Genomic DNA, 115,343 nt, shown 5'->3' on the forward strand with positions numbered 1-115,343 from the left:
GCATAGAACTCCGGCGTATCCCGGCCCGACAGCGGGCGGAAATAGAGCGTGGCATGGTGGTGGCCGCCGTCGTCGCCGGCGCCTTCTGCCGTCGGTTCCAGAACCAGGACGGCTTCTGGCTCATGGTCCAGTCCGAGACCGGTCAGATGGGCGAAGCCGGAATGCGGGCGGAACCGGTAGTCCGTGTCATTGGAGCGGACCTTGAGCGGACCGGCGGGGACGACCAGCCGCTCGCCTCGGAACTTCTCCGAAATGGCACGACGGCGGCGCGCGGCATGCGCTGCCACCTCGGCTTTGGCCGGGGCCTGGGCGGTACTTGGGGCCCACTTGCTGCCCATGAAGTCCTTGAAAGCATCGGATTCCGGGCGCTGCGATCGGTTGTTTCCGCGCTCTTCGAGCGGCTGCCCTTCGGAAGCCTGCAGCGGGGCGCTGTTATTGACGTCTGTACTCACCGAACCATCGTCTCACCGGCGCCAAGACCTGCCAAACGTTCCAGCACAGCATTCCGGTGCCGGTGCGCGGTAGATTGGTGGCGTGAGAATCGATCTGCACGCACACTCCACAGTCTCGGACGGCACGCAACCGCCCGCCGACGTCGTACGTTCGGCTGCCGCCGCAGGCCTGGACGTAGTCGCGCTGACCGACCACGACTCGACGTCGGGCTGGGAGCCCGCTTTCGCGGCTGCGCGTGAGTGCGGCATCGGGCTGGTACCCGGCATGGAAGTGACCTGCCACTCTGTGCAAGGGATCAGCGTCCACGTCCTGGCCTACCTGCACGACCCGGCCCACCCCGGTCTGCTGGCAGAAATCGGTAAAGCCCGCGACGCACGGCTGACCAGGGCCGAACGGATGGTCGAACTGCTGGCGGAGGACTATCCGATCACGTGGGCGGACGTTAATGCCCATACCGCTCACGGCGCGACGGTGGGGCGCCCGCATATCGCGGATGCCCTGGTGGCGGCGGGCATCGTTTCCGACCGCAGCGAGGCGTTCTCCCATATTCTGACGTCCCGGTCGCGGTATTACATCACGCACTATGCGCCGGAACCCGCGCGCGCCGTCGAACTGATTAAGCAGGCGGGCGGCGTGGCCGTCTTCGCCCATCCCGTGGCCTCCAGCCGCGGCAGGGTTGTCGGTGAGGAGGTCTTCCGGGAAATGATCGACGCAGGGCTCGACGGCGTGGAGGTTGACCACCGGGATAATCCGGAAGAAGGCAAGGCCTGGCTCCGGCGGCTGGCCGCCGAAAACGGGCTGCTGGTTACCGGATCAAGCGACTACCACGGGGCGGGAAAACCCAACCGGCTGGGGGAGAATACGACCTCCGTCCAGGTGCTCGAAAGGGTCCTCGAACTGGGCACGGGAAGTACTGCATACCTCCCGCGGCGGGACACAAAAGACGGCTATCAGGCGCAATGATGCTAAAGTATTGAAAGCACGATGCTTGCTTGTAGCAATCTTCCGATGTCTTTGAGCCGGAAAACGCACAGGTAGGAAGCATTATTAATCCCGTAGTCGGCTGAAGAACAGCCACTGCCTTTGCGGCGCGGAGGGATTCCGGCCGCATTTTTGTTTGCTGCAGCGAGTGCAGCTTGTTTGTTGGGTCCGGCGTCGCGCTGGACGGGAGTGCGCGCCTCGAATCCTTCACCGGATTCAGATGTCCGCGGCCTTTTTGACGAGGAACCGCCGGACGAAACGTGGAAATAGAGCCTTGACGGCCGGCGCGCGTTGAATCTGGCAGGTGCCCGGTGAGCCTGTCATGAGGAGAGGAAGCGAATGACGCCTGAGGCGGAGTTCTATCAACTGAGCGGCTGGACCGTAATCCTGCTGTTGGTGCTGTTTTACGGCGGCACACTCCTGATGTCCACACTCATCGGGAAAAGGAAGGAAAACGCAGACGGTTACATGACCGCAGGCAACAAAGTCGGCTTCGGAATTTCCGCGGCCAGCATGACGGCGACCTGGATCTGGGCGTCCTCCATGTACGCCTCGGCAACGTCGGGCTACACCTACGGCATTTCGGGACCGATCCACTACGGTCTTTGGGGCGCACTGATGATCCTGTTCATCTACCCCTTTGGCAAGCGCATCCGCAAAGTCGCGCCAAAAGCCCATACGCTCGCTGAGGTTATGCATGCCCGACACGGTCGTTCCAGCCAGCTCATGCTGGCCGGTTCGAACGTCGTCGGGAGCCTCATCAGCCTCACCTCGAACTTCATCGCCGGCGGTGCGCTGATTGCGCTGCTGTCACCGTTCAGCTTCTCGCAGGGCATCATCGTGATCGCCGCAGGCGTGCTGCTCTACACGCTGTGGTCCGGCTTCCGGGCTTCCGTGATGACGGACTTTGCCCAGGTCGTCGCTATGCTCGGCGCCGTCGTCGTTATTATCCCGGTGGTCTTCTTCTCCGCCGGCGGCCCCGACATGTTTACCCAGGGCGCGGCGAATCTGACGCCGCAGCAATCCAACTTCTTCTCTTCTGATGCGTTCCTGAACCAGGGTGCGCCGTACATCGCTGCTGTGCTGGCCTACGCCATTGGCAACCAGACCATTGCCCAGCGGCTCTTCGCCGTGCGTGAGGATCTGATCAAGAAGACCTTCGTCACCGCTACGATCGGCTATGGTGCCACCATCATCGGTGTCGGCATGCTCGGCGTCATGGCGCTGTACCTGGGTATTTCACCGTCCGGCGGAGACACCAACAACCTGATTCCGCAGATGGCCTCCACCTACCTGGGGCCGATCCTGCTGGGTGTCTTCCTGATTATGATCATCGGCGCGCTGTCTTCGACTGCGGATTCGGATCTGGCCGCGCTGTCCTCGATCATGATGGCGGACGTCTACGGACAGAACATCGCCAAGGGCAAAGCCAACCCGAAGACCATGCTGATGGTCGGCCGCATCTCGATGATCGTTGCCACCGCCGCTGCACTGTATTTCGCCAGCGGGCAGATGAACATCCTGGACCTGCTGGTCTTCGTCGGTGCACTCTGGGGCGCACTGGTCTTCCCTGTGATCGCCAGCTTCTACTGGAACAAGGTCACCAACAAGGCGTTCACCGTTTCGGTGCTGGCGGCACTCGCCGTCTTCATCCCGGTCCGCTTCGAGTGGTTCCCGATGGACGGCGCCACCGGCATCGTCTTCGACGTGGTCTCCGTGGTGGGTATCGGCGTTGTGCTGGGCCTGATGTCCTTTGGGTTCTTCGGACTCAAGGCGGCCAGGATCATTGGCGCCCTTGGCGCGCTGATTGCGGCGCCGTTCGCCATCGGCTTCCTGCATGATTACACGGTCCTGACCGGTTCGCTGGTGGCCTACGCCATCAGTACCGTGATCTGCTACGCCATGTCGGTGCGCAGCAAGCAGGGCTTCGATTTCGCCCTGATCAAGCAGCGGATCGGCGATTACGACACGGATTCCGAGACCGAGCCGCAGCTCGGCGCTACTGCTGCCGGCACCGCTGCGACCGGCGCAGGAAAGTAAAGGAGACACCAATGGATAGCACCATCCTTTTGACCATTTACGTACTGATGTGGCCGGTGATCGTCGGCGGAACCCTGTTTATGATCTGCAAGGGCTTCTTCCGGGACTGGGTCGAGGCCCGTAGAGAGGGCCGCACCATAATCTAAGCGACCTGCCTGTCAACAAAGGCGGCCGGACAGTTTCGAAACTGTCCGGCCGCCTTTGTTATGCCTCCAGCAGGGGGCTTAGCGGATGTTCAGGCACTACGGTGCAGGTGCAGGCGCAGGTCCGAAGCGAACCACAGAGGCCTGGGGTGAGAGGCGCTTGTCCATGATCTCGATTGCCTGCGGGTTCTGGTCCACACAGACAAAGCGCCGTCCCAGCTGTCCCGCCACGGCGCCGAGGGTGCCCGAACCGGCAAAGAAGTCCAGCACCCAGTCGTCCTTGCGGCTGCTGGCTGCCACAACGCGCCGGAGCAGGCCCTCGGGCTTCTGCGTGGGGTAGCCGGTCTTTTCCTTGCCGGTCGGGGAGACGATGGTATGCCACCAGACGTCCGTGGGAAGTTTGCCCCGGGCAGCCTTCTCCGCAGTGACCAGGCCCGGAGCCATATAAGGCTCGCGGTCCACCTCGGCATTGTCGAAGTGGTAGGTGCGGGGGTTCTTCACGTAGACCAGGATGTTGTCGTGCTTGGCCGGCCAGCGGTTCTTCGCGCGGCCGCCGTAATCGTAGGCCCAGATGATTTCGTTCAGGAAGGACTCTCGCCCGAACAGGGCATCCAGCAACACCTTGGCGTAGTGCACCTCGCGGTAGTCCAGGTGCAGATACAGCGTGCCGTCGTCGGCGAGCAGCCGCCAAGCCTCGGCCAGCCTGGGCTCGAGGAAGGACCAATAGTCGTCGAAGGCATCGTCGTAGCTGGAGAGCATGCCCTTGATGGTCTGGTAGGAGCGGCCCTGGAAGCCCACCCGATCGCCCTCGCCGTCGGCGCTGCGGACCATGGACAGCTGCTGGCGCCGCTGTGACCGGCCGGTGTTAAACGGCGGGTCGACGTAGATGAGCGTGAAGGCGCCGTCCGGCAGCGTCGGCAGGAACTCCGCGTTATCCGCGTGCACCACCAGATTGCTGCCGTCCGGCGACCACAAAGAACTGGGCCCGGGCCCGGGCCCGCAGACAGTCTCCGTCATAACTGAAGAGGTAGCCTTTTCTCGTCCGGTGCTGCCGGTTATTCCGCGTTACCGGCGCCGGAGGTATCCGGCGCGCTAACCACTTCGCCGTTGCGCCGCCGGGTACGGCTGCGGCTGCGGCGCGGACGAACGCTCTCACCCTCGGTCTTGGTGGTGTTCTCGGCCTGGGCCGGACGGTCGGTTGCCGTGCGGCCGGCAGCTTCTTCAGTTCCGGAAGAACGACGACGGCGCCGGCGGCTTCCGTCGGAAGGCTCGGTCGCGCGGGATCCGGCTTCGGAACGGCCTTCGCCGCGGCCGCGGCTAGGGCCGCCACCGCGTTCGGAGCCACGTCCGCCCTGGCGGCCGGAATCACGACCGCCGTGCTTCTTGCCGGTTTCGCCCAGGTCTTCAAGCTCCTCGGCGTCGATGCCGGCGAGCTTGCGCTGGTCGCGGGGCAGACGACCCTTGGTACCCTCGGGAATATCCAGATCCGTGTACAGATGCGGCGATGAGGAGTAGGTTTCCACCGGCTCCGGCTGGTCCAGGCCCAGGGCCTTGTTGATCAGGCCCCAGCGGGGAACATCGTCCCAGTCCACGAACGTGACCGCGGTGCCCTTGTTGCCGGCACGGCCGGTGCGGCCCACACGGTGCAGATAGGTCTTCTCGTCTTCGGGGCACTGGTAGTTGATTACGTGGGTGACGTCGTCGACGTCGATACCGCGGGCAGCGACGTCGGTGGCGACGAGCACATCTACCTTGTCGCTGCGGAAGGCACGCAGCGCCTGTTCACGGGCGCCCTGGCCTAGGTCGCCGTGGATGGCGCCGGCGGCGAAACCGCGGTCAATCAGCTCTTCGGAGACCTTGGCGGCGGTGCGCTTGGTCTTCGTGAAAATGATGGTCCGGCCGCGGCCGCGGGACTGCAGGATCCGCGAGACAACCTCGGTCTTGTCCAGGTTGTGCGCACGGTAGATGACCTGGCGGATGTCTTTCTTGGTGATGCCCTCATCGTCCGGGTCAGCGGCACGGATGTGCGTCGGCTGCGTCATGTAGCGCCGCGCCATGGCGACAACGGGGCCGGGCATGGTGGCAGAGAAGAGCATGGTCTGCCGGATGGCAGGGGTCGCGGCGATCAGCGTTTCCACATCGGGCAGGAAGCCCAGATCCAGCATTTCATCCGCCTCGTCGAGGACCACGATGCGCACGTTCTTCAGGTTCAGGTGGCGCTGCCGGTGCAGGTCGATCAGGCGCCCCGGAGTTCCCACAACCACTTCGACGCCCTTGGCGAGCATCTCGGTCTGCGGCTCATAGGCGCGGCCACCATAGATAGTGGCGATGCGCGCATTGCGGTGGCGCGAAGCGGTGGTGAGGTCCTTGGCCACCTGCACGGCAAGCTCACGGGTCGGAACGATGACGAGGGCCTGCGGGGCACCCGGGACGGGTAGTTTGTCATAACCGTCGTCTTCAGGGCCGACAACGCGTTGCAGCGCGGGAATGCCGAAGCCCAGGGTCTTGCCGGTACCGGTCTTGGCCTGCCCGATGATGTCATGGCCGTCGAGCGCCACGGGCAGCGTCATGGACTGGATCGGGAAAGGGTGCGTGATGCCGGCGTCGAAGAGCGAGCGCACAATGTCGGCGCGGACGTTGAAGTCGGCGAAGGTCTGCTGCGGAATCTCGTGCGGACGTTCATCGGAAGCGAGGCTTGCCTCGACTTTGATTTCCTCAAGGCTGTTTTCCGCATGGAGCAGGTTGTTCTGGTCCACGAGGGAATTCTCAGTGTTCAATTAAATACCATTCAAATAAGGCGCCTGGGCCCCGGTGCTCAACGACACGGCCATCTTGCGGCCGTGCGGAACTGTCCGGTTGCGTGACGCAGCCAGTGGAAGCCGATCGCGGGCTAACAACTGCGTGCCGGTGCAAGCCATCATGGCCATGCCGGCGGGTTAAAGATCGCGTAGGTGCGGATCTGTTGATGAAATTTACTAACAATCAACGACCGGGCATCCAGTTCTACAATGACCAGTCTACCGGCTGGCACCAAATCGTCTCCCGGCCGGCGCCATGGCGCGGATGGACGGACCGCTCAGGCCGGGCTGATCAGCTCGAACCGGACCGTGCGCTTCTCGATATCGGCCTCGACCAGACGGGCCCTGATAGCAGTGCCGGCCTGTAGTTCGCCGTCGCAACGCGCACTGACCGCGGGATCACTGATCTGGATAGTACCGTGCGGGACGGCTTCCTGACGGCCGTTGCCATTGGAATTATGGTTCGAGTGGTTGTTGGAATTACGGGCCGAGATCACCACGGCATCGAATTCCTCGCCCACCCGATGGCTGAGCAGGGCCGCTTCCACCGCGTCCAGCGCCGCACGGTCCAGCCGTCCGGACAGCTGGTCCGAGGCAGCCATCAGCTGGGGGAGTTCCGGCAAGGCCTGCCGGGCCCAGCCGGGCACCTCGGTCTTGGCGCACAACGCCTCGCAGATGACCAGGACAAAGCGGTCCACCAGGCGGCGCAGCGGTGCGGTGGTGTGGGCGTAGGGCGCAGCAATCGCGGCCTGGGTCTGCTCCTGCGGCACGTCGCCGTCGAACGGTGTGTAGCCGGCACCGCGGAACAGTGACCCGGCCGCGTCCATGAGTGCCAGTTGTTTCGGATCCGCGGTGTCGAGCCCGCGCAGATATTCGCCATAGGCAATACCCTCCGGCCAGGGGTGGCCCAGAGCCTTGGTCTGGCGTCGGAACCGGGCCTCCGACTCCTCGTCCGGAGCGGGCATGGTGCGCAGGATTCCTACCTTGCCCTTGAGCATGATTTCCGCTGCTGCCATACCGGTCATCAGCGAAATCTGGGCGTTCCAGTCCTCGACCGGCCGTGCAGGGCGCGCGACGATGAAGTAATGGCGGCCGTCATGGGCTATTTCCTCATCAGGAAGGTTCAGACTCGCGCCGCCGCGCTGCCGCTCCAGCTCGATGCGCTTGAGCCCTACTTCCTTGAGCAGCTGCAGATAGACCGGCGCTTCGCCGGAATCAATGTCCTGCTGGACCTGTTCGTAGTTCAGCTTGGCGCGGCTGCGCATTCTGGCCCGGCGCATCGACACGGTACTGACGACTGCGGCGGCGTCGAGCTCGAATTCCCACACGAATGCGCTGCGGTCCTGGTCCGGGAGGAGGCTGCCGGCGTCTTCGCTGATCAACAGCGGGTGCAACGGAATGCGTCCATCGGGAGCGTAGATGGTCTGGCCGCGCCGTCGCGTCTCAGCGTCAAGTTCACCGCCGGGAGCAACAAAAGCGGGAACATCCGCGATGGCATACCAGAGCCGGTAGCCCTCGCCGTCGCGCTCGATGTACATCGCCTGGTCCAGGTCGGTGGAGCTTGGTGGATCGATGGTGACAAAGTCCAGCCCGGTTAGATCCGCGGCTGGCATGGAGTGTTCCGCCACGGCCTTCTCGGCTTCCGCAAGGACCGAAGGGCTGAACGCCGCGGGAAGTTCCAGCTCGGTGCGCAGTTCCTTCAGCACACGGGCGAGCAGATGCTGCGATTCATTAACTCTGGCGTCGACGTGTGAATACGGCACAGGCCCAGCCTATCGCCACAGCGCCGCAGGTGGGGCGTTAGGGTAGTGCTCATGAGCTCCGAAGGATCCTTCCCCACTGATCGTCCGGCCACCAGCAACGGGACAGGAGCGGAACATCTGCAGCATGTCGTTGATCTGTACGGCGTCATGGCCTACGGCGAGCTGTCCGCCTTCGAGCGGTTCTCCTCGGACGCCCGGTTCTCGCCAACGTTGAAAGACCGCGCGGATCTCGGGCGCCTCGCCGTCGTCGAATTCGGGCACTTTGAACTTGTCAGCGCCGAGCTGGCGCGCCTTGATGTCGACGTGCAGGTTGCCATGGCGCCTTTCCAGGCTTCGATCGACGCGTTCCACGAGCGGACGCGGCCCGGAGACTGGTACGAATCGTTGATGAAGGCCTACGTCACGGATGCTGTTTCGGGGGATTTCTACCGTGCGATCGCCGACCGGCTGGATCCCGAGACGCGCGCGCTGGTGTCCAGGATCAAGGAAAACGGGGACCAGCTGACCTTGCTCACTAGTCGGCTGCGCAGGGCGCTGGAACATGACGAGCGGCTGGCCTCGAGGCTGGCCTTGTGGGGCCGGCGGCTGGTCGGCGAGGCGTTGACGCAGGCGCAGCGCATCGGGATCGAGCGGGCTTTCCTGGGCGCCCTGCTGGGACTGGACGAACCGGCCTCCCAGCAGGCGGTCACCGCGGAACTCTTCGCAGAACTGACCCGGAACCATTCCCGCCGGATGAACGCCCTGGGCCTTACCGCCTGAACGTTCACGCCACCAGCCGGCCGAACGGCGGGTTACAGGGGCGGCAGCGCGGACTTCAGCGCCCTGGCGGCCCCGGCCGGATCATCGGCATCGGTGACGGCGCGAACGACGACGACGCGTTTAGCCCCGGCCTCCGTTACCTGGCCGATGTTCTCCAGATCGATACCGCCAATGGCGAACCACGGCTTGCCGGAACCCGTCTGCGCCTGCTGGGCGGCAGTAAACTCCACCAGCTCAAGACCGACGGCGGCCCTGCCCGGCTTGGTAGGGGTGGCCCAGAGTGGCCCGGTGCAGAAATAGTCCAGGGCGTCATCGGCCAAGGCAGCTGATGCCTGTTCCGGAGTGTGGGTGGAGCGGCCGATAGCGGCAGCGGGCCCGAGCACGGACCGGGCCGCGGCCGGCGGAAGGTCCTGCTGTCCGACGTGGAAGACTGGTGCCCCGGCCACTGCAGCCAGATCCGCCCTGTCGTTGACGGACCACGGCTTTGAGTGCCGGACGGCAACGTCGGCGAGCACGCCGAGCAGCTCCAGCTCTTCGGCGGCATCGAGGGACTTGTCCCGCAACTGGATGATGTCCACACCGCCGGAGTAGGCAGCATCGAGGAACTGCTCGAAGTCCCCACGGTCGCGGCGCGCGTCGGTGCAAAGGTAAAGCTGGGCAGAGGAAAAATCCATACCTGCAACCATAATGGCAAACCGCGCAAGGAACTCCGCGGTGGCGGGACGCGGGCTTCGGCAGCAGAATGTGACGCCGGCGAAGCCGCGACTATGGCTACACTGGAGAAAACACTGCGGGAGCCTGATAGGGCGGCACGTTCGGCAATTGCCGGCGGCCGACAGGCTGAGAGGGTGCCTGGCACCGACCGTCGAACCTGATCCGGGTCATGCCGGCGTAGGGAAGGAAGCTCAAAGTTGTCCAAACATGTTGCCGTCATCGGCGCGGGCATAGTGGGACTGGGTATCGCCGCAGAAGCCACCCGCCGCGGCCACCGTGTCACCGTCATCGATCCCGCTCCCGCCACGGGCGCCACGTACGCCGCCGCGGGCATGCTCGCCCCGGTCAGCGAACTGCACTACCAGGAAGAGCGGCTGCTGGCCCTGACCCGCGAGTCCGCCCGGCTTTACCCTGGGTTCGTTGCGGGGCTGCGGGAGACCGGCTACCAGGAAACCGGGACCTTGGTTGCCGCTTTCGACGCCGCGGACCGCACCGCGCTCGCGGACCTGAAACAGGCGCAGCTGGCCGAAGGACTCGAGGTCCACGAAATCACTAGCCGCGAGGCCCGGCGGCTCGAACCCAGCCTGGGCCCGGCCCTGACCGGTGCCTTCTACGCGCCGGGCGACCACCAAGTGGATCCACGGGCCCTTTCCGCAGCGTTAGTGAAGATGCTGCGGAACTCAGGCGCCGCCGTCGTAAGTCAAAAGGCAGCCGGACTCATCACCGATGCTCGGGGCACGGTTGTTGGCGTGCAGTTAGCAGGCGGCGAGGTCCTTGCGGCCGATGAAACGGTGGTCGCGAACGGGCTTGCGGCCGCCAACCTCTCCGGCCTGCCCGCGGGGCTTCGGCTGCCGCTGCGTCCGGTGTACGGGGACATTCTGCGGCTGCGCGTACCGACAGGCCTGCAACCGTTTCTCACCTCGACAATTCGTGGCATCGTTCGCGGGCACCCGGTTTATCTTGTTCCGCGCGGGGACGGCACGGTGGTGATCGGAGCCACGCAGCGTGAGGACGGATCGGCGGATGTGTCGGCCGGCGGGGTGTACCAGTTGCTCCGCGACGCCCAGACGCTGGTGCCGGCCGTCGCGGAACTCGCGCTCGAAGAGATGACCTGCCGTGCTCGGCCGGGAACACCGGATAATGCGCCGTTGCTGGGACGGGTGGCGTCAGGGTCGGAGGACCTTCCGGGCTTGGTAGTTGCCACCGGATTCTTCCGCCACGGAGTGCTCCTGACGCCGGTCGCGGCCAGGATCTGCGCCGACCTCATCGACGGTGTGCAAATCTCCGCCGAGCTACTGCAATTCAATCCCGACAGGTTCAGCACTATGACCAAGGAGAGTCACGCATGAAGATCACCGTCAACGGCAGTCCGCACACCTTGCCGACCGCGCCAACACTGCTCGAGCTGGTGGCCAGGACCACCGGCCGTGAATTGGCGGAGGACGGGCGGCCGGCCGACGGCGGACGGCTCGGTGTGGCTGTCGCGCTGAACGCGGAGGTAGCGCCGCGCGGCAGCTGGGCCCGGACCGTGCTCGCCGACGGCGACGGCATAGAACTCGTGACCGCAGTACAGGGAGGCTGAATAATGGATGAACTGATGATCGACGGGGTAAGGCTCGGATCGCGCCTGATCATGGGCACGGGCGGCGCGCCGAGCCTGGATGGTTTGGGCGAGGCACTGCTGGCTTCCGGAACAGAACTCACCACGGTAGCGATGCGCCGCTACGCGGCCGGTACCGGTACTTCGGTCTTCGACCTGCTGGACCGCCATGGCATCCGCGTGCTGCCGAACACGGCGGGCTGCTACACGGCGCGGGAGGCGGTGATGACCGCCGAACTCGGGCGCGAAGCCCTGGAGACGAACTGGGTGAAACTCGAAGTCATCGCGGACGAAGAGACACTGCTGCCCGACGCGGTGGAACTTGTCGAGGCAACCGAGGCATTGGTCAACCGCGGGTTCAAGGTCTTCGCCTACACCAATGACGACCCGGTGCTGGCCCGCCGGCTCGAGCTGCTGGGTGCTGCCGCCGTGATGCCGCTGGGTGCTCCGATCGGTACCGGGCTGGGAATCCTCAATCCGCACAACATCGAATTGATTGTCTCGCGCGCCGGGATTCCGGTGGTGCTGGACGCCGGTATCGGCACGGCGTCGGACGCTGCGCTGGCCATGGAGCTTGGCTGCGACGCCGTCCTGCTCGCCACGGCCGTGACCAGGGCCCAGCATCCGGTCCGCATGGCCGAAGCCTTCAAACATGCGGTCATCGCCGGTAGGCTGGCGGCAACAGGCGGCCGGATTCCCAAACGGGAGCACGCATTGGCTTCATCATCGTTTGCAGGCCGCCCGGATCTCTAGCCACAGGAGGAGCAATGGCCGCCGAGGACAAGCTGGACAGCAAGCAGATCGATGAACAGCTCAGGACGCTGCCGGATTGGCGCCACAGCGAGGGCGCGCTTGTTACCGTCTTCAAGCTCGAGAACGGGCGCGCTGCGCTGGATTTCATCGCCGGAGCGGGAGAGTTGGCCGAGGAGGCCAACCACCATCCGGACCTGGACTGGCGCTACAACAAGGTCTTCATCCGGTTGACGTCACATGATGCGGGGTCCGCGGTAACAACCCGCGACGTCGCTGCAGCCACTTCCTTGAGTGAGCTTGCCATCCGGCTGGGAGCCACGGCCCAACCGGACAAGTACCCGGCCTGACGGCCAGGTACCCTCCGGCGGGTCAGCGCAGCGCTTCGGTCAGGCGCTCCACGTCCGCGGCGACGCGACGCCGGCCGACCAGGAGCACCGTGAGCCAAGCCACGGGAACGGTCACCACCATGGGCAGCAGCCACCCCAGATACTCCACGCCGGGCTGAGAGCCAAGGCCTGCGAACATCAGGATGAGCCACAAGATGGTGGCGGCCAGGATGGCCGATGCCGGCAGCAGCAGGACGCCGTAGGCGTGGCGCTTGTTGTCAATGCCCCACGCGGTCATGCCCACGGCGGCTGCCGCCAGAATGATCAGAACGAACTGGACCACGGTGCTGACTGGGGCTAAAGGGCCCCGAAGCCGACCTTACGCGGCTCCTCGGCGCCGATCTCAACATAGCCGAGGACATTGGTCGGGACGATGACCAGATTGCCCTTGCTGTCCTTCAGGCGCAGCTCGGCGCCGCCGTTCATGGCACGGGAAACCATTTCGGCAACTTCATCCGCGGACTCGTCGGACTCGACGACGATCTCGCGGCCGACGTTCTGAATACCAATCTTGATTTCCACTACTGATGCCTCCTGGTGTGCGAACGATGTCTGGTTCGAAATCTATCTTAGGATTCCTTAGGGAACCGTGAAATTCCGCGCCAAGCTAAACGGTAGATCAAATCGACGGCGGTATCACGCTCAAGCTCGTTGTCGGCCTGGAGCCAGTAACGGGCGCTGATCTGGGCCATGCCGGCCAGCGCCCGCCCCAGCAGCGTCGCCTCCACCTCCGACAGCTTTGTGTCATCGGCGATGACGGCGGCAATGGCACTGGCCAGTTGGGCGTTGAAGTCCTCCAGACGTTTGCTGACGTCCGGATCATTGTTCAGGTCCGATTCGAACACCAGCCGGTGTGCCTGGCTCTCCTGGGAAATGAAGCGGTAGTAAGCATCCATGGTGGCATGGACGCGCAGTTTGTTGTCGTTGGTGGAGTTCAGGGCTGCCATCAACATGGCCGTGAGCGATTCCAGATGGTGGTCCAGCAATGCCAGGTAGAGTTCCCGCTTGCCCGGGAAATGCTGGTACAATACGGGTTTGCTGACCCGGGCCGTCTCCGCGATCTCGTCCATGGCGGCGCCGTGGTATCCGTTGGCGACAAAAACTTCGTGCGCTGCCTGGAGCAGCTGGCGCCGGCGCTCCTCGCGGGGCAGGCGGGCAGGCTTGGCCGCCGGCCGGGAATCAGTACTCACTGTCTTCGGACCTCATCTGGCACCCGATTGTGGCCGCGCGCCGGTATAGCAGGAAATCTTGACTATCGTTCTCCAGCCAGTTTACGCGTCGGTAATACAGATCAATTCATCTATTCTGCCAACCCGCGGGCGTCGGCGTAGATTGGCTCTATGAATACGCAGGAATCACTGTTGTTGCCGCCATTGGTGGAACCCGCGGCCGAGCTCACGCAGGCCGAGATGGAGCGGTACTCGCGGCACCTGATCATTCCCGAAGTCGGCATGGCCGGACAGCTCCGGCTGAAGAACGCCAAGGTCCTTGTCATTGGCGCCGGCGGGCTGGGTTCTCCGGCCATGCTGTACCTGGCGGCGGCCGGCGTGGGCCGGATCGGCATTATTGACGATGACGTGGTCGAGACCAGCAACCTGCAGCGGCAGGTCATCCATACCGTCGCCGATCTGGGCCGCAGCAAGGCGCAGTCGGCGCGGGAAAGCATCCTCAACCTCAACCCCGGGGTGGACGTGGTGCTCCATGAAGTGCGGTTGGACAGGTCCAACGCGCTGGAGATCTTTGCCGGCTATGACGTGATTTTGGATGGCACGGATAACTTCGCCACCCGCTATCTCGTCAATGACGCCGCCGCGATCCTGGGCAAGCCCTATGTCTGGGGTTCGATCCTGCGGTTCGACGGGCAGGTCAGCGTTTTCTGGGACAAGTACGGGCCGAATTACCGCGACCTCTACCCGGAAGCTCCGCCGGCGGGTTCCGTGCCGTCCTGCGCCGAAGGCGGCGTGCTGGGCGTGCTCTGTGCACAGATCGGGTCCGTCATGGTCAACGAGGCCATCAAACTAATCACCGGAATTGGCCAGACGCTGTTGGGCCGGGTCCTGATCTTCAACTCGCTCCAGATGAGCTGGCGCGAACTGCGCGTGCGTAAGGACCCGGACGGCGAACCGATCACGGAGCTGATGGACTACGAAGCGTTCTGCGGCGTGGCACCTGGAGCCACGGTGGATGCCGACCATATGGTCTCGGCGCCCGAACTGGCGGCCATGCTCCAGTCCCGCGGACAAGGACCGGGAGACTTTGAGCTGATCGACGTCCGCGAGCCGGGCGAATTCGAGATCGTCAGCATTCCCGGTGCCACGCTGATTCCGAAGGGAAGGATCCTGTCCGGCGAGGCCTTGGGCGAGCTGCCCAGAGACCGGGACCTGGTCTTCCATTGCAAGGCGGGGACGCGTTCGGCCGAAGTGCTGCAGAATCTGCTGGACCACGGCTATACCCGCGTGCGGCATCTCGACGGCGGCATCCTCAGCTGGGTGCGTGAAGTGGAGCCGGACAAGCCGGTGTACTGAGCCGAAGGCACTGCCCGCAGGGTATTGAGCCGCAAGGCTCAGGCGGTGGCGGCCTGTTCCCGGCTGCCGCCCGAATGGTCTACGGGGCAGCTGTCCTCGCTGGCGGAGCTGGCCGGTGCTGCGGCGGGTTCTGCAACGCTGATGCCATAAAGTGCGTCAAGGGCCGCGATGTACTGGTCCTGCTGGCCGTTGGCGGCGAGCTCGCGGGCACGCACGGTCGGCAGATGAAGCAACTGCTTGACCATCCGCCGCATGGCGAATTCCACTTCCTGCGCAGGGCCGGTGCAGCCGTGCTGGTTACGGACCTTCTCCAGCTCCGTTTCCAATACCGCCATGGTGTGCCGGCGCAGTGCAACAATGGCGGCATCCACGGAGCGTGCCTGCTGGCTTTCCTCGAAGGTTCGTGCGGCGTGATCCACAATCTTTGCTGCCTGGTTGACCGACTCTGCCTGCTCTTCCGGAGCGGCCAGCCGCACGGATTCCAGCGTGATGAGCTCGACGCCGTCCAGTTCGCCAACAGCGGGGTCGAAATCGTGGGTCAGGGCCAAGTCAATGATGGTCAGCGGCTTGGCGTCGGCTTCACGGCCGGCGGCAACCTCGGCGGCGCTGATCTGGCGGTCGCTGCCGCTGCAACCGATGACAACATCCGCAGCGGCGACGGCAGCGCCCAGGGTCTCTTCCGTCAAAGGGAATCCGCCGCGGGTCTCGGTGAACGTCCGTGCACGGCCGGAGGATGAGTAGACGGAAATACTGGTGCAGCCGCGTTCGCGCAGCAGCGCCATGGTGGCACCGGCGTACGCCCCGGTGCCGAAAACAACGACGTTCTTGGACGCCCAGTCGCGCTCTTCGGCCAGATCGGTGGCCAGGTCCAGGGCAACGGAAACGATGGAAAGCCCGCGGCCGCCCAAAGCGGTCTGGGCGCCAACGTCCTTGGCGGTGCGCGAAGCGGTCTGGAACAGCCGTACGAGTGCCCCGCTGGCGGTGCCCTCCTGCTGCGCCTCGTTCAGGGCGCGGCGTACCTGGCCGGCGATTTCACGCTCGCCCACAACGGCTGAATCGAGGCCGGCGCCGACGGCAAAGAGGTGGCGGGAGACCTCGGGGCCGGTATTGGTGGTGAAGGAGCGGGCAACTAGGTTTTCGTCCAGCCCGGAACGGTCGCTGATCTCGGAGATCACGGCCGTGCGTGCGGCATCGACGTCGCCTTCGGAGCCGGTTTCGCAGTAGATCTCGACGCGGTTGCAGGTGGCAAGGACCACGGCGCCGGAGATGGGGCTTCCGTCCTTGAGCACGCTGGAAGCGACCTGGGAGGAGCCGGCACTCAGGCGGGCTACCGTTTCCAGATCAAGATCGGAATGGGTCGCAACCAAGGATAGTAAAACCACAACGCCTCATATCTTAGCCCGTAGGGACTTCAGGTTCTTCTTAGGATTGCCTGTTTACCTTGGGTTTACCCAATTTAGCCCGGTGACTTTTGCCACCATCCCTGTCCTGAGACGGCCGCGTTGGCCTTGAGCGCGCGGGTGGAGCAGAATCTATAAGCATGACGTTGAATGCTTCCCACCCCTTGATGGATGGCCGGACCTCGGATTCTGCCCTGATTACCGCTTACCGCGGCGGGAAGCCCGACCGGCGGCCGGTGTGGTTCATGCGGCAGGCCGGCCGCTCGCTGCCGGAGTACCGCGAGCTGAGGCAGGGGATTGCGATGCTTGATTCCTGCCTGAACCCGGAGCTGGCCGCCGAAATTACGCTGCAGCCCGTTCGGCGGCACGACGTGGACGCCGGAATTTTTTTCTCCGACATCGTTATTCCGCTGAAGCTGGCGGGGGTGGACGTTGACATCGTTCCCGGTGTTGGCCCGGTGCTGGGCAGTCCGGTGCGGACCGCCGCGGACGTCGCGAACCTGCCTACGCTGACCGATGAAGCGCTGGAGCCCATCCGTGAAGCCGTGCGGCTCACGGTCAATGAACTGGGTAAGAAGCCGTTGATCGGCTTCGCCGGTGCGCCCTTCACCCTCGCGGCCTACATGGTGGAGGGCAAGCCGTCGCGTGACCATCTGGGCCCGCGGACCATGATGCACGCGGAACCGGAAACGTGGCGGGCCCTCACCGACTGGGCGGCGGACGCCTCCGGAAAGTTCCTGCGCGCCCAGCTCGACGCCGGGGCCAGCGCCGGCCAGCTCTTTGACTCCTGGGCCGGCTCGCTAGGCCTGGAGGACTACCGCCGCCACGTGGCGCCGGCTTCCTCCCGCGCCCTGGACCACGTCCGGGACCTTGGCGTTCCGCTGGTCCACTTCGGCACCGGGACTTCCGAACTGCTGGTCGCCATGCGCGATGTCGGCGTCGACGTGATCGGCGTGGACTACCGTCTGCCGCTGGATGAGGCCAACCGCAGGCTGGGCGGCAAGACCCCGCTGCAGGGCAACATCGATCCGGCGTTGCTCTCTGCCCCGTGGGAAGTATTGGAACAGCACGTCCGCGAAGTACTCGCCGCTGGGGCGTCGGCTCCGGGCCACGTGGTCAATCTGGGGCATGGGGTCCCGCCGGAGACGGATCCGGAAGTGCTGACCCGCGTGGTCAAGCTGATCCATTCGGTGGACCTGTAGCCATGCCGCACCAGCGTCCCGACGCCGGGCACCCGGACCGCGCCGCCTCCCGCGGCAACCCCTGGACGGGCCGCCTTCCGGCACTCAAGGCTCCCACCGCCGTCGTTGTTGGCGGCGGGATTGCCGGGCTGGTCGCCGCGCGCGAACTTGCCATGCAGGGCGTGCAGGTCACCGTGCTGGAAGCGTCCGCGGACTTCGGCGGCTGTGTGGCGCGCCACGAGGTAGCGGGATTTACGCTCGACGCCGGCGCTGAATCCTTTGCAACACGGTCGCAGGCCGTCTCGGGGCTGGCCGGGGAGCTCGGGCTGGGGGAGAGCATCGTGGCTCCTGACCCGGCCGGTGCCTGGGTGCAGCTGCCCGGCTCGGCCCAGCGGCTGCCCAAAACCGGGCTGCTCGGCATTCCGGCGGACCCCGCCGATCCGCAGATCGTGGCGGCCATTGGACGCAAGGCTTCCCTGCGCGCGGCGGCGGACCGCGTGCTGCCGCTGGGGAACCTGCTGGGCAAAGACCAGCTGAGCCTGGGCGAGCTGGTCCGCACCCGGATGGGCAGCACCGTGCTCGAGCGGCTGGTGACCCCGGTGGTGGCCGGCGTCTATTCGGCCGATCCCGATGTGCTGGATGTGGACTCGGTGGCTCCGGGCCTGCGTGCTTCCGTGGCAACCCACGGTTCGCTACAGGCCGCGGTGGGCGCCATGCGCAAAGCGGCCCCGGCGGGTTCCGCGGTGGCCGGAATAGCGGGCGGTATGGGCCGGCTGACCGAGGCCTTGCTGGCGGATCTGAAGCGGCGCAAAGTCCAGCTGCACGCCTCCTCGCCGGTGAAAACAATTGCAAAGCACGACGGCGGCTGGCGGGTCGCTACCGCGGACGGCACCTATGACGCGGCCGGACTGGTGATGGCGGCGGACGGTGTTTCCGCCGTGACGCTGCTGCAGGAGAGCATCCCCGGAATCGCCGACGTGAAGCCGGCAGCCGGGCCGTCGGTGGCATTGGTGACGCTGGTGGTGGACCAGCCGGAGCTGGATGCCAAGCCGCGCGGCACCGGACTGCTGGTAGCGCCGGGGGTCGAAGGTATTGCGGCGAAGGCGCTCACGCACGCCACGGCCAAGTGGCAATGGCTGGCGGACGAAACCGGCCCGGGCAGCCACGTGCTGCGCCTGTCCTATGGCAGGGCGGTAGGACAGACGGGTACCGCAAAGCCGGAGGACTTCACCGGCTGGCCCGACGAGAAGCTGTACCGCCAGGCACTCAGCGACGCCTCGGCGCTGATGGGCACCTCGATCACTGAACCGGACGTGCTGGGCTGGAAGGTGGTCCGATGGGTGGGCGCACTGCCGTCGGCCACCGTGGGACATCGGGACAGGGTGGCCCGCGTGCGCGAGCTCGCGGCCGACGGGAACTACCTGCAGCTGACCGGTGCCTGGCTGGCGGGAACAGGACTGGTGGCCGTGGTCGCCGACAGCCGGACCCGCGCACGCCAGCTTGCAGCTGAACTGAAGGCCGCGGCGCCGTCGTCGTCCTGAATTTCTTCTACAATGGGTAGAAGATCCGTTTTCGACTAATAACTACTGAAGAAGGCAGACTGTAAGCATGAGTGAAACGTCCACGTCCGGATCCGCCAACGCCGTCGAAACCGCGGGCGAAGAAGAGCTGTTCTACACCCTTTGGACCGTGTTCAAGCGGTCCGGTGCCGACATTGCGGACTCCGCCGTTGCCGACTTCGAGTCTGCCGTCGCCCGCCTCGGCGATGCCGGCGTGACCCTGCGCGGCGCCTACGACGTCTCGGCCATGCGCGAAGACGCCGATGTCATGATCTGGCTCCACGGCCCCAAGCCGGATGAGCTGCAGGCCGCCGTGCGCACCATCCGCCGCACTGCCCTGTTCGAAGAGACGGACATTGTCTGGTCCGCCATGGGTGTCCACCGCGACGCCGAATTCACCAAGAGCCACTCGCCGTCCTTCGCGCTGGGCAAGGAGCCGGAAGCCTGGCTCTGCGTCTACCCGTTTGTGCGCTCCTACGAGTGGTACCTGCTCCCGGCCGAGGAGCGCGGCAAGATGCTGCGCGACCACGGCATGCTCGGCCGCGATTTCCCGCAGGTGCTCGCCAACACCGTGGCGTCCTTCGCACTGGGCGACTGGGAATGGATCCTGGGCCTGGAAGCGCCGGAACTGATCGACCTGGTCGACCTGATGCGCCACCTGCGCTACACCGATGCCCGCAACCACGTCCGCGAGGAAATCCCGTTCTACACCGGCCGCCGCATCAGCCCCGCCGAGATTGCCGAGGTACTGCGGTGACCACCGCTGAAACAAACTTCGATCCGCGCGCGGGCGTGGACGAAAACGGCAGGATGGCGCCGAAGGACTACGATGCCATCATCCTGGCGTCCTTCGGCGGACCCGAGGGCCAGGAAGACGTCATCCCGTTCCTGCGCAATGTCACGCGCGGGCGCGGCATCCCCGATGAGCGGCTCGAAGAGGTGTCCCACCACTACCGCGCCAACGGCGGCATCAGCCCGATCAACGCGCAGAACCGGGCCCTCAAGGCGGCGATGGAGGCCGAACTGGCCAGCCGCGGGATCGACCTGCCGGTGCTCTGGGGCAACCGCAACTGGGCGCCCTTTATCGCGGACACCTTCCGCGAAGCGTACGACGCCGGCCACCGCCGCGTGCTGGCCGTCACCACCAGTGCCTACTCCTGCTATTCCAGCTGTCGTCAGTACCGCGAGGACTTCGGCGTGGCGCTGGTGGAGACCGGGCTGGAAGGCAAGCTGGAAGTGGATAAGGTCCGCCAGTACTTCGACCACCCGGGCTTCGTAGAGCCGTTCGTGGAGGGCGTGCGCGAAGGTCTGGCCAGCGTCCGGGCGGACCTTGCCGCAAAGGGCGAGGCCGATGCACCCGTGCACATCATGTTCGCCACCCACTCCATTCCCATGGGAGACGCCGAGGCCGCCGGGCCGCGCCTGGCAGACGGCGCCGAGTACGACGGCGGCAGCGCCTACGTGGCGCAGCACCTGGCTACCGGGCAGGCCGTGCTGGACCGGATTCCGGAGGCTGCCGGCGTCGCGCATTCGCTGGTTTACCAGTCCCGCTCCGGGGCGCCGCATGTGCCGTGGCTGGAACCGGACATCAACGACGCCCTCGAAGAGCTGGCCACGCGGGGCGTCAAAGGTGTTGTCATCGTCCCGCTGGGCTTTGTCAGCGACCACATGGAAGTGATCTGGGACCTGGACACCGAGGCACTGGAGACCTGCGGCAAGCTCGGCCTCGCCGCCGCCCGGGTACCGACGCCGGGCGTGCACCAGAAGTTCGTCGCAGGCCTGGTCGACCTGATCTGCGAACGGACCGCCGAGCACAACATTGCCGAACGCGCCGCCACCACCCAGCTGGGGCCGTGGATGGACGTATGTTTCCCCAACTGCTGTGCCAACCGCCGCGGCGAAAAACCCACGGTTGCCGGCATGGATTCCACCGTAGGAGTACCCGCACCGTGACAAGCACCGTCCGCATCGGAACCCGGGGCAGCGCCCTGGCCGTCACCCAGACCACCACCGTGGCCGAAGCCCTCGCCGCCGCCGGCGGGGTGGACTACGAGCTGGTCCGGATCAAGACCGAGGGCGACATCCTGAAGGGATCGCTGGCCCAGATCGGCGGCACCGGCGTGTTCGTTGCGGCCCTGCGCGAGGCCCTGCTCGATGACCGCTGCGATGTGGCAGTGCATTCACTTAAGGATCTGCCCACCGGGGTGGCTGAGGGGCTCCGGATCGCGGCGTATCCGGCACGCGTCGATGTCCGGGACGCACTGTGTGCCCGGGACGGACTCACGCTGTCCGAGCTGCCCGCCGGTGCGAAGGTCGGCACCGGTTCCCCGCGCCGCGCGGCCCAGCTCCGCGCCGCCCGGCCGGACCTGGAGGTCATCGACATCCGCGGCAACGTGGAGACCCGGCTCGGCCGTGTCCGGGGGATGCACGGCCCGGAGGTCGTCGAGGGTAAGCAGGGCGACCTTGACGGCGTGGTCCTGGCGGCCGCCGGCCTCAGCCGGCTGGGCCGGACCGAGACCATCACCGAGCTGCTGGACCCGGCCGTCATGCTGCCGGCCCCGGGGCAGGGCTCGCTGGCCGTGGAGTGCCGTACGGCCGACGCCGCGGACGGGAGTGCGCTGGCCAAGGCCATGCAGGATTACGACGACGAGGCCACCCGCCTCTCGGTGACCGCCGAACGTGCGCTGCTGGCCCGGCTCGAGGCCGGCTGCAGTGCACCCATCGGTGCGCTGGCAACGCTGGCCGGGGATGTGCTCCGGCTCGAAGCGGTAGTGTGCCGGCCCGACGGAACCCGTCTGCTGCGCAGCAGCCTGGAGACCAACAGCCCGGACATGGAGGGCGCGGCGGGCTTGGGATCCCGGCTGGCCGAAGACCTGCTGGCCCAGGGAGCCGGAGAACTGACCCCCTTGGCAGGCAGCTGAGCATGCCCCTGCTGCGGCCGCGAGGCAACCCCGGGAGTCCGCTCGCCGGGCTGGTAGTCGTGCTGCCGCGCAGTGCTGACCGGGCAGGTGCCATGGTGGCCGAGCTGGCCGGCAGGGGCGCCGAACCGAAGCTTATGCCGCTGATCGACTTCGAGGAACCAGAGTCCAGCCATGAGCTAGACGAAGCGCTGCGCATGCTTGGCCAGGGCCGCTTCGAGTGGATGGTCATCACCAGCATCACCACCGTGCGGGCGCTGAAGCATCGCGCTGCCGCACTCGGCACTACGCTGAAGGCACTGTCCGGCGACACCAAGATCGCCGCCGTCGGGTCGGGTACGGCCACGGTCCTGGAGGCCGAGGGCCTGCACGTTGACCTTGTTCCCGAGGGCACCATGGACGCCGTCGGACTGGTGGCGGACTGGCCGCCGCCGGGCGAGCCCCGCCCGGAAACGGCCCTGCGCACCAACGTTTTCCTGCCGCAGGCGGACATCGCGGCTGACACCATTTTCGAGGGCCTGATGGACAAGGGCTGGCAGGTGCTGCCTGTGGTCGCCTACCACACGGTGGACCATCCGGCCCGGGCGGAGCGGCGCCTGAGCGCTGTGCTGGAGTCCGCCTCTCCGGGGTCGACCGGAGCCGAACTGGAACCGATTACGGTGGAAGAATTCAACCGCGGCGTCGCCGAAAAGGCGATTGACGCCGTCGTTCTTACGTCTCCGAGCGTGGCCCGCCGGCTGCATCAACTCTCGCCCGACCTGCCGCCGCACGTACTGCTGGTGGCGATCGGCAACAGCACCGCGAGGGAAGCCGGAACGCTTGGCCTGGATATCGCCGCGACCGCCACCGCGCCGACGCCGGCCGGGATTGCGGACGCGCTGACCGAGGCCCTCAAGACCCGCACCGCACCAAAGCCGAAGGATGATGATGAGCTTTCCTAGCCACCGACCGCGCCGACTCCGCGCCACCGCAGCCCTGCGCAAACTCACCGCTGAAGTGCGGATCGAGAACTCGCAGCTGATTCTGCCGGCGTTTATCCGCGAGGGCATCTCCGAGCCGGCGCCGCTGCAGTCCATGCCCGGCGTCGTCCAGCACACGACCGATTCCCTCAAACGGGCGGCGTTCGAAGCGGTGGAACTTGGCCTCGGCGGCATCATGCTCTTCGGCGTGCCGGCCAACCGCGACGCCACCGGCAGCGCGGGCGTGGACCCGGACGGTGTCCTGAACAAGGCCATCACGGATGTGAAGGCCGAAGTAGGCAACGACCTGGTGGTCATGAGCGATGTTTGCCTCGACGAGTTCACGGACCACGGCCACTGCGGTGTCCTCACCCCGGATGGGGCGGTGGATAATGACGCCACGCTGGAGATCTACGCGCGGATGGCCGTGATCCAGGCACAGTCCGGCGCGGACGTCCTGGGCCCGTCCGGCATGATGGACGGCCAGGTTGCCGTGATCCGCCAGGCGCTCGACGAGGCAGGCCTAAAGGACACCGCGGTGCTGGCCTACGCGGCCAAGTACACGTCCGCCTTCTATGGTCCGTTCCGCGAGGCAGTGGATTCGCAGCTGAGCGGTGACCGGAAGACGTACCAGATGGATCCGGCCAACCGCCGCGAGGCCATGCTGGAGGTAGAGCTGGATCTCGAAGAGGGGGCGGACATGGTGATGGTCAAGCCCGCCATGAGTTACCTGGACATCGTGGCCGATGTGGCGGCCATGTCTCCGGTACCGGTGGCCGCCTACCAGATTTCCGGCGAATACGCGATGATCGAGGCGGCGGCGGCCAACGGCTGGATCGACCGCAAGCCTGCCATCCTCGAGTCCGTGCTGGGCATCCGGCGGGCCGGGGCAGATATGGTGTTGACATACTGGGCTGCCGAGATTGCCCGCTGGCTGAAGGAAAGCAACTAAGTAATGACTAGCTCTGAAGAACTGTTCGAACGCGCGCGCCATCTGATGCCCGGGGGAGTGAACTCGCCCGTGCGGGCCTTCGGGTCGGTCGGCGGGACACCGCGCTTCATGGTCTCCGCCAAGGGGCCCTACCTCACCGACGCCGATGGCCGCGAGTACGTTGACCTGGTCTGCTCCTGGGGCCCGGCACTGGTGGGCCATGCCCATCCCGAGGTGCTGGCAGCCGTCCACGCTGCCGTGGACCGCGGCTTGTCCTTCGGCGCGTCCACGCCCGCCGAAGCCGAACTGGCGGCCATCGTGATGGAGCGGGTTTCCGCCGTCGAGCGGCTGCGTATGGTATCCACGGGAACCGAGGCCACCATGACGGCCGTGCGGCTGGCCCGCGGCTTTACCGGCCGCAACCTGATCATCAAGTTCGCCGGCTGCTATCACGGTCATTTGGACGGGCTGCTGGCGGCCGCCGGATCGGGTCTTGCCACGCTGGCGCTGCCCGGCTCTGCCGGTGTCACCGAGGCAACGGCGGCTGAGACTCTGGTCCTGCCTTACAACGATCTGGCAGCGGTTGAAGCAGCGTTCGAAACCCACGGCCCCAACATCGCCGCGGTGATCACCGAAGCTGCACCGGCCAATATGGGTGTAGTGGAACCGGGCGCAGGCTTCAACGCAGCGCTTTCCCGGATCACCACACAGCACGGCGCCCTGCTCATTCTGGACGAGGTCCTGACCGGCTTCCGGACCGGTTATGCCGGCTACTGGGGCCTGACCGGAGGAGCCGAGGGAACGGACGCTCCGTTCACGCCGGACCTGCTGACCTTCGGCAAGGTCATCGGCGGCGGCATGCCGGTGGCAGCACTGGGCGGCCGGGCCGAGGTAATGGATTACCTTGCTCCGGTGGGTCCGGTCTACCAGGCCGGCACACTGTCGGGAAATCCGATCGCGATGGCGGCCGGTGTGGCCACGCTGACCGCGGCCACACCCGAGGTCTACGCCGGGATCGACAAGCGGTCCCTGGAGTTGTCCGGTGCCGTCTCCGCCGCGCTGGGCGAGGCAGGTGTGGACCACAGCATCCAGCGTGCCGGGAATCTCTTCAGCGTGGCCTTCGGAACCTCGGCCAACGGAGTCCACAACTACGAGGACGCCCAGGGACAGGAAGCCTTCCGGTACGCTCCGTTCTTCCATTCCATGCTGGATTCCGGCGTCTACCTGCCGCCGTCGGTCTTCGAAGCGTGGTTCCTCTCCGCGGCGCATGACGACAAGGCCATGGACCGGATTTACGCTGCCCTTCCGGCCGCAGCCAAGGCGGCGGCCGCTGCCTTATCTGGAGCCTGATTTCCAACCACTTCAAGGAGCATGTTGATGGCGTTGTTTGCCCGGCGGGACCAAGTTCAGGAACAAAATCTGTGGACCGATGGTATCGGCCGGGTGGGCACGCGCTCCGCACAGCTGCTGCTGATCCTGACGCTGCTCTCGGTCAGCGTATACGTGATGCTGCAACTGCAGTTGCTGGTCATCCCGGTGCTGATTGCCCTCATCCTGGCAGCCGCGGTCTATCCGGTGGTCAACGTCCTGAGGCGCTGGGGCTGGTCCAGTGCCCTGGCCACCGCGACGGCGTTCCTGGGCATCCTTGTGGTGCTCGGCGGAGTCATTACCGGCATCGTCGTCGCCGTCCGGAACGAGCTGGATGAACTCATCAGTTCGGCTACCGAAGGCTGGGCGCAGCTACAGGGCTTCCTGGCCGATTTCCCGCTCCCGGTCGACCAGGCGCAGATTGACGAGGCGCTGGCCGGGATTCTGGACTTCCTGACCAGTGCCGCCGTCGGCCGCAGCGCGTTGAGCGGACTGTCCACGGCCACGCAGTTCATCACCGGCGCGGTCCTGATGGCCGTGGTGCTGTTTTACTTCCTCAAGGACGGCGAGCGGATCTGGACGTTCCTGCTGCGCTGGTTCCCCTACCGACGTCGAGCGAAGATGGCGCTGGCCGGTTCGCGCGCCGTCGACGTCCTGGGCAATTACGTTCGGGGCACCGCCATCGTGGCGGCGGTCGACGCAATCTTTATCGGTCTTGCCTTGTTTATCCTGCAGGTGCCGCTGGCGCTGCCGCTGGCCGTGCTCATCTTCATCGGCGGTTTCGTGCCGATCGTGGGCGCCACGGTCGCCGGCGTGCTGGCCGCCCTCGTGGCCCTGGTGGCCAACGGCCCTGTGGCCGCGCTGGTGGTGATCGGTGTTGTGGTCCTGGTGAACCAGCTGGAAGGGAACTTCCTGCAACCGGTCGTGATGGGCCGTTCCGTCAGCCTCCATTCCCTAGTCATTCTCCTCGCCTTGACGGCAGGCACCATCCTTGGCGGTATTGTCGGCGCCATTCTTGCTGTGCCGGTGGCGGCGGTGGCCTGGGCCGTCATCCAGGTCTGGACGGGCGATACCAAGCCGGAAGCGTCAGGCCGGCGGGTGCGGCTCGAGGAAAAGGCCGTGGCGACGGTGTCCTGACCCGGCACGACAAACAAGCCTTGAGGCGGAACTGACAAGGGAGCCGGCAGCGTGTGCTGCCGGCTCCCTTGTGGTTAAGCGTGGCTGGTTCGGCCTTGCTGGCCGGGAAGGTTAGAACGCCGGGGTGACGTCACCGTTCGGCCAGGTCTCCACGATGTAGTCCTTGACCTCGGGGGAATGCAGGAGCTCTTCGAGCTTGGCGATGGCAGGATTGTCGTCGCCGGCCTGCCAGGCCAAGAAGTTGGCATAAGGATTGTTCTCTACGGATTCGACGGCGAGGGCGTCGTCGGCGCTCAATCCAGCTTGAAGGATGAAGTTGCCGTTAATGAGCGCAAGGTCGATCTTCGGGTCTTCAACCAGCGGAAGGATAATTTCCGGCTGGTTCTCCTCGAACGTCAGACCCTTCGGGTTCTGCTCTTCCGTTAGGGTGAGGGCAGCGGAGTCTTCCTCAATGCCATTGAGCAGGCCGGCTTCTTCGAGCATCTTCAGACCGCGGACCTGGTTGGCGGGGTCATTCGTGATGGCGATAGTGCCACCGTCGGGTACATCTTCAATGCTCTCGTGCTTCGAGGAGAACGCGGCGTACGGCTCGATGTGGACGCCTTCACCATGCTCGAACTCGTAGCCCTTGGTAGCGACCTGGTCTTCGAACCAAGGCAGGTGCTGGTAGTAGTTGGCGTCGAGCGATCCATCGCTGAGCGCGATATTAGGAGTCTGGTAGTCATCGAACTCCTGGATCTCCAGGTCGATGCCGGCTTCCTGGGCCAGATTCTGGTCAACGAACTCGAGGATCCGTGCATGCGGCACAGGGCTGGCCCCAACAGTAACTGTCACGGGATTGGCCGGATCGAGAGTAGCGCTGGGGGTAGATTCGGATCCACCGCAAGCCGTCAGCGCCAGCGTAGTGGCCAAGCCTGCGCCGATCAGAGATAGTGTTTTACGCATCCGAGTGCGTTCCTTTCAAATAACGCAGAGCCCGGACGAATATGATGTCGCCGGGATCCGGGTGTGGTGCAGCTAGCGGCTACTCGCTGCATTCTTCCGCTCGGCTGTCGACGATGCGGGAAGCATTGTGGAGGATCAGACCCCAATCGTTGTGGCCGGCTCATGCCGGCGCGCCTTCTTCGATCCGGCTGTCGCTGCGCTCCGGTGGTCGACCCGGCGGGCAACCGCGTCGCCGACCCATTGGATTGCCTGGACCAGGATGACCATGATTACGATGGTAACGATCATGACAGTGGTATCGAAGCGCTGGAAGCCGTAGTTGTAAGCGAGCCTTCCCAAACCGCCGCCGCCGGTGATGCCGGCCATTGCGGAGTATCCGACCAGGGTGACCATCGTCGTGGTCAACGCCGCCACCAGCCCAGGAAGGGCCTCAGGGACGAGCACTTTGCGAACGATCTGCATCCGCGTCGACCCCATGACCATAGCGGCGTCGATCTTGCCGGAACTTACATCCCGAAGCGCAGTCTCGACCAAGCGGGCGAAGAAGGGAACGGTGCCGATTGTCAGCGCAACGCAAGCGGCGATTGGGCCGATGCTGCTGCCGGTAATAACCCGTGCCAGCGGAATGAGGGCCACCATGAGGATGGCGAATGGAATGGATCGTGTGATGTTGACGACGACGTCGGAGACGATCCTGTTCGTCACAGGCATCGGTCGTAACCCGCCCGAGGCGCTGGTGTAGAGGAAGATTCCTAGCGGCAGTCCGATCGCCAAAGTGAAGATCCCGGAGATCGATACCATCTGCAGGGTCTCAACGACGGCTGTCGGGAGCGCCTTCGTGATACCGGGGTTGGTGCTCAGTTCTTCGAGGAAATTCATGCGGCATCCTTTCCTGTGGCACGCACGGAAACGCCCTGGCTGTGCAGATATTCGACTACCGGACCGGAATCCACGCCGGCGGGCAGCTGAATTCGGAGGTGGCCGAATTGTGTCCCGGCCAGGGTCTCGACACTGCCAGCAAGTACATTCAGGTCCATATTGAAGCGCCGTGCGGCGGAAGTCAGGACCGGTTCCGAGGCCGTGTCCCCCGAGAAAAGAATCTCCAGCACGGCTCCGGTGCCAAGCGGTTCCGCCGAAGGCAGCGGCAACAGGGTGCGGGACAGTTCGCTGCCCAGCCTGGCTGCGACATCTCGCAGCGGGCCGTGTTCAACGATGCGCCCGGCCGCCAGCAAGGACACCGAGTCGCAGACCCGCTTGACCACGTGCATTTCGTGCGTGATGATCAGCACCGTCAGCTGCAGGCGCTCGGTGAGGTCCTTGATCAGGACAAGGATCTCTTCGGTGGTTTTCGGGTCCAAAGCAGACGTGGGCTCGTCACAGAGAAGGACATCCGGATCGGAAGCGAGGGCGCGCGCAATGCCTACGCGCTGGCGCTGGCCGCCGGAGAGCTGGGAAGAATAAGCGTTTTCGAAGCCCTCCAGTCCAACCAGCCTCAATAGTTCAGTGACCTTGGTGCTGATGGCGTCCTTGGACGTGTTGACGATTTCCAGCGGATGTGCGACGTTCTGCGCGGTGGTCCGCGAATCCATCAGGTTGGCATGCTGGAAGATCATGCCGATGCGCCGGCGTGCGCTGCGCAAGTCTGCATCCCTGGCCGAGCTCAGTTCGGCCCCATTGATGCTCACTGACCCTGAGGTGGGGGAATCCAACAGGGTCAGGCAGCGGACCAAAGTCGACTTGCCCGCCCCTGAATGTCCCACGATGCCGTGAATTGATCCCCTCGGAACCTCAAGGCTGACTCCGTCAAGGGCAACAACTTCACGGTTGCCTTGGCGATAGACCTTGCGCAGGTCAGAAACAGTGATCACATGAATCCTCGGCTGATTGGGGACGGGTCCTGGTCTGCGGCGGCCAGCACGGGCAGCGAACAGCTTAAATTATGACAGGACTGGCCGCGCTCCCGAACACGGGCAAAGATTCGTAATATTCACACCCTAAATTGACTGCCTGCCGTCGCTGTGGGCCGCGCATGCACAACGCCTTCCCGCAACGGCCATACGCCATCGACCACCGCGTCCGGTTTGGTCCGGCGTAACCACTCCTGGAAATTCGTCGCCTGTTTGGCGCACCACTCCACTTGCGATGCGTGGAGCTCAGAAGGGTCGACCTGCAGTTCTGGGTATTTTCTTGCCAGCGCATCGGCAACGCCGATGGTGGCCAGCGCGTCTGCGGCGGAAGTGTGCGCGTTCTCCAGCGGCACTTGGTAAAACTCACTCAGGGCGACCAAAGTCCGCTTGCCGCGCCGGTACCGGTCCATCTGCTTGTCCAGCACAAAGGGATCGATGACGGGTGTGGGCTCTGGCATTTCCATGCCGTGGCGTCCGCATTCCTCGGCCAGGACCGTGAAATCGTAGGGAGCATTGAACGCCATAACCGGGATACCGGCGTCGAAATAGCTGCCGAGGGTCTGGGCGATTTCGGCAGCAGCCTGGGCGGCGTCCATTCCCTCGCTGAGGGCTTTGTCGTTGGTGATGCCGTGAATGGCAGAGGCTTCGGCCGGGATGGAGACACCGGGGTTGACCAGCCATTCCAGCTGTTGCAGTGGTTGCCCCAGCCCAGTGACAAGGACAATGGATGCGGTGACGATCCGTGCTTCGTGGGGATCCCGTCCGGTCGTTTCGACATCGAATGCTGCCCGGGGAAGTTCATGCCAGCTGCTCATGCCGGCAACGCTACCTGCCGGCAACGACATTTCCGCGGCGGGCCCCGCCGCCTGTGGATAAAAACACGTCGGCTGCCATTTAGAGTAGATCGCATGCGCCGGGAGTTTGTTGATGCCGTTCTGGAAGTGGCGGCACTCATACCGGCCGGTCGAGTCCTCTCTTATGGGGACATAGCGGAGCTGCTTGGCTCCGGTGGTGCCCGCCAGGTTGGCCGCGTGATGTCGCTCCATGGCGGGGCGGTGGCATGGTGGCGGGTCATCCGAGCGGACGGGACGCTGCCCAATGAGCTGATGGGCCGGGCGGTGCGGCGCTATCAACGTGAGCTCACACCGCTCATGATTCGGGAGGCCGGAAGCGAGCCGAAGGTCCAGATGCAGTTGGCCCGCTGGTTTCCGGATGACGATGACTTTGATCGCATTGAAGATATCCGCCAAAAAATGTCACTGCCGGCTGGTGGAATGGAACCGTGATCAAACCAATACAGCATGCACCGGAACTCAAACTGGTGCGGCCGAGCCGGTCCCGGGCGGAGCAGCCGGCCGAACGCCCGGACCAGAATGCCGTAATCTCGCTGCCCGAAGGCTGTGGGCCGGTGCTCGTTTACGGTGCTCCGGGGACCGGCAAGTCCACGGTGCTGGTCGAACACGCCGTCCACCGGGTCGAACAAACCGGACTGGATCCCGCGCGGATACTGATGCTGGCTCCGTCGCGTCTGGCCGCTGCGCGCCTGCGGGATAAGCTCACGGCGCGGCTGAACCGAAGCCTCAGTACAACGCCGGCGCGGACCTGGGCTGCCTACGCCTTCGACTTGATCCGGCGTGCCCGGGCCGAGGGTCGGCTGCCGCTGCTGGAACGGGCGCCGCGTCTGATGTCCGGCCCGGAGCAGGATCAGATCATTGCCGAACTGCTGCATGGACACCGTACCGGGCATAGCGGTGCCGTCAGGTGGCCCAGCGATCTTGACGAAGCGCTCGGAACCCGAGGATTCCGGCACGAGATCCGGCAGCTATTCGACCGCGTTATTGAATACGGCAGCACCGCCGAACATTTGGAGGCGATGGGGGTCGCCAGCGGGCGTGAAGACTGGCAATCGGCGGCGAGTCTGTTCCGGGAGTACCGTGACCTGATCGATCTGCGCATGCCGGAAGCCTTCGACCCGGCCGGTATTATCACTGCGGCGCGGCAACTGCTCATGGACGATGAAGATTTCCTGGACCGCGAACGGCAGCGGCTCGGGCTGATCCTGGTCGATGACCTGCAGGAGGCCAATCCTGCCGTCTACGAATTGCTGGCCGTCCTCGCCGAGGGTAAGGACACCATTGTCACGGCCTCCCCGGACACCGTTGTCCAGGGCTTCCGTGGAGCGCGGCCGGATCTGCTGGCGCGCCTGTCCGAGCTGTTGGCATCCGGCGGAGGACCTTTTCGGACGATGGCCTTGACCGGTTCCCACCGCATGGGGCCATTTGTTTCAGCAGCTTGGCAACGGGTTGCCTCGCGGATTTCCTTGGTTGCGGGCGCACAAATGGCACGCGAACTGACATTTCCGGAGCCTGACGGGCGGCAAACGGAGCTGGCCCATTCAGGGCTGGCTTCGGAGGCCAGTTCCCATCTGGTTGATTCACCGGTCCACGAGCAGCGCTACGTTGCCCAGCGGATTCTTGAAGCCCGGCTCTTTGACGGCATCAAGCTCAGTGACATGGCAGTTATCGTCCGTACCGGCGGCCAGCTTTCGCAACTGGCACGTTACCTCTCCGGGCAGGGGATCGCCGTGAAGATTCCGGTGGCGGAAACGGCGGTCCGCGACGAAGCCGCCGTCCGGCCGCTGCTGGACGCCTTGGCCATGGTGTTGGAGCCAGACCGGCTGGACGCAGAAACGGCAGTCCAACTGTTGACCTCGCGGATAGGCGGCGCGACTGCCATTGACCTGCGCAGGCTCCGCCAGTCGCTGCGACGTGAAGAACGGCTCGGCGGCGGCGGCAGATCCAGCGATGCCCTGCTGGTGGAGGCGCTGCGGAATCCGGCCACCCTCCAGACTCTGGGCCGCGAAGCAGGGCCGGCCAAGCGGATCGCGGCGATGCTCAGTGCCGGAACCCAGGCGGCACAGGAGCCCGGCGCCAACGCGGAGACGGTGCTGTGGGCCTTGTGGTCCGCCGCGGGCCTTGCCGACAGGTGGTCCGCGCAAGCGCTTCAGGGTGGTCCGGCGGGTGTCCGGGCGGACCGGGATCTGGATGCTCTCATGGCCCTGTTCCAAACGGCGGAGCGGTATGTTGACCAGCTGCCAGGCTCCAACCCCGCCCAGTTCCTTGACTACCTGCTGAACCAGGAACTCCCGATGGACAACCTCGCTCCCCGCGCGCAGTTGCGTGAAGCCGTGGAACTGATGACTCCGGCCAGTGCAGCGGGACGCGGCTGGCCGATGGTCATCGTGGCAGGTGTCCAGGAGGGTATCTGGCCCAACACCCGGTTACGTGGAGAGCTGCTGGGCAGTACGCAGTTCGTGGATGTCCTGGAGCACGGCATTGAGCAGGCGGGACAAATCGACGTCGTATCCAGGCTTCGGGAGACGCGTTACGACGAGCTCCGAAGCTTTTCAACGGCTGTCTCTCGTGCCGAGCACAGACTGATCTGTATTGCCGTGCAGTCGGAGGACGCCCAGCCTTCCGGGTTCCTCGACGTGGTGGATCCGTGGCTGGACGAGGAAGTGGCGCGGCCGGTGACTACGGTCATGCGGCCGCGGACGGTACGCGCGTTAGCCGCCGAATTGCGGCAGTGGGCACAGCAAGGAGCCGAGGAACCAGAACGCGCTGCCCAGGCAGCGGCGGGACTTGCCATGCTGGCCTCAAGCCCCGTTCCGGTACCGGGGGCACATCCATCGCAATGGTGGGGACTGCTGCCCTTGACCACCGATGCACCGATCGTGCCGCCGAACCAGCCGGTGCCGGTGTCGCCGTCCCGGGTGGAAGCGGTGCACGCCTCACCGATGGACTGGTTTGTTCAGGCGGCCGGTGGCGAGGCCGCCACGGACTTTGCCCGGAGCCTGGGCAACCTGGTTCACGCCATCGCCCAGGACATGCCGGATGCGACCGGAAACGAATACGTCCAGGAGCTCACCCGGCGGTGGCCGGCGCTGGGCATGAAGGAAAACTGGGAAGGCTGCCTGGACTTCCAGCGGGCCGAGGGCATGGTGCGCCGCCTGGCCCAGTACGTACTCCACATGCGGTCCGAGGGGCGGAGCCTGTTAGGCGTTGAGCAGGACTTTTCCGTTGATATCGAAGGCCCTGAACGCATCGCCAGACTGAGGGGACAGGTTGACAGGCTGGAACTGGACCGCGAAGGCAGGCTGGTGATCATAGACCTGAAGACCGGCAAATCGGCGCCGAACGCGGCAGACCTGGACCGGCATCCGCAGCTGGGCAGCTACCAGGCCGCGGTCAAGGCCGGGGCCTTTAACGAGGTTGGAAACCGGGAACCAAACATCGTCCGCCAGCCCGGCGGAGCCGCGCTGGTCCAGCTCGGCAAAGACTTGAAAAACGTCAAGGTCCAGCACCAGGACGGACTGGACACCGCCGAAGACTGGGCTACTCCGATGATCCATGAGGCGGCCGGACTGATGTCCGCTAATCAGTTTGAAGCCCGCCACGATCCGCAGAAAGCGCGCGGCGGTTCGCACGGGTGCCGTGTCCCCGAACTCTGCCCGCTGTGCGCCGAAGGAAAGCAGGTAACCGAGTGAGCGTCGGACAGGTCCTCACAACCTACGCCCCGAATGAACTTGCCCGGATGCTGGGCCAGCATCTGCCCACCCCCGAGCAGGCGGATATCGTCAGTTCGCCGTTGCAGCCGCTGCTCATCATTGCCGGCGCGGGTTCGGGCAAAACGGCCACGATGGCGGACCGCGTGGTGTGGCTGGTAGCCAACGGGATGGTCCGGCCGGAGGAGATCCTCGGTGTGACTTTCACCCGGAAGGCGGCGGGCGAGCTGGCGGCACGGATCCGCGTCCAGCTCAACAAGCTCGCCCGCCACGGGCTGCTGCCGGATGACGCGGATGACGCGGCCGGACTGCTGGAGCCCAAGGTGTCCACGTACCACTCGTACGCCAACGGTCTGGTGTCCGACTACGGGCTCCGGCTTGGCATCGAACGCGACGTCGTGCTGCTGGGCAGTGCGCAGTCATGGCAGCTTGCCAGCCAGGTGGTGGAGGCTTATGACGGGGATGTCGGACATCTGACGGCGGCCAAGTCCACTCTGGTCAAGGCAGTCATGCAGTTCGCCTCGGAGTGCTCGGAGCATCTGGCAACGCCGCAAGAGGCCATCGGTCTCCTGCAGGCCGACGTTGAGAGGATCAGTTCGCTGCCCTACGTTTTGGGCAGCACGCGGCAGCCAAAAGCCGCCGTCGTATCCTTGTTGAACCGTTTGCGGACCAGGATCACCGTTGCCGAACTCGCCGCACAATACGGCAGGGTCAAGCGTGAGCGCGGGGTGCTGGACTACGGCGATCTCGTCTCACTGGCGGCAGCGATCGCCAAGGACGTACCGCAGGCCCGCGAGCTGGAACGTCTCCGGTACAAAGTAGTGCTGTTGGACGAATTCCAGGACACCTCGCATGCGCAAATGGTGCTGTTCTCCAAGCTTTTCGGTGACGGCCATCCCGTTACCGCAGTAGGGGACCCGAACCAGTCCATTTATGGATTTCGGGGAGCCTCGGCCGGACAGCTTTTCGCCTTCCGCCAGCATTTCCCGCTCGTCGACGAGGACGGGCAGCGCAGTGTCGCCCCCGCCAGCTTCCTGACCGTGGCCTGGCGCAATGCCGTCAACGTGCTCGCCATGGCCAACACGATTTCGTCGCCGCTGAACAGGGTAGACCCGAACCGGCCGAAGCCGGGCCGGCTCGAGGTGCCTGCACTCAGGCCGCGTCCGAACGCGGTCGAGGGAACCGTTGTCCTCTCCCGCTACCGCAGCGAGTCCGAGGAGGCGGAACAGGTAGCTGCCGGCGTGGCAAGGGCGCGCCGGACCGTATTCGAGCGCGATCCGGAATCCGGCAGGGCTGAACCTGTCACCACGGCCGTGTTGTGCCGCCGGCGCGCGCAGATCGCCGGTGTCGCGAAAGCACTCGCGGACAAGGGCATTCCCTATGAGATCGTCGGGCTGGCAGGGCTGCTGAGTCAACCGGAGATCATCGACCTCGTCGCCACGCTCCGCGTCCTGGCCGATCCCGGTCGTTCCGACTCCCTCATGCGCCTGCTGGCTGGTGCCCGCTGGCGCATAGGGCCCGCGGACCTGATGGCGTTTGCCGATTGGTCCCGCTTTCTGGAGTCGCAGCGGCGCCGGGCGGCCGAGGACAGGCAGACGGTGGATCTGGATGCCGACGAACGGGCATCCCCCCAGGTCGTCCAGCAGGATCCGGCCGAGGCGGCCTCATTGGTGGAAGCCCTGGACCGGTTGCCCAAACCCGGCTGGACATCGCGCAACGGACGCTCGCTGACTCCCGAGGCGCTGGCCCGCCTGGAGCGGCTGTCGGCGGAGGTCCGGCAGTTGCGGACTTTCGTGGGGGACGAGCTTCCCCTGCTGCTGGGCGAAGTCGAACGGGCCATGCTGCTCGACATCGAAGTGGCTTCCAAACCCGGCGTTACCATCCACCAGGCACGGCGGCATCTGGATGCCTTCCATGACGCGGCCGCGACGTTCATGCAGACTGCGCAGCGGGTTGACCTGTTGGCTTTCCTTGCCTGGCTCGAAGCCGCCGCGGCAGAAGAAGGCGGACTGGATGTCGTCCAGGTCGACGTGAGCAAGGACGCCGTTCAGCTGTTGACGGTCCACGCGTCCAAGGGACTGGAATGGGACGCTGTATTTGTTCCCGGGCTCAACGACGGTGCCTTTCCTAGCGGCTCCGACAACCGCTGGAGCAGCGGAAACGAGGCCTTGCCCTGGCCCTTGCGCGGTGACGGGGCGGACCTGCCGCAGTGGGACACCGAGCAACCCGACCAGTTGTCCTGGTTCACCGCCGAAGAAGTCTACAAAGGTGAGGTCCAGGCCCACAACGAACAGGAGGAGCGGCGCCTGGCCTACGTGGCGTACACCCGGGCCAAGCACCTGCTGGTCTGCAGCTCCGCGGGCTGGGCAGGCAGCAAGGTCAAACCCTCCGCACCGTCAATATTCCTGACCGAGCTGGCCGAACTGGCGCAGCAGGACTCGTCGACAGTGCAGGTCGGCACATGGATCTCCGACGAGGAACTTGGCGATACCAACCCGTTCCGCGAGGAAACCGAGACGGCCTTCTGGCCCTACGACCCATTGGAAGGCCCTCTGGTATACCGCGGTGGAGAGCCGGAACCGGCCCGTCCCGGCCGGCGTGCTGCCATGGAGGCGGCCAGCCAGGCGGTGCTGCAGGCCATTGCAGAGGACCGGAAGCTTGAGCAGGGAGCACCGTGGGCCAGAGAAACGGAGTTGCTGCTGCAGGAGCACAATGCCTCCCGCGGAGCCAACGAGATCGAACTACCGGCACATATCTCCGCCTCCATGCTCGTGGAGCTGAAAGACAACCCTGCCGAGGTCACGCGGTCCTTGCGTCGACCCGTGCCGCGCAGGCCCGGCATGGCCGCGCGCAAGGGAACCGCGTTTCACAGCTGGGTGGAGGAGCACTTCGGCACCGCCGGCATGCTGGATCTGGACGACTTGTCCTCGCCCGCGGACTCCCATGTCGACGAGGCCTACGACCTAGAGACCATGAAAGCCACGTTCAAGGCCTCCGAATGGGCGGAGAAGACGCCGGCCGCCATCGAGGTACCGGTCGAAACCAGGGTGGATGAGGTTGTAGTGCGCGGCCGGATCGACGCTGTCTTCCGGGACCAGGACGGAACCTGGGACCTGGTGGACTGGAAGACCGGTTCCCCGCCCTCGCCGGACAAGTTGGGTGTACGTGCCGTTCAGCTCGCGGTGTACCGGCTGGCCTGGGCCCGGTTGCAGGGAATCGACCCTGCGGAGGTCAAAGCTGCGTTCTACTATGTGGCGGCGGATAAGACCGTGCGACCGCACGATTTGGCCGGTGAAGCCGAACTCGAAGCCATCGTGCGCGCGGCGTACGCCGGCTCCGAACGCTAAGAACCTGAACGGTGCTCAACGATGGGGATCGCTGTGGTTGTCAATGAATCATCAGCGGCAGCGGTCCCCGTGCCGGAGGCGCCGCCGTCGTTCTTTTTCGCGGGAGTGTTCGGTTCCGCGTCCGCCGAAGCGGGCGCCCGGTCCGCCGTCGCCTCGTCTTCCTTTGGCGGGTTCGGGCCGGCACCGCCGGCTCGCTTGTCCGTGCCAGACGCCTTATCGTCCGGCACGGTGTCCGCATCGTCGACCGGCCGAACCTCAGCGGCTGGGTTATCCGAAGGGGCCGCGGGAACTATCGGCTCCGCCGTCACGCGCTCGCTAATCCGGGGCGCGGCGGCGGGCCGCTCTGTCGACTGTGTGCCGGCTCGCTCACTTTCGAACGCCGCGGACGGCGGACCCGCCGGTGCAGCGGGAACGGGGAGCTTCTCGCTGCTGATCTCCTGGCCGCCGTGTTCGCGGATATCCGACTCAAGTTCCTGCAGCATCTCTTCGGCTTCGGCAATCATTGCGGCATCCTCGGCAGCGACACCGCGTACCAGCCACTGCGCCAGCGCGAATTCCGCGGCCAACGCGGCACGGCGCATCAGGTGCGGATCCACCGGCTCTTTGCGGTACTTGTTGTACGACTCCAGCACAACGTCGGCGAAAGACTGTTCGTGGACGGCGATAAGCCAGGCAAAATCGTCCGCCGGGTCGCCGATCCGCAGATCAGTCCATCCGGTGACGGCGCTGACGGCACCGTCCCAGATGACGAGGTTGTCCTCGTGCAGGTCACCGTGGACCACTGACGGGTTGAACTTCCAGAGCGTGACATCCTCCAGCGCATGCTCCCAACGGCGCAGCAAAGCCGGCGGGATCTTGCCCGTCGTGGCGGCCTGGTCGAGTTCGTTCAGCCGGCGCTGACGGAACTCATCAGCGGTGTAGCTCGGCAAATCCGCGCGGTCCACCATGGCCTGCGGCAGGTCATGGATTCCGGCCATGGCCCGGCCGATTTCGGTGGGCACTCTGCCGCCCTCGGCGACGAGCGTCTCGAGTTCCAAAGTAGCCCCGGGGACATGGTTGTAGACAAACGTGCGCAGTTCCCCTTGCTGGACGGTACCGGCCACGGACGGCACCTGGAACGGCAGTTCGGCCCGGATGCCGGGGGAGAAGGACCGCAGGACCAGCAACTCCGTTTCGAGTCTCATGCTGGCTTCCGGATGGCGGGGGGAGCGGACTCGCCACTGCTTGCCGGCGTCGTCGATCACCACTGCGGAAGTGAAGTCCGCGGCGTCGTCGGGAGCTCCGGAAACGCCGGCAGGCGCCAGTCCGGGTACGGCCGCGCTGGCCATGGCAGCCAGTTCCATAGGAGTCTTTCTCACGTAGTCCACCGTAATTGGAATGTTGCCCCAGCCATGGCGGATGCCGCGGCGAGTCGCTAGAACGTGACGCAGACTAAGCGCGTGCCCCCCCCCGTTCTCCCCAGATTGCGGGCCCAAATATCAATTGGCCCGCCGTGCTTAGTACGGTAGAGGCATGAGCACCACAACCCATGCCACAGGCTTTCCTCCGTTGGGCGGCCTGACCCTTGCCCGCAGCGCCATGGACCGGGGTTGCGAGCGCCGCAGTCAACCGGTTCTGTTCGACGATATCTGGGGCTTGGAATCCACCCGGGTCATGCTCATGGATGCGGGCAAAACGCTCGTGCGGGACAACAAGATTGTGCTGCAGCCCTCGTACGGGCGCCGCATGCCGGAAAATCTTGTCTATCTAGGCCGCGCAGTGGCGGGTGCTGATGTTCCCGAGGGGACGGATATTGTCCTGGAAGACCTGACAGGCGTAACCGCTGAAGCAAAGAACGACGGCGAGTGGTTGGGATTGCGCGACGTCGCAACTTCGCTGTCGCCCCAGGACGCCGGCCTGTTCGCGGAAGCAGCCGCGATTTCAAATTGGCACGCTGTCCATACGCATTGCCCGCGCTGCGGGACACGGACCACCGTGGAAAGCGGCGGCTGGGTCCGGCGCTGCCCGGCGGACGGCAGCGAGCACTATCCCCGCACGGATCCCGCCATCATTGTCTCGGTCGTGGACGCAGAGGACCGGCTGCTGCTGGGCAACTCGGCCAGTTGGCCCGTGGGACGGTACTCAACGCTGGCCGGTTTCGTGGAACCGGGGGAGTCCCTCGAAGCGGCCGTAATCCGGGAGATCGAGGAAGAATCCGGGATTGTTGTGCACTCGCCGCAGTACCTGGGATCGCAGCCGTGGCCCTTCCCTTCTTCTCTGATGCTGGGCTTCACTGCAGTCGCAACGGGAACGGAAACGGTCCCGGACGGTGTGGAAATCAGGGACGTGCGCTGGTTTACGCGGGCCGAACTCGCCCAGGGAATTGAATCCGGCGAGATCCAGGTCGCGGGCGGCATCTCGATCGCCCGCGCCTTGATCGAACACTGGTATGGCAGCGGGCTGCCGGAACCGCTGGGCGGGAAGTGAGCCTGGAACTACCGGTGGATGTCACTGACAATCTCGAAGCCAGAATCCTCGGCGGACTCGACGAGGAGCAGCGTCACGTTGCATCAACGCTGACCGGGCCCATGTCCGTGCTTGCAGGTGCGGGCACCGGCAAGACCCGGGCCATCACCCACCGCATTGCCTATGGGGTGCATTCGGGAGTTTACAAGCCACAGCAAGTGCTCGCGGTGACCTTCACGGCCCGTGCAGCGGCCGAAATGCGCACACGGCTGCGGGACCTGGGCGTGGGCGGGGTGCAGGCACGCACCTTCCATGCTGCCGCGCTGCGTCAGCTGCAGTACTTCTGGCCCCACGCAGTTGGCGGCCCGTTGCCGGGATTGCTGGACCACAAAGCCCAGGTCATTGCCGAATCCGCGCGGCGGCTGCGGTTGACCACGGACCGGGCCGCGATTCGCGACTTGGCCGCGGAGATCGAGTGGGCCAAGGTTTCCATGCTGACCCCGGATACGTACCTCAAGGCTGCAGCAGGCCGGGTCGAGCCGGCAGGGTTTGACCTGACGACCATTTCCCGGCTCTTCCAGGCGTACGAAGATGTCAAGACCGACCGCAACATCATCGATTTTGAAGATGTCCTGCTGATCACGGTGGGCATCCTGCAGGAAGATGCCAAGGTTGCCGCCACTGTGCGGGACCAGTACCGGCACTTCGTCGTGGACGAGTACCAGGACGTGTCCCCGCTGCAGCAACGGCTGCTGGACCTGTGGCTGGGTCCCAGGGATGAGTTGTGCGTGGTTGGCGATGCCAGCCAGACCATCTATTCCTTCACCGGTGCTACTTCCCGGCATCTGCTGGAGTTCACCAAGAGGTTCCCCGAGGCCGAGGTGGTCAGGCTGGTGCGGGACTACAGATCGACTCCGCAGGTGGTTAACCTGGCCAACTCGCTGCTTGCAGCGCGCACCAAGCAGCCGCGGCGCGGCGGCAACGATCCCTGGCCCGCCCCGCTCGAACTCATCGCCCAGCGCCCTACCGGTCCGGAGCCTTCGTTCACGGAATGCGCCGACGACGAGGCCGAAGCCGCACAGGTAGCCGGAAAGATCCGGACGCTTCTGAACGAGGGCGTACCCGCAAGCCAGATCGCCGTGCTGTACCGGACAAACGGCCAGTCGGAAGCCTACGAGCAGGCCCTGGCCTCGGCGGATATCGGCTACCAATTGCGCGGCGGCGAGCGGTTCTTCCGCCGGAAGGAAGTCCGGGATGCGATGCTGCAGCTGCGCGCCGGCGCCCGGGCCGCAGGGACTGATCCCGTGCCGCAGCTGGTCAGGGACATCCTTGCCAACCTTGGCTATACCGCGCAGGCTCCTCAATCCAGCGGTGCGGTACGCGAACGCTGGGAGTCCCTGGCCGCGCTTGTGGCCCTAGCGGATGAATTGGACAAGGCTCGCGGAAGCGCGGCCGGTGGTGTGTTTACGCTGCAGGATCTCGTTACGGAGTTGGAAGAGCGCACTGCAGCCCAGCACGCACCGACTGTCCAAGGCGTCACGCTGGCCTCGCTGCATTCGGCCAAGGGCCTGGAATGGGATGCCGTGTTCCTGGTCGGACTCAGCGAAGGCCTGATGCCGATCTCGTTCGCGGACACGGATGACGCAGTGGATGAAGAACGCAGGCTGCTTTACGTTGGGATCACGCGGGCACGCGAGCATCTTGCCCTGTCCTGGTCCCTGGCGCGCACACCCGGCGGCCGGGCCAACCGGAAGCCTTCACGCTTCCTGGACGGGCTGCGGCCGCAATCATCGTCCTCCGTGCAAAGCCGGACAAGCGCCAAGCCCTCCCGCCGCAAGCAAGCGGCACCCGCGGTGTGCCGTGTGTGCGGAACTCTGCTCAGCTCAGGCGCCGAACGCAAAGTCGGCCGCTGCCAAAACTGCCCGCCTACCTATGAGGAATCGACCTTCGAGGCTTTGCGGCAGTGGCGCAAGGATACCGCTCTGGAGGCTTCGGTGCCGGCCTTCGTCGTGTTCACCGATGCGACGCTGGTGGCTATTGCCGAAGCGCGTCCCCAGTCCATGCAGGAACTCTCGCGTCTTGCCGGTGTAGGGCCCGCCAAATTGGAACGCTATGGCGAAGACGTGTTGCGCATACTTTCCACTAACTAGGCTCAGAGTCCCTTGGACCGCTAGCTGTCCTGCAGCGCCGGCTGCAGCTGGCAGGCACACTCTGGGTGAGGCCGGTACTCGTGCCGGCCTACGGCGCCATCGGCTGAACGCAGCTGCAGGACGGCCGACCAGGTTGCCGGGCGGTTCCTGCCATCCAGAAAGAGCAGCGACTGCAGGCTTGCCAGCCCCGCCGCGGCTACGGACTGGGCCACTTCGTCGACGGCGCCGGTTTCTGCGCTGGCGCCGTGTACCTGCGAGCACAACTCATACCAGTCGGGATCTGTTTGGGCGTGATGCCGGTCCAAGCAGTCCAGGCATGCCGATTGCCCGGGTACCACCAACGGGCCAATCAACGCGTCCCGCTCGCGAAGCAGCAGCGACAGGTGGGGATTATCCCCTTCGGAGAGGCCGTGGCTGATGCGTGCGTTGGGCACATCGCGGTCTGTGTAGATAACGAGGTTCAGGAAGCGTGGGCGGCCGTCGGCGGCTTCCGGGTCCATGCTGTTGGACAGGATGTGTGTGGAAACCGTCGGGTCAATGTTGCGGATCATCTTCCGGACAGCTTGCGCCCGGTTCAGCCCGACGTCGGCCAATCTGAACGCTCCCGATCCCACGTCGGCGGGCCCCACGCTGGCCCGGTCTTCCAGCAGTAGTGTGCCGACGCCCGCAGCGGCTAGGGCGCAGGCGACAGCACCGCCCGTTCTCCCCAGCCCGATCAAATGCACGGCTGCCCTCGCCCGGTTCGCCAGCAGCGCCGACGAGTCGACGGAGTACACCGCGGACCAGTGGGCCCGATCGGGCGTCAGACGGTCCAGGCGCAGGCCGCTGAGTTGTTCTGACTTGGCCGGCGGATCGACCAGCACACTTTCCAGCGCCGCCACCAACGCCCGCGCCCTTTCCGGGCTGATGGCACAGTTCCCCGCAATGCTCTCCAGTTCCGTGTCGTCCAGACCTGTCCGCAGACGGTACAAAAATCCCAGATCCCCTTGGCCGGTGCCCTCGAGCACCAGGCCGGTGGAACCCAGGCCAATCTGCACTGTGCCCCGGCGCTCGATCAGGCGCAAACCGGGATTGATCTTCAACTCCGCCACAGCTTTCTCTCCTTTTCGAAGTTCCGGGATTCCATGCTGGCATGCCGGCAGCGGCGGGGAAGGAGTTATCCACAGAATCGAAGGTACGGTGGTGCGCGATTCTGACGCAGGCCCATTCACGGTAACGTCGTTGCCATGCGGGACAGACAGAAGAGCACAGCTTTACGGGCTGGAGACGGCCCGGCCGCGCTGACCACCAAGGACGGTAAACCTGTAGTGGTCAAGCGCTCCAACCGGCGACGGCGTACGGTATCTGCGGGCTGGCGCGAAGGTGAAATTATTATTTCCATTCCCGGCCACTTCACAGCAGCCCAGGAGCGTCAGTGGGTGGCGAGGATGGTCGCCCGTCTCGAGGCGAAATCGGAAGCCGACGTCGGCAAGCGGAAGGTCCGCAGTGACGAAGCGCTTATGCACAGGGCCACTATGCTGTCAGGCAGATACATCTCTGGGAATCCTTGCCCGGAGAGCATCCGCTGGGTGTCCAACCAGAACGGTCGCTGGGGATCCTGTACCCCGGCCCGCGGCACCATCAGGATTTCGGACAAGATCGAAGGCATGCCGCAACGGGTCATCGATTATGTGATCCTGCACGAACTGGCCCACCTAGTAGTTCCCGGACACGGGCCGGATTTCTGGAGCGTGCTCGAGCCATATCCTGACCTTGCCCGGGCCAAGGCATTTCTGGATGGGGCAGCGTTTGCGATGGGCCGGGGCCTTAGCGACAGCGGCGGGGATTTACTGGACGATGATGTTGACGACTAGGAGTCCTGGCGCCCATCCTTGGAGTCGCCGTTCTCATCCTCTCCGGTATCCGTTTCAGCATCGTTGGTAGGCTCATCAAACCCGCCCGCCAGCAGCTTTTGCAGGGCCTCGTCGACCTCCGTATCCGAGGCTTCCAGCAATTGGCGTCGGGAACTGAAGCCTGCCGGATCGTCCAGATCTTCCGATGTCGGCAGCAGGTCCGGGTGATGCCAGATGGAGTCCCGGCCTTCGAGGCCGCGTTCCTCGGCCAGGGCCGCCCAGAGTGCGGCCGCGTCGCGTAGCCGCCGGGGACGCAATTCCAATCCGACCAAAGCTGAAAAGGCATGCTCGGCAGGTCCGCCCGTTGCACGGCGTCGGCGCACGGTTTCCCGCAATGCACTCGCGGATGGCAGATTTACCGTGGCCGCGGCTGTCAGTTCATCGACCCAGCCTTCGACCAGCGCCAAAGTCGTCTCCAGCTTCACCAAGGCCGTGTCTTGCTCCGGTGTCCTTTGCGGCATGAACACGCCCTGGGACAGGGCATTCTGCATGGATTCGGGATCGGTGGGATCGATTTCCCGTGCTACTTCTTCAATTCGCGACATGTCGATATGGATGCCTCGGGCATAGCCTTCGATTGCTCCCAGAAGGTGTCCTGCCAACCAGGGAACATGGGTGAACAAGCGGGCGTGGGCCGCCTCCCGTACTGCGAGGAAGAGCCGGATCTCCGACTCGGGAACGTCCAGGCCCTCGCCGAAGGCCCTGACGTTGGCAGGCAACAGTGCCATCTTGCCTTCTGCCAGGGGGATGCCGATATCCGTGGAGCCGACAACCTCCTTGGACAAAGCGCCGACGGCCTGTCCCAGTTGCATACCGAACAGGGCGCCGCCCATGTTCTGCAGCATCGAATGGGCCCCGCCCATCATCGCCTTCATGTCCTCCGGCACCTGTTCGGAGAGTGCACTTGTAAGCGCGAAAGCAATACTGTTGGCCACCGGTTCGGTCAACCGCTTCCAGGTCGGCAGTGTCGCCTCAACCCATTCGGCCCGCGACCACGCCCTGCCCATGAGCCCGGTGCCGGCGAAATCCGTAACCGGATCCAGCCACATCTCGGCCAGTCGCAATGCCTCGTCCACCTCGCGGGATTGGGCGGGAGTAACCGAGGGGTCACTGTCCGAGGCTGCAACCTTACGCGCACTCTCGTGGGCCAGCTTCCAATTCACCGGGCCTTCATTTCCTGCACTCATCATCGCCTGGACCTGCTGCATCATTTGCGCCAAGACGTTGGGATCGGAAGGCAGACCTGCCGCCTTGGCTATTTCTGCGGGATCCATGCCGGCTCCCTCGGCGCCGAAAAGCTTGGCAAACATTTCGGACAGCGGATCCTTCGGATCGTCGCCGTTGTTGGATGGGTTGGAGGTCATCTATACCACCGGTCCTTGTGAGGGTTTGCTGGGGCATGCGGGCTTGGAAAAGGGCCTGGGGCCGTCGCCGGATTGTTGCTTCTGACTACACGTTACCGCTAGTTTTCACGCCGTGTCGTGCTTGGTGAGCCCGGTTCGCTCTAGGCAAATGAGAAGCGCCGTCTCGCCGCCCGGTGGGGCGTCCAAGTGGATCGGTACGGATTTCGGGCGTTCTCTCAGGCAAAGCGCGTAGTCTGGTGCAGGGCTCCGGTTTGACCGGTGCCCTTCCTGTCGTGCCTGGAGTATGCCGCGGGAGACGCTGAGAGAAGGAAACCACAGTTGACTGAGCCGACCGACCTCGGGGAGCAAGCGCCGCCGACGCCGCGCAAGCCAAAAAACCGACGGCATCCGGTCATGATTGGCGCGGGCGTCGTCGCCGTCGTCCTTGGCCTGCTTGCGTTGGCTCTGCCATCGCCGTACATCGTGGAGTCTCCCGGTCCTACTTTCAACACGATCGGTGCTGTAAATGATGTCCCGCTGATCGAGATTCCCGGTCAAAAGACATATCCCACCTCAGGGGCATTGGATATGACTACTGTCTACATGAGTGGCGGCCCTAGCGGCTCTGTGCGTTTGTTCGAAGTAGCCTCAGCCTGGCTGGATCCACGCCAGAGCGTCACGCCGGAAGAACTCGTGTACCCTCCGGGTGTCTCCGGCGAGCAGATCCAGAACCGAAACGCCGCGGCCATGGACTCGTCGCAGGAAACATCCGTTGCGGCAGCCTTGAGCCACTTGGGTGTCGACTTCGAGGAAGACCTGTCCATTGTCGGTTTCGCCGAGGGTGCAGCTGCGGCAAACCTGCTGGCGACGGATGACGTCATCGAAAGCATCAACGGCACCGTGGTCACTAACATCAATGTTCTTCGTGATGAGCTCAATGCCAGCGGTGGCGAACCCGTGGAGCTCAAGGTCCTCCGCGCCGGCGAGCCTGAGACCGTCCAGGTTGCTCCGGAGGCGAACGCCCAGGGCGCCTATCAGCTCGGCGTCCTGCTGGAGACCGACTTCGAGTTTCCGTACGACGTCAAAATTCAGCTGGAAAACGTCGTCGGGCCCAGCGCTGGCATGATGTTTGCCTTGGGGATTGTGGACAAGCTGACGCCAGGCGAACTGACCGGGGGGCTGCACGTCGCCGGCACCGGCACCATCGATTCGTCCGGAAACGTCGGTCCGATCGGCGGCATTGAACAGAAAATGTATGGCGCGCATCAGCGCGGCGCGACCGTTTTCCTTGCTCCGGAGGCCAATTGTGGCGATGTTGTCGGCAATGTGCCCGATGGGATGCAGGTGGTCAAGGTGGTAACTCTCGAAGACGCAGTGGAAGCCGTGAACCTGCTCGGTGAAGGCAAGGACGGGTCAGCGCTTCCCGCCTGCGGCTGACGTGTCACAATCGTGCGTCAGAAGCCGGCCGCGGCCGCTCCCGACTTCGTTGTGGCGTTCCCACAAGGCAGAATGGAAGGAAAGCGGAACCTCCCGGACTGCTCATTCGTGGTTTAGACGGAGGGGCCTCATGCATAGGCATGGATCCGCCGTCAAGCACAACGCACGCTGACAATGAGGTAAAGAGTGACATTCGGACAAGACCGGCCCCGTGATGACCGGCCAACCGCGCCCACCCAGTTAACACGGAAACGCTCCCCGCTGATACCCACCCTCATTGTGGTGGCCGTGCTGGTGGTCGGGTTCGTGTTCTTCTCGCAGATTTATGCGGACATCCTTTGGTACAACCAGCTTGGCTATCTGGAAGTATTCCTGAAGGAAAACGGCACGAAAATCGCTATCTTCCTGATTGCCTTCCTGATTATGGCTGCCGCGGTATACCTGAGCCTGCGCCTCGCCTACCGTTCGCGTCCGGTCTATGCGCCGGACAGCGCCCTGCAGGATAATCTCAACCGCTACCAGGAACAGCTTGAGCCCGTACGCAAGCTGCTGATGATCGGTATTCCGATTGTGCTCGGTGGCTTCGCCGGTACCGCGGCGGCATCCGCGTGGCAGACCGTGCTGCTGTTCTTCAACCAGGTTTCCTTTGGGCAGACAGATCCCCAGTTCAACCTGGACTACAGCTTCTACACCAACACGCTGCCCTTCCTGGGGTTCCTGACCGGGTTCCTGGTCAGCGTGGTACTAATCGCAGGTATCGCCGGTCTTCTGACCCATTACCTCTACGGCGGGATCCGGCTGGAGGAGAAGGGCTTTTTCGCTTCCAACGCTGCCCGTATCCACGTAGCCGTGTTCGCCGGCCTGTTCCTGCTCCTGCAAGGTGTGAATTACTGGCTGGACCGCTACAGCACCCTGCAGTCGGATTCGGGCAAGTGGACCGGCGCGCTCTACACGGATGTTAATGCCGTCATCCCGACCAAGGCGATTCTGGCAGTGGCTGCCATCATTGTGGCCATCCTGTTCATCGTTGCCGTCGTCTCGGGTCGCTGGCGCCTGCCGATCATCGGTACGGCCATGCTGATCATTACGGCGATTCTGGCCGGCGGCGTGTACCCCTGGGTTATTCAGCGCTTCCAAGTCGAGCCGTCCGAATTGAGTCGCGAAGCGGAATACATCGAGCACAACATTGCCCTGACGCGTCAGGCTTACGGGCTCGACGAGGTTCAGACATCAACCTACAACGCGACCGTTGAGGCCGAGGCCGGCGCGCTGCGGCAGGACGCCGAAACAACGGCGAACATCCGCTTGCTCGATCCCAACTTGGTTTCGGATGCCTTCAGCCAGCTGCAGCAGTTCCGGCAGTACTACCAGTTCCCGGAAATCCTGAACGTCGACCGCTACGAGATCGACGGCGAGATCCAGGACACCGTTATCGCTGTGCGTGAGCTCAATACAGCTGGCGTGCCTGCAGGCTGGGTCAACGAGCATGTCCTCTACACCCACGGTTACGGCGTGGTCGCCGCCGCCGGTTCCAGCGTTGAGCCCGATGGCAAGCCCACCTTTATTCAGTCCGGCATCCCGACCACTGGAATGCTGGGGGATGAAGAGTCCTACGAACCTAGGATCTACTTCGGCGAGCAGTCCCCCGAATACTCCATCGTTGGCGCACCCGAAGGCGCCAGTCCTACTGAGATCGACCGTCCGCAAAGCGAGGAGTCCGAGACAGAGTCCCGGAACACCTTCGAAGGCAATGGCGGCCCCAGCGTGGGCAATGCCTTCAACCGCCTTGTCTATGCGCTGAAATTCCAGTCCACAGACCTGATGCTTTCCGACCAGGTGAATCCCGAATCCCAGATCCTTTACGACCGGGATCCGCGGGAACGGGTGGAGAAGGTCGCACCGTATCTGACGGTGGATGGAAACGTTTACCCGGCCGTTATTGACGGCCGGGTCAAATGGATCGTCGACGGCTACACCACCAGCAAGCACTTCCCGTACTCGACCCCGCAACAGCTCCAGTCCGCGACTGCTGATTCTTCGACCGCGGGCGGCCAAAGCGTCGCCCTGCCGCCCGAAGAGGTCAACTACATCCGCAACGCGGTCAAGGCCACCGTCGACGCCTATGACGGTTCGGTGGACCTGTATGCATGGGATGATCAGGATCCGATCCTCAAGGCCTGGCAGAAGGTATTCCCGACGACGCTCAAGCCGTTCAGCGAAATGTCAGCCAGCCTGATGGACCACGTACGCTACCCTGAAGACCTTTTCAAGGTCCAGCGTGAACTCCTGGCCCGTTACCACGTGACGGATGTCGATAAGTTCTACACCAATAGCGACGCCTGGGCAGTGCCGACAGATCCGACGCTGGGCGCAAATTCCGACGTCAAGCAGCCTCCCTTCTACCTATCCCTGAAGATGCCCGAGCAGGAAAACGCTGCTTTCTCATTGACGACGCCGTTCATCCCGTTCGTTCCTGCCGGTGAGGAAGCGCGAAACGTGCTCTACGGCTTCCTCGCTGCCGAGGGTGATGCCGGAACCGGCGAGGACGGTGTTAAGAGCGAGGAATACGGCACGCTGAGGCTGCTTGATATTCCACGATCATTGTCGGTTCCCGCACCGGGCCAGGCACAGAACCTGTTCAACTCGGACACAGCGGTATCGACTGAGCTGAACCTGTTGCAGCAGGGCGCTACCGAAGTGCTCAAGGGCAACCTGCTCAGCCTGCCTGTCGGTGGCGGCATGCTGTACGTCCAGCCGGTATATGTCCAGTCCTCGGGCAGCTCTGCTTACCCGACGCTCCGCCGCGTACTCGTCAGCTTCGGCGAAGTTGTCGGCTTCGCTCCCACGTTGGACGAAGCCCTTGACCAGGTCTTCGGCGGTGACTCCGGTGCGACGACCGGCGACGCCGGGAACGTAGGCGAGACACCGGACGATCCGGCTGCCCCGCCTGCGGAAGGCGGCGGCGGTAACGCGGAGGCCAATCTGCGGGCGGCACTCGAAGCGGCGAATGCCGCGATCCGTGAGGGCGAGGCGGCTCTGGCAGAAGGCGACTTCGCGGCTTACGGTGCAGCACAGGAGAAGCTGAACCGGGCACTGCAGGATGCACTCGAAGCTGAAGGCATTGTATCGGGTGAGGCTCCAGCCGAGGGCGGCGAAGAGGCCCCGGCGGAAACGCCGGCCCCTGCGCCCTAGGCTGACCCCGCCGATTTGCGTAGCAACCCCGCGGCCGGTAGAGTAAAGACCGCGCCGCGGGGTGGAGCAGTTCGGTAGCTCGCTGGGCTCATAACCCAGAGGTCAGAGGTTCAAATCCTCTCCCCGCAACCAAGAAGAGGTCCCGACCGGAAACATCCGGTCGGGACCTCTTGGATTAAGATCTAAGTCTGGTTTTCCACGCTAGCGGGATGCCGCCCATACGTGGCCGCGGCGCATCTTTCACACCACAGCCACGTGCAGGAACGGCCGCTGTGAGGCCGCCGCTAGCTGGTTACTGGCCGGACTCGATGGAGGCAGAGCTGGAGCCGGACTTCAGGGCAGCCAAGCGTGCTTCGATCTCGGTTTGCTCTCCGAGGTCCTCGAGGCTCTCAAACTGTGCATCCAGACTCGACGAAGCCAGTTCCTGAGCGCCGCGGACGCGTGCCTCTTCCCGCCGGACCTTTTCCTCGAACCGTCCTACTTCGCTGGTCGGATCCATGATGTCGATGCTCTTGAGTGCGTCGTGCACCTGGGTCTGGGCCTCGGCCGTACGGGCGCGCGCGACGAGCTCGTTGCGCTTGTTTTGCAGCTCGGTCAGCTTGCCCTTCATCTGGTTAAGTCCGGTCTTGAGCTTTTCGACAACCTCGTTCTGGGAGGCGATGGTGGGCTCGACACCCTTGGCCTCGTTCTCGGCACTGATCTGGCGCTGTATGGCGACCTTGGCGAGATTGTCGAACTTTTCCGCATCGGCGGAATTGCCCGCGGCGCGGTACTCGTCGGCCTTTCGGCTGGCAGCCAAGGCCTTGTTGCCCCAGCTGCGCGCGTTTTCCATGTCTTCGTTGTGATCGTCCTGAAGCATGCGCAGGTTCCCGATTGTCTGGGCGACGGCGCTCTCGGCCTCGGCAATGTTGTTCGAGTAGTCGCGGACCATCTGGTCCAGCATCTTCTGGGGGTCTTCGGCCTGGTCCAGAACTGCGTTGATGTTCGCCTTTGCCAGCTGTGCGATACGGCCAAAGATTGACTGCTTAACCACTGTGATACCTTTCGTCCTGCTATCTGATTCTTGACTACAGCCCCTCGGGCTGCCCGGTTTCTTATCCAGTTAGAAGTTGCCGCCGGCACCTCCGCCGTCGCCAAAACCGCCGCCGCCGAAACCGCCGAAGCCGCCGCCGCCGAAGACGTCACCACCACCGCCGCCGCCGCCGAAGCCGCCGTGGCCGCCATGGCCGCCATGCAGAATGGAGTCGATCAGGATTCCGCCAAGGATGGCACCGCCGAGGCCGCCGCCGCGGCCACCAAACATTCCGCCGCCGCCGAAGCCTCCCATACCACCCATGCCGCCGAAACCATCTACATCCTGTTGTGCCATCTGGCTGGCCTGCTGCGCTAGAGCATTGGCCTGCTGGGCATAGTTGAGGGCTTGCTCGGGATCAGAATCGGCGATCTCCAGAGCGTAGGCAAGGTTGCGTTCGGCTTCGGCCAGCCGCGTCCGGGCTTCACTGCCCACGCCGCCGCGGCGGGCCTGGATGTAGTCCGAGGTTCCGGAGATCTGCGCCTGGGCGGACATAATGGTGTGCTGGAGCGACTCGCGTGCCCTGCGGGCGCGTTCCTGGGCATCGCGGATGCCGGTCAGTGAACGGTCCAGTGAATTCGCCGCGTCAAGGCGCTGGACAATGCTGATCGGATCGATCCGGCCGCCGGCGATTTCACCTTGGATGCCTTCCAACGCCGTTTCGACTTCGGCGACGGGCCCTGCGAGTTCCGGATGTTGCCCGTTGGCGATGAGGGCACGCGCATGGGCAAGATCCTGGGCGGTGTCCGAAATTGCGCTTTCCATGGCCGACCTCGCGGCGTCCAGGTCCTTGGAGGTTTTGCCGATGGCATCGAGAAGGACATTGGCTTGGTAGACGCTTTCTTCGGCCGCCCGGACGGCGACAACCGCGGCGCTGCGGTCTCCGGCGTCGAGCTTCTCCTGCGCGGTGGTTGCAGCATTGTCCACAAAATCAAGCCGTTCCTGCGCCTGATCGATGTTGTCGCGGACCTGCTCAAGCGCGGAGTCCGCGTACCGTTCACGGAGCCGGTCAAGGTCGGCGCGGCCGGCATCCAACCTCGTACGCGCTGCCTCGGCAGCTTCACGGGCGCTGGCCAAGGCTCCGGGGGCGTTCTTTTCCAGTTCACGCAGCGCGTCGAAATCTTCCTTGTGTTCCTGGAGCGATGCGCTGACCGCTTCGCAGCGACGGATGATGTCGCCAAGCCACGCCCGCTGCTGTTCCTCGGTATCCGGAATGTGGTCATCGAGCTGCTGCTGGAGCTTGAAGGACTCCATCATGTGCGCTTTGGCCGCGGTGATGTCCTCGTGGAACGGCTTGACGGCTGCCTCGCCGTACTGGGCCATGGCAAAGCCGACTTCCTGCTCGCTGGACCTGATGGCGTCATCGGCGGCAATCAGCAGGCTGCCGGCCTTCTTGCGCAGATCCTCGACGCTCATCGCGTCATGCGGATCAATCGGTTTGCCATCCGGTCCACGCTGGATCTGTGGTTCTCCGCGGCCGGAACTCTTGCGCCGCTTGGATTTCACATACAAATAGGTGCCGACTCCGCCCGCTGCGACGACGCCGCCCATCAAGAGCACGGGCGCCAGCGAACCGCCGCCGGAGGAAGAACCGACGTCGCCGCTGCCGCCGGAGGCGACATCAGCGATGGCCTCTGCCGCCAACACGCCTGCGTCCGCCCACTCGTCCTGGGCAAGTGCCGGGCTGAGCGACTGGAAGATCTGCTGGTCGCTGGCTGCGACAGGACTTCCTTCCGCAGACTGGAAGTGGGCCTCGCGTGATTCGACTGCGACAACGAGCATGCTGTCTGAGCTCCCCAGCTCCTTTTGCTGTGCTGTCTCCACTAGCCACTCGCTCGCATCGGAAGGGTTCTCGAATTCGTCCACGTAGATGACGTACAAGCCCAGGCCTTCTTCCTGGCGCAGGTTGCTAACGGCTTCCTCCACGTCGGCCTGTTCAGCACCAAGGACGCCTGCCTTATCAATCACAAACTCGCCGGGCGGAATCTCCACCGGTGGTTCGGCATTGGCCGCGGCCGGAGCCATGAAGACCGCCGAGAGCCCAACAGCGGCCCCCAAGCGAGTGAGCAGTGATCGCATGTAGAACCCTTCAGTATCGTCCGGAAGCCCGGTTGATATCGTGGCGGATACCGGAGCGCACCGTTGATCCGCCCCGTTTTTGATTCTATGGGGCGGTAGTGGGAGCGTCCACCCGAATCTACCGTCCCGGGAGCGGGTACGCCGGAAGCGCAATGTCCCGTCCGGACTGATTCCGTGGTGCCAGCCGGAGCTGAACTCATGCTTCACCGGGCATTCGGCGTATTCCCAGTTTTCTTCCAGCGAATATCGGCCCGGGTTTCAGATTGAGCAGGCATAGTGGTAACAGTCCAAGGAAAGGGAAACTATGACTGAGCACAACCAGGATCCGGAAGCCACCTTCCGGCGCCAGGTCCCGCCGCCGCCGGCGAAGCCACCGGCTGCAGCGGACGTCAACGCTGATTACCGCACCCCAGCCGGCGAACCGGATAGGGGAGAGCCAGCCGGTTCTGAGCAGAATCCGCGTACTCAGTCGCTTCCTCAGTCATCGCAGCCGACCGAGCCGCTTACGGGCTGGCACCGGCCGGATGGTTCGGACCATGCCCAATCCGGGACATTCGGCGAAACGAACAACGAGGACTCCGGCAGCCAGACGCGGCCCGGCGCAGCTTCACAGCAAACCGGATACAGCGAGGCCAGCCCCTACGGCCAGCAGAACCCCTATGGACAGCAGAGCTCTTACGGGCAGCAGCATCAGTACGGCGGGCACAATCCCTACGGCCAGCAAAGCGCGTACGGTCATTCCGGCAGCTACGGCCAGTCCGACGCATCATCGGAGGCCGGCTACGGGCAGCATGGCTCCGCACCTTACTACGCGTCGGCTGCATCTACGGGCACCCAGACGCCCAAGCAAGCAGCCAGGAAGCGTTTCGGAAGCGGCACGCTGGTAGCCGGTATGCTCCTCGCCGGGCTCGCAGGCGGCGGAGTCGCAGTGGGCGCGCAGTCGCTGGCGGGTGACGTCCCGCCGTCGTCGGTTGCCTCCGGTTCAGCGGAGCAGCTGATTGTTAACAACACCGACTCGGTCAACGAAATCACTGCTGCCGCGGCCAAGGCATCCCCGAGCGTCGTGACGATTTCCGTCGCCTCGGGTAATTCGGGCGGCTCCGGTTCGGGCATCATCCTCGATAAGGAAGGCCACATTCTCACCAACACGCACGTAGTTACTTTGGGTGGGCAGGCTGCGGACCCGAACGTCGAGGTCCGCACCAGCGACGGCAAGGTCCACCGGGCCAGCATCGTGGGAACGGACCCGCTGTCGGATCTGGCCGTGATCAAGATCGAAGCGCAAGGTCTGACGCCTGCTTCCTTCGCCGACTCGAGCGAGCTCAATGTCGGGGACACCGCCATCGCCATCGGGGCGCCCCTCGGCCTGAGCGGTACGGTGACGGACGGCATCATCTCGACGCTGAGCCGGACCATCAGTGTGTCTTCCTCGGAAGTGCCCGAGGCACCCGAGGAAGAGGCGGCCCCCAATCCCGGCGACCAGTGGAACTTCCAGTTCCCCGAGGATTCCGGCAACCAGTCCTCCGGACAGGGCAGTATCTACCTCAATGTCATCCAGACAGACGCCGCCATCAACCATGGCAATTCGGGCGGCGCCCTTGTGAATACCAACGGGGAAGTCATCGGCGTAAATGTTGCGATCGCATCCGCCAGCCAGGACAGCGGGAGCATCGGTGTTGGTTTCGCCATCCCGAGCAGCTATGCCGAGCGGATCGCCCAAGACCTGATTGCCGACGGCAAAGCAACGCACGGCTATCTAGGGGTCACGGTCACGGCCAAAGCTGCGGAGGCTTCGCGCGGGGGCACACAGTTCTCCGTCGGGGCCGAGGTCGCCGGCGTCAGCGGGGGGTCTCCTGCCGACAAGGCCGGACTGCGCGAAGGAGATGTCATTACGGGGGTCGGGGAACGTGTCATCGAGGACAGCCTCTCACTGACGGCAGCCATCCGTGAGCAGCCCGTGGGTGACACCGTAACGCTGAAAGTGCTGCGCGGGGGCGAAGAGCAGAGCATCGATGTAACAGTGGGGGAGAACCCGGAAAGCTGAATCGGCCTGTAGAAAAGAACCAGACCGGCTGCGGAACCTCCATAGGGGTCCGCAGCCGGTACTTTTTTACGTCATTTCCGAGCCGGTACGGTCCAGGGCGCCAGTCAGGGGACGCCGCCGGTATGGTTAGCTAAGCTGCACCGGCTGAGCACTGCGCGACCGCAGGCAGCCGCGGAAATCCGCAGCGGAAGGGTTGAGGAAACACATGCCAGCTTTGCCCATGGAAGCCGAGGGGCCAGTCACCGCACCTGAGCGGGTCCTGGTCTTCGCAGCCCATCCGGACGACCTGGATTTCGGCGCCGCCGGAACCATTGCACGCTGGACCGCCGCCGGCACGCAGGTGAGCTACTGCATCATGACCGACGGCGATGCTGGGGGATTCGACGAGGCGCATCGGCCGGAAATCGTGGCGATGCGCGCGGCCGAACAGGCCGAGGCTGCACGGATCTGCGGCGTGTCGGACCTGCATTTCCTCCACCAGCGCGACGGTTTTCTGGAGCCGAGCTACGAGGTCGTCGGCATGGTGGTGGAATTGATGCGGAAAATCCGTCCGGATATTGTGCTCGCCATGCACCCGGAACGTGCCTGGGACCGGATCCAGAAGAGCCATCCGGACCACTTGGCGTGCGGTGAGGCGGTTACCCGTGCGGTCTATCCCGCGGTGGAGAATCCGTTTGCCTATCCGGAACTTGCCGAAGCAGGCCTGCCCGCCTACAAAGTGCCGTATCTCTGGTTCTTCGGCGGGCCCGCCGAGCGGGAGAACCATTTTGTCGATATCACCGAGTTTGTCGACACCAAGGTGCAAGCTATCCGGATCCACGCGAGCCAGCACCCGGACGTGGAGCGGATGGATGCCAGGGTCCGCTCGATGCTGCGGACCAACGCGCGCCGTGGCGGTCTGGAGGAAGGCCGCAGTGCAGAGGCGTTCCATGTAGTCGGTATCAATACCCCGGCCACGATCGCCGGTTTCTAGCGCTCCGGGGCCCTTGCCAAGCAACGCGCGGCGAAGGGCCCTCGGAAAGCTACTGGTCCAGCGGGACGGACAGCGTGAACGGCGGCGTCGGCGACTGCGCGCCTCCACGGGCCTCCAAGGTCAAGGCAACCTCATTGAAACCGATCACATTTTCGATGATGACAGGTTCCTCGCCGGAGACGTTTTCGCTGCTGAGCGCCCCCACTGACTGCGGTGCTGACCCGTTCGCCGGGATTTTCCAAAGCTGGTAAATCTGGCCGTCGCCGGCGGTAGACAGGTTCCGGAACGTCAGGACGGCGGCATTCCTGTCGGTGGACACTGCGACGTCGGCACTGGCGCCGTCGTCGCCTTCCACGGTGGCGGTGACTACGTCCGACGCATCGAGGACATCCTGCTCGGCCGAGCGGCCCAAAGTCTGCACGGCGGCGATAGCCCCGATAATCAAAACAACGACGGCGACAGCTACGAGGATCCACTTGGTCGCGGCCGGCATCGGTCTGCGCGCCGGAATATCGTCTTCCGCCGTGAGCTGGTCTGCGTGCAGCACCGACGGGTCCTCGGAAGCGCCGGTATCCGGTGCGTTCTGCTCGGGTTCGTAGTCAGGCTCGTAATCCGGAGTAGATGAAGAGGCCTTGTCGTCTCGGGGCAGTGGCGTTTCCATAAGTCCTTAGCATAGTGCCGCGTCCTTCAGAAGGGCGGCGGGGTGAATGGGGATGACGTCTTAGAGCTGTGCGCCGGCGAAACCATGCTGCCGCCAGGCCTCATAGATGGCGATGGACGCCGAGTTGGCGAGGTTTAACGAGCGCAGCGATGGCCGCATTGGCAGGCGCAGGCGGGCAGTGACTTGAGGATCGTGCTTGACGTCCTCGGGCAGCCCCACCGATTCGGGGCCGAAAAGCAGCACGTCGCCGGGCGCGTAGGCGATCTCCGTGTAGGCCTGTTCGCCGTCGGACGTGAATGCGTAGACACGTTCGGGCTGCAGCGCGTCCCAGGCAGCCTGCAGCGACTTGTGAACATGGACCACCGCCAGGTCATGGTAATCCAGTCCGGCGCGGCGAAGCTTGGCGTCGTCGAAGGAGAAGCCGAGCGGTTCCACCAGGTGCAGTTCGGCGCCGGTAATCGCGGCCAGGCGGATGGCGTTTCCCGTGTTGCCCGGGATTTCAGGGGTATAGAAGAGAATGCGGAACACGCTCTCCATCCTATGCACGCCGCGGCGTCAAGGGTTATTTGTGCATGCCGGAGAGCAGGCGTCCCAGTGAGGGGACGTGCACGGTATTGGGAGCGGGGCCGCTGCCCAGGAACTTTTTCAGCTCGCGGATCAGCCGGGCGGCGTTCACCACATGGACCGGGGCATGCGAGTGGGGATCGTAGCCGCGCGCGTAGTCGACCACAGGTTCGTGCAGGTTCCCGTCCGGCGAATGGATGACTGTCCAGCCCTGCACATTCAGCTCCGGAAAGAGGTCCTGCATGCGCCGGACAGCGGGCACCAGCTGGGGCGGTTCGACAACGCGGCCGTCCTTGCGCAGGGTGTAGCCATCCCACCGGAAGATCCCTTTGGGCAGCAGCATGGAATCAATCAGGGCCAGCCGGTAGCCGGCCAGCAGGGCATGGTCGATGAAACCGCGGTCAGCGGGGGAGTGGAGGCCGTTGATCAAGCGGGCGGAGGGCATCTCGGGCAGGATCTGCTGGGACAGCAGCCGGACCGTCCGGGCTTCGCGCTGCAGCCGTGATGCCGCGCCGAAGACGCCGCGTTTGCGTGGTGCCCCGTGGATCTGCTGACCAGCCAGCGACAGCGGCACCAGGCTTGACGCCTCGGCCGAGTCATAGGACGGAACATAGACGGCCGGGTCTGCGGAGGCCGCGCGCCGTTCGCCGGGACGGCGGTGCGGGGCAGTGGTGAAATTGGACCCGGCGGCAAAGGCCTCTTCACTGTCCGTGGGCGCATTGGGAACCGACGCCGTCCCATAAGACCGGTCGTACCGGGCCCGGGTCTGCGGGTTGCTGAGCACTTCGTAGGCGAGGGTCACCTGGCGGAACGCCGAGGGGTCGCCGCCGTGGTCCGGATGGGTGGCACGTGCGGCCCGGCGGTAGGCCGCCTTGATCTGCTGTGCGGTGGCATTGGCAGGCAGCCCCAGGGTCTCATAGTGGGATGGGGGAGTCACCTGCCGCCTTTCCTGTGGTCGACCGAAATCGCCGCTGTTCCGAACGCAAGTCTAGCGCCGGGGCCTTCGCTCTGTCGGAATTTCAACGAACCGGAGGCGGACCGGGTTCCGGCCGGCGTTGCTGCTCCGGCAGCGGCTCAACGCTGGGAAGCGGCAGCCACGGAGAGGTAGCGCAGCAGCAGCATCGAGTCCGACTCGAGGATATGGGCCAGCCTCATGGCCTGCGGTGCATGTTCGGCCACATGGTCGGCCACCCGTTTGCCGGTTCCCCCGGCCAGGATGGGACTCATGGTCAGGCACAGTTCGTCGACCAGCCCGGCGGCTTCGAAGGAGCCAAGGAGGGTCGGCCCGCCTTCGCTGTGTATCTGGGTCAGGCCCCTGGAGGTCAGGATCTCGACGATCCTGGCCGGTTCCACCCACTGGTCCCCGGCGTCGACGATCTCCGCAACGTCTTCCAGTGCGCGCCAGCGGCCGGCATCAGCCCTGGCCGTGGTGAGCAGCAGCGGACGGACCGGTGCCTGGACAAACAGTTCGCTGTCCGGGTCCAGGTTCAGCGAACCGGAAACGACGGCGAACGCAGGGCGGGCCGGCATGCCGTGTTCTATCCGCCACTGCCGGCTCTCGGCCGAGAGCAGTTCTCCGCCGTATCCCTCGGCACGGATGGTGCCGGCTCCGATCAGGATGACGTCGGCAAGCCTGCGCAGCAGCGAGAAAACGTGCTGGTCCACCTCATTGCCCAGGGGGCCGGACCTGCCCTCGTGGGTGGCGGCACCGTCGAGGCTGGAGACAAAATTGAAGCGCACCCAGGGCCCGTTGTGCGGCAGTTCGCCGTACCACTGCAGCAGCTGCTCGTCGGTGGCATCCGCGGCTGCCTCCGGAAAGATCCGGTTTATGGAGGCAAGCGGTGCAGCAGTCCGGATCACTGAGCCGTCCGTCATAAATTCTTCCCTTCGGTCACGGCTGCGACGGTTCGTTGAACTCGCCCATGTTGTGTTTCAGATATGCCGGTTCGCGCCAGCCGAGCGCAGCTTCGGTAAAGCGCACGGCTGCGTTGGCTTCGGCGACGTTATGCATCCGGACGATTCTGGCCCCGCTCATAATGCACATGACGGCGGCAGCGATGGATCCGGACAGGCGGTCCTGCTTGGGCTGGTCCAGCGTCTCGCCGATGAAGTCCTTGTTCGACACGGCGGCCAGCGCGGGGAAACCGAGTGCGGCTATTTCCTGGAAGCGGCGGGTGATTTCCAGCGAGTGCAGGGTGTTCTTGTTGAGGTCATGGCCCGGGTCGATAACGATTTTCTCGGGGGCGATGCCCAACTCCACGGCCAGGTCCACCTTGCGACGCAGGAAGTCCGCAATTTCAACGACGACGTCATTGTATCGGGGACGCGGATAGACGGTTCGCGGCGCCGCCAGCGAATGCGTGATGACCAGGTGGGCGCCGCCAGCGGCTACGGCGGCGGCGAGGTCTTTGTTCTGCAGCCCGGTGGTGTCATTGATGACGTTGGCGCCGGCCTTAATGCTGGCCTCTGCTACTTCGGGCAGGAATGTGTCGGCCGAAATGATGACGTTGGAGCGCGCACGGACGGCCTCAATGACCGGTACGATCCGCTCGGCCTCTTCGGCTGCGCTCAAAGCCGGCCCCGGCGCAAACGGAACGCCGCCGATGTCAACCCAGTCGGCGCCGTCGTTAACTGCCTGCAGGCATGCGTCCACCGCCGTCTCCAGCGCAAACGTCCGGCCGCCGTCGTAAAAGGAATCGGGCGTGCGGTTGATGATGGCCATCAGCGCTACCTGGCTGTTGAAATCGATCTTCCTGTCGCCGAAGGTGTGGACCGGATGGTCGAGGGTCGGCAGGTAAATGCCGGGTAGCGCAGTTTCCGTCACAGGCTCTTCAGCTCCTTGGCAGTGTTGGATAGGTCCACCGCTTCAACGGGGCGGCCGGAGCGGATCAGGTCCTGGATGTCGTCCTGCACATCCCAGACATTTACATTCATACCAGCGACCACGCGCCCTTCCCGCAACCAGAACGCAATGAACTCCATGGCGTCCAGGTCGCCGCGGATGACCGGTTCGGCCGTGGCCCAGGGGAAGTAGCCGGAATACTCCATGCCGATATCGAACTGGTCGGTGTAGAAGTAGGGAATGTCATCGTTGACCGCATCCTGGCCCAGCATCACCCGCGCCGCCGTCTTGCCCTGGGCGATCGCGTTGGCCCAGTGTTCGCTGCGCAACGGGCGGCCGAGCGCCGGATGATAGGCGTTGGCGACATCCCCGGCGGCGAACACGTCCGCTGCGGAAGTGCGCAGGCTCTGGTCGGTATCGATACCGCTGGTCACGGCCAGCCCGGCCGCCTTGGCCAGAGCGGTGTTCGGGACGGCTCCGATGGCAACGAGCACCAGGTCCGCGGGCAGGCGCTCGCCGCCCTCAAGGACTACTTCCTCGACTCTGCCCTCCCCGCCGGTGAACTCCAGCGGCGTCATGCCGGTACGGATAATGACGCCTTCCCGCCGGTGCCGGTCCGCGAACTGGTTGCCGATGAGAGCGCCCAATGCATGGCCCAGCGGTACATCCTCGGGCCCGACGAGCGTTACGTCGTTGCCCAGCTGCCGGGCCGTGGCACCGACCTCCATGCCTATCCAGCCAAGTCCGATGACCACGAGCTTCTTGCCGCCTCCTGCCAGCGCGGAGTGCAGCGCGCTGCTCTCTTCGAGGGAGCGCAAGTAATGGATGCCGTTCAGATCCGCGCCGGGGATATCCAGCCGGCGGGATGAAGCGCCCGTAGCAAGCAGCAACTGCCCGTAGCCGAGTTTCGTGCCGTCGGCCAGAGTCACGGAATGGCCGGCCGGATCGAGGGACTCCACTGATGTCTGCTGCCGCAGATCAACCTTGTTCTCCGCGTACCAGCCGGGGTCCTTGACCAGGGCGGCGGAAGCGTCCTCGCTCCCGGCCAGGTAGGCCTTGGACAGCGGCGGCCGGATGTACGGTTCGTGGGGCTCGGCGCCAACCAGCGTGATATCGCCGGTGAAGCCCTCGCTGCGCAGGGTTTCGGCGGCGGTGGCGCCGGCCAGGCCCGCACCCGCAATAACGATTGATGTGGTCCCCATGATGGCGCTCCTTGACTGCGTGGTGTGCGGTGCTGGCTCCGGATTGCTTCTGCTCTAAAACGGGTATTTATGACTTTAGAAAGGGTGCTGATGGAAGTCAATGGAGCCGATTTTCGTGAACTCTTCGTGCGACCGGTAGAATTCTGGTGTGCCCGTGTATCTAGACCACGCGGCGACCACGCCCATTTCGGCGCAGGCCCTGGCCGCACTCACCACTGAACTCAGCCGCAGCGGCAATCCTTCCTCGCTGCACGGCTCCGGCCGCCGTGCCCGCAGGGCGGTCGAAGATGCCCGCGAATCCCTGGCAACGGCCGCCGGCGCGCATCCGAGCGAGATCATTTTCACCTCCGGCGGCACCGAAGCGGACAACCTCGCGGTCAAGGGCCTCTACTGGGCCAGGCACGACGCGGACCCCGGCCGCCGGAAGATCATCTGCTCCCCGGTTGAGCACCACGCGGTGCTGGATACCGTTGAATGGCTGGCCGCCCACGAAGGCGCGGAAATCGTGTGGCTGCCGGTCGACGAATTCGGAGTCGTTTCGCTTCCGGCCCTGCAGACTGAGCTCGACGCCGATGCCTCCTCCGTGGCGCTGGTTACGGTCATGTGGGCCAACAACGAGGTGGGCTCGGTCCAGCCCATCGCCGGGATTGTCGAGGCGGCGCACGCCCATGGGATCCCCGTCCATTCCGACGCGGTCCAGGCCTTCGGCTCCCTGCCGGTCTCCTTCAAAGAGTCCGGACTGGACACCATGGCCATCAGCGGGCACAAGATCGGCGGACCGGTGGGCGTCGGCGCCCTGCTGGTGGGGCGCAGCGTCAAGCTGACGCCGGTCCAGCACGGCGGAGGGCAGGAACGGGACATCCGCTCCGGCACCCTGGATACCCCCGCTATCGCTGCGTTTGCCGCGGCGGCGGAGGCTGCCGTCGGGAATCTTGCCGAGGAAAGCGAACGTTTGGCGAGGCTGCGCGAGAAGCTGATTGCCGGCGTCGTTAGTGCGGTTCCCGAGGCGGTGCTGCGCGGCACGCCGGATCCGCAGCTGGAGGGCAGGCGGCTGCCGGGCAATGCGCATTTCACCTTCCCCGGCTGCGAAGGCGACTCCCTGTTGTTCCTGCTGGACCTGGCCGGGGTGGAGTCCTCGACCGGCTCCGCCTGCACCGCCGGCGTGCCTCGGCCGTCGCACGTGCTGCTGGCCATGGGGCTCGGCGAAGACGAAGCGCGCGGCGCCCAACGGTTCAGCCTCGGGCATACATCGACCGCCGAAGACGTTGATGCATTGTTGAAGGTGCTGCCGGACGCCTACGCACGGGCCAAAAAAGCCGGCATGGCCGGGCACATGTCCAGCATCGTCACGGCCGGCACCGAGCGCTGGCAATAGCAATGCCGCCGGAGCGCCTTGGAGTCCGCCGGGGCTTGGGGCAACTGATTTGAACACAACACATAAGGATTTTTCATGAAGGTATTGGCAGCGATGAGCGGCGGAGTCGACTCCGCCGTGGCAGCAGCGCGCGCGGTGGAAGCCGGCCACGATGTGGTCGGTGTCCACCTGGCGCTGTCCCGCATGCCCGGCACGCTGCGTACCGGCAGCCGCGGCTGCTGCACCATCGAGGACTCCCGCGACGCCTGGCGGGCCTGCGACATTCTGGGCATTCCGTACTACGTCTGGGACTTCTCCGAGCGGTTCAAGGAAGACGTGGTGGATGACTTCATCGCCGAGTACGCCGCCGGCCGTACGCCGAACCCCTGCATGCGCTGCAACGAGCGGATCAAGTTTGCCGCGCTGCTGGAGAAGGCGCTCGCGCTGGGCTTCGACGCCGTCTGCACAGGCCACTACGCCAAGGTGATCGAGGATGCGGACGGCAACCGGGAACTGCACCGGGCCGCCGACTGGGCCAAGGACCAGTCCTACGTTCTCGGCGTGCTCACCCACGAGCAGCTCAAGCATTCCATGTTCCCGCTGGCCGAGACCCCGTCCAAGGCCGAGGTCCGGGCCGAGGCCGAGCGGCGCGGGCTTTCCGTGGCCAACAAGCCGGACAGCCACGACATCTGCTTTATTTCCGACGGCGATACGCGCGGCTGGCTGGCCGAGAAGATCGAAATGGAAACCGGGCAGATCGTGGACCAGACCGGCGAAGTGGTCGGGGAGCACGACGGCGCCAACGCCTTTACCGTGGGCCAGCGCCGCGGCCTGAAGCTGGGCCGACCGGCAGCGGACGGCAAGCCCCGCTTCGTGCTGGAGATCCGACCCAAGGAAAACAAGGTTGTGGTTGGCCCCGAAGCGCTGCTGGCCGTGGACCAGATGCGCGGCATCAAGGTCTCTTGGGCCGGCGTCCCCATCGCCGAGGTCGAGTCGCAGACCGAGTTCGACTGCATGGTGCAGGTACGCGCCCATGGCGACCCGGTTGCAGCCCACGCGCAGGTTCAGCCCGCCGACGACGGCCGGCCGGAACTGGTGGTAACGCTGGTGGAGCCGATGCGCGGCGTGGCGCCGGGGCAGACCATGGTGCTGTACCAGGGCACCCGCGTGCTGGGACAGGCCACCATCGATTCGGCACGTTCGCTCAGCTGGGACCCGGCGCAGGTTTCCTAAGCTATTACGCTGGCCCTATGGCAGCGGTTAACTGGCGTCCCGTCATTGTCTTCGTTGTGCTCGCGTACGCGCTCGCGTGTCTGGCGGCGTTGCCGCTGTGGCTTGGCGGCGGACTGCGGGATCCGCTTTTCGGGGTTTATGCGGTACTGATGATGTTCACGCCGGCGGTTGCCGCGCTGACCGTGAGCCGATTCGTGGACCGGCCGGCCTCGATTCCGCGGGAACTCGGACTCGGCCAGGTGCGCCCGGTGAGACGCTTCCTGCTCTACCTGGGCCTGGGGCTGGTGGTCCCGGTTGTCCTTGTGATGGGGGCACTGGTCGTCGGGGCCTGGCTGGGCGTTTATCCGGCTGACTTCGAGAACTTCTCCGGATTCGAAGCCGCTCTCCGCGAGCAGACCGAGGCCGTCGGCGCGCCGATGCCGGCCATTCCCATCGGCATCCTGGTGGCCGCTCAGTTCATTAACATCTTCATCGGGACCATCATTAACACGGTGCCGGCGCTTGGCGAAGAGCTCGGCTGGCGGGGCTGGCTGCTGCCGCGACTGATGCCGCTCGGCGCGCCGGCGGCGATCGTGGTTTCCGGCGTCGTCTGGGGGTTGTGGCATGCCCCGCTGATGCTGCTCGGCTACAACTACCCGGACGGCCCCGGCTGGCTGGGCGTCCTGGCCATGTGCGGCATGTGCATGGTGTTCGGCGGCGTCTTCGCCTGGCTGCGGCTGCGCTCGGATTCGGTCTGGCCGGCCGCGCTGGCCCACGGCGCTCTCAACGCGTCCGCCGGACTGATGTTCGTCTTCGTCATGGCCGGCTCCGGATTCTCCACTTTCCACGCCGGCGTGCTGGGCTGGTCCGGCTGGATCCTGCCGCTGCTGCTGATCATTGGCCTGGGGCTTGCCGGCCAGTTCCGCCCGGCGGCTTCATACAGAGTCCAGAGGACGCAAAGCCCGACGGCGAAACCCTAGACTGGACGCATGACTGAACCACGCTTTGCTGAAGATTTCGATCCGTCGGCCAGCTCCTTGTCCGGAGAGGTTGCCCCTGAGATCATGGCGGAGCTGTTGTCAGTGCGGGGCAGTATCGACAACATCGATGCGACGCTCGTGTATCTCCTGGCAGAGCGGTTCAAGGCGACGCAGCGGGTGGGATATCTCAAAGCACGATACAAGCTGCCGGCGGCGGACCCGGACCGGGAGGCAGCCCAGATCACCAGGCTGCGGCGCCTGGCAGAGGAAGCACATCTCGACCCGGCTTTTGCCGAAAAATTTCTGAACTTCATCATTTCCGAGGTCATCAGGCATCACCAGGCCATTTCCAACGAACACAACGGCGGTACCAGCCGCGATGCCGAACAGGACGAGTCCGCCGGAGTATGACCAGCCCACGAGAAGCATCTCCGGCGGCGCCGGAGCAAACCGCACTGTCCGTCAGCGCAACCGGCCTGGGCAGCTGGCCGGGCACTGACCCGACGGAGGCGGCACGGACCATCCGCGGCGAGCTGGGGGAGCCGAACCTGCCGCATCTGGTGGAACTGCCCGACCGGGGCATTGGCTCCGATCCGGTGGGCCGTACCGCAGCCATGCTGCTGGAACTGGCCGTAGATCTCCAGCCCCACGGCTGGCGGCTGGTCGACCGTCCGGGGCTGGACCACCGCAGGGCGGCGTCTGCGCTGAGCACCGATGTGAACGTTCTGGCAGACGTTGCCGGGGCAGAAGAGCAACCGGGTTCGCAGTTGAAGCTGCAGTGCCGGGGACCGCTCTCCATGGCGGCCAATCTGTATCTGCACAACGGCGAACGGGCCTTGCTGGACAGCGGTGCGCGCCGCGACATTGCCGAGTCCCTGGCCGCCGGCGTCGTCGAACATCTGCAGCGGGTCCGCACGGCGGTGCCCGGCGCGGACATCATCGTCCAGGTGGAAGAGCCCGAGATTGCGCAGGTCCTGGCCGGATCCATTCCGACGGCCAGCGGCTACCGCACCCTCCGGGCCGTTCCTGAACACGAGGTGAGTGCGCAGTGGCGCGAACTGGTGGAGTCGCTGCACGCTGCCGGAGCACGGCAAGTAGTCGTGGCGCTGCCCGGGGCGGATGCCCCGTTCGATCTGGTCCTGGACGGCGGCATGGACGGCGTCGCCGTTCCGCTGGAGGGTTTGACCACCGGCCAGTGGGAGGCGCTGGCAGCAGCGGCCGAAGCGGACAAGGGCATCTGGCTGGGGGCGGTGCAGTCCGGCCGTCCTGTCCAGGAGCCTCCGCGCGTTACCGCCATCGTGGATTCCGTCCTGCGCCCGTGGCGGCAGCTCGGGCTTCCCGTGTCGAGGCTGCCCCAGCTCCGGCTCACCCCTTCAACAGGACTGGCAGGCCAGTCACCTGAGGCGGCCCGCCGGATCCTGACGAGGCTGAGCCAAGCCGCGGATGCGCTCAACCAGGTTGTCGCCGAAGGATAGTCAATCGGCCAACTGCTGGGCATCCGGCCGGACGGTCTCGCGGTGCGGCCGGTCAGCCCTGGGAGGGCACCAGCTGGTAGGAGAACGATCCTCGGTACTCAAGCACGGTGCCCAATTGGCGTTGAAGCACCTTGGTGCGGATCCGGAAGTGGCCTTCGGAACGGTCCCACCATTGCTCGGTGAAGGCGGCGGCTTCCAGCAGCCGCGGCAGGCCCAGCCGGAACCGGCCGGCGCCAAAACTGGTGCGGCGGGAGACCAGCCGCATCCGGCCGTCTGCTCCGGCCGAGCAGACCAGATCTGTCCGCACCGTGCCGCTGCGACCCAGCACGTCTGTCAATCCGGCCCCGACCTCCCACACCGTCGTGTCCTGCATGGTGCGCCGGCCGCCGTCGAAATTTATGGTCCGGACGGCGGTCAGGGCGGGCCTGCCGGTTGCATCCAGATGGGCGCGGTTTTCAATGCTGAACGGCACGTCCCGCTGGTATTCGGGGAAGAGCGCATGATCCCGGCCGGCGAGCCGCAGGATCGGACGGAGCACCGAACGCGGACAGCCGGCGACGTCGAAAACCCCCGTGCCGAGACCAACGGCGGAACCTCCGGCAGCGGCCGGGCCGGATTCCGCGGCCAGGCTGAAATACTCCTGCAGCTCGGGTTGCAGCAGGGCGAAGTCCTGGCCCATGGCCAGCTGGTAGACCGAAGCCATCCGGATCCCCTAAAGCCGGCCGGCGGCTTTGAGCCGGATATAGGTATCGGCCAGCTGCGGCGGCAGCTGGTGCGGATCGGCGTCCACCACTTCGGCACCCAGCTGCTTGATCTGCTCGGTGATGGCGGCCCGGTCCAGGAGCGCCCGTTCCGCGGCGGCGGCCCGGAAGACATCCGTGGCGGTGCCGCGCTCAGCCCGCAGCTCATCCAGCAGCGGATCCCGGACGGAGGCAACCACCACCACATGCTTGGCGGTCAGCTGCGCCAGCATCGGCAGCAGCGATTCCTCGGCCGAGCCCGAATCCAGCGAGGTCAGCAGCACCACCAGGGAACGGTGGGAAGAGATGTTGTGGACCTGTGCGGGGATCTGGGACCAGTCCGCTTCGATGAGCTCCGGCTCCACCGTGGCCATCGCGTTGACCAACTGGTTGAGCAGGTTCCCTTTGGACGCCGATCTGACCGTTGCGCGGGCCCTGCGGTCGAAGGCGAGGAAATCCACGCGGTCCCCGCCCCGCTCGGCCAGAGCCGCCAGCAGCAGGGACGCTTCGATGCCCGTGTCCAGCCTGGGCTCGTTGTCGATCCTGGCCGCCGCGGTGCGCGAAGTGTCCAGCACGATCACCACTCGGCGGTCCCGTTCCGGACGCCACGTGCGTACGACGACGGCCTGCCGCCTTGCGGTGGCACGCCAGTCGATCGAGCGGACATCGTCGCCGCGGACATAGTCGCGCAGGGAATCGAATTCGGTCCCGGCACCCCGGATCTGGACTGCGGCCTTGCCGTCGAGCTCACGCAGCTTGCGCAGTTTCGAGGGCAGATGCCGTTTGGCGTGGAAAGGCGGGAGTACACGCAGCCGGGCAGGGGCCGGAAAGGAGAGCTGCCGGGCGGCCAGGCCCAGCGGCCCCAGCGACCGGACGGCCACATGGTGTGCCAGCAGATCGCCGCGGCGCTCGGGACGGAGCCGGACCGCAAGCAACCGCCGCTCGCCCGCAGGAATGCTGATCCGCTGCACCGGGTTTATGGCACCGGCGGAAGGCTGCCAGCCGTCCCGGAGGACCGCTTTCAGCTGGCGGGTCCCATGGTTCGTCACCAGCAGTTCCGCGGTGCATTCTTCCGTCAGGCGGACGCTCGGAGGTATCCGGCGTTCCAAACCGATCTTCCGCGGCGAACCGGCCAAACCCAGGTCGGCTGCCAGCACCACGGCCAGAAACAGGCACCACCACAGGGCCGTCTGTCCCGTGGGGAACAGGATCAGCGGGAAAACGCCGGCCAGTGCCAGCAGAATGAAGCGTCCGGTCAGCGCCATTGAAGTTCCATCACGTCAGCGGGGAACCGGAACGGTGGCCAGGATGCTGTGCAGCACATCATCGACCTGGACCCCGTCCATCTGGGCTTCCGGGCGCAGCCCGACGCGGTGCCGCAGAGCCGGCAGGGTCAGGGCCTTCACGTCATCCGGAGTGACATAGCTGCGGCCGGAGAGCCAGGCCCAGGCTTTGGCCGTGTTGAGCAAGGCGGTAGCGCCGCGCGGCGAAACTCCCAGCTGGAAGCTCGGGGCGGAACGGGTGGCGCGGGTGATGTCGACGATGTAGCCGAGCACCTCCGCGGAGATGCTGACGCGCGCGACGGCGGCCCTGGCCTGCGCCAGGTCCTCGACGGAGGCGACGGGCCGTACGCCGGCGGCCTGCAGATCGCGGGGGTCGAAGCCCATGCTGTGGCGGCGGATGATCTCGATCTCGGCATCGCGGTCCGGTAGGTTCATCGTCATTTTCAGCAGGAAACGGTCCAGCTGGGCCTCAGGCAGCGGATAGGTGCCTTCATACTCGATGGGGTTCTGCGTTGCGGCGACAATGAACGGTTCGGGCAGCTTCCGGGCCACGCCGTCCACTGACACCTGGCGCTCTTCCATCGCCTCGAGGAGGGAAGCTTGGGTTTTCGGCGGCGTCCGGTTGATCTCGTCGGCCAGCAGGATGTTGGTGAAGACCGGACCGTGGCGGAAGGTGAATTCCGCAGTGTGCGCGTCGTAGATGAGCGAGCCGGTTACGTCGCCGGGCATGAGGTCCGGGGTGAACTGCACACGCTTGGTATCCAGGCTCAGCGCGGCGGACAAGGTGCGGATCAACAGTGTTTTGGCCACACCCGGAACGCCCTCCAGCAGCACGTGGCCATGGGAGAGCAGGGCGATGAGCAGCCCGGTCACCGTGGCATCCTGGCCGACCACCGCCTTGGCTACCTCGCTGCGCACATCCAGCAGCGCCTGGCGGAGGCGGTCGTCGGAGGTCCCCGGGCCAGCCGGATCGGGATGGGACGCGGCCGGTCCATCTGCCGAGGCGGATCGCTGCGCCGCGGTGCCCGCCATGAAACCGGGGGCGTGCTGCGGATAATCGCTCATTGGTCCAGGATCTCTTTCTCTAGGGATTGCAGGTTCTGTGCCCAGTCCACCAGCTGGGATTCGTTTTCGGGAATGTACGTCCGCAGCAACCGGTCCAGCTCGACGCCTGGCCGGTTGCTGTGCCGGGCTACGGCATCGACGACGGCGGACGCACTGATGCCGGCCCCTAGGCGCAGCTTCGCAGCCAGCCGGGTCAGGGTTGCCGCGCGCAGGTTGGCGGCTGCGCGCCGGATGGACTTGGAGTCCTGGTACAGCCGGGCGCGGCCGGCGGCGGTTTCCGCGGCGGGTACGACGACGGGCAGCGGCTCCTGGACCAGCCTGCCCAGGCGCCGTCCTTTCCACAGCATGGCCAGCACCCCCACGGCCAGCAGCCACAATGTGACGGGGGCGACCCAGGCCGGCAACAGCGCCAGCGGGCTTTGCGGCTCCTCCGGCACGGCGAGGTCCGACAGCGACGGCCGGTACCAGACGAGCCGGTCGGCGCTGCCCAGGGTGTTTAGGGCCAGGGCGGCATTGCCCCGCTCGACAATCGCCTCATTGCTCAGGACATGGCCGGCGCCAAGCACAATGGTTCCGCCGTCCGCCGAAGTGACATAGGAAGCTGCAGGCTCGGCCCCGGTCTCGTACGTGAAGCACATGACCGGGCCCCGGTAGCCCAGGCCGCCGCGGCTGATGCTCCCGGCCGGCTGCGTCCCGGAATCCTGTCCGTCCGGCGCCGGACTGCCCGCGCCGTCGTCGTTGGTCAGGCACTCCGCGGCCAACGGGCCGCCATCCTCCGGAACGCGTCCGGCGGCACTGATCTCCGGCGCCAGTTCCTGCAGGTGCTGGAAGCCGGGCCGGACCAGGACCGTGCGGCCTCCATGGTCGGCCAGCCGGGTCAGCTGCTCCGGTTCCAGGTAGTTGTTGGCGTCGTGGAACAGCAATGTCCCGCCATCCTCCAACGCGCCCAGCGTCTCGTCGAGCGCATCCGTGGCAATCACCTCAACGCCTTGCTGCCGCAGCACCTCGGCCACCGCCATGGCGCCATTGGGGGCAGGATTGGCGGGGGAGAGGTCCTCGCGGTCGGCCGCAGGTGAGCGCAGCAGCTGGACGAGGACGGCAGCGATCAGCAACGCGCCCAGCAGCAGCCAGAAACCCCACCGGCGCAGCCGCTGCTTCGCCACCGACCACGCAGTCTGGTCCTCGCCGCTGCCGTCAACGGTGTCTGCCGATGCGTGCGCGGCCGTTGCCTGGCTCATCGCGGCACCGCCAGATCCGACGGTGCGCCCGGGCCGAACACGGGGCTGGTTCCTGCGAGGGCGTTGCCCAGGCCGAGCACCGTGTTGTAGTCCTGCTCCGATGCCGGGACGTTGCCATAGCGCACGCCGTCGAACAAGGCGGCGCTGCACCGGACTTCGGCAGCGTGCCGGGGGAAAGCCGGCGCGATGCTGGCAGCGGCTTCGTCGGCCGTCTGGCCGGGCTGGGGCTGCAGGATGACGCGTTCCTCCATTGCCCGGACCAGCCCGCGGAATTCCTCAGCGACGGCCGTGTTCCACTCCTGGCTGGCCGCGGCATCGGCTGCCCGCCGTCGGTGTTCGGCGGCAGTGAGCTGGACGGCGTCGTCGAAGACCTCGGCCGCGGCGCGCTTGCGGGCGTTCAGCCGCGGGCGGACCAACCAGATGGCTGCGCCGATGACCAGGACTGCCGCCAGGACGATCAGCGCCGTCCCCAAGTTCGGGCTCACTCCCTCCAAGGATTCGATGAGATCGGTAAACCAATCGGAGATCGCCGTTAGTATCCGGTCGAGCAGTCCCGGCTTGGCCTCCTGGTACGGTTCCTTGGCCAGCTCACGGATGAGCAGTTCGCGCGCTTCGTCCTCTCCGGGCGACACCGGAGGAACGGCGGCAGGAACCGGAGGCAGCGCGAAAACCGGCGGAACGGCCGAATAGCCGGCGATCACGGCGCTCCGGGACTGCCCGGATACCCGGACGGGCCGGGTTGGCCCGGTTGGCTTGCCGGACCCGAATGACCCGAATGACCCGCCGGGCCCGAGGGGCCGAACGGTCCGGAGGCATCGAAGCTTGCGCCATTTCCGGCGACGGAACCGAGGCCCGGGATGGTCCGGGTTTCGCGTCCCGCGGCCTGCTCATGTTCGCGGAGCAGGACAACGTCGAACCCCTCGCGACGGATCCGTAGGTCGGTGTAGACCAGGGCGATGACCGCGGCCTGGAAGGCGTAGCCGATCGCGGAGAACAGGGAGGAAACCAGCATGGACACCAGCGTCAGGGGGCCCATCGCGGTGAGCATGGCTTCCGGATCGGACGGGTCTCCCATGGCCGGGCCGGCAATGCCGATCAGAAAGGAGATCGGCATGCTGATGACCGAGGTGATGACGCCGACAATGATGGTGCACAGCAGCACGATGCCGAAGGTCCGCCACCAGCTGCGGTTAGTCAGCTGCCAGGACCGGACGAAAGCGCCGATGATGCCCTTGCGCTCCATAACGACGACGGCGGGAGCCAGCATCAGCTTGACGCCGATCCAGATACTCAGGAACGTCAGCGCCAGAATGATCCCGACGATGATCCATACCGAGGTGGCTCCGAGCTGGTCGGCGAGGAAGAACGAGCCGGCAATGACGGCTACCAGCGCCGCCACGGTCAGGACCAGGTACAACAGGCCCATGCCGATGAGAGCCCAGACCCGTCCTCGCGACAGTGACCACATCAGGCCGAAGCTCGTTTTCTGATTGACGGTAGCGCGGGCCGTCGGAATGGCCAGCAGGCCTTGCAGCAGCAGGATTCCGACGCTGGAGAGCAGCCCCAGCACCAACGAGGAGGTCGCCAGGGACAGCACCAGCGCGATGGCTGATTCGTCCGATAGCTCTTCATTGGTCATGACCTGGAGCCCGCCCAGCAGGGAAATGATCAGGCTGCCGGCGATCCAGGCCAGGACGCTGATGCCGATCTGGAACAGGACGGCCGTGCCGAAGACAGCGGCCGCGTTCTTGCGGGCCGCCTGAAAGGCACCGTCCAGGATCTCGCCCACGCCGAGGGGGCGCAGCGGAATGACGCCAGGCTTCGGCGGAGCAACGTAGCCGTTGTAGCCGTACGGATTCGGCGGAGTCTGCCAGCCGGCCGGCTGCCCGTAAGGCGGCGGACCGCCCGCACCGTAAGGACTCTGCTGGCCCCACTGTGGCTGCTGGCCCCACTGCGGTTGTTGGCCCCACTCCGGCCGGCCGGGCTGGCCCTGTCCCCAGGAGCCGGGCTGCTGGGGCTGACCGGGAGCCGGCTGCTCCGGCTGCTGAGCGGCGCCGTCTGATCCCTGAGCCATGGAGTTCCCCTTGATGATCGTTGAGCACCCGCAACGCCCGGCGAGAGCCGAGGTGCCGCCGTCGTGGCGTGTCGGCCGGCAGGCTTACCGGCCGTACGAAGTGCTAGCCTCACAACAGCCTATAGTTTCCGTCTCCCAACTTCACTCAGCACTCGGCCGAAGGGTCACCGGGAGGGAACATAGCGCTGTACTGCACTGTGGCCAACGCGACATTGCAAGGGCCAATAGGGGAATATGGAGATATGAAGGCACGCATACTTGTCGTAGACGATGATGAGGCTTTGTCCGAAATGATCGGCATTGTCCTGCGCAATGACGGATTCGATCCGGTGTTCTGCGCGGACGGCAGCCAGGCGGTGGAGGTATTCCGCAGCTCCAAGCCGGACCTTGTGCTCCTGGACCTCATGCTGCCCGGCATGGACGGCATTGAAGTCTGCCGGCTGATCCGCGGCGAGTCGGACGTGCCTATTGTCATGCTGACGGCAAAGTCCGATACCTCGGATGTGGTCCGGGGCCTGGAATCCGGTGCCGACGACTATGTGCCCAAGCCTTTCAAGCCTGCCGAACTCGTGGCCCGCGTGCGTGCCCGCCTGCGGCCCGGAGACCAACGTGCGCCGGAAACCCTGCGGATTGCCGACGTCGTTATTGATGTGGCAGGTCATGTGGTGCACCGCGGCGACGAGAAGATCTCGCTGACGCCGCTGGAATTCGACCTGCTGGTTGCGCTGGCCCGTAAACCGTGGCAGGTATTTACCCGCGAACTTCTCCTGGAACAGGTCTGGGGCTACCGCCATGCCGCAGACACCCGGTTGGTCAACGTCCATGTCCAGCGGCTGCGTTCCAAGATCGAACGGGATCCGGAAGCGCCCGAGGTGGTCCTGACCGTCCGCGGCGTGGGATACAAGGCTGGCCAAGGTTAGTTGAATCCCGCGCTCACGCGGTGGTTATCGGGGCTGAAGGCGGCAGCCGCCCCGTTCTGGCGCGCCGTTCTGGCCGGCCGCGACAAGATAGCGGCCAGGTGGCGGCGCTCGCTGCAGTTCCGTACGGTAACGGCAACCGTCCTGCTGACCGCATTTGCCTTTCTTGGCGTGGGCGCATTCCTCTCCAGCCAGATTGCCTCGGGGCTGTACCAGGACCGGCTGCAGCAGGCGGAGGCGGAGTCCCGGCAGGAACTGAACCGGGCCAAGAGGATTTTCGAAGGCTCCGCGGCCAGCGACCGGGCCACGGTCACCAGCATGGTGGCGGACACCCTGAAGCTGCTGGAGGGCACCGGCGGGGGCACGCCGCGCTACTATCTGCTGACTCCCATGAAGGACGCGCAGAACCTCTACGTCGCCAGCCGGTCAAACACCAGCATTACCGCGAGCATCATCCCTGAAGGGCTCAGCCAGGCGGTCGCCAGCGGGACCGGCCAGTACCGCCAGCCCATGGCCCTGCCCCGGGGCGACCACGATGTGCCCGCCATCGCGTTCGGCACACAGGTGTCGCTGCCGCCTGGCAACACCTACGCGCTCTATCTGATCTACGACCTGTCAGCTGTCCAGCAGACCCTGGACTTCATCCACGGCATCCTCTGGATCGGCGGAGGCCTGCTGCTGATACTCACCGGCGGGATCGTCTGGCTGCTGACGCGCGCCGTGGTGCATCCCGTGAGCCAAACCGCCATCGCGGCCGAAAAGTTGGCGGCGGGTCAACTGCAGGAACGGGTGGAGGTCCGTGGCGAGGACGAACTGGCGCGGCTCGGCGAGTCCTTCAACCGGATGGCGGCCAGCCTGCAGGAACAGATCACCCAGCTCGCCACGCTGTCGGAGATGCAGCAGCGGTTCGTTTCCGATGTCTCCCACGAACTGCGCACCCCGCTGACTACGGTGCGGATGGCAGCCGAGGTCCTCTACGATGCCCGTTCGGACTTCGATGCGATCAATTCCCGATCTGCCGAACTGCTCTATCACCAGGTGGAGCGGTTCCAGGCGCTCCTGGCTGACCTGCTGGAGATCTCCCGTTTCGATGCCGGCGTGGCGGTGCTGGAAGCAGAGCCAACCGAAATTTTCGACGTCGTCCGCCATGCCATGGAGGGTGCGCAGCCGTTGGCGGAGAACTCCGGGTCGAAAATTGAGCTGGTGTCCGCTGAAACCAGTTGCGTGGTGGAGATGGATCCGCGCCGCATCGACCGGATCCTGCGTAACCTCATCGTCAACGCCCTGGAGCACGGCGAGGGGCAGCCGGTGGAAGTGATTGTTGCTTCCTCCGAGGACGCGGTTGCCGTTGAAGTGCGCGACCACGGCATCGGCATGACGCCCCTGGAAGCATCCCGGGTTTTCGACAGGTTCTGGCGGGCGGATCCGGCCCGGGCACGGACGACCGGCGGCAGCGGGCTCGGGCTGTCCATCGCGACCGAGGACGCCAGGCTGCATGGCGGCTGGCTGCAGGCCTGGGGTCAACCAGGAAAGGGATCCTGCTTCCGGCTGACTTTGCCGCGGCGGCGGGACACGGTGCTGACGCGGTCTCCGCTGCCGCTGCCGCCCGCCGAGGCCCACGGCGGGCCCGCGGAAATCTCCGCGCCGGAACGGCAGGATGTGCAGGTCACGATGGAGGGGGAACACCATGCAACGGATGTTGGGTGAGCGCAAAGGCGGGCCGGGCGCACTGCTACGCGCCGCCGTCGTACTTCTTGCCGCCTTGATCATGCTCAGCGCCTGCTCCTCCATTCCCATGTCGGGCCCGGTGGGAACCAGCCAGGGCGAAGAGCCCCAGACCGAGGCGGCCGAGTACACATTCAATCCGCCGGGACCTGTCCCGGGCGCGGATCCCAAAGCCATTGTCGACGGCTTCCTGCTCGCGGGAACCGCGGCCCAAGACGATTACCGCACGGCGCGTGAATTCCTCGCACCGTCGCTCGCGGGCGAATGGCAGCCGGTGGAGCGCACTGTTGTCTACCGGAATTCGGTGAACATCGTGGGGTCGCCTACGGACACCGAATTCGTGGTGCAGCTCGAAGTCGCCTCGGTCATCGACGAACACGGGATCCGTGAGCCGGCGGAGGAAGGCGCCACGGAGTCAGTGCCGGTGGTGCTGACCGATGTGGACGGCGAATGGCGGATCGCCGAGATTCCGGATGGCACCATGGTTTCCAACGTCGACTTCCAGACGCTGTTCTCCGCCTACAACCTCTATTTCTACGACGCCACGTACACCTATGCTGTGCCCGATGTACGTTGGTACGCCAGCCGGCAGGGGGTATCGGCGGCGATAGTCTCCTCGCTCCTGGAAGGGCCGGCCCCGTACCTCAGCGGCGCGGTGATCAGTGCCTTCCCGGAGGGGTCCACGCTGGTCAGGCGCTCGGTGCCGGTGGAAAGCGGGGCGGCCACGGTTGACCTCTCGGCCGAAGTCCTGACCGGCACCACTTTCCTGCGCCGACAGCAGATGCAGCAGCAGCTGGAGCTAACGCTGGGCGGGTTGAACACGGTCAGCACAGTGCACATGACCGTGGACCAGCGGGAGGTTGATCTAGGTCCGTCCCCGGATCCTGCCTTCCAAGCCGCCGTGACCAATCCCGCGGTCGGCAGTCTCCAGATCGGGGTGCTGGACAACGAACTGACGTTCTACGAAGGTTCGCGTCCAGTCGAGCCGCAGAACCTGCCCGCTGTCTCGGAACTCAATCCCCGTGATCCGGCCATGTCCTTGGACCAGGAGCACTTCGGGTTCCTGAACGCGGAGCGCAACCGGATGTACGTTATTGGCCCGGACAGGACAGCGCATCAGGCAGTGGCCGGAACGCAGCTGACCGCCCCCAGCGTCGATCCGTTCGGCTGGACCTGGACTGCCGTCGGCGACCAGAGTGGTGCGGTCTACGCCACCGCCCCTGATGAGGAGCGGACGCGGGTCGACATCACCGCGCAATGGTTCTCGGAGCGGACCATCGAGGAACTGCGGATCTCGCGGGAAGGCGCCCGCGCCCTGATCATCGCCCGTGAAGGAGACGAGTCCAAGGTCTACATTGCCGGCGTGGTCCGGGACCAGGACGGACAGCCGCGCAGCATCAGCACGCCGATCGAGCTGGATGCTTCCGTTCCCGCGGATTCAGGGGTGTGGGCCAACGAATCAACGGTGATCGTCATGCAGTCATCGGCGGACGAACCAGTGGAAACGGAAATATTAAGGCTCGACGGCGGCTCGCAGCGGATGGCGCCACTGAACGGAATGCGGGACATCAGTGCCGGCAACGGAGACCAGGACGTTTATGCCCAGACGGAGGAAGCGCTGTATATCCGGGTCGGCAACAGCTGGGCGCCACAGCCACCGCCGCTGGTGATCGATCCGTCATTCCCGGGATAACCGGACGGGCAGCCCCATGAGGGTGCCCGTTCGGCAGGGGTGGCTCGTTGTCCACAGGCGGCGCACGGGCATTGCCTGGCCGTCAATGATGCTTGAGGGTGGAAAGCATGTGGTTCCCTGCTGCCCTGTTTGATGCTGTGTACTTCCACGCCGCGGTGCAGCGGGTGCTGCGGTGGACCGCGGAGTTCGGCCACCTTGTGCTGCCTACCGATTGCGTTAGCTGCGGGGCCGAGGACCACACACTGTGTCCGCCCTGCCGGAGCAGGCTGCGTAGGGCGACCGTGCGGCCTTACCGCGCCGAGGACGGAGCCGAGTCGTTGCCCTTCGTCGGGACGGACGTGGCCGAGGTTCTGCCGGTTATGGCTGCGGGCCGTTACCGGCACGAGCTGTCCCAGGCGATCCTGGCCTACAAAAACCAAGGCCGGACGGACCTTGTGCGCGCGCTGGCCCCTGCGCTCGCAGCCGCTGTCCACGCCGCGGCGCACATCGACGGCGGCCATCCAGGGGTTTTTCTGGTGCCCGTGCCCTCCCGCTCCAGTTCGCGCAGACGGCGCGGCTACGACCCGCTGGACTTGCTGCTGCGCCGACTGGAACGGCAGAAACTCCTGCCGCCTGAATTGTCCGTGCTGCGCGCGGCCTGTATCCGATCCGGTATAGCCGGATTGGCGAAAGGTATCCTGCCGGCAGCTTCGCAGAAGTCGCTGGGCAAATCCGGCCGGCGGAGCAACGTCTCCTCATCCATGCGGATCAAGCGGCGCTACACCCCGTCCCTGCAGAACCGACACTGCATTCTGGTCGATGACGTGCTCACAACCGGATCGACCCTGGCCGAGTTGACGAGGGCCCTGCGCGAGGCGGGCGCAGTAGTTGATGCTGGCGTGGTTGTGGCTGCGACAACCGCGCCCTCCGGAACCGCCTGAAGCATCGCGACACAAACCGGAATCAGCCGCAGGCGTAATGGCGCGGATCCGCGCAGATACAGGGCGGAAGCCAACAATGTGGGACGTTTTAGGAAAAATCCGCGGGGGAGGGGGTGAATAAAGGATGACGTTGCCTTAACGTGAAGTATGGGCTCCGCAAAAAGGGACGAGGGCCCGTCTTCAGCGACTGGGAGGAGAAATTTTCTTCAGTCGCTGTTGTGTCATCTAAAGCAGTTATGGAGGGCACCATGGAATTCAATATCAACGGCCGCAACCTCTCGGTCTCCGACCGGTTCCGGGAATACGCCGAAGAGAAGATCTCCAAAATAGAGCAGCTGGGCGACAAGGTTCAGCGGCTGGATGCCAAGATTACGAAGGAAATAAACGCTCGTCAGGCGGACAGCTCCATGACCGTCGAGCTCACAGTACTAGGCCGCGGCCCCGTTGTTCGTGCGGAAGCCACCGCAGCTGACAAATTTGCCGCCTTCGATCTGGCCTACGGCAAGCTCATGGAACGCCTTCGCCGGGCCCGTGACCGCCGCAAGGTCCACCATGGACGCCACAACCCCAAGGGCGTCCATGAAGCTACCGCGTCGCTCGAACCTGCAAGCACCACCAAGCCGCTGCATGTCGAGACATCGGAGGCCAGCCTGAACGGCTCCACTCCATCAGCGCAAACTACGGACGAATATGAAATAGAGAATGACATTCCGGCCGGCGATTCGCCGGTCCTGATCCGCCGGAAGGTCTTTCCGGCCCCGCCGATGACGCTCGACGACGCTGTCGACAACATGGAACTCGTCGGGCACGACTTTTACTTGTTCATCGATTCGGCAACGAACTCCCCGAGTGTTGTCTACCGGCGCCGCGGCTGGACCTATGGTGTGATTTCGCTGGACGCCGATTGCAAAGAGGAATCCACCGCGAAGGAAGAGCTTCTGGCGTACCGCGCAGCAGAAGGAGCAAACGCTTAAAACCTCAAGGCAAGCGCAATCCAGTGCCTAGGATAGGTGGATGGCTGCACCCCTAAGTCTCCGCCAGGCCCGGCGCATCGCGCTCGCTGCACAGTCCCTCCACAGGGAGCGGCCCACCGGTCTTGTTTCGGCAAGAGCGGTGGGCCGTACCTTTGACCGGCTGCAACTGTTGCAGATCGATTCGGTGAACGTGCTGACCCGGGCCCATTACCTGCCGTTGTTTTCCCGTCTGGGTAACTACGACGTCGAAATCCTGCATCGCTTTGCGGGCAAGGCTCCGAGACGCATGGTTGAGTACTGGGCGCACGAAGCCAGCTACATCCGGCCGGACCACTTTAACGACCTGCGCGTGTGGCAGAAACGAAAATGGGTGGGCGCGTCTGCGATGGACCCGGATACCCGGGATGACTTGTCGGAGCGGATCATGCAGGCTCTCGCTTCGTCGCGTCCCTTGAGCGCCCGAGCCGTTGCCGAACGGATTGGTCATGCCGAAACCCGTTCCACAGCCCAATGGGGGTGGAACTGGAACGCGGCCAAACGCGTGCTTGAAGACCTGTTTGAACGCGGTGACGTCAGCGCTGCTGGCCGGAACGCACAGTTCGAGCGGCTCTACGCTTTGACCGGGCAAGTGATGCCGAAGCGCGTCGATCCCTCCGAGCGACCCGAGAAAGACGACGCGATGGTTCGGTTGATAGATGCCGCCGCGACAGCCCACGGCATCGGTACGCTGAAATGTTTCGCCGATTATTTCCGGATTCCGGTTCAGCCGGCCGCGGCGGCCCTGCAGCAGCTCCTGGCCGAAGGCAGAGTGGAAGAAGTAGCTGTCGACGGATGGCAGGGACCGCACTATCTGCACACCGAGGCGCTCCGGCCTCGTACGGCGAGAGGCCGCGCATTGCTCGGACCTTTCGATTCGCTGGTCTTCGAGCGGCGCCGGCTGGAACGCCTCTTCCACTTCCATTACCGGATCGAAATCTATACCCCTGCCGCGCAGCGGCGCTACGGGTACTACGTCCTGCCGTTCCTGCTGCGGGAGTCCTTGTGTGCCAGGGTGGACCTCAAGGCAGACCGGTCGGCCGGCCTGCTCCTGGTCAAGGGGGCCTTCGGCGAGGCCGATGCACCTGCGGATACCGCCGTCGAACTTGCTGCCGAACTGGAGCTGATGTCGCGCTGGCTTGGTCTGGATGGCGTCCGGGTGGAGGACCGCGGGGACTTGGCTGGGCCGCTTAAAATTTTGCTGTCGGGGCAGCGCCGAAGGTCACTTGTCCGCCCTGCGGGAACCAAAGCAGAGGTTGATACGTCTCTCCCGTAGACTGATGAAGCCAGAATTCTGTGCAAACGACTGGGAGCAAAGCAGTGCCATCGATTCTCGAGCGAGTCCTAAGAACCGGCGACAAAAAGACGCTGAAGAGGCTTCGCAACTATGCTGACGCGATCAACATTCTCGAAGAGGACTTCAAAGCCCTCTCGGATGCTGAGCTTCGCGGCGAGACTGACACTTTAAAACAGCGCTACCAGGACGGCGAGCATCTCGATGATCTCTTGCCCGAAGCGTTTGCCGCCGTTAGGGAAGCGTCCAGCCGTACACTCGGCCTGCGCCATTTCGATGTCCAGCTTATGGGCGGCGCTGCGCTTCATCTGGGCAATATCGCCGAGATGAAAACCGGTGAAGGCAAGACCTTGGTCGCGACAGCTCCTGCCTATCTGAATGCCTTGACCGGCCAGGGCGTCCACGTCATCACGGTCAACGACTATTTGGCCGAATACCAGTCCGACCTGATGGGCCGTGTCTATCGGTTCCTCGGTCTGACCAGCGGCTGCATCCTGTCCAACCAGAACCCGTCAGTTCGCCGCGAACAGTACAACGCCGACATCACCTATGGAACCAATAACGAGTTCGGCTTCGACTACCTCCGCGACAACATGGCCTGGAGCAAGGACGAACTGGTCCAGCGCGGGCACCATTTCGCCGTCGTTGACGAAGTGGACTCGATCCTGATCGACGAGGCCCGTACTCCGCTGATTATTTCCGGGCAGGCTTCGGGGGACGTGAACCGTTGGTATACAGAGTTCGCCCGCGTGGTGAAGCGGCTGAACGTTGAGGACGACTACGAAGTCGATGAAAAGAAGCGCACGGTAGGCGTGCTGGAATCCGGCATCGAAAAGGTCGAGGACTACCTCGGCATCGACAACCTCTATGAGTCGGCCAACACTCCGCTGATCGGATTCCTGAACAACGCCATCAAGGCCAAGGAACTGTTCAAGCGCGACAAGGATTACGTCATCCTCAACGGCGAAGTCCTCATTGTCGACGAACACACGGGCCGAATTCTCGCCGGCCGCCGCTATAACGAGGGTATGCACCAGGCCATAGAGGCCAAAGAGGGTGTGGAGATCAAAGCCGAGAACCAGACGATGGCCACGGTCACGCTGCAGAATTACTTCCGGCTCTACGACAAGCTGTCGGGCATGACGGGTACGGCCGAAACCGAGGCCGCCGAATTCATGAGCACCTACAAGCTCGGCGTCGTTCCCATTCCCACCAACAAGCCGATGGCCCGCGCTGATCAGCCGGATCTGATCTACAAGAACGAACTGGCCAAGTTTGACGCCGTCGTTAAGGACATTGCAGAGCGCCATGAAAAGGGGCAGCCGGTACTCGTCGGCACCACGAGCGTCGAAAAGAGCGAGTACCTGTCTAAGCAGTTGGCGAAGCAGGGGGTACGCCATGAGGTGCTGAACGCCAAGAACCATGCGCGTGAAGCTGCCATTGTGGCCCAGGCCGGGCGCAAGGGTGCGGTCACGGTAGCGACGAACATGGCCGGCCGCGGCACGGACATCATGCTTGGCGGCAACGCGGAATTCAACGCCGTGGCCGAAATGGAGAAGCGCGGGCTCGATCCCGCGGAAAACCCCGAAGAGTACGAAGCGGCCTGGCCAGCGGCGTTTGAAGCGGCGCAGAAGGCCGTGAAGGCGGAACACGACGAGGTCAAGGAGCTAGGCGGGCTCTACGTGCTCGGTACCGAGCGCCATGAATCGCGCCGGATCGATAACCAGTTGCGTGGACGTTCCGGCCGCCAGGGCGATCCCGGCGAGTCGCGCTTCTACCTCTCACTAACGGATGACCTGATGCGGCTGTTCAACTCCGGTGCAGCCGAACGCATTATGAACTCATCCCGTATGCCTGACGACGTTGCCCTGGAATCCAAGATGGTGTCCAAGGCAATCGAAAATGCCCAGGGCCAGGTGGAGGGACGCAACGCCGAACAACGCAAGAACGTGTTGAAGTACGACGACGTGTTGAACCGCCAGCGCGAGGCGATCTACGGTGACAGGCGCCGCATTCTCGAAGGCGATGACCTGCATGAGAAGGTCGCTTTCTTCCTCGAAGACGTCATCACGGCCATGGTGGATGAGGCGACGCAGGAAGGTCACGGCGATGACTGGGACTACGAGCAGCTTTGGACGAACCTCAAGCAGCTGTACCCGATCCAGCTAACCATCGACGAAGTGGTCGAGGAAGCTGGCGGCAAGTCAAAAATCACGGCGGACTTCCTCCGTGAAGAAATCGTTTCGGATGCCAAGGTTGCATACGCTCAGCGTGAAGAGGATCTTGGAGCCGCAACCATGCGCGAGCTGGAGCGCCGGGTCGTGCTGTCGGTGATCGGCAGGAAGTGGCAGGAACACCTCTATGAGATGGACTATCTCAAGGAAGGTATCGGCCTGCGCGCGATGGCACAGCGCGATCCTCTGGTGGAATACCAGCGTGAGGGTTTCATCATGTTCCAGGCGATGATGGAAGCCATCCGCGAAGAGAGCATTGGGTATCTGTTCAACCTTGAAGTCAAGGTCAAAGAACCTGCTCCGACAGGTCTTCCCGGTGTAACGGATGGCCGCAGCGCAGTTCGGGCACCGGAGATAACCGCGGCAGGTCTGGAGGCACCTCAGCGGCCGGCGTCGCTGCAGTTCACGGCTCCGACCGTTACCGGCGAAGCAGTGACCCGTGTCGAGCGGCAGAACTCGGGCAAGTCAGGGAATCAGGCTGAAGCTTCCGACGGCGCGAAGGCGGCAAAGGACGCCAAACGTCGCCGGAAGTAAACCGCTCCCGACCTGTTGTCACCCTATTTCCAACGCCGCGACCTTCCAGAGTCCGCGCCTGAATTCAAGGCGCAGCGCCACGGCGCGGACTCTGGATGCTTCAGCGATCACCAGGGATGCTTCATAGGCGCTGTCCGAGACCTGGCACACGCGGGAGGAACGGATGGTAGCACTGCGGTGGAGCCGTAGGACCGTTTGTCCAGCAGCAGCTCGGCGGTTCTGCCGTTCCCTGACCAAGCCTGCGCGCCGGGCGACCTTTTCGTAGCAGACGGGATCAAGCCAGCGAGCCAGCTGCTGGACGGGGCGAGTGCCACCGATCGCTTCCATCGCGGCCTGAGCCACGGATCTCGCGGTAGCAGTTACCTGCCGCAGTTCCTGGGCGTCCATCCCGTGGGTTTGCTCTGCTACCGGCCCGCCTGGCGCCCGATCCGTTGTCTGGCCAGCGGGCTGCGAAGGAGTGCGTGGCTGGAGCCGGATAACGGGTGCGAAGTAATCCTCCGGATCCGGCGACCTGACTGGCCGGACCGTGAGTGGCCGGGGTGCTCCGCTGGCAGGCGCAAGCGCCTGTACCTCGGTTAGCTCCCGGTCCGCGTGTTCCGGCTTATCCTGCCGCATAGGGGTGACGTTGTTCATGGCATGGCCTTTCCTCATCTAACGGTGCGATGGCGAGTTCAACGGTTTGTGGGCGCTAGAAGGACTTGTCCGGGCAGAAGTACGGCAGGATCCGGTCCGATGACATCCATATTGGCGGTGTACCATTTTGGCCAATGGGCCGCTATCTCGGTGTCGGTGGCAAGCTTGCCCAGATCCTTGGCAGCGATTTCCCACAGCGTGTCTCCGACTCCCACGGTCACGGCCCGGCCTTCCTCGTTCGTCTGGCTGATCGGCCTGGCGATGAGACCCGGTGACGCCGGCGGCGCAGCCGGCTTCCACCAAGGGCTGACCGAATGGGATTCACCTGATGAGGCCGGGCCCGTCCGGAAGTACGGGGAAACTGCACTGCTCTGGAGCGACGCTGACTGGGATACGTTGTCCGTCCCGGATACCGGGGGCGCGGCATTGGCCACCACTGGTGCGGCTAGGAGATTGAGTCCAATAACGGCAGTGGCGAGCCGTTTCATGAATGCGGGGCTACAGGCAAAGGACGCAGCCGCGAGCTTGGTATGTCCGGCACGCTGAAGTACGGCACCGACGACAGCGCAGACGATGCCAACCAGCCACCAAGCGACAATCGCCAAGCCAACCAGAGCCGCGCTGGAAGCTAGTAATTCCGAGTACGTGTGCAAGAGCAAGGGACGCCATGTTCCCTCGTCGTCGAAGCTGATGCGGCCTCCTGCCCACAGCAGTGCTGCCCCGCAGAGCGGAATCATCACGGTGACGACTGTGTCCGTTCCTGTCTTCTTCATGTCACGCTCCACGCAAAGAATGTTCTGTTTGACATCGTTTGATGCGATTTGATGTGTTTGAGATGGCTATGACCCTCGATGATGGCATCAGCGTGCGACGGTGTAAACCCCTTTGGCGCAGTTTGACCCTCTTTGATGCTGCTTCTAGGCTGGAGCAGTGCGATGGGACTCGTTGTTTGCGGACATGGAAGCGCAACTGCATGCCGCTGGCCAGCGGGGGCTTGAATCCGAAGCCAACGAGCTTGCGCGGCTGAACCACGCCGAGACGTCGCTTGGGGACCGGTTACGCGGGCAAATCGGTTCGGGAATCCGGCTGACAGTATCCGGAGGACTGCAGTTCACCGGGGCCTTGGCACACGTTGGGTCCAGCTGGCTGGTCCTTAACGAACGGGCCAGGAGCGTTCTCGTTCCGCTGCCGGCAATCCAGTTACTGGAAGGGCTAAGCCGTAGCTCGTCAGTTGAGAAGTCGTCTGTGGCGAAGCGGCTCGGTATGGGCTCCGCGCTGCGCGCGCTGGCACGGGACCGAGCCGACGTGGTACTCCATCTGGCATCGGGCTCAGCCAGTAGGACTGTCAATGGCATGATCGACCGCGTCGGCAGCGATTTTTTTGAGCTTGCAGCTGTTCCTTCAGGCGAGGCGCGGAGAGCCAGTAACGTGCGGACTGTGTATGCCGTCCCATTTACTGCGATTGGGGCCCTTGCCTCAGTCCGCGCAGGGGATTGAAACGACCCGCCCGGATTCAAAGCGCTTGATTCCACTCCCGCTCAGCGGGAAGGCATAGACCTAGTTGTTCTTTCCTGATTTGGCTTCTTCGACCAGACGACGAGTCTCGGCGTACTTATTGTCGATGTACTGGTCCAGCATCAGCTGTTCCACGCGCCACTGGCCGCGGCCGCCAATCTGGATCGCCGGCAACTCACCGCTGCGCACTAGTGCGTAGGCCTGGGAAGATGATATCTGCAGTATTTCGGCGACATCGGTCAAAGTCAGAAACCGAGGCATCAGGTCCTCCTCGACAGCAATTGTTGTGCAGGGGTCAAGTTCATTATGACATCGGTTGATGCTGTTTGACGCGATCCGGCTCTCGATGCTGTGGACTGATGCAAAATGACACTTTGTTATCCACAATTCGCCGCATCAGCAACCTGAAGGTTTGTTTTTCAAGCCGTCTCCATAAGAATGGTCGGAGCCCGCGACGTCAACCGAATGTCTCAGCAGATCAGAGGATTTGTCTTCGGTGCATTTGCTAATCCAACAGGGGGAGTACCTTGAGCGCTGTTACCGACCTTGCTGCTCCCGCAGCACGATTGAAGAAGCCATCGTGGAAGGACCCCCGGCTGCTCATCGGTATCCTGCTGGTTCTGGTTTCAGTTGCCTCCGTGACGGCGTTGCTGGGGAACGCGGACAAGACGGTTGAAATGTTCGCGGCCAGGGACGACATCAGTGTCGGCCAGAAAATAACTTCAGACGAATTTTCCATCGTGAACGTCAGACTAGGCGAAGTCGAGCACACTTACCTCAGTGCGGAAACCGGCATTCCTGAGAATGCGGTCGCGACAACCTTCATACGCAAGGGAGAGCTCATCCCGGGGGCCAGCCTGGGCACAGCCGACGCTTTGGACCGGAAGCCGGTCGCGCTGACCATCGACAATGCGCTTCCCGAGGGCGCTGGCGCGGGGGCTAGAGTGGACGTTTGGGTCGCCATGCCTGATGGCAGAAACGGCTTCAGCCCTCCTGAAAGACTCTTGGAAAGTGCCGAAATTTCCCAGCTTACAGAGACAGGACCTGCGCTGGGATCGGCGGAAATAGACCAGCTGCATGTACTGGTCACAGATGAAAAAATGCCGGGCTTGCTTAATGCCCTTTCTAACGGTGCACGGATCAACGTGGTGCTAAACCCGGGCAGCGGTTCATGAACATCCCCGTTATTACATACGGCGACACGTTTACTGACTTCGTCGGCGGGTTGGAACGACTGCATGGTCCGGTAACTGTTGTGCGCAGGTGCGATGCCCTCGCTGAAATGATTGCTGCCTGCCAGACTGGGCTCGCCCGTGCCGCAATTGTTGCCGGCGACACGTCCGAGCTTGGCATCGGCGTCCTGGAGCGGCTTCACAGCTCACAGGTTGCCGTCGTCGTACTCACGGACGATGAAGGGGAGCGCCGGCGATTCGATGCACTGGGGGTTGCCCGCGGACCGGTCTTGATGGAGCCTTTGCAACTGGCCGACCTTATCACCGAAGCCGTCGCGAATATTCCCGTAACAGGCACCCAGGTGGCGGGAGACTATGCCGACCCGGCCCACGCCCTGTTGCCGGTCGAGATCCCGGACGACCAACCCGCTGATCTGTCAGCCGGCGGTCAGGTAATCGCTGTCTGGGGGCCAGCGGGCGCGCCCGGCCGAACGACGGTCGCGGTGAATCTGGCGGCAGAATATGCGGCCTCAGGCAAGAGGACGATTCTGATCGATGCCGACACCTATTCTGCGAGCGTAGCGGCGTTTCTCGGCCTGATGGACGAATCCGCAGCCTTGGCCCAGGCCTGCAGGCTGGCAGATCAGGGCATCCTGGATGGACCGGCCCTGGCACGGATAAGCGTCAAGGTATCGGTACAAGGGGCGCACCTCCAGGTGCTGACAGGCATCACAAGGGCCGAGCGGTGGCCGGAACTGCGGTCCGGAGCCATTGCCACGATAATAGGGCTGGCCAGATCTCTCGCGGACTACACCATCATCGATTGCGGTTTCTGCCTCGAGGCCGACGAAGAACTCAGCTTTGACACTATGGCCCCACGCCGCAATGGCGCGACCCTTCGTTGCCTCGAATTAGCCGATACTGTCTTTGCAGTCGGAGCTGCCGACGCCGTTGGAGTCCCGCGACTCGTCCGGGCGCTTGCAGAAATTGAACAGGCTGTTCCCAGTGCTGCGCCCCGTGTCGTCCTGAACAAGGTGCGTGCATCATCGATCGGATCGGCGCCCGTTGACCAGCTCCGGCACTCCTGGGAGCGATTCGGCCCCGTCAAAGAGGTGCAGTCATTCCTGCCAGCCGACTTCGATGTCGCGGATGCGGCATTGCTCAGTGGCTCCGTACTTCTCGAAAGCGCCCCGGATTCACCCCTGCGCCACGCTATCGCACTGCTGGCTGGTCGCGACCTGCCTGTCCGCCGTAACGGTTCGCGCAGACGCAGGCGCCTCAAAGTGTAGTTTTAGTCGGCTGGCGTTAGGCTTGCAGGTGTGGCCGCAATGGGGCGGCCTTGGACCACCTATCGGAGGCGTTTTTCATGTCGTCAGGATCCAGTGCTACGGATCTTTCCACATCAGGCAAGCATCCCGGGGACTTCCTCGGGAACTATTACGAGCACCTGGCTGCCGAGGATGCTGCAAGCTATAGCGGCGACACTTTGGAAACCCGGGCCATGGCGCATCGAGAGCTCGCATTGAGGCGGCCCAGCGGGCAAGCAGTCATCGGCATTCGCAACGAACGTAATTCCAGTGTCATCATGATAGCGACCGATGACATGCCGTTTCTGGTCGATTCAGTGACAGCGGAAATTGTGCGCCAGGACCTGGCTATCCGGATGCTCATGCATCCCACTTTTATTGCCATTCGTGACCAGACCAGCCACGAACTCGTAGAGCTCAAACGCGTACCGGCTCACCTAGGTGCCTCCAGCGGCGACACCGCCGCGCTGCCGAATCTCGCAGAGTTCATCGCCACGGGTGACAAAGCCTCGCACATTGAGTCTTGGATTTCAGTTGAGACTGTACGTATCTCCGGCGACGAGAAGGCACGGCAGGTCATTGAGGGAATCCGCAAGGTGCTGGGTGACGTCCGCGTCGCTGTGGAGGACTGGTCTTCCATGCGCAGCCGAGTCAGGCAGATTGCCGCATCGCTGGATTCTGTTGCCGGCGCCGAGGAGATACCTGATCTTGACGAGGCCAAGGAGCTCCTGGAGTGGCTGGACAACGGGAACTTCACTTTTCTGGGATACCGGGAATATGACCTTGCCAATCAGGCGGGGGAGGACGTTCTGTTGCTGCGCGAGGGCACTGGTCTCGGGATTATGCGTGAACTGCCAGAGGACCGGCATGTCCAGCATCTGACAGAGGAAGGTCGCGCCCGCGCCCGCGAGAAGCGCGCATTGGTCATTACCAAGGCGAATTCACGTTCCACGGTTCACCGGGCGGCTTACCTGGACTACATCGGTGTCAAGAGCTTTGATGCTCAGGGCAACGTCAACGGTGAGCGCAGATTCATCGGCCTTTTTGCCAGCAGCGCTTACAACCGTTCCGTGCGCAGCGTTCCCATCGTGCGCGAAAAGGTCGATGCAGTACTCAAACATTCCGGTTTTGCACCCGACTCGCATTCGGGCAAGGACCTGCTTTCCATTCTTGAGTCGTACCCCCGGGATGAGATATTCCAGATGGGTATCCAGGAACTGGCGGACATCGCCATGGGCATCCTGCGGCTCCAGGAACGCCGGAGGACCCGGCTCTTTCTCCGCCAAGACGTGTACGGGAGGTTCGTTTCGGCACTGGTCTATCTGCCACGCGACCGTTACACCACAGCGGTACGACTGCGGATGCAGGACGAACTGCGCAAGACCTTCGAAGCGAAGGCCATTGACTATGAAGCTCGGATGACTGAGTCTTCCTTGGCACGGTTGTTCTTCCGCATCAGGCTCAGGCACGGTTCGGAAGTGCCGCAGATCGATGTTGCAGACCTTGAGAAGCGGCTGGCGGCTGCGGCACGGTCGTGGTCCGAGGGCATCGATCAGATTGTACGGACAAAGTTTGACGGCGAGGAGGCCGAGAAGCTTTCGGCGAAGTGGGCCGAAGCGTTCCCTGCCAGTTACCGAGTCGATTACGAGGTCGAAGATGCACTCGAGGACATCGCGCGCTTCGAGAGCTATAGCGAAAAGGCCGACGTAAGCCCGATCATGCACGTGTACATTCCTGCGGATGTGCGGACGAAGGTCGAAGACGCCCGGCTCAAACTCTATTTGCCTGAGCCGCAGTCACTGAGCCAGATTCTGCCCGTCTTTCAAAACCTCGGCCTGGAGGTTCTGGACGAACGCCCATTCGAGATCATCACGGCCGACGGCGAGGATTTCTTCCTTTACGATTTGGGCCTGAAGTATCCGTCCGAGGTGGACCCGCTCGCCACCGGCGGGCTCGTGCAGGATGCCTTTGGCGCCGTTGTCACAGGGCGAAGCGAATCCGATCGGTTCGATCGGTTGGTCGTGCAGGAACGGGTGCCTTGGCGAGAGGTCTCGATGCTGCGCAGCTACGCCCGTTATGTGCGGCAGTTGGGCTATGCAGGTTCGTATAGTTTTACCGCCGATACCTTGCTTGCAAACCCGGCGGTAGCCCATGCGTTGATCTCGTTGTTCAAGGTCCGGTTCGATCCCGACATGGACGAGGATTCCCGTGCAGCCGCCCTCGAGCAGTCGCGCGCAAGCCTTGCCGACGGGCTTCAGGCTGTTCCGACTCTGGACGCGGATCGCGTGCTTCGGACGCTGGCCAACGTCATTGAGGCCACTTTGCGGACCAACTACTTTCAGAACAAGCCCTACGTGAGCTTCAAACTGCGTCCGGAGGCCATCGAAGGAGCACCGTTCCCGCGGCCGAAATTCGAGATCTGGGTCTACTCACCGCAGGTCGAAGGGGTCCACCTGCGCTTCGGTGAGGTCGCACGTGGCGGCCTTCGGTGGTCCGACCGCAGGGAAGACTTCCGCACGGAAATCCTCGGATTGGTCAAAGCGCAAACGGTCAAGAATGCTGTCATCGTACCGACCGGTGCAAAGGGCGGTTTCTATGCCAAGCAGTTGCCTGACCCGGCAAATGACCGAGCTGCTTGGATGGCAGAAGGCCAGTCGAGCTATCGGACATTCATCCGCGGTCTGCTCGATATCACCGACAATCTTGTCCGGACGCCTGCGGGCCAGGAGGTTGTCCCACCCGAACGCGTTGTCCGTCTAGATGGGGATGATACGTATCTGGTCGTTGCGGCAGACAAAGGCACCGCGAGCTTCTCCGATATCGCCAATGAACTATCCGCAGAGTATGGTCACTGGCTGGGGGACGCATTCGCCTCCGGGGGCTCCGTCGGTTATGACCACAAGGCCATGGGGATTACCGCTCGCGGTGCATGGGAATCGGTAAAGCGCCACTTCAGCGAGCTGGGCATCGATACGCAGCAGGAGGACTTCACGGTTGCCGGTGTCGGGGATATGAGCGGCGACGTCTTCGGCAACGGCATGTTGCTCTCGAAGCACATTCGCCTCGTGGCAGCCTTCGACCATCGTCACATATTCCTGGATCCCAATCCTGACCCGGCATCGTCCTACACCGAGCGTAAGCGTCTGTTCGAACTGCCCCGGTCGTCCTGGGCAGACTACGATACGTCACTGATCAGCGCCGGAGGAGGCATCTATTCTCGATCCATCAAGTCGATTGAGCTTTCTCCGGAAGTCCGTAAGGCTCTAGGACTGAATGAGAGCGTGACCGCAATCAGCCCGCCGGAACTACTGCGCGCTATCTTGCAATCCCCAGTGGATCTGTTGTACAACGGCGGCATCGGTACCTACGTCAAGGCATCCACGGAATCCAACGCGGAGGTCGGAGACAAGGCCAACGACAACATCCGGGTCAACGGAAAAGATCTGCGCGCCAGGGTCGTCGGCGAGGGCGGCAATCTTGGGATGACCCAGCGTGGCCGTATCGAAGCGGCTCTCAACGGAGTCATCCTGAATACTGATGCCATCGACAATTCCGCTGGTGTGGACTGCTCGGACCATGAGGTCAACATTAAGGTCTTCGTCGACCAACTGGTGGCAGCGGGCAAACTGCCGGCCGCAGAGCGCACGCAACTTCTCCAGTCCATGACCGACGAGGTCGGCAGGCTCGTGCTTGAGGACAACATCGACCAGAATGTCTTGCTGCTCAATGACCGTCAACGTGTTGTCGAGTGGAGCCCGAGTTATGAACGGCTTATGGATTGGCTGGAAAAGACAGCCGATCTCAACCGTGAGCTTGAGGCACTGCCGACCACCGGCGAACTCCACGAGCGCATCGACAAAGGCAAGGGTCTGACATCGCCTGAGTTGTCGGTTCTCGCCGCATACGCCAAAATCGAACTGACCCGCGCGCTGACCCTTAGCAATCTTGCCGACGATCCGTACTTCGACAAGGTACTTCGCGGCTACTTCCCGATCCCGCTGGTCGAGCGGTTCGGCTCGGACCTCGCCTTGCATCCGTTGCGGCGTGAAATCATCGCTACGGTAGTCGCCAACGACATGATCAACATGGGAGGCATTACTTTTGCCTTCCGGGTGATGGAAGAGACTTCCGTTGACGAAGCTGCGGTCGCCAAAGCGTTCGTGACGCTTCGCGAAATCTACGAACTGGACGAGCAGGTGGCTCAACTCAACCAGCTACCAGCCAATTTCCCGACCGAGGTCTGGTCGACGATCCATCTGGACATCCGCAGGCTGCTCGACCGGGCAGTGCGCTGGTACGTCAACCATACCGACAGCGCCACTCCGGTCGGCGAAGGCATTGCGGCCTTCAAGCCGCTGATCGATCCGCTTCGGACCAAGCTGGTTAAGTACCTGCGCGGCAATGACCTGGAGCGAGTACAGGAGTGGCGGCAGCAGGGCGAGCAGTGGGGACTTCCCGAGACGATCGCCCATCAGTGGGCCGAACAGTTCGAAAGCTTTGGATTGCTGGATATAGCACGAATTGCAGTACGCGTTGAGGAGCCGGTCGATACCGTCGCCCAAATCTACTACACGGTCTACGACAGGTTCGAAGTCGACGTCCTGCTAAACCGCATTACCAAACTGCCGCGCGAAGACCGGTGGCAGGCACTGGCGCGTGCTGCGATGCGCGATGATCTCTATTCGACCATCACGGATATGACGCTTGCCGTCATGAACAGCACAGAAGCGCATCTTGATGCCGATGACCGGATGCAGAAGTGGGTTAATGCCAATTCCGAGAGCATAGAACGAGCAAAGAAGATGTTCGAGGAAATCAACCAGCTGGAGCATGATGACATGGCCTCCCTATCAGTTGCCCTGCGACTGATGCGTTCGACTGTACGGAGCTAATTTGGCCATCTTTACGGACCCGATAAAGGATTATGCAGATTTTGGGCCGGGGGACGCGGAGTGGCTCCACCTTTTGGTGGGGGATTGGCAGCTAATCGCCGATCTGGCGTTCGCCGATCTGGCGTTGTGGTTCCCCACTCCCGACGGCGGCTACGTGGCATTGGCGCACGTCCGGCCGTCAACAACGCACACCGTCTTCCACAGCGACTTCGTGGGTGAGCGTATCCGGGCGGATCTGAAACCTCTGGTTGACGCTGCCCGTGAATCGCAGGTCATTGAGCGTTCTGGCGAGACCAACTGGACCACTGAGATGGCCATGCGGGTCGAAGCTGTGCCGATGGTGCGTAATGGCAGGACGTTGGCCATAGTCACTTCCCATATGGATCTGTCGAGCTCCCGGATGCCGTCCAGGCTGGAACTGACCTATCGGCAGTGTGCTTACGATCTGCTGCACATGTGCACGCTCGGCCTATGGCCCGATTTCGCTTCACCCACGGGGTCCCGCCGAGGTGCTCCCCGTGTCGGCGATGGACTCATTCGTATGGACGCCGAGGGAATCGTTGAGTACGCCAGCCCGAACGGCGTTTCAGCCTTCCGACGGTTAGGCGATGTGGAATCTTTGGAAGGCCGGTCGCTGGCCGAGATCACGACGGGGCTGCTCAAAGACCGCCGGATGGTCGACGAAACGCTTCCGCTGGTCGTCACGGGACGGATGCCGTGGCGGACTGAAATTGAATCACGCGGCGTAACCCTGACCCTTCGGGCCATTCCTTTGCGCAATGAGCAGGAGCGCTTCGGCGCGCTGGTGCTTTGCCGGGATGTCTCGGAGCTGCGGCGAAGGGAAATGGAACTGGTCTCCAAAGATGCGACGATCCGGGAAATCCACCACCGTGTCAAGAACAACCTGCAGACCGTGGCCGCACTGCTTCGGATGCAATCACGGCGGATGGTCAGTGAGGAAGGCAAACAGGGGCTGGAGCAAGCCATGCGTCGCGTTTCCACTATCGCCTTGGTGCATGAGACATTGTCGCAGGGGTTAGCGCAGAATGTGGATTTCGATGAGTTGATCGGGCGGCAGTTCCGGCTTTCGGCGGAAGTAGCCTCACCTACCCAGACGGTCAGCACCGAACGCAGCGGCGATTTTGGCGAACTGCCGTCTGAATTCGCAACGCCGCTCGCGCTGGTCATCAACGAGTTGGTGACAAACGCCGTCGAGCATGGCTTGGACGGCCGGACCGGCACGGTCTGGCTGACGGCTCACCGGGAGCCAAGCGATGCGGAGACGGAACTCCTCAAAGTCACCATCGCCGATGATGGGGTCGGGTTGCCCGAAGAGGCCAAGAGCGACGGCCTCGGTCTGCAGATTGTGCGGACACTGGTTACTAGTGAGCTGGGCGGAACCATTGAATGGAGCCCGAGGGAGGGCGGTGGAACGTGCGTCAACATCGAACTGATCCTTGACCCTACGATCCCTCGTTGAGGAGTCCGGGCATGGAAGAGGCCGCCACCTTTCGGTGACGGCCTCTTACCTAGGCACTGCGATTCAGGAAGCGCGGCGGGCCCGTGCGGCCCGGCGCTTGAGAGCACGGCGCTCGTCTTCGCTCATGCCGCCCCAGACACCGGCATCCTGACCGGACTCAAGCGCCCACTGGAGGCAAGTGTCGATCACGGGGCAGCGCCGGCAAACGCTCTTTGCTTCCTCGATCTGGAGCAGTGCCGGACCGGTGTTTCCCACGGGGAAAAACAGCTCCGGGTCCTTGTCGAGGCACGCCGCGCGGCTACGCCAATCCATGCTGATCACATACTCCTTTTAAATGGGGTCCGATGGAATTCTCTTGTGAAAACGTTCACGAACGGACTCATAGTAAAGGGGGCTCTGATGGCCCCCGTTCGCTTCAGATCAAGAGTTTCACGTTAAATCCGTGTAAACAAGGGGTTCTGCTGACTTAATCGTTCAGAAACGTGAGTCATTCATCACAGGCTTGATACGATGCCGCTTTGCTCTGATTTATGGCAACGGCTGAGTACCGACTATCTAAGGTAGGGTGCCTATGTGTCAATACCTACGGCCCCTTCAGCACCTGCCAAACGTCCGATCGCGATCATCGTCATCGCCGGAATTGTCGTTCTGGAGGCACTGGCACTTTTGGCAGTCGCTGGGTGGTTCGTCTACGGCTTGCTGACGCAAACGCCGACCTCCTTCGGCGGAGCCGTGTTCCAACTCGTGCTGTTGGTGCTCCTTGCCGGGTGGCTTCTGGCCGTAAGCCATTTTCTTTTTCGCGGCTACCGGTGGACGAGAGCGGCAGCCCTGGTATGGCAGCTGTTCATCATTGTTATCGCGGTGCCGACTCTCTCCGGAGGATTGGTCGGTCCCGGGCTGGCGTTGCTGTTGCCGGCCGCCGCGGTGATGCTGCTGATATTTACCCGTCCCGTGACGGACTTCCTGACCAAAGGCGCGGCACCGACGGCCCTGTAGCTGGGACCGGCCTCAGTCCGCGAAGGCTATTTGCAGCGCCACGTTCCGGCCATGCCGCATTGACCAAGCCCGTCCTGGCGGGGACTGCGCCTGGTCAAGCCGCATCCCGAAAAAATCACCGTCGCTCGGAGACTGCGGCGAAAGCACCATACCTGTTCCGGCAACCCGGGCCGCGGAGGCCAGCTGAATCTGCTGTAACAATGCCGGGCCGGGAACGGCGGTCACAACCGCGGCAGCGCCGGCCGCGACCAGCTCAGCGAGGCGCCGCTGTGCCGTCGGACCAAACCTGTGGGCGTTATCGACGAGCATCAAGGCCCCGGGTTCCCTGATATCCAGCTCCTCCCAGAACGGCTCTGGCTCAGTTCCGGCAGGCGGCCAATGGCACCGGAACTGCCCTGCGGACTGGCGGTTCAGAACCTGGAGTAAGTTGGATTTGCCGCTCCCGGCCCGGCCAAGGACCAGCAACGACTCTCCGGGGACTATCTTCATGAGCGATGCTTCCAGCTCATCGCCTTCGACGCCGATGACGAGATGCTTGTCATCGGGCAGGATGGCTTCCGGCAGGCCAGAGAGGCCGATGCACGCAGGCAGCGGCTCCACCTTGAATGGGCGGCTTCGAGGCGGCACTGGAGGAAGGTGGACGCCGGCGGCCAGCAACTGGCCAACGGCCGCGGATTTAGCGCCGATCCGTCCTTGGACCAGGGCGCGGCCGGCAACGAATTCCATCGGCGGGAGCTTCGGCCACGCCATGAGGTTCTCCGGGCTACTGCCGGCCGGAAGGAAGAGCTTGTTGCCCAGGAGCCCGAAATACCTCCCCGTCAAGAGTTCCCGTTCTCCGGACATCACCAGGATGACCGACGTCCTGCCGCCGTCCCTGGCTATGTCCTGTACACACTCCTCTGCCCAGGCCAGGCGGCTGTTCCGAAAGGCAGAGGCCCAACGGCCCCACCCGGTGACAAGGACAACCAGAGGCATTGGGCCGGGTTCAGCCCCAATGCGTCCGGCAGCCGATAGGCGACCCAGACGGTCAGCGACCACTTCTGAGAGCTTGCGCAGGAGGCGTGCGGCACGTTCGACATCTTGCGGGCCGGCATACGCCCCAGTCCGCCCGGCGCCTGCCGAAGCAACAAGGGAGCCGTCCCCGTCAAGTACGTAGCAATGGCGTTCCGGATCTCCGGCGAGTAGCGACGCGGACAGAGCACCGACCAGCTCCCGGGCTCCGCTGCCGTCCACCCCGACGATAGCTAGATGTCCGTCCTCCTCGGGGTGCCATCGGAGGACGCGCTGACACTGTTCCTCCGGGAGATCCAGCATTCCCAGAGCGACGTCCCCAGTGCCAGCACTCCCGGTTAAGAGATCTTGCGCAACGATGACGTTCGGCAACGGGGGCGTTAGTTGGCGGAGGGGTCCGGGCAGCTGCGCCGCGGCAGCGGCCTCGCGCAGTTCCTCGACGAGTGCCTTGGCAGGGTCAGGGGCAGGAGACCGCGGCTGCCGGCAAGTAAGGTCACCTCCACCATCCTCAACAGGCAGACCGTTTCCCCGCTCAAGCCAGTCCTCAAGTCGCATCGCCAAAAAATTTGTCCCGATGCTGCGAACCGTCGCTGATGCTGACTGGAATTCGTATGGTACTCCTGAACCGGTCCTTAGAAAGGCTCGTCCCGGTAAACCGACATCGATGGCGGCCGCGGCGGATGAGTCGATCACATCGGAAGATTCCAGCGCTGTCTGTACGCGCAAGGCGATCGCCGTCGTGACGTTGGCCCGGATATCGGAGGTGATGGCGCCCTGCGGCCGCTGTGTTGCCATTACCAGGTGGACACCGAGCGATCTTCCCAACGCCGCTATTCGCATGAGTTCCGGGACTGCTCGCGGTACCTCATCGGCGAGCATCCGGAATTCATCAATGACGACGACGAGCCGCGGCAGTACGCTGGGCCGGCATTCGCTGATGTCGGTTGCCCCTAAGCCGGTCAATTCCGTTTCACGCCGCTGGACTTCGGCCCGTAGCCAGATGAGGGCGCGGTTGACGTTCTCCGCCGATAGGTCGGTCAGCAGGCCGATGCTGTGCGGTAAGTCCGAGAGCAGCCCGAGCCCTGCTCCACCTTTGAAATCCACCAGGAGGAAGTGCACCTTCTGCGGTGGGTGCCCGTGCGCCAGACCCAGGACCAGCGACCGAAGCAGTTCGGATTTACCTGATCCGGTAGTGCCGGCGACGAGCAGATGAGGACCGTCAACGGTCAGGTCAAGTTCCAGCGGGCCGTACTCGCCGACGCCCAGTACGGTGCCCAGCCCGTGTACCGCAGCGTTAGCCGCCCATCGTGGCCCCGGGAAAGTCTGCGGTAGAAGGGATTCCAGCGCACACGTTTCCGGAAGCCCTACCAGCACCGCGTCGGTGCCGGGCAGTACGGCGGCCGCAGACAAGCGGGCGAACCGCTCCAGGGTCTGGTCTGAAACGAGATCCGGCAAGAAACCATGACGGTCCGCGGCCTTATGCAGCAAGCCCTGTTGGAAAGACAGTTCGATCCGTAGGCCGGAATCGGTTCCGCCTGCGAACCAGAGGACTGCTGGCCGGTTTTCAAGTCCCTCCAGGACAGACGCGGCTTCATCCGGCCTGCCGGCGATCAGGACGACGGCTTCTTCCGGAGCGGACCCCAGCAGTTTGGCAAGCGCATCCGGACGGCTGCAGAGTGTTGTGCTCGGGAGGAACCGTGCCGCTGCCGGAAGTGACTGTGGATCGCCGAAGCAGATCACCCGGAACCGGGCACGAAGAGCCCGGGCACCCAGCTGCAGCAAACAGGAATTTAGCATCCGGTGCAGCGCGCGATTGCTGCCCCTGACGACGATGTTGCGCTCCGCCAGCAGATCCAATGCCACCGGCATCCCAGCCAGGGCCGGCAGCTCTCGGCTGTCCGCCCCGGCAGGAAATTCGATCTTCGGCGCGTCTTCTGCTGTCCCGAGCCGAAGCCACAGGTGCTCCGGCCTCGCTGGCGTGACGGGAAGGGGCTCGTCTAGGATCAAGCCGTACAACAATCTTGCCGGATCCGGTGCGCTCAGAAAGCGCCGCGCGGCATCATGTGCAACGGCCCGGTCCACGGCCGCTTTGAAGCGTTTGCGCTGTGATTCTCCTGCCGCATAGGGAATGGCAGCCGTCAGCAGGGACAAGCCGCTGAACGCGAGGAAGAACCACATCCCGGTCAGGACGGCCAGGGCCACGCCTGCTACCAGCGGGAGCCCCGCCAGCAGCAGTGTCATTTTTCCTCGGCCCTCGGGCGCACGTGCATTAACCGGCACCGGTGCGGCGAGGTCCTCGTCAGGGGTGAGCGGTTCGGGCGGTTCGCTGCCGACCCACAAAGAGAGCCTGCTGTTACCAGCCGCGATGACCATCCCGGACGTCAACGCCGTAGACTTCCGCGCGTTTCCATCTACCTCGATGCCGTTGGACGACCCGACATCCGATATACGGATCTCGCGCTCCGTGATGCTGAGCAATGCATGCTTTCGCGACAGCGCCGGGTCATCGATGCCCACGGGGCAGCCGTCCCGGCCGATTGAATGGTTTCCTCGCGGAAGTTCAAAAATCCGGCCGGAGTCCGGCCCGCCCGTTACCGCCAAAGTGAGGCCAGACGCGGCACCTGAGGCACCTGCACCGGGAGTGTCGGAAGCGGACAACCGATGCCGGGGGCGGAACGCAGCCGCGCCGCTGCAGACCACAACGGCACCGTTTACCAGCGGGAAACTATGGGGCATCAGGCTTTCCAAGGGCTCGCCGCCAACGCTCAGGACCAACTGCCTACTCCCGAGCTGATCCCGCAGCCACTTCGCCAAGACGCTCCCTGACGAGGTTCCGCTGCTTTCGATGACGATTTCGCGATGGTCGGCAATCCAGCGCGTAGCCGATTCGGGCAGACCTTCTGCGGCAGCAAGCGTGAGGTGCAGGGGCATCGGCTTTCCTTGACGGCTGGCGTGACGTTCACCAGCACCATAGGCCGCGGGGCGCGGCTTGCGCTTGCATCGTGCACCCGCCTGTGGATAACCAACGTTCAATCCGAAGCACCGGGCCAAGTAGCGATACGCTTGGACGTGGGCCGCCGTACGGCGGGAAATTCAAGAGATGAGAAAAGGTTCCCCTCTGGTGAAGATAGCTGTCATAGCTTTGGGAAAGATCGGTCTGCCGCTGGCTGTCCAGTTCGCATCCAAGGGGCACGAGGTTCTCGGCGTCGACATCAACGCCGACGTGGTGGCGAAGATCAATGCCGGACAGGAGCCGTTTCCGGGCGAGGCACACCTGCAGGAAAAGCTTGCCGAACTGGTTCCTTCAGGCCGGCTGCGGGCCACCACCAGTTATGCCGAAGCGGTACCGGAGGCAGACGCCGTCGTCCTGGTGGTTCCCTTGTTCGTTGACGAGCAGGCCCGCCCTGATTTCGGCTGGATGGATGCCGCGACGGCCGAACTGGCACGGCATTTGCGGCCCGGCACGCTGGTCTCCTACGAAACGACGCTGCCGGTCGGCACCACCCGCACCCGGTGGAAGCCGATGCTGGAGGAAGGATCCGGGCTGAGCGAGGGTACGGATTTCCATCTGGCCTTCTCCCCGGAACGGGTGCTGACCGGCCGGGTGTTTGAGGATCTGCGCAAGTACCCCAAGCTGATCGGTGCCCTGTCCGAAGCCGGTGCCGCCAAGGCTGCCGAGTTCTACGAAGCTGTGCTGGACTTCGACGAGCGTCCGGATCTGGCCCGGCCCAACGGCGTCTGGGATTTGGGCTCCGCCGAGGCATCCGAGCTGGCAAAGCTGGCCGAGACGACGTACCGCGATGTCAACATCGGGCTGGCCAACCAGTTTGCGCGCTACGCGGCCACGGCCGGGATCGACATCTACCAGGTGATTGAGGCCTCGAACTCGCAACCCTACAGTCACATCCACCAGCCCGGCATTGCCGTGGGCGGGCACTGCATCCCGGTGTATCCGCGGTTGTATCTGTGGAATGATCCGGAGGCCACCGTGGTCCGGGCAGCCCGCGAGGCGAATGCCGGCATGCCCGATTACACCATCGGGCTGCTGGAAGGCGCTTTCGGCGACCTGGCCGGTGCGCGCGTCGTCGTACTTGGTGCTGCCTATCGGGGCGGGGTGAAGGAAACGGCGTTCTCCGGTGTGTTCGGTGCGGTGGAGGCGATTACGGCCCGCGGCGGCAAAGCGCTGGTGCACGATCCGCTCTACAACGACGAGGAACTGGCGCAGCTGGGCTTTGCGCCGTACCAATTGGGCGAGTCCGCCGACGCCGCCGTGGTACAGGCCAACCATGCCGAATACCGGGATCTCGGACCGTCGGACCTGCCCGGCATCAGGGTTTTCATCGACGGCCGGCGCGTTAGCTCCGCCGAGCAGTGGCCCGGCGTGACCTACCGTGTGATCGGCAAGGCCTGAGCGGTTGCGCACGGTCAAGATAACGACGGCGGCCGGCACCGCCAGGGAAGGAATCACCTGTGAGCTTCATCGCTGAGACAGCGGACGTCTCGGACCGCGCGCGACTGGGCGACGGAACCAAGGTCTGGCATCTGGCCCAGGTCCGCGAGGACGCCGTGCTGGGGACGGATTGCATCGTGGGCCGGGGCGCCTATATCGGCACAGGCGTCGAAATCGGGGACAACACCAAGATCCAGAACTACGCCCTGGTCTACGAACCGGCGCGGCTGGGCCGTGGTGTCTTCATCGGCCCGGCCGTGGTGCTCACCAATGACACCTACCCCCGCTCGGTGGGCCCGGATGGTTCCCTGAAGAGTGCCGATGACTGGACTCCGGTGGGCGTGACCATCGAAGACGGCGCCTCGATCGGTGCCCGCGCAGTCTGTGTTGCCCCGGTGACCATCGGGCAATGGGCAACCGTCGCCGCCGGCGCCGTGGTGACCAAGGATGTCCCGGCGTTCGCGCTGATGGCCGGCGTTCCGGCCAAGCGGATCGGCTGGGTGGGCCGGGCCGGCCACCCGCTGCGGCAGAACGACGGCGGCGACCCGCTTTCGTGGGTCTGTCCCGAGACCGGGACAACCTACATCGAAGACGGCGGAACGCTGCGGGAAACCGGATCCGCCGGACCGCACGCGGCCCCGGCAAACGAGGAGAACTAATTGAGCAAGGACTTTATTCCGGCTGCCAAGCCGATCGTCGGCGAGGAGGAACGGGTGGCCGTCGACGCGGTGCTGGTTTCGGGCATGCTGGCGCAGGGCGCTGAAGTTGCCTCTTTTGAGCAGGAGTTTTCGTCGGTCCTGCTGGACGGCCGCGCCGCGGTCGCGGTGAACTCCGGTACCTCGGGACTGCACCTGGGGCTGCTGGCGGCCGGCATCGGTCCGGGCGACGAGGTCATCGTGCCGTCCTTCACCTTCGCCGCCACGGCAAACTCCGTTGCGCTGACCGGGGCAACTCCGGTTTTCGCCGATATCGAACCTGACCATTACTGCCTGTCCGCGGCGGCTGCCGAAGCGGTCCTGACCGAGCGGACCAAGGCCATCATGCCCGTCCACCTGTACGGGCATCCGGCCAACATGGATGACCTCGGCGCCCTGGCCAGCTCCCGCGGGCTTGCGTTGTTCGAGGACGCGGCCCAGGCCCACGGCGCCGCCCTGCACGGCAAGAAGGTCGGCACCTTCGGCACGTTTGCCATGTTCAGCCTGTACCCGACGAAGAACATGACTTCAGGCGAAGGCGGGATGGTCTCCACCGCTGACGACGACGTCGCGCGGCGGCTGCGGCTGCTGCGGAACCAGGGCATGGAACGCCAGTACGAGAACGAACTCGTCGGCTTCAACGCCCGAATGACCAATCTGCATGCCGCTATCGGGCGGGTGCAGCTGAGGAAGATAGTCGGCTGGACCGAACGCCGCCAAGCCAACGCCGCGTTCCTGACCGGCAACCTCGACGGAGTGGGCACGCCAGCCGTGGCCGACGGCGCCGAGCATGTCTACCACCAGTACACCGTCCGGGTGCCGGCGGGGGAGCGGGACCGTTTTGCGGTCGCGCTGAAGGAGGAATACAACATCGGTTCCGGCGTGTATTACCCCATTCCGAACCACCGGCTGCCGTCCTTCAACCGTGACGCGGACCTGCCGCACACCGAGCAGGCCTCGCGGGAAGTGCTCTCGCTGCCGGTCCACCCGTCACTGGACGCCGAGGATCTGGACCGCATCGTAACCGCGGTCAACGCCCTGGCCAAGGCAGGTGCGTAGGCGATGGCCAAACTGCGGGCCGGCCTGATCGGGCTGGGCATGATGGGCCGCCACCATGCCCGCGTGCTGGGCGAAACCGACGGGGTTGAACTGGTTGCCGTGGCGGATGCTTATGGGGACCCGCATGGGGTGGCGGCGGACGTGCCGCTCCGGAACACGGTGGAGGAACTCATCGCGCACGGGCTGGACATGGTGGTTTGTGCGGTGCCCACGGGGCTGCATGAAGAAGTCGGACTGGCCCTGGCCGAGGCGGGCATACACACTCTGATCGAGAAGCCGATCGCCTCCACCGTCGACGGTGGTCTGCGCTTGGCTGAGGCCTTCGAGGCCAAGGGCCTGGTCGGCGCCGTGGGACATATCGAACGCTACAACCCTGCCCTGCAGTCGCTGCGTGTGCGGCTGGAAAACGGCGACCTGGGCACCGTCTACCAGATCGCCACCCGCCGGCAGGGGCCGTTTCCTGCGCGGATCGCCGACGTCGGAGTGATCAAGGATCTGGGCACGCACGATATCGATCTGACGGCCTGGCTGGCACAGAGCGACTACCAGTCCGTCAGCGCCCGCGCGACCACCCGGTCCGGACGCGAGCACGAGGACATGGTCGCGGCCACCGGACAGCTAGCCAACGGCATCATTACCAGCCACCTGGTCAACTGGCTTTCGCCCATGAAGGAACGCATCACGGTTGTCACCGGTGAGCGCGGATCCTTCCTCGCCGATACGCTCACCGCTGACCTGACCTTCTACGAAAACGGCACGATCAGCACGCAGTGGGACTCCGTGGCCAACTTCCGCGGCGTCTCCGAAGGCAATGTCACCCGCCTGGCCATCCCCAAACGGGAGCCCCTGAAGTTGGAACACGAAGCCTTCCGCGACGCGGTGCTGGCCGCCCGCGGGGAATCCGCGGCGGCCCCGGAAACGCCGGCCGCGCGGATCGTCAGCATGCGCGAGGGGCTGAACACCCTGCGCGTTGCCGAAGCCATGGTGGACTCCAGCCGCGAGGCCAGGACCATCCGGCTGCAGGACTGACCGGGCGTGCGTATTCTGGTCGCGACGCGGATCTATGCCCCGGAAGCGGGGGCCGCAGCCTACAGGCTTGCTGCTACCGTCCGGGCACTGGTCGAAGGCGGGCATGATGTCACCGTGCTGACCACCCGGACTCCGGAGAATTCCGGCAGCTCCGCCCGCGGTGCTGCTGCGGGTGGCCGTGCGGCGGGTATGCCTGCAGCACGGGAGGCGCGGCTGAAACGCTGGCCGGTTCTGCGCGATAAAACCGGTGCCGTCCGAGGCTACGTGCAGTACGCCAGTTTTGATATCCCGCTGTTTTTCCGCCTGCTGGCAGCACGGAACTTCGACGCCGTGCTGGTGGAGCCCCCTCCGACCACTGGCGTGGTGGTCCGCGTGGCCTCGTGGCTGCGGCGCCGGCCGTACATTTATTTTGCCGCGGATGTCAGTTCGAATGCGGCGGCTGGTATCGGCGTGAATCCGGTGGTCGTCAAGGTGCTGCGCGCCGTGGAGAAATGGGTGCTTTCCGGGGCAGCGGGAGTGCTCAGCGTCTCGTCCGGTGTCAGCGATGCCGTTCATGAACTGACGGACGGCCGTGCCGCCGTGACCGAAGTCGGCACGGGAATCGACACGGATACCTTTGCGCTGCAGGCCACGGACTGGCAGGAAGCGACGGCTGGTCCGGCAACGTTCGTTTACGCGGGCACCATGTCCGAGATCCAGGGTGCCGGCGTTTTCGTGGACGGCTTCCTGAAGATTCTGGACAGCCATCCCGAAGCCCGGCTGTTGATGTACGGGCAGGGCGTGGAGCTTGAAGAGCTCAAACGCAGGGCGGCGCCGGCCGGGAGGCGCATCCGTTTCATGGGTGTGGCCGGCGGTGAGGTGATAGCTGCAGCGATGAGCCAGGCTGCAGCCGGGCTGGCCTCTGTCCGGCCCGCACGGGGCTATGATTTTGCGTTCGCCACCAAGGCCTTCGCGAGCCTGGCCTGCGGCGCACCGGTCATCTACTCCGGCGTAGGCCCGCTGCGCGCGATCGTCGCGGAAAATTCGCTGGGACACAGCGTCGACTGGGACGCAGGCGCCGTGGCAGCTGCCATGAGCGAAGTGTTGGAGCAGCCCGCGGACCAGGGCGAACGCCGCCGGCTGTCGAGCTGGGTAGAGCAGAATTACTCACTGCGCAGCGTCGGGAACCGCGCGGCTGATGCTGTTGCCTCCGTAGCAGGACGGGGCCGGAACTGAACGGGCTTGCCCGGGAAGAAGAATCCTCAGCCCAGTAGGCGGGTCAGCAGGCCGCGGGTGACCGCCTCGTCCTCGGCAGAACTAAGGGCTTGCGCGGCACGATGCACATTCGCCTTGTAGCGTTCCACTTCCTCGGCGGTGAGCGCAGCCAGCGTGCGGGACAGGGATTCCGTGCTGAAGTCCTCGGTTACGGCACCCAGATCATACTGGTGCATCAGCCGGGCGGTTTCGGGGGAGGGGCTGAACACCAGGGCCAGGCGGGCCTGGACAAAGTCGAAGAACTTGTTCGGGAGCATGAGCCTGTGGTTGGTGGTGCGCGGGGGGAGGCTGAAGACGCCGACGTCGTACTTATTCAGCGTGGCCGGCAGCTCGTCGGGTGCGACAGCATCGTGGAAGGTGATGCGGCGGTCTCCTGCCGCCAATTCCTTGAGCTGCTGCCAGTACCGGCCGCCGTCGCGCGCCTTGACCAGGTACAGATCCAAGCTGAAGCGATCGTCCAGAGCCCTGAAGGCTTCGATGGTGCCTTCCAGGTTCCGGCCCGGAATTGCTGCGCCGCTGTGGACCAAGCGGATTTTACCGGCTACCGGCTCCGACGGCTCCAAATCCCGGTACGGGCCGGCGTTGCGGACCACCTCGGTTTCGACGCCGAACTGTTCCGAATACAAGGCCGCGATCGAAGCGTTAACGGCCGTCACCGCCGCCGTACGTGGTAGGTATTTGGCGCAAATTGCCCACATGTAGGGCTTGACGAGCAACCGCCACGGCAGAACATGAGCGCGCTCTTCCGGTGCCCACTCGTGCATGTCGCCCCATACCGGGGTGCCGCCGGCGATCGCATGGGCCAGCGGGAGGGCACGGGCCTCGTTGGCCACGATCAGGTCGAAGGTCCGGCCGCGGACCAGATTGAGCGCCTGTTTGACCGCGGGGGCCGCCAGTTCCACCGATGCGTGTCGGCGGAGTCCCATGCGCAGAACGCCGGAGATGGTCTGCGGGAGGGAAGGCAGGGCGGAATCGATTTCCAAGTGCGTGGCGGAGCCTGGCGGGCGGTTGCCGTAGGAGAGCGTGGTCACCTCGCCGGCCTCCGCGAGCAAGGCCAGCTGGCGCAAGACCCGTGAATCGGCCTCGATGTCGGAGAAGGAGATACAAAGTATCTGTTGGGGCACCGTCATTCCTTACCTCAGTGCTGGGAAGCGGCACGCGTGGGCCCGGTGCCTGCCCGGACCGTATCCGGACCGTGACCAGCCTACCTGCCGCCGGGTCTGCAGCCGGTCCGTGTTGCCGGGCTACTATGGCTGTGACAGACGCGGCCACGGCCGCCCCACCAGCCAACAGCCGGGTCAGGAAGCCACGTGAAGATCGCGATCACCAAGAGCACCTTGCGCGTACCGCCGACGTACTTCGCCACGGCCCACGCCGAGCAGCTCAAGGCCAGCCACGATTTCCACCTCTTTACCCTGGTCGCCGAGATCACCGACAGATCCGTTACCGTGCCCGTGACCGATTTTGTGCCCGGCCAGCTGCTGGGTTTCCGCCGTCGTGAATTGGTCATGCCCGCGTTCATGCCCGCCATGACCCTGGCCATTCGGCGCTTCAAACCGGATCTGATCCACCAGCACTTCGGTACCTGGTCCCAGCCGGCCGTGCAGGCATCCCGGCAGGGCACTCCGCTGGTGACTACCCTGCACGGTTCCGATGTGGTCTCGCTGGGGAACCCGGCCGATACGTTCATGGCCAAGTGGCACCACCGCAATGTGCTGGCCGCCGCTTCCCAGAGCAAGCGGATCCTGGCCGTCAGCAGCTATCTGGCAGGCCGAGCCACGGCGCTCGGACTGGACGCGGACAAGATTGAGGTGCACTACCAGGGCGTCGACACGGCCTACTTTATCCCGGGCAGACATGACAGCGAGGGCGTTCCGGTGGTGCTCTTCGTAGGGACCTTGAACACCCAGAAGGGCATCAGGGATCTGATCGATGCCTCGCTCGCCGTCTGGCGGAAGGCCCATCACCGGCTGGTCGTGATCGGGGACGGACCCTTGCGGGATGCCGTCGAGGAACAAGCGGCCAGCCACCCGCACCTTGATTTTCTCGGCCGGCTGGACCGGGAAGCCATCCGCGGCTGGATGCAGCAGGCGCACATTCTGGTGGCGCCCAGCCAGGAGGCCGGCGGAGCGCGGGAGGCGGCCGGCCTGGTGCTGCTGGAGGCACAGGCCTGCGGAACGCCGGTGCTCGCGTACCGCAGCGGCGGGATTCCGGAAATGCTCGACGACGGCACCACCGGCCTGCTCGCCAGCGAAGCGGACTTCTCCCAGCTCCAGAGCCGGCTGCTGCAGCTGCTTCAGCTCGGCAGCGGCGAGTATCTGGCCATGCGGCGCGCGGCCCGGAATTTCGTCGTCGAACATCGCAGCCTCGCCGGCAGCAGCAAAGAGCTGGACGCCCATTATCGGCAGGTGCGCGAGCTCGGTTGAGCGGCTGCTGAGGCTGCGCGCCGTCCTATGCCTGTTGTGGAATACTAGGCAGGTGAGTCGTTGCTGGGTAGTCGTGCCGATGTATAACGAGGCTACCGTTGTCGGTTCGGTAGTTTCCGGACTGCTCGAAGAATTTCCGTACGTGGTCTGTGTCGATGACGGGAGCTCGGACGGTTCAGCGGCCATCGCACGCTCCGCCGGCGCCGTCGTTGTTGAACATCCGGTCAATTTGGGACAGGGAGCGGCCCTGCAGACGGGGATCGAATTCGCCCTCCAGGACCCGCAGCTGGACGCTATTGTCACCTTCGACGCCGACGGCCAGCACCGGGTTGAGGATGCCGCCGCCATGCTCGCACGGATCCGCTCGGGCGAAGCCGAAGTCGTGCTCGGATCGCGTTTCCTCGAAGGAACTGCCGACGTCTCCCGGCTTAAGCGGCTGGTGCTGCGCACGGCGGCACTGCAGTCCCGTTTCTCCACCGGGCTGCGGCTCACGGACGCGCACAACGGGCTCCGGGCGATCTCTGCTCCGATCGCGGCGAAGATCCAGCTGACGCAGAACCGGATGGCGCACGCCTCCGAACTGATCCAGCAGCTGGCCAACCTGAAACCGGTACTGGTGGAGCACCCGGTAAAGATCGTCTATACGGAATATTCCAAGGCCAAAGGGCAGTCGCTGCTGAACGGCGTCAACATCCTCGCGGATCTCTTCTTCAGGTGAACCAATGATCATAGTTGTCCAAATTGTCCTGGTCCTGGCCGTCATCATCGGCGCGCTGGCCCTGATGCGGGGTGCCGGCAACGCCCGGCACCAGGCCATACGGCGCATTCTCCTGGTACTTTTTGCCGGTGTTGCCGCTTTGTCGGTGTTCTTCCCCGGACTTCTCACGCGCGTGGCCAATCTCCTGGGCATCGGCCGTGGCACAGACCTGGTGCTCTACGGGCTGATTGTGTGCTTCCTGATTTTCATGGCCAGTTCCTATCACCGAACGCGCCAGCTGGAAGCCCGGATCACCAAGCTGGCCCGTCGGATTGCCCTGGACGAGGCGCCGCGTCCGGACGCCGCAGCCGGGGAAGGCCGCGGGAATGACTGACCGGCAGGCCCCGGAGGCCGAGCTGATCATTGCCGTCCACAGTGCGGACCGACCGATTCGCCGTGCAGTGGAATCCGTTCTCGCGGCGGCCGCGCCCGGCCGCGCCCTGGCGACCGTTGTGTGCCACAACATTGAGCCCGCGCCCATCCGCGACATGCTCGTCGGGCTGCCCGCCGAGCAGGTCAGGGTCCTGGCCCTGGCGGACGGAATCCGTTCGCCGGCCGGACCGTTCAACTATGGGCTCGAACACGCAGTGGCCCGATTCGTGGGGATCATGGGCTCCGACGACACGCTCGAAGCCGGAGCCGTGGACGCTTGGCTGGCCGCCGCGGAAGGTGCCGGCGCCGCCGTCGTTATGGCGCCGCTGCGGCTCCAAGGGGGACGGCGGATCCTGACCCCGCGGGCGCGGGTGCTCCGTGGGATGTTGGTGGATCCGGTGCGGGACCGGCTGGCCTACCGAACCGCTCCGCTGGGGCTGTTCCGGCGCGACCTGCTTTCCAAACACGGTCTGGCCCTGACCCCCGAACTGCGGACCGGCGAGGACCTGGAGTTCGGGCTCAAGCTGTGGTTTTCCGGCGAACGGATCGCCTACCCGGCGCAGGGGCCGGCCTACCTGGTTGGGAACGACGCGGTGGAACGGGTGACCGCGGCCGTGCTGCCCTTGGCGGAGCAGTTCCGCGATGTCCGGGCACTGGTAGCAGGAACATGGTTCACCTCGCTGCCCGAGGGGAAGCGCGCTGCGGTCGCGGTCAAAATTCTGCGCGGCCATGTCATCAGTGCCGCGGTACGGCGGGGGCCGGACTTCAGCTGGCCGGCAGCCGACCGACGGGAGCTAAGCCGCGTCATTGAACTGGTGACCGGGTTGGCTCCGGCCGCGCCTAGAGTGCTTAGTGCGCCCGATGAACGGCTGCTGCTGGAACTGCGCGACGCGGTCAGCGCCGAGGCCGTCCAGGGATCATTACGACGGCGGGATGCCGCCACTGCGCTGCGGCGCAGCGTGACGCTGCGCTGGCAGGATAATTTCCGCATCGAGGCGCCCCTGCGCAGCAACCTGAACTCGCTTCTGGCCGCCGGCACCGACACTGTACTTTCCGCCTTGCCGCCGGCTGCCCGGCGGCAACGGTCCAGCCCGCAACGCCGAAAGGATGCTGCATGAACCGCTCTGCCAGCAGTCTGCTGATCCTGTCCCTCTCGCCCCTACGCAACGATCCGCGCGTGCTGAAGCAGATCAACCTGTTCCGGGACAAGTATCGGGTTGTCACCTGCGGCTTCGGCCCCGCACCGGACGGCGTGGCCGGACACTTCGAGCTGGACCGGGTGCTGCCCAGCTGGCCACGGGATCCGAAACGGCTGGCCGCGCGGCGGTACCGCCAGGTGTACTGGAACATCGCCGCCGTTGCGGAGGCCTCGCGAATGCTGCGCGGGCAGCACTTTGACGGTGTCCTGGCCAACGACGCGAACACGGTGCCCCTGGCGCTGAGTCTGGAACCCAAACGCGGCGTGCACGCGGACCTGCATGAATTCGCCCCGAAGGAGCACTTCAACAAGCCGGCGTGGCGGGTCCTGGTGGCCCCCTATGTCCGCTGGCTGTGCCGCACGTACCTGCCAGCGGTGAGTTCCGTGACCACGGTTTCGGAGGGTATTGCCGAGCAGTACCAGAAGGACTTCGGGGTCGACGTCGGTGTGGTCACCAATGCGGCGCCGTACGCCGAGCTGGGACCGCGCCCAACCGGGGAGAAAATCCGCATCATCTACAGTTCGGCCGGACAGCGCTACCGACGGATCGAGGACATCATCGCAGCCATGGACGGGGTGCCTGAGGATCTGGAACTGGACCTCATCGTCATGCCCAACGAGCCGGAGTATGTGGACGAGTTGCGCAGCCAGGCGGAGCCGCTGCCCAATGTCCGGTTCCGTGACCCGGTGCCGTACACCGAACTCGTCAAGACCATCAGCGAGTACGACGTGTCCATCTCGGTCATTCCGCCAACCAACTTCAATCTGGCCCAGGCCCTGCCGAACAAGTTCTTTGAGGCCGTCCAAGCCCGGACGGCCCTCATCATCGGTCCGTCGCCGGCCATGCAGACGCTGCTCGAACGCCACGGCCTCGGCGCGGTGACCGAGGACTTCACCGCGGAAGGCCTGCGTGCGGTGCTGCAATCGTTGACCCGTGAACAGATCGATCAGTGGAAGGCCAACGCGGACAAGGCCGCCGACGAGTTGTCCTCCGAGCACCAGAACCGCGCCTGGGAAAGGGCGATCGCGGCTCTCCTGGAACCGGCGGAGGCCTGATACATGCCGGGTTCAAGGACAGCTCCCCGCGCCACCGCTCCCGGTTCCGGTCTGGAGGCAGAACCGAAGGTCCTGCATCTGTACGATGCGGCCGACGTCGGCCGCACCCTGGTCAAATACGGCAGGAAGGACGGACATCCCTGGCGGCAGTTCAACCGCACGCCGCCCGCGGATTCCGGCGTCCCCGTCGGTGCAGCGGGAAAAAGCAGGCGGTTGCTGGCGGGCCTTTTCTGGCAAGCGGGCCGGGCAGCGAAGATTCTGCGCGCCGATCTGCTCCATGTCCACTCCGGCTCCCGCATAGGCGTAGTGCGCTCCCGGCCGTACAAGCCCTTTGTGCTGCACTTCCACGGCACCGACATCCGCACCCAGTATTATGATCCGGCCCGCAGACCGGCGATCCAGTGGGGCGCCGACCACGCCGCCGCTGTCGTGTACTCCACGCCCGATCTGGCCGAGCACGCCCAGACTGCGCATCCCGGTGCCCGTTACCTGCCGAACCCTGTGGACATGGAGGAACTTCCGGTTTGGGCTCCGGCGGACCGGCCGCGCGTGGTTTTCGCCTCCCGTTGGGATGGTTCCAAAGGAGGCCAAACGCAGCTGGAACTCGCGCGCACACTGCTGGCCGCCGTCGTACCCGGAACGGAAGTTATGGGACTTGACTGGGGCGCCGAGGCAGGCCGGGCTGCCGCTATGGGCGTTCAGCTGGTACCGAAAATGGCCAAACCGGACTACCTGCGCTGGCTGGCGGCTGCGCACGCCGTGGTCGGCCAGAGCGCCGGAATCCTGGCCATGAGCGAGTTGCAGGCCGTAGCCATCGGCGCCCCGGTGGTCATGCAACTCGGCGACGGCTATTACCCCGGTCCGTCTCCGGTGCTGCAGGCCGAAACCGTCGATGGGCTCGCCGCGCAGGTGCTGACCGCGCTCGCAGACCCGCCTGCTGTCTCCCGTGCGCTGAATGGCCGGGGCTGGATCAACACGAACCACTCACCTGAACAATCAGTGGCGCAGCTCGCCGGGGTGTACCGCGAAGTTAGGGCCGGCCGCTAGGCCTCCGAACGCTCGTCGGCCGCCACTTCCTGCGGTGTGAGGCCCGCCAGTGCCGCCTGCTCCGCGAAATCCGGGACCCGGGCGACGACGTCGTCGAAGGTTCCGTAGGCGGCCACCTCGCCGTCGCGCATGAAGAAAACGATATCGGCGTGGCGGATGGTGGCGAGGCGGTGGGCCACGGTGATGACCGTGACGTTGCCGTGGAGTTCGTTGATCGCCTTGGTCACCGCGGCCTCCGTGGCCGTGTCCAGCGCCGAAGTGGCCTCATCCATCACGAGCACCTGCGGGTTGTCGTAGAGCGCCCGGGCGATGCCCAGCCGCTGCCGCTGGCCGCCGGAAAGGGCCATGCCGCGCTCGCCGACCACGGCATCGATGCCGCCGTCGCGGGCCAGCAACGTGTCAAGCAGCTGTGCCCGGCGCAGCGCCGTTTCCACCCGTTCCCGATCAACTTTAGATTCGTCCCAGGCCAGGGCTACGTTCTGGGCAACGGATGCATCGAAGAGGGACACTTCCTGCGGCACATAGCCGATCCGCTTGCGCCAGGAAGTCAGCACGAATTCGAGCCGCTCGCCGCCCACTTCGATGTGGCCCGCGGTCGGCTCCAGCAGCCCGAGCAGAATATCCACCATGGTGGATTTTCCGGCACCGGAAGACCCCACGAAGGCCACATGGCTGCCGGCTGGAATCCGGATGCTGATCCGGTCCAGCGCAGGAGCCTGGGCACCCGGATAGCTGAAAGAGACGTCGTGGAGCACAATATCCGCTGGTGCGTCGGCGAGGTCGTGCTGCGGCCGTTCCTTGCTCTGGCGCGCCATTTCCTCGTCGCCTTCGCGAATGTCTTCGACGACCTGACGGGCAAAGGATGCGCTGGTGTTGACCGAGGACTGCACGGCCTGCATCCGGGTCAGCGAGGGGATCAGGCGGAATCCCGCAATGGCGAACAGCCCGATGGCGCTCACGGCGCCGGCGGGACCGCCGACAAGCAGGCCAACACCGCCGACCAGGGCGAAACCGACCACCAGGGCGGTCTCCAGAACATAGCGGGGAATCTGCGATATCTGGATGGCGCCGGCCCGTGCCAGGGCCGATTTGGTCCGGGTGCCGTGGACCTGTTCCTGCACCTCCGGCCCACGGTCCGCGAGAGTGATTTCCTTCAGCGCACCCAGCGCCTCGTACAGTGTTTTGGCTGTCCGGTTGGACCACTCGCGGTTCTGGCGTCCGATCGCCACCGCCCGGGGCGAAATAACCTTGGCCAGCAGCAGCGCAACCAGGCCCAGATACAGCATGGTGACAATGGCGATCAGCGGCTGGGCAATGAAAAGTACGACGACGACCGCCACCATCGTGCCCAGCTCGCCGAAAAGCGTCATGGCCGGCATCAGCACACCCGAGACCGTGATGCCCACTCCCACGTCAACGGAGCGGACGATTTCAGCCGAGTTGCGGCCCAGCCGTTTCTCCCAGGGCGAGGCGAGATAGGCGGCGAAGAGCCGGTCCCCGATGGCGACCTCGTGGCGGGCGAAGCGTTTAGTGGCGAAACGCAGCAGCATCACCGCGAGGATGCCCTTAAGGACAATCAGCAGGCAGATGAAGATCAGCAGCGGCAGGACCAGGCCCTTTTCCGTGATGTCACCCAGAACCGGCCACACCATCGGCTGCCCGCTGACCAGCCCCGGGAGCAGGGCGGCGACCAGTCCCAGGGCCACGATGTCAAGCAGCGCCAGGGCTGCGGAAGCAGCGGCGTAACCGGTCAGGAATCGGCGGCTGCCTTCGGGCAGCGTTTTCAACAACGGCCCGAGGACCTTCAGAATGCTATTCATACTGGCACTAAGACTAGTTGTTTATCCACAAGGCGCGTCACAGACCTAGCCTGCCGCAAACGTTTCACCTACTCTCGGGAGAGAAAACGTACACCGACGGCGGATCCAGTCTCACGGAGTTCCGGCGTCAGGACGGCGCTGTGCGCCAGGGGGATACGGATGGATGCTATCCGCATTGTCGAAGATGAGGTGCGCGAGCTCATCCGCCGCAGGGGCATTGACCCGGCGCACCAAGGCGGGGAAGTGCGCCGCCTGGTGGAGGCCGCGGTCAATGATTATGACGAGCGGTCCCTGTTGGGGACACTGCCGCCGCTGGGGCACCTTGACTTTGCCAGGAAGTACGTCTTTGATGCGGTCGCAGGGTTCGGCGCACTGCAGCCGTTGCTGGATGATCCCTTGGTTGAGGAAATCTGGATAAATTCCCCTGCCGAGGTGTATGTTGCGCGCGGCGGGGAATCCGAGCTTACTTCGGTCACGCTGAGCCAGCAGCAGGTACGGGACCTGGTGGAAAGGATGCTCAAGTCCTCGGGCCGGCGGCTTGACTTGTCGTCACCATTCGTTGACGCGGCCTTGCCCGATGGCTCCCGCCTGCATGTGGTAATTCCTGATATCACCAAACGGCACTGGGCCGTCAACATCCGTAAGTTCATTGCCCGGGCGTCGAAACTGGACCATTTGGTGGAACTGGGCTCGCTCTCGCCCGAGGCAGCGCGGTTCCTTTCCGCCGCGGTAGCCAGCGGGCTCAACATCCTGGTTTCCGGGGCAACGCAGGCGGGGAAGACGACGATGCTCAATTGCCTTGCGGCAAGCATCGGCAGCCGCGAGCGCGTGGTGACAGTCGAGGAAATTTTCGAGCTTCAGCTGCCCCTACGCGATGTTGTAGGGCTGCAATGCCGCCAACCGAATCTGGAGGGCGAGGGCGAAATCCCACTGCGGCGGCTGGTCAAGGAAGCCCTGCGCATGCGGCCGGACCGCCTGATCGTGGGCGAGGTCCGGGAAGCCGAAAGCTTGGACATGCTGATTGCCCTAAATAGCGGCTTGCCAGGGATGTGTACGATCCACGCGAACAGTGCCCATGACGCGATCACGAAGGTGTGCACACTGCCCCTGTTAGCTGGCGAGAATATCTCCAGTGCCTTCGTCCTGCCGACGGTAGCTTCCTGCATTGATTTGGTCGTGCACTGCACGCGCAGCGCCTCCGGCCAACGGCAGGTTGCCGAAATAGTCTCGCTCGGTCGCCGAGTCGAAAACGGCATTATCGAGACATCAACTCTTTTCAGCCGGCAGAACGGAGATCTACTGGCCAGCGATTCGGCCAGTCCGGGAGACGACAAATTTGCCCGTGCCGGGTACAACGTCATGCAGTTGCTCGGCGGCATGTCATGACTGCTGCCACTGGCCTTGTGGGCGGGTTCGGACTGTTCCTGATCTGGTGGTCCTGCTGGGAATTGCCGGAATCGCCTCCCAAGAGCCCCCGTAACCCACGGTTCACCCGCTTGCAGGAGGTCATCAACCAATCGGGTATTGAGAAAGTTTCTGTCAACGGCCTTATTGCCAGTTGTGCCGGAACGGCAGTCTTTACCTTCTTGCTGATCTTGGTGATTACGCAATCGCCTCCGATCGCCGGCTGTTTCGCGCTATTTGGCGGATGGTTGCCGTTGGTGCTGGTGCGGTGGCGCGCAAGGCGCCGCGTGGCGGCCATGCGCGAAATTTGGCCGGACGTAGTGGACCACCTTCGTTCCGCCATTCGCGCCGGCCTCTCTTTGCCGGAGGCCCTGATACAGCTGGGGATCCGGGGGCCGGTGGAGTTGCGTCCAGCGTTCGTCGAATTCGGGGCAGACTATCGGGCCGGAGGGCGCTTCGACCAGTCGTTGGAGCGGCTGAAGGATCGGCTTGCGGATCCCGTCGCGGACCGGATCATCGAAGCGCTCAGAATGACGAGGGAGGTGGGCGGCTCCGACCTGGGCAGGCTGCTGGGTACGCTGGCGGATTTTCTTCGCGACAGTGCCCGCACCCGAAGCGAGCTGGAGGCCCGTCAATCGTGGACAGTCAGCGCCGCGAGGCTGGCCGTTGCCGCACCATGGATCATCTTGATGCTGCTGGCTACGCGGCCCGAGGCCGTTGCCGCCTATAACTCGACGGCGGGGGCCATGGTACTGCTCGGCGGTCTGGTCGTGTCTTTGGTCTGTTACCGGCTCATGCTCCGCATCGGCGCCTTGCCCGAAGACGAACGGGTGATGCAATGACACATTTGATGTCCATGGGCGTCCTCGCGGGGACAGGCCTCGGCGCCGGCTTGTGGCTGGTCCTGACGCGGCTCCCCTCCGTGCGCAGGACACGGTTCGTCGACAGAATCGCCCCTCAGCTGAAATCGGTGGACGTCCAGTCCAGGCTGCTGG

General features: G+C 64.4%; 96 protein-coding genes, 1 tRNA gene and 1 riboswitch (2 of these 98 only partly in view). Of the genes, 60 read left to right on the forward strand and 37 right to left on the reverse strand.

Annotated elements, in window-relative coordinates; all coding sequences use genetic code 11:
- On the reverse strand, positions 1 to 338 hold the beginning of the coding sequence (locus tag AC5RWO_RS10155) for an aminopeptidase P family protein (RefSeq protein WP_498731389.1). Its footprint begins 1,120 nt before the window's first position; 338 of the gene's 1,458 nt are visible here — the first part of the coding sequence; it begins with the start codon at positions 336 to 338; its stop codon lies beyond the left edge, outside the window.
- A 196-nt stretch (positions 339 to 534) separates the two neighbouring features.
- Between AC5RWO_RS10155 and AC5RWO_RS10160 the strand changes: the two genes are divergently transcribed.
- From AC5RWO_RS10160 to AC5RWO_RS10170, 3 genes are all read left to right on the forward strand, one after another.
- Positions 535 to 1,416 (forward strand): PHP domain-containing protein, encoded by an 882-nt coding sequence (locus tag AC5RWO_RS10160; RefSeq protein ID WP_498731254.1) that lies wholly within the window; start codon positions 535 to 537, stop codon positions 1,414 to 1,416.
- 357 nt (positions 1,417 to 1,773) lie between these two features.
- Positions 1,774 to 3,474, forward strand: coding sequence for a sodium:solute symporter family protein (locus AC5RWO_RS10165; protein ID WP_498731255.1), 1,701 nt, complete (start codon positions 1,774 to 1,776; stop codon positions 3,472 to 3,474).
- Between the two features lie 11 nt (positions 3,475 to 3,485).
- Positions 3,486 to 3,620, forward strand: a complete 135-nt coding sequence (locus tag AC5RWO_RS10170; RefSeq protein WP_498731256.1) for a putative transporter small subunit — start codon at positions 3,486 to 3,488, stop codon at positions 3,618 to 3,620.
- Positions 3,621 to 3,716: 96 nt separating this feature from the next.
- On the opposite strand, the gene AC5RWO_RS10175 is transcribed toward AC5RWO_RS10170, so the two are convergent.
- From AC5RWO_RS10175 to AC5RWO_RS10185, 3 genes are all read right to left on the reverse strand, one after another.
- Positions 3,717 to 4,634, reverse strand: a complete 918-nt coding sequence (locus AC5RWO_RS10175; protein WP_498731257.1) for a DNA-methyltransferase — start codon at positions 4,632 to 4,634, stop codon at positions 3,717 to 3,719.
- Between the two features lie 38 nt (positions 4,635 to 4,672).
- Entirely contained in the window at positions 4,673 to 6,358 is a 1,686-nt protein-coding gene (locus tag AC5RWO_RS10180) for a DEAD/DEAH box helicase (protein WP_498731390.1), read from the reverse strand.
- Positions 6,359 to 6,693: 335 nt separating this feature from the next.
- Positions 6,694 to 8,178, reverse strand: a complete 1,485-nt coding sequence (locus tag AC5RWO_RS10185; protein WP_498731258.1) for an RNB domain-containing ribonuclease — start codon at positions 8,176 to 8,178, stop codon at positions 6,694 to 6,696.
- A gap of 51 nt (positions 8,179 to 8,229) precedes the next feature.
- Between AC5RWO_RS10185 and AC5RWO_RS10190 the strand changes: the two genes are divergently transcribed.
- The gene (locus AC5RWO_RS10190; protein ID WP_498731259.1) at positions 8,230 to 8,937 is read left to right on the forward strand and encodes a ferritin-like fold-containing protein; all 708 of its coding nucleotides are present in this window, start codon (positions 8,230 to 8,232) and stop codon (positions 8,935 to 8,937) included.
- A 32-nt stretch (positions 8,938 to 8,969) separates the two neighbouring features.
- Here AC5RWO_RS10190 and thiE read toward each other — a convergent pair whose 3' ends face one another.
- Positions 8,970 to 9,611, reverse strand: coding sequence for a thiamine phosphate synthase (gene thiE, locus AC5RWO_RS10195; protein ID WP_498731260.1), 642 nt, complete (start codon positions 9,609 to 9,611; stop codon positions 8,970 to 8,972).
- 106 nt (positions 9,612 to 9,717) lie between these two features.
- Positions 9,718 to 9,852, forward strand: a riboswitch (TPP riboswitch).
- Between thiE and thiO the strand changes: the two genes are divergently transcribed.
- From thiO to AC5RWO_RS10215, 4 genes are all read left to right on the forward strand, one after another.
- Entirely contained in the window at positions 9,849 to 11,000 is a 1,152-nt protein-coding gene (gene thiO / locus AC5RWO_RS10200) for a glycine oxidase ThiO (RefSeq protein WP_498731261.1), read from the forward strand. (Overlaps the previous riboswitch by 4 nt.)
- Positions 10,997 to 11,233, forward strand: coding sequence for a sulfur carrier protein ThiS (thiS, locus tag AC5RWO_RS10205; protein ID WP_498731262.1), 237 nt, complete (start codon positions 10,997 to 10,999; stop codon positions 11,231 to 11,233). The genes thiO and thiS overlap by 4 nt, the downstream gene beginning before the upstream one ends.
- Before the next feature lie 3 nt (positions 11,234 to 11,236).
- A complete protein-coding gene (locus tag AC5RWO_RS10210) occupies positions 11,237 to 12,004 on the forward strand; it encodes a thiazole synthase (protein ID WP_498731263.1) in 768 nt (255 codons plus the stop codon).
- Between the two features lie 14 nt (positions 12,005 to 12,018).
- On the forward strand, positions 12,019 to 12,351 hold the full coding sequence (locus AC5RWO_RS10215) for a 4a-hydroxytetrahydrobiopterin dehydratase (protein WP_498731264.1): 333 nt from the start codon (positions 12,019 to 12,021) through the stop codon (positions 12,349 to 12,351).
- A 22-nt stretch (positions 12,352 to 12,373) separates the two neighbouring features.
- On the opposite strand, the gene AC5RWO_RS10220 is transcribed toward AC5RWO_RS10215, so the two are convergent.
- From AC5RWO_RS10220 to AC5RWO_RS10230, 3 genes are read right to left on the reverse strand one after another with little or no spacing between them, the layout of a single operon-like run.
- Positions 12,374 to 12,673, reverse strand: a complete 300-nt coding sequence (locus AC5RWO_RS10220) for a hypothetical protein (protein ID WP_498731265.1) — start codon at positions 12,671 to 12,673, stop codon at positions 12,374 to 12,376.
- Positions 12,674 to 12,687: 14 nt separating this feature from the next.
- Entirely contained in the window at positions 12,688 to 12,912 is a 225-nt protein-coding gene (locus AC5RWO_RS10225) for a DUF3107 domain-containing protein (protein ID WP_074701505.1), read from the reverse strand.
- A gap of 47 nt (positions 12,913 to 12,959) precedes the next feature.
- Positions 12,960 to 13,580, reverse strand: coding sequence for a TetR/AcrR family transcriptional regulator (locus AC5RWO_RS10230; protein WP_139004764.1), 621 nt, complete (start codon positions 13,578 to 13,580; stop codon positions 12,960 to 12,962).
- Positions 13,581 to 13,730: 150 nt separating this feature from the next.
- On the opposite strand from AC5RWO_RS10230, the gene moeB reads away from it, so the two are divergent.
- Complete coding sequence (gene moeB, locus AC5RWO_RS10235) at positions 13,731 to 14,915, forward strand: molybdopterin-synthase adenylyltransferase MoeB (RefSeq protein ID WP_498731266.1); 1,185 nt, start codon at positions 13,731 to 13,733, stop codon at positions 14,913 to 14,915.
- A 38-nt stretch (positions 14,916 to 14,953) separates the two neighbouring features.
- Here the strand turns inward: moeB and AC5RWO_RS10240 are convergent, their stop codons facing one another.
- Entirely contained in the window at positions 14,954 to 16,297 is a 1,344-nt protein-coding gene (locus tag AC5RWO_RS10240) for a glutamyl-tRNA reductase (protein ID WP_498731267.1), read from the reverse strand.
- Between the two features lie 158 nt (positions 16,298 to 16,455).
- Here AC5RWO_RS10240 and hemE point away from each other — a divergent pair, with 158 nt between their 5' ends.
- The 9 genes from hemE to AC5RWO_RS10285 all read left to right on the forward strand — a co-directional run bounded on the left by hemE (position 16,456) and on the right by AC5RWO_RS10285 (position 26,368).
- Positions 16,456 to 17,517: a uroporphyrinogen decarboxylase gene (hemE, locus tag AC5RWO_RS10245; protein WP_498731268.1), complete on the forward strand. Its 1,062-nt coding sequence runs from the start codon at positions 16,456 to 16,458 to the stop codon at positions 17,515 to 17,517.
- Between the two features lie 2 nt (positions 17,518 to 17,519).
- Positions 17,520 to 19,037 (forward strand): protoporphyrinogen oxidase, encoded by a 1,518-nt coding sequence (gene hemG / locus AC5RWO_RS10250; RefSeq protein WP_498731269.1) that lies wholly within the window; start codon positions 17,520 to 17,522, stop codon positions 19,035 to 19,037.
- Positions 19,038 to 19,104: 67 nt separating this feature from the next.
- Entirely contained in the window at positions 19,105 to 19,812 is a 708-nt protein-coding gene (hemQ, locus tag AC5RWO_RS10255) for a hydrogen peroxide-dependent heme synthase (protein WP_498731270.1), read from the forward strand.
- Positions 19,813 to 19,865: 53 nt separating this feature from the next.
- Entirely contained in the window at positions 19,866 to 21,008 is a 1,143-nt protein-coding gene (locus AC5RWO_RS10260) for a ferrochelatase (RefSeq protein ID WP_498731391.1), read from the forward strand.
- Positions 21,005 to 21,976 (forward strand): hydroxymethylbilane synthase, encoded by a 972-nt coding sequence (gene hemC, locus AC5RWO_RS10265; protein WP_498731271.1) that lies wholly within the window; start codon positions 21,005 to 21,007, stop codon positions 21,974 to 21,976. Before AC5RWO_RS10260 ends, hemC begins: the two co-directional genes overlap by 4 nt.
- A gap of 2 nt (positions 21,977 to 21,978) precedes the next feature.
- Positions 21,979 to 22,914, forward strand: a complete 936-nt coding sequence (locus tag AC5RWO_RS10270) for a uroporphyrinogen-III synthase (RefSeq protein WP_498731272.1) — start codon at positions 21,979 to 21,981, stop codon at positions 22,912 to 22,914.
- Positions 22,901 to 23,884 (forward strand): porphobilinogen synthase, encoded by a 984-nt coding sequence (hemB, locus tag AC5RWO_RS10275; protein WP_498731273.1) that lies wholly within the window; start codon positions 22,901 to 22,903, stop codon positions 23,882 to 23,884. Before AC5RWO_RS10270 ends, hemB begins: the two co-directional genes overlap by 14 nt.
- A gap of 3 nt (positions 23,885 to 23,887) precedes the next feature.
- Positions 23,888 to 25,213, forward strand: a complete 1,326-nt coding sequence (gene hemL, locus AC5RWO_RS10280) for a glutamate-1-semialdehyde 2,1-aminomutase (RefSeq protein WP_498731274.1) — start codon at positions 23,888 to 23,890, stop codon at positions 25,211 to 25,213.
- 27 nt (positions 25,214 to 25,240) lie between these two features.
- Positions 25,241 to 26,368: an AI-2E family transporter gene (locus AC5RWO_RS10285; protein ID WP_498731275.1), complete on the forward strand. Its 1,128-nt coding sequence runs from the start codon at positions 25,241 to 25,243 to the stop codon at positions 26,366 to 26,368.
- A gap of 111 nt (positions 26,369 to 26,479) precedes the next feature.
- On the opposite strand, the gene AC5RWO_RS10290 is transcribed toward AC5RWO_RS10285, so the two are convergent.
- The 4 genes from AC5RWO_RS10290 to AC5RWO_RS10305 form a co-directional block, all read right to left on the reverse strand.
- Complete coding sequence (locus AC5RWO_RS10290; RefSeq protein WP_498731276.1) at positions 26,480 to 27,313, reverse strand: MetQ/NlpA family ABC transporter substrate-binding protein; 834 nt, start codon at positions 27,311 to 27,313, stop codon at positions 26,480 to 26,482.
- A gap of 135 nt (positions 27,314 to 27,448) precedes the next feature.
- Positions 27,449 to 28,192 carry a methionine ABC transporter permease gene (locus AC5RWO_RS10295; protein WP_498731277.1) on the reverse strand — a complete coding sequence of 248 codons (744 nt, stop codon included), beginning with the start codon at positions 28,190 to 28,192 and terminating at the stop codon, positions 27,449 to 27,451.
- The gene (locus tag AC5RWO_RS10300; protein ID WP_498731278.1) at positions 28,189 to 29,181 is read right to left on the reverse strand and encodes a methionine ABC transporter ATP-binding protein; all 993 of its coding nucleotides are present in this window, start codon (positions 29,179 to 29,181) and stop codon (positions 28,189 to 28,191) included. Before AC5RWO_RS10300 ends, AC5RWO_RS10295 begins: the two co-directional genes overlap by 4 nt.
- A gap of 119 nt (positions 29,182 to 29,300) precedes the next feature.
- Positions 29,301 to 30,035 (reverse strand): 3'-5' exonuclease, encoded by a 735-nt coding sequence (locus tag AC5RWO_RS10305; RefSeq protein WP_498731279.1) that lies wholly within the window; start codon positions 30,033 to 30,035, stop codon positions 29,301 to 29,303.
- Between the two features lie 93 nt (positions 30,036 to 30,128).
- Here AC5RWO_RS10305 and AC5RWO_RS10310 point away from each other — a divergent pair, with 93 nt between their 5' ends.
- From AC5RWO_RS10310 to AC5RWO_RS10320, 3 genes are read left to right on the forward strand one after another with little or no spacing between them, the layout of a single operon-like run.
- A complete protein-coding gene (locus AC5RWO_RS10310) occupies positions 30,129 to 30,506 on the forward strand; it encodes an MGMT family protein (protein WP_498731280.1) in 378 nt (125 codons plus the stop codon).
- A complete protein-coding gene (locus tag AC5RWO_RS10315; RefSeq protein WP_498731281.1) occupies positions 30,503 to 33,766 on the forward strand; it encodes an ATP-dependent helicase in 3,264 nt (1,087 codons plus the stop codon). The genes AC5RWO_RS10310 and AC5RWO_RS10315 overlap by 4 nt, the downstream gene beginning before the upstream one ends.
- Positions 33,767 to 33,813: 47 nt before the next feature.
- Positions 33,814 to 37,131 (forward strand): ATP-dependent helicase, encoded by a 3,318-nt coding sequence (locus AC5RWO_RS10320; RefSeq protein ID WP_498731392.1) that lies wholly within the window; start codon positions 33,814 to 33,816, stop codon positions 37,129 to 37,131.
- Here the strand turns inward: AC5RWO_RS10320 and AC5RWO_RS10325 are convergent.
- Positions 37,128 to 38,489, reverse strand: coding sequence for a macrolide 2'-phosphotransferase (locus tag AC5RWO_RS10325; protein WP_498731282.1), 1,362 nt, complete (start codon positions 38,487 to 38,489; stop codon positions 37,128 to 37,130). The genes AC5RWO_RS10320 and AC5RWO_RS10325 overlap by 4 nt on opposite strands.
- Before the next feature lie 154 nt (positions 38,490 to 38,643).
- Between AC5RWO_RS10325 and nudC the strand changes: the two genes are divergently transcribed.
- Positions 38,644 to 39,597, forward strand: coding sequence for an NAD(+) diphosphatase (gene nudC / locus AC5RWO_RS10330; RefSeq protein WP_498731283.1), 954 nt, complete (start codon positions 38,644 to 38,646; stop codon positions 39,595 to 39,597).
- Between the two features lie 14 nt (positions 39,598 to 39,611).
- On the forward strand, positions 39,612 to 41,726 hold the full coding sequence (locus tag AC5RWO_RS10335) for an ATP-dependent DNA helicase UvrD2 (RefSeq protein WP_498731284.1): 2,115 nt from the start codon (positions 39,612 to 39,614) through the stop codon (positions 41,724 to 41,726).
- Between the two features lie 20 nt (positions 41,727 to 41,746).
- On the opposite strand, the gene AC5RWO_RS10340 is transcribed toward AC5RWO_RS10335, so the two are convergent.
- A complete protein-coding gene (locus AC5RWO_RS10340) occupies positions 41,747 to 42,817 on the reverse strand; it encodes a TOMM precursor leader peptide-binding protein (RefSeq protein ID WP_498731285.1) in 1,071 nt (356 codons plus the stop codon).
- A gap of 216 nt (positions 42,818 to 43,033) precedes the next feature.
- Between AC5RWO_RS10340 and AC5RWO_RS10345 the strand changes: the two genes are divergently transcribed.
- Positions 43,034 to 43,579, forward strand: a complete 546-nt coding sequence (locus AC5RWO_RS10345; protein WP_498731286.1) for a M48 metallopeptidase family protein — start codon at positions 43,034 to 43,036, stop codon at positions 43,577 to 43,579.
- Here the strand turns inward: AC5RWO_RS10345 and AC5RWO_RS10350 are convergent.
- Positions 43,576 to 44,982: a zinc-dependent metalloprotease gene (locus AC5RWO_RS10350; protein ID WP_498731287.1), complete on the reverse strand. Its 1,407-nt coding sequence runs from the start codon at positions 44,980 to 44,982 to the stop codon at positions 43,576 to 43,578. The genes AC5RWO_RS10345 and AC5RWO_RS10350 overlap by 4 nt on opposite strands.
- Positions 44,983 to 45,300: 318 nt before the next feature.
- Between AC5RWO_RS10350 and AC5RWO_RS10355 the strand changes: the two genes are divergently transcribed.
- The 3 genes from AC5RWO_RS10355 (at position 45,301) to AC5RWO_RS10365 (ending at position 49,722) form a co-directional block, all read left to right on the forward strand.
- Positions 45,301 to 46,398, forward strand: a complete 1,098-nt coding sequence (locus tag AC5RWO_RS10355; RefSeq protein WP_498731288.1) for a YlbL family protein — start codon at positions 45,301 to 45,303, stop codon at positions 46,396 to 46,398.
- Between the two features lie 186 nt (positions 46,399 to 46,584).
- Positions 46,585 to 49,590: a UPF0182 family membrane protein gene (locus tag AC5RWO_RS10360; RefSeq protein ID WP_498731289.1), complete on the forward strand. Its 3,006-nt coding sequence runs from the start codon at positions 46,585 to 46,587 to the stop codon at positions 49,588 to 49,590.
- 55 nt (positions 49,591 to 49,645) lie between these two features.
- Positions 49,646 to 49,722: transfer RNA gene (locus tag AC5RWO_RS10365), tRNA-Met, on the forward strand.
- Positions 49,723 to 49,882: 160 nt separating this feature from the next.
- On the opposite strand, the gene AC5RWO_RS10370 is transcribed toward AC5RWO_RS10365, so the two are convergent.
- Both AC5RWO_RS10370 and AC5RWO_RS10375 read right to left on the reverse strand, forming a co-directional pair.
- Positions 49,883 to 50,623 (reverse strand): PspA/IM30 family protein, encoded by a 741-nt coding sequence (locus AC5RWO_RS10370; RefSeq protein ID WP_498731290.1) that lies wholly within the window; start codon positions 50,621 to 50,623, stop codon positions 49,883 to 49,885.
- 69 nt (positions 50,624 to 50,692) lie between these two features.
- Positions 50,693 to 52,741: a TPM domain-containing protein gene (locus AC5RWO_RS10375; RefSeq protein ID WP_498731291.1), complete on the reverse strand. Its 2,049-nt coding sequence runs from the start codon at positions 52,739 to 52,741 to the stop codon at positions 50,693 to 50,695.
- A 304-nt stretch (positions 52,742 to 53,045) separates the two neighbouring features.
- Between AC5RWO_RS10375 and AC5RWO_RS10380 the strand changes: the two genes are divergently transcribed.
- Together AC5RWO_RS10380 and AC5RWO_RS10385 are read left to right on the forward strand one after the other, a co-directional pair.
- Entirely contained in the window at positions 53,046 to 54,785 is a 1,740-nt protein-coding gene (locus AC5RWO_RS10380; RefSeq protein WP_498731292.1) for a S1C family serine protease, read from the forward strand.
- Between the two features lie 205 nt (positions 54,786 to 54,990).
- Positions 54,991 to 55,758, forward strand: coding sequence for a PIG-L deacetylase family protein (locus AC5RWO_RS10385; RefSeq protein WP_498731293.1), 768 nt, complete (start codon positions 54,991 to 54,993; stop codon positions 55,756 to 55,758).
- A 49-nt stretch (positions 55,759 to 55,807) separates the two neighbouring features.
- Here the strand turns inward: AC5RWO_RS10385 and AC5RWO_RS10390 are convergent, their stop codons facing one another.
- The 6 genes from AC5RWO_RS10390 to AC5RWO_RS10415 all read right to left on the reverse strand — a co-directional run bounded on the left by AC5RWO_RS10390 (position 55,808) and on the right by AC5RWO_RS10415 (position 61,027).
- Positions 55,808 to 56,419: an anti-sigma factor gene (locus AC5RWO_RS10390; protein ID WP_498731294.1), complete on the reverse strand. Its 612-nt coding sequence runs from the start codon at positions 56,417 to 56,419 to the stop codon at positions 55,808 to 55,810.
- Between the two features lie 60 nt (positions 56,420 to 56,479).
- Entirely contained in the window at positions 56,480 to 56,947 is a 468-nt protein-coding gene (locus tag AC5RWO_RS10395; protein WP_498731295.1) for a tRNA (cytidine(34)-2'-O)-methyltransferase, read from the reverse strand.
- Between the two features lie 34 nt (positions 56,948 to 56,981).
- Positions 56,982 to 57,920, reverse strand: coding sequence for a J domain-containing protein (locus tag AC5RWO_RS10400; RefSeq protein ID WP_498731296.1), 939 nt, complete (start codon positions 57,918 to 57,920; stop codon positions 56,982 to 56,984).
- 137 nt (positions 57,921 to 58,057) lie between these two features.
- A complete protein-coding gene (locus AC5RWO_RS10405; RefSeq protein WP_498731297.1) occupies positions 58,058 to 58,858 on the reverse strand; it encodes a pyrimidine reductase family protein in 801 nt (266 codons plus the stop codon).
- 16 nt (positions 58,859 to 58,874) lie between these two features.
- Complete coding sequence (gene folP / locus AC5RWO_RS10410) at positions 58,875 to 59,807, reverse strand: dihydropteroate synthase (RefSeq protein ID WP_498731298.1); 933 nt, start codon at positions 59,805 to 59,807, stop codon at positions 58,875 to 58,877.
- Entirely contained in the window at positions 59,804 to 61,027 is a 1,224-nt protein-coding gene (locus AC5RWO_RS10415) for an NAD(P)/FAD-dependent oxidoreductase (RefSeq protein ID WP_498731299.1), read from the reverse strand. Before AC5RWO_RS10415 ends, folP begins: the two co-directional genes overlap by 4 nt.
- Before the next feature lie 148 nt (positions 61,028 to 61,175).
- Between AC5RWO_RS10415 and AC5RWO_RS10420 the strand changes: the two genes are divergently transcribed.
- From AC5RWO_RS10420 to AC5RWO_RS10440, 5 genes are all read left to right on the forward strand, one after another.
- Positions 61,176 to 62,402, forward strand: coding sequence for a cysteine desulfurase family protein (locus AC5RWO_RS10420; protein ID WP_498731300.1), 1,227 nt, complete (start codon positions 61,176 to 61,178; stop codon positions 62,400 to 62,402).
- 75 nt (positions 62,403 to 62,477) lie between these two features.
- Positions 62,478 to 63,614, forward strand: coding sequence for a tRNA 2-thiouridine(34) synthase MnmA (gene mnmA / locus AC5RWO_RS10425; RefSeq protein ID WP_498731301.1), 1,137 nt, complete (start codon positions 62,478 to 62,480; stop codon positions 63,612 to 63,614).
- A gap of 17 nt (positions 63,615 to 63,631) precedes the next feature.
- Positions 63,632 to 64,573 (forward strand): CPBP family intramembrane glutamic endopeptidase, encoded by a 942-nt coding sequence (locus AC5RWO_RS10430; protein WP_498731302.1) that lies wholly within the window; start codon positions 63,632 to 63,634, stop codon positions 64,571 to 64,573.
- A 9-nt stretch (positions 64,574 to 64,582) separates the two neighbouring features.
- On the forward strand, positions 64,583 to 64,984 hold the full coding sequence (locus AC5RWO_RS10435) for a chorismate mutase (protein WP_498731303.1): 402 nt from the start codon (positions 64,583 to 64,585) through the stop codon (positions 64,982 to 64,984).
- Complete coding sequence (locus AC5RWO_RS10440; protein WP_498731304.1) at positions 64,981 to 66,048, forward strand: uroporphyrinogen decarboxylase/cobalamine-independent methonine synthase family protein; 1,068 nt, start codon at positions 64,981 to 64,983, stop codon at positions 66,046 to 66,048. The genes AC5RWO_RS10435 and AC5RWO_RS10440 overlap by 4 nt, the downstream gene beginning before the upstream one ends.
- Positions 66,049 to 66,100: 52 nt before the next feature.
- Here the strand turns inward: AC5RWO_RS10440 and AC5RWO_RS10445 are convergent, their stop codons facing one another.
- Genes AC5RWO_RS10445 through AC5RWO_RS10470 form a run of 6 tightly spaced genes read right to left on the reverse strand, consistent with a single transcriptional unit; the run spans position 66,101 to position 72,448 of the window.
- Entirely contained in the window at positions 66,101 to 66,751 is a 651-nt protein-coding gene (locus tag AC5RWO_RS10445) for a DUF4166 domain-containing protein (RefSeq protein ID WP_498731305.1), read from the reverse strand.
- 9 nt (positions 66,752 to 66,760) lie between these two features.
- Complete coding sequence (locus tag AC5RWO_RS10450; RefSeq protein ID WP_498731306.1) at positions 66,761 to 68,053, reverse strand: DUF58 domain-containing protein; 1,293 nt, start codon at positions 68,051 to 68,053, stop codon at positions 66,761 to 66,763.
- A gap of 15 nt (positions 68,054 to 68,068) precedes the next feature.
- Positions 68,069 to 69,136, reverse strand: a complete 1,068-nt coding sequence (locus AC5RWO_RS10455) for an AAA family ATPase (RefSeq protein ID WP_498731307.1) — start codon at positions 69,134 to 69,136, stop codon at positions 68,069 to 68,071.
- Positions 69,133 to 70,374 (reverse strand): DUF4350 domain-containing protein, encoded by a 1,242-nt coding sequence (locus AC5RWO_RS10460; RefSeq protein WP_498731308.1) that lies wholly within the window; start codon positions 70,372 to 70,374, stop codon positions 69,133 to 69,135. The genes AC5RWO_RS10455 and AC5RWO_RS10460 overlap by 4 nt, the downstream gene beginning before the upstream one ends.
- Complete coding sequence (locus tag AC5RWO_RS10465; RefSeq protein WP_498731309.1) at positions 70,371 to 71,075, reverse strand: DUF4129 domain-containing protein; 705 nt, start codon at positions 71,073 to 71,075, stop codon at positions 70,371 to 70,373. Before AC5RWO_RS10465 ends, AC5RWO_RS10460 begins: the two co-directional genes overlap by 4 nt.
- Entirely contained in the window at positions 71,072 to 72,448 is a 1,377-nt protein-coding gene (locus tag AC5RWO_RS10470) for a DUF7847 domain-containing protein (protein ID WP_498731310.1), read from the reverse strand. The genes AC5RWO_RS10465 and AC5RWO_RS10470 overlap by 4 nt, the downstream gene beginning before the upstream one ends.
- A 242-nt stretch (positions 72,449 to 72,690) precedes the next feature.
- On the opposite strand from AC5RWO_RS10470, the gene mtrA reads away from it, so the two are divergent.
- The 7 genes from mtrA to secA all read left to right on the forward strand — a co-directional run bounded on the left by mtrA (position 72,691) and on the right by secA (position 82,775).
- Entirely contained in the window at positions 72,691 to 73,368 is a 678-nt protein-coding gene (mtrA, locus tag AC5RWO_RS10475) for an MtrAB system response regulator MtrA (RefSeq protein WP_169994053.1), read from the forward strand.
- Positions 73,369 to 75,072: an MtrAB system histidine kinase MtrB gene (mtrB, locus tag AC5RWO_RS10480; RefSeq protein ID WP_498731311.1), complete on the forward strand. Its 1,704-nt coding sequence runs from the start codon at positions 73,369 to 73,371 to the stop codon at positions 75,070 to 75,072.
- Positions 75,053 to 76,783 carry an LpqB family beta-propeller domain-containing protein gene (locus AC5RWO_RS10485; protein ID WP_498731312.1) on the forward strand — a complete coding sequence of 577 codons (1,731 nt, stop codon included), beginning with the start codon at positions 75,053 to 75,055 and terminating at the stop codon, positions 76,781 to 76,783. Before mtrB ends, AC5RWO_RS10485 begins: the two co-directional genes overlap by 20 nt.
- A gap of 107 nt (positions 76,784 to 76,890) precedes the next feature.
- Positions 76,891 to 77,703 carry a ComF family protein gene (locus AC5RWO_RS10490; RefSeq protein WP_498731313.1) on the forward strand — a complete coding sequence of 271 codons (813 nt, stop codon included), beginning with the start codon at positions 76,891 to 76,893 and terminating at the stop codon, positions 77,701 to 77,703.
- Positions 77,704 to 77,951: 248 nt separating this feature from the next.
- The gene (gene hpf, locus AC5RWO_RS10495) at positions 77,952 to 78,677 is read left to right on the forward strand and encodes a ribosome hibernation-promoting factor, HPF/YfiA family (protein ID WP_074701569.1); all 726 of its coding nucleotides are present in this window, start codon (positions 77,952 to 77,954) and stop codon (positions 78,675 to 78,677) included.
- A gap of 40 nt (positions 78,678 to 78,717) precedes the next feature.
- Complete coding sequence (locus tag AC5RWO_RS10500) at positions 78,718 to 79,989, forward strand: winged helix-turn-helix domain-containing protein (RefSeq protein ID WP_498731314.1); 1,272 nt, start codon at positions 78,718 to 78,720, stop codon at positions 79,987 to 79,989.
- Positions 79,990 to 80,033: 44 nt separating this feature from the next.
- A complete protein-coding gene (secA, locus tag AC5RWO_RS10505) occupies positions 80,034 to 82,775 on the forward strand; it encodes a preprotein translocase subunit SecA (protein ID WP_498731315.1) in 2,742 nt (913 codons plus the stop codon).
- Positions 82,776 to 82,793: 18 nt separating this feature from the next.
- Here the strand turns inward: secA and AC5RWO_RS10510 are convergent, their stop codons facing one another.
- The 3 genes from AC5RWO_RS10510 to AC5RWO_RS10520 all read right to left on the reverse strand — a co-directional run bounded on the left by AC5RWO_RS10510 (position 82,794) and on the right by AC5RWO_RS10520 (position 85,184).
- Positions 82,794 to 83,408 (reverse strand): Rv3235 family protein, encoded by a 615-nt coding sequence (locus AC5RWO_RS10510; protein WP_498731316.1) that lies wholly within the window; start codon positions 83,406 to 83,408, stop codon positions 82,794 to 82,796.
- Positions 83,409 to 83,446: 38 nt separating this feature from the next.
- Positions 83,447 to 84,181, reverse strand: a complete 735-nt coding sequence (locus tag AC5RWO_RS10515) for a LysM peptidoglycan-binding domain-containing protein (RefSeq protein ID WP_498731317.1) — start codon at positions 84,179 to 84,181, stop codon at positions 83,447 to 83,449.
- Between the two features lie 784 nt (positions 84,182 to 84,965).
- Positions 84,966 to 85,184, reverse strand: coding sequence for a helix-turn-helix domain-containing protein (locus AC5RWO_RS10520; protein WP_139004812.1), 219 nt, complete (start codon positions 85,182 to 85,184; stop codon positions 84,966 to 84,968).
- A 266-nt stretch (positions 85,185 to 85,450) separates the two neighbouring features.
- Between AC5RWO_RS10520 and AC5RWO_RS10525 the strand changes: the two genes are divergently transcribed.
- The 4 genes from AC5RWO_RS10525 (at position 85,451) to AC5RWO_RS10540 (ending at position 93,774) form a co-directional block, all read left to right on the forward strand.
- Positions 85,451 to 86,098, forward strand: a complete 648-nt coding sequence (locus tag AC5RWO_RS10525) for a hypothetical protein (protein ID WP_498731318.1) — start codon at positions 85,451 to 85,453, stop codon at positions 86,096 to 86,098.
- Entirely contained in the window at positions 86,095 to 87,384 is a 1,290-nt protein-coding gene (locus AC5RWO_RS10530; protein ID WP_498731319.1) for a CpaE/TadZ family protein, read from the forward strand. Before AC5RWO_RS10525 ends, AC5RWO_RS10530 begins: the two co-directional genes overlap by 4 nt.
- Positions 87,385 to 87,461: 77 nt before the next feature.
- Positions 87,462 to 92,294: an NAD-glutamate dehydrogenase gene (locus AC5RWO_RS10535; protein ID WP_498731320.1), complete on the forward strand. Its 4,833-nt coding sequence runs from the start codon at positions 87,462 to 87,464 to the stop codon at positions 92,292 to 92,294.
- A 1-nt stretch (position 92,295) separates the two neighbouring features.
- Complete coding sequence (locus tag AC5RWO_RS10540; RefSeq protein WP_498731321.1) at positions 92,296 to 93,774, forward strand: sensor histidine kinase; 1,479 nt, start codon at positions 92,296 to 92,298, stop codon at positions 93,772 to 93,774.
- Between the two features lie 63 nt (positions 93,775 to 93,837).
- On the opposite strand, the gene AC5RWO_RS10545 is transcribed toward AC5RWO_RS10540, so the two are convergent.
- The gene (locus tag AC5RWO_RS10545) at positions 93,838 to 94,086 is read right to left on the reverse strand and encodes a WhiB family transcriptional regulator (protein WP_026818945.1); all 249 of its coding nucleotides are present in this window, start codon (positions 94,084 to 94,086) and stop codon (positions 93,838 to 93,840) included.
- Between the two features lie 261 nt (positions 94,087 to 94,347).
- Here AC5RWO_RS10545 and AC5RWO_RS10550 point away from each other — a divergent pair, with 261 nt between their 5' ends.
- The gene (locus AC5RWO_RS10550) at positions 94,348 to 94,770 is read left to right on the forward strand and encodes a hypothetical protein (protein ID WP_498731322.1); all 423 of its coding nucleotides are present in this window, start codon (positions 94,348 to 94,350) and stop codon (positions 94,768 to 94,770) included.
- A gap of 12 nt (positions 94,771 to 94,782) precedes the next feature.
- Here the strand turns inward: AC5RWO_RS10550 and AC5RWO_RS10555 are convergent, their stop codons facing one another.
- Positions 94,783 to 98,712, reverse strand: coding sequence for an FtsK/SpoIIIE domain-containing protein (locus AC5RWO_RS10555; protein WP_498731323.1), 3,930 nt, complete (start codon positions 98,710 to 98,712; stop codon positions 94,783 to 94,785).
- A gap of 190 nt (positions 98,713 to 98,902) precedes the next feature.
- Between AC5RWO_RS10555 and AC5RWO_RS10560 the strand changes: the two genes are divergently transcribed.
- The 5 genes from AC5RWO_RS10560 to AC5RWO_RS10580 are packed head-to-tail and all read left to right on the forward strand — an operon-like array spanning position 98,903 to position 104,229.
- Entirely contained in the window at positions 98,903 to 100,192 is a 1,290-nt protein-coding gene (locus AC5RWO_RS10560; RefSeq protein WP_498731324.1) for a nucleotide sugar dehydrogenase, read from the forward strand.
- A gap of 59 nt (positions 100,193 to 100,251) precedes the next feature.
- On the forward strand, positions 100,252 to 100,890 hold the full coding sequence (locus tag AC5RWO_RS10565) for an acyltransferase (protein WP_498731325.1): 639 nt from the start codon (positions 100,252 to 100,254) through the stop codon (positions 100,888 to 100,890).
- The gene (locus AC5RWO_RS10570) at positions 100,891 to 101,985 is read left to right on the forward strand and encodes a DegT/DnrJ/EryC1/StrS family aminotransferase (protein WP_498731326.1); all 1,095 of its coding nucleotides are present in this window, start codon (positions 100,891 to 100,893) and stop codon (positions 101,983 to 101,985) included.
- A 3-nt stretch (positions 101,986 to 101,988) separates the two neighbouring features.
- The gene (locus AC5RWO_RS10575; protein WP_498731327.1) at positions 101,989 to 103,014 is read left to right on the forward strand and encodes a Gfo/Idh/MocA family protein; all 1,026 of its coding nucleotides are present in this window, start codon (positions 101,989 to 101,991) and stop codon (positions 103,012 to 103,014) included.
- 6 nt (positions 103,015 to 103,020) lie between these two features.
- Positions 103,021 to 104,229, forward strand: coding sequence for a glycosyltransferase (locus AC5RWO_RS10580; RefSeq protein ID WP_498731328.1), 1,209 nt, complete (start codon positions 103,021 to 103,023; stop codon positions 104,227 to 104,229).
- Between the two features lie 26 nt (positions 104,230 to 104,255).
- On the opposite strand, the gene AC5RWO_RS10585 is transcribed toward AC5RWO_RS10580, so the two are convergent.
- Positions 104,256 to 105,398, reverse strand: a complete 1,143-nt coding sequence (locus AC5RWO_RS10585) for a glycosyltransferase (RefSeq protein ID WP_498731329.1) — start codon at positions 105,396 to 105,398, stop codon at positions 104,256 to 104,258.
- A gap of 180 nt (positions 105,399 to 105,578) precedes the next feature.
- Here AC5RWO_RS10585 and AC5RWO_RS10590 point away from each other — a divergent pair, with 180 nt between their 5' ends.
- The 6 genes from AC5RWO_RS10590 to AC5RWO_RS10615 all read left to right on the forward strand — a co-directional run bounded on the left by AC5RWO_RS10590 (position 105,579) and on the right by AC5RWO_RS10615 (position 111,124).
- Complete coding sequence (locus tag AC5RWO_RS10590) at positions 105,579 to 106,694, forward strand: glycosyltransferase (protein WP_498731330.1); 1,116 nt, start codon at positions 105,579 to 105,581, stop codon at positions 106,692 to 106,694.
- A 79-nt stretch (positions 106,695 to 106,773) separates the two neighbouring features.
- On the forward strand, positions 106,774 to 107,412 hold the full coding sequence (locus AC5RWO_RS10595; protein WP_498731331.1) for a glycosyltransferase family 2 protein: 639 nt from the start codon (positions 106,774 to 106,776) through the stop codon (positions 107,410 to 107,412).
- Positions 107,413 to 107,416: 4 nt separating this feature from the next.
- Positions 107,417 to 107,785: a DUF2304 domain-containing protein gene (locus tag AC5RWO_RS10600; RefSeq protein ID WP_498731332.1), complete on the forward strand. Its 369-nt coding sequence runs from the start codon at positions 107,417 to 107,419 to the stop codon at positions 107,783 to 107,785.
- A complete protein-coding gene (locus tag AC5RWO_RS10605; protein ID WP_498731333.1) occupies positions 107,778 to 108,941 on the forward strand; it encodes a glycosyltransferase family protein in 1,164 nt (387 codons plus the stop codon). Before AC5RWO_RS10600 ends, AC5RWO_RS10605 begins: the two co-directional genes overlap by 8 nt.
- Positions 108,938 to 110,077 carry a glycosyltransferase family 1 protein gene (locus AC5RWO_RS10610; RefSeq protein ID WP_498731334.1) on the forward strand — a complete coding sequence of 380 codons (1,140 nt, stop codon included), beginning with the start codon at positions 108,938 to 108,940 and terminating at the stop codon, positions 110,075 to 110,077. Before AC5RWO_RS10605 ends, AC5RWO_RS10610 begins: the two co-directional genes overlap by 4 nt.
- 3 nt (positions 110,078 to 110,080) lie before the next feature.
- The gene (locus tag AC5RWO_RS10615) at positions 110,081 to 111,124 is read left to right on the forward strand and encodes a glycosyltransferase (RefSeq protein WP_498731335.1); all 1,044 of its coding nucleotides are present in this window, start codon (positions 110,081 to 110,083) and stop codon (positions 111,122 to 111,124) included.
- Here AC5RWO_RS10615 and AC5RWO_RS10620 read toward each other — a convergent pair.
- Complete coding sequence (locus AC5RWO_RS10620) at positions 111,121 to 112,944, reverse strand: ABC transporter ATP-binding protein (protein WP_498731336.1); 1,824 nt, start codon at positions 112,942 to 112,944, stop codon at positions 111,121 to 111,123. The two genes, AC5RWO_RS10615 and AC5RWO_RS10620, sit on opposite strands and share 4 nt — an antisense overlap.
- Before the next feature lie 159 nt (positions 112,945 to 113,103).
- Here AC5RWO_RS10620 and AC5RWO_RS10625 point away from each other — a divergent pair, with 159 nt between their 5' ends.
- The 3 genes in view from AC5RWO_RS10625 to AC5RWO_RS10635 are tightly spaced (each overlapping or abutting the next) and all read left to right on the forward strand, a layout consistent with a single transcriptional unit that may run on beyond the window.
- A complete protein-coding gene (locus AC5RWO_RS10625; protein WP_498731337.1) occupies positions 113,104 to 114,330 on the forward strand; it encodes a TadA family conjugal transfer-associated ATPase in 1,227 nt (408 codons plus the stop codon).
- Positions 114,327 to 115,190: a type II secretion system F family protein gene (locus AC5RWO_RS10630; protein WP_498731338.1), complete on the forward strand. Its 864-nt coding sequence runs from the start codon at positions 114,327 to 114,329 to the stop codon at positions 115,188 to 115,190. The genes AC5RWO_RS10625 and AC5RWO_RS10630 overlap by 4 nt, the downstream gene beginning before the upstream one ends.
- Positions 115,187 to 115,343, forward strand: partial view of a type II secretion system F family protein gene (locus tag AC5RWO_RS10635; protein WP_498731339.1) — the beginning only. Its footprint extends 785 nt past the window's final position; the window shows 157 of its 942 coding nt (coding positions 1-157); the start codon lies at positions 115,187 to 115,189; its stop codon lies off the right edge, out of view. The genes AC5RWO_RS10630 and AC5RWO_RS10635 overlap by 4 nt, the downstream gene beginning before the upstream one ends.

It is taken from the genome of Arthrobacter sp. B055-34, from assembly GCF_059090425.1.

What these genes read in the sequence shown, in the direction of transcription:
- AC5RWO_RS10175 (WP_498731257.1), bottom strand. Translation starts at nt 4,634, where the DNA reads ATGACGGAGACTGTCTGCGGGCCCGGGCCCGGGCCCAGTTCTTTGTGG.
- AC5RWO_RS10515 (WP_498731317.1), bottom strand. Translation starts at nt 84,181, where the DNA reads ATGAAGAAGACAGGAACGGACACAGTCGTCACCGTGATGATTCCGCTC.
- AC5RWO_RS10260 (WP_498731391.1), top strand. Translation starts at nt 19,866, where the DNA reads ATGGCGCCGAAGGACTACGATGCCATCATCCTGGCGTCCTTCGGCGGA.
- AC5RWO_RS10305 (WP_498731279.1), bottom strand. Translation starts at nt 30,035, where the DNA reads ATGAGCAGCTGGCATGAACTTCCCCGGGCAGCATTCGATGTCGAAACG.
- AC5RWO_RS10555 (WP_498731323.1), bottom strand. Translation starts at nt 98,712, where the DNA reads ATGCCCCTGCACCTCACGCTTGCTGCCGCAGAAGGTCTGCCCGAATCG.
- AC5RWO_RS10620 (WP_498731336.1), bottom strand. Translation starts at nt 112,944, where the DNA reads ATGAATAGCATTCTGAAGGTCCTCGGGCCGTTGTTGAAAACGCTGCCC.
- hemE (WP_498731268.1), top strand. Translation starts at nt 16,456, where the DNA reads ATGACGTTGAATGCTTCCCACCCCTTGATGGATGGCCGGACCTCGGAT.
- hemG (WP_498731269.1), top strand. Translation starts at nt 17,520, where the DNA reads ATGCCGCACCAGCGTCCCGACGCCGGGCACCCGGACCGCGCCGCCTCC.
- AC5RWO_RS10190 (WP_498731259.1), top strand. Translation starts at nt 8,230, where the DNA reads ATGAGCTCCGAAGGATCCTTCCCCACTGATCGTCCGGCCACCAGCAAC.
- AC5RWO_RS10215 (WP_498731264.1), top strand. Translation starts at nt 12,019, where the DNA reads ATGGCCGCCGAGGACAAGCTGGACAGCAAGCAGATCGATGAACAGCTC.
- AC5RWO_RS10500 (WP_498731314.1), top strand. Translation starts at nt 78,718, where the DNA reads ATGGCTGCACCCCTAAGTCTCCGCCAGGCCCGGCGCATCGCGCTCGCT.
- AC5RWO_RS10520 (WP_139004812.1), bottom strand. Translation starts at nt 85,184, where the DNA reads ATGCCTCGGTTTCTGACTTTGACCGATGTCGCCGAAATACTGCAGATA.
- AC5RWO_RS10615 (WP_498731335.1), top strand. Translation starts at nt 110,081, where the DNA reads ATGCCGGGTTCAAGGACAGCTCCCCGCGCCACCGCTCCCGGTTCCGGT.
- AC5RWO_RS10405 (WP_498731297.1), bottom strand. Translation starts at nt 58,858, where the DNA reads ATGACGGACGGCTCAGTGATCCGGACTGCTGCACCGCTTGCCTCCATA.
- AC5RWO_RS10490 (WP_498731313.1), top strand. Translation starts at nt 76,891, where the DNA reads ATGTGGTTCCCTGCTGCCCTGTTTGATGCTGTGTACTTCCACGCCGCG.
- AC5RWO_RS10295 (WP_498731277.1), bottom strand. Translation starts at nt 28,192, where the DNA reads ATGAATTTCCTCGAAGAACTGAGCACCAACCCCGGTATCACGAAGGCG.
- AC5RWO_RS10285 (WP_498731275.1), top strand. Translation starts at nt 25,241, where the DNA reads ATGGCGTTGTTTGCCCGGCGGGACCAAGTTCAGGAACAAAATCTGTGG.
- AC5RWO_RS10575 (WP_498731327.1), top strand. Translation starts at nt 101,989, where the DNA reads ATGGCCAAACTGCGGGCCGGCCTGATCGGGCTGGGCATGATGGGCCGC.
- AC5RWO_RS10165 (WP_498731255.1), top strand. Translation starts at nt 1,774, where the DNA reads ATGACGCCTGAGGCGGAGTTCTATCAACTGAGCGGCTGGACCGTAATC.
- AC5RWO_RS10625 (WP_498731337.1), top strand. Translation starts at nt 113,104, where the DNA reads ATGGATGCTATCCGCATTGTCGAAGATGAGGTGCGCGAGCTCATCCGC.
- AC5RWO_RS10320 (WP_498731392.1), top strand. Translation starts at nt 33,814, where the DNA reads ATGCTGGGCCAGCATCTGCCCACCCCCGAGCAGGCGGATATCGTCAGT.
- AC5RWO_RS10375 (WP_498731291.1), bottom strand. Translation starts at nt 52,741, where the DNA reads ATGCGATCACTGCTCACTCGCTTGGGGGCCGCTGTTGGGCTCTCGGCG.
- AC5RWO_RS10585 (WP_498731329.1), bottom strand. Translation starts at nt 105,398, where the DNA reads ATGACGGTGCCCCAACAGATACTTTGTATCTCCTTCTCCGACATCGAG.
- AC5RWO_RS10435 (WP_498731303.1), top strand. Translation starts at nt 64,583, where the DNA reads ATGACTGAACCACGCTTTGCTGAAGATTTCGATCCGTCGGCCAGCTCC.
- AC5RWO_RS10545 (WP_026818945.1), bottom strand. Translation starts at nt 94,086, where the DNA reads ATGGATTGGCGTAGCCGCGCGGCGTGCCTCGACAAGGACCCGGAGCTG.
- mnmA (WP_498731301.1), top strand. Translation starts at nt 62,478, where the DNA reads ATGAAGGTATTGGCAGCGATGAGCGGCGGAGTCGACTCCGCCGTGGCA.
- thiS (WP_498731262.1), top strand. Translation starts at nt 10,997, where the DNA reads ATGAAGATCACCGTCAACGGCAGTCCGCACACCTTGCCGACCGCGCCA.
- AC5RWO_RS10530 (WP_498731319.1), top strand. Translation starts at nt 86,095, where the DNA reads ATGAACATCCCCGTTATTACATACGGCGACACGTTTACTGACTTCGTC.
- AC5RWO_RS10600 (WP_498731332.1), top strand. Translation starts at nt 107,417, where the DNA reads ATGATCATAGTTGTCCAAATTGTCCTGGTCCTGGCCGTCATCATCGGC.
- AC5RWO_RS10535 (WP_498731320.1), top strand. Translation starts at nt 87,462, where the DNA reads ATGTCGTCAGGATCCAGTGCTACGGATCTTTCCACATCAGGCAAGCAT.
- AC5RWO_RS10385 (WP_498731293.1), top strand. Translation starts at nt 54,991, where the DNA reads ATGCCAGCTTTGCCCATGGAAGCCGAGGGGCCAGTCACCGCACCTGAG.
- AC5RWO_RS10455 (WP_498731307.1), bottom strand. Translation starts at nt 69,136, where the DNA reads ATGAGCGATTATCCGCAGCACGCCCCCGGTTTCATGGCGGGCACCGCG.
- AC5RWO_RS10310 (WP_498731280.1), top strand. Translation starts at nt 30,129, where the DNA reads ATGCGCCGGGAGTTTGTTGATGCCGTTCTGGAAGTGGCGGCACTCATA.
- AC5RWO_RS10210 (WP_498731263.1), top strand. Translation starts at nt 11,237, where the DNA reads ATGGATGAACTGATGATCGACGGGGTAAGGCTCGGATCGCGCCTGATC.
- AC5RWO_RS10485 (WP_498731312.1), top strand. Translation starts at nt 75,053, where the DNA reads ATGCAACGGATGTTGGGTGAGCGCAAAGGCGGGCCGGGCGCACTGCTA.
- AC5RWO_RS10630 (WP_498731338.1), top strand. Translation starts at nt 114,327, where the DNA reads ATGACTGCTGCCACTGGCCTTGTGGGCGGGTTCGGACTGTTCCTGATC.
- AC5RWO_RS10440 (WP_498731304.1), top strand. Translation starts at nt 64,981, where the DNA reads ATGACCAGCCCACGAGAAGCATCTCCGGCGGCGCCGGAGCAAACCGCA.
- AC5RWO_RS10390 (WP_498731294.1), bottom strand. Translation starts at nt 56,419, where the DNA reads ATGGAAACGCCACTGCCCCGAGACGACAAGGCCTCTTCATCTACTCCG.
- AC5RWO_RS10170 (WP_498731256.1), top strand. Translation starts at nt 3,486, where the DNA reads ATGGATAGCACCATCCTTTTGACCATTTACGTACTGATGTGGCCGGTG.
- nudC (WP_498731283.1), top strand. Translation starts at nt 38,644, where the DNA reads ATGAGCACCACAACCCATGCCACAGGCTTTCCTCCGTTGGGCGGCCTG.
- hemQ (WP_498731270.1), top strand. Translation starts at nt 19,105, where the DNA reads ATGAGTGAAACGTCCACGTCCGGATCCGCCAACGCCGTCGAAACCGCG.
- AC5RWO_RS10610 (WP_498731334.1), top strand. Translation starts at nt 108,938, where the DNA reads ATGAACCGCTCTGCCAGCAGTCTGCTGATCCTGTCCCTCTCGCCCCTA.
- AC5RWO_RS10450 (WP_498731306.1), bottom strand. Translation starts at nt 68,053, where the DNA reads ATGGCGCTGACCGGACGCTTCATTCTGCTGGCACTGGCCGGCGTTTTC.
- moeB (WP_498731266.1), top strand. Translation starts at nt 13,731, where the DNA reads ATGAATACGCAGGAATCACTGTTGTTGCCGCCATTGGTGGAACCCGCG.
- AC5RWO_RS10510 (WP_498731316.1), bottom strand. Translation starts at nt 83,408, where the DNA reads ATGAACAACGTCACCCCTATGCGGCAGGATAAGCCGGAACACGCGGAC.
- AC5RWO_RS10445 (WP_498731305.1), bottom strand. Translation starts at nt 66,751, where the DNA reads ATGGCTTCGGTCTACCAGCTGGCCATGGGCCAGGACTTCGCCCTGCTG.
- hemL (WP_498731274.1), top strand. Translation starts at nt 23,888, where the DNA reads ATGACTAGCTCTGAAGAACTGTTCGAACGCGCGCGCCATCTGATGCCC.
- AC5RWO_RS10380 (WP_498731292.1), top strand. Translation starts at nt 53,046, where the DNA reads ATGACTGAGCACAACCAGGATCCGGAAGCCACCTTCCGGCGCCAGGTC.
- thiE (WP_498731260.1), bottom strand. Translation starts at nt 9,611, where the DNA reads ATGGATTTTTCCTCTGCCCAGCTTTACCTTTGCACCGACGCGCGCCGC.
- AC5RWO_RS10430 (WP_498731302.1), top strand. Translation starts at nt 63,632, where the DNA reads ATGGCAGCGGTTAACTGGCGTCCCGTCATTGTCTTCGTTGTGCTCGCG.
- AC5RWO_RS10460 (WP_498731308.1), bottom strand. Translation starts at nt 70,374, where the DNA reads ATGAGCCAGGCAACGGCCGCGCACGCATCGGCAGACACCGTTGACGGC.
- AC5RWO_RS10350 (WP_498731287.1), bottom strand. Translation starts at nt 44,982, where the DNA reads ATGACCTCCAACCCATCCAACAACGGCGACGATCCGAAGGATCCGCTG.
- AC5RWO_RS10470 (WP_498731310.1), bottom strand. Translation starts at nt 72,448, where the DNA reads ATGGCTCAGGGATCAGACGGCGCCGCTCAGCAGCCGGAGCAGCCGGCT.
- AC5RWO_RS10605 (WP_498731333.1), top strand. Translation starts at nt 107,778, where the DNA reads ATGACTGACCGGCAGGCCCCGGAGGCCGAGCTGATCATTGCCGTCCAC.
- AC5RWO_RS10415 (WP_498731299.1), bottom strand. Translation starts at nt 61,027, where the DNA reads ATGGGGACCACATCAATCGTTATTGCGGGTGCGGGCCTGGCCGGCGCC.
- AC5RWO_RS10270 (WP_498731272.1), top strand. Translation starts at nt 21,979, where the DNA reads ATGCCCCTGCTGCGGCCGCGAGGCAACCCCGGGAGTCCGCTCGCCGGG.
- hpf (WP_074701569.1), top strand. Translation starts at nt 77,952, where the DNA reads ATGGAATTCAATATCAACGGCCGCAACCTCTCGGTCTCCGACCGGTTC.
- AC5RWO_RS10595 (WP_498731331.1), top strand. Translation starts at nt 106,774, where the DNA reads ATGTATAACGAGGCTACCGTTGTCGGTTCGGTAGTTTCCGGACTGCTC.
- hemB (WP_498731273.1), top strand. Translation starts at nt 22,901, where the DNA reads ATGAGCTTTCCTAGCCACCGACCGCGCCGACTCCGCGCCACCGCAGCC.
- AC5RWO_RS10290 (WP_498731276.1), bottom strand. Translation starts at nt 27,313, where the DNA reads ATGCGTAAAACACTATCTCTGATCGGCGCAGGCTTGGCCACTACGCTG.
- mtrA (WP_169994053.1), top strand. Translation starts at nt 72,691, where the DNA reads ATGAAGGCACGCATACTTGTCGTAGACGATGATGAGGCTTTGTCCGAA.